The sequence below is a fragment of the Photorhabdus sp. RM71S genome (genome assembly GCF_042879355.1).
Taxonomy (GTDB): Bacteria; Pseudomonadota; Gammaproteobacteria; order Enterobacterales; family Enterobacteriaceae; genus Photorhabdus; species Photorhabdus kayaii.
In genome coordinates this window covers 1-108,574 of the sequence record NZ_JBHFKV010000012.1, presented here as the reverse complement: position 1 = coordinate 108,574, position 108,574 = coordinate 1, and the positions used below count along the sequence as shown (strand labels likewise).

Genomic DNA, 108,574 nt, shown 5'->3' with positions numbered 1-108,574 from the left:
TTGGCGCTTTAACCTTAAAAGAACATTCGAACAGCTTATTTATTCATGTATTCGAGCAGCACCTATGCCTGAGTATTTACTCAAGCTAGCTGAGATTCGATGGTAATCAGGAAAAAATAAAACCAGATTAGATTAAATTTCATATGTGACCGGGGTGAGTGAGTGCAGCCAACAAAGAGGCAACTTGAAAGATGACGGGTATATATACCGGATTGTCATATCAACGTTAAATCATTAATATATTAGTACTATACCACCTCCCCTTCACAACTGATTGCCAGCGCCCTATTCAAAACCTGAGCTAAAGCCGTTTTATTCTCATTATCCTCCAATAAACTAACGGAATAGCGATTAACTTAAACAAAGTATCAGATATTACCTGTGCCCAACCTAGCGATGGATCGATATGTAAAAACGCTGGCTTTTCATCCGGCACAAAAGAAATAGCGGGAGAAGATTCTGATACAAAGTCACTGGAGGTAAATGTCTGGAGAATGCTCTTTACATTCTGAGTTGGTGGTAAAGGGCCATTCACGATCTCAATGAATTTGTTAAAAATTTGAAAAATATCATTCATGACAATTATATCCCATATTTTTCTCCTAACTTCTTGCTCTCAAAAAAAATAAAAACGGATATATCTGACATCAATTCAATATATTCATAAACTGAATGCCATGCCCCGATTAATAACAACAAATTAGCAACGTCCAATTAACATTTTTAGGATAATATTGATTAATTGACCGCAATTTTTATTAGCTTTAGCTTGCGCCCACTTATCGAAATGACATATATTCAAATTAAAGCCTATGCTCTTAATACAGATTATTATTAATTGACTCTGCAATACATCATCTTGCGGAAAGGCTTTTCTATGTTAACAACGTGAGAACGGAATCACGTAAGGGAAAATCACAATGAATAGGGAAAATATATCCGCCGATGCAGATACATTGTCATCTGCTCTTAACTGTTGCCGATTATTGTTGCAATTAGCTAAAAGTGAGGCTCAGGAACCACAGCCTCTGCTCCCCCATAACAAACTGAAACCTGCGATAAAAGAGTACGGCAAGGCACATGATGTTGATCTGGCATTATGCCGTTTAAAATTCCCCAAACTGACTCCCAAGCTGCTACCCCTAGCCTTTCGCGACAAACAGGGGGGATTTATTGTATTAGCGCGCCTTTCCACTGATCAGGCCCTAATCCAATCTCCTTATGCCGTTTCACCCGAAATACTCTCCATCAACGAGCTAGAAGCCAGATGGAGCGGGGAGGTGATCCGGTTAGGGGAAGCTTCCCTCAGATTCGATGTCTCTTGGTTTATACCCGCGTTTATCCACCATCGCCACCTCCTCGGCGAGGTACTGCTTTTTTCCCTGATGCTTCAGCTACTTGCCCTAATCACCCCTCTGTTTTTCCAAGTGGTGATGGACAAAGTGTTGGTGCACAAGGCGTTGTCGACCCTAGACGTATTGGTGATAGTGCTGGCAGTGGTTGGGCTGTTCGAGGTGGTGCTCCGGGGGCTACGCGAATACCTCTTTGCCCACACCGCCAACCGCATCGATATCACCCTAGGGATCAAGCTGTTCCGGCACCTACTCGGCCTGCCCCTGCTTTACTTCAAACACCGTCAGGTAGGCGCTATCATCACCCGGGTGCAGGAGCTTGATAGCATTCGTGACTTCCTGACCGGCTCCATGCTAACCCTGTGCGTGGACCTAGCCTCCGCCTTTGTCTTTTTCGGGGTAATGGTCTGGCTGTCGCCGTCCCTAACCTGTATGGTACTGGCGGTATTGCCCCTCTATTTTCTGCTAGCTTGGCTAAGCGCCAAACCACTGCAACAGCGCATCGAACAACAGTTCCAAACGGCTGCCCTCAATACCTCATTCCTGAACGAATCCGTCAGCGGCGCTGAAACCATCAAGAGCCTGGCGGTAGAACCCAGGATGCAACGGCGCTGGGAATCCCAAACCGCGAGCATGGTCGAAGCCGGTTTCCGCACTCAGACCCTCAACAGCTTCATCAGCCACGGGGTTATGCTACTACAGAAGACGACCGGCGTCGGGATCATCTGGCTGGGTGCCAACATGGTGATCTCTCTGGAGCTCACCATAGGCCAACTGATCGCTTTCAACATGATGGTGTCCCACGTCAACCAACCCATCGCCAAACTAATCGACCTGTGGCAACAGTTTGTCCAAACCCGGGTCGCCGTCGACAAGCTCGGTGACATACTCAACCTGCCCGTCGAGCAGGAGCAGGGAAACATCCATCCTCAGCAACCACTCTCCGGCGATCTGCAAATACGCAACCTGGTGTTCCGCTACCAGCCCCATCAAGCCCCAGTGTTGCAGGGGGTTACCCTGCATATCAGGTCCGGCGAGAACCTGGGCATAGTCGGTCCCTCCGGTTCGGGTAAGAGTACGCTGGCCCGCTTATTACAGAAGCTCTACGTTCCGGACGAGGGGGAGATCTTGATCGACGGCACCCCCCTACACCAACTGGACCCCGGCTACCTGCGTAGCCAGATTGGGGTGGTACTACAGGAGAACTACCTGTTCAACCGTAGCGTGCGCCACAACATAGCATTTAAGGACCCCTCCGCCTCGCTGGAGAAAGTGATGGCCGTCGCCAAGCTGGCAGGCGCGCATGACTTTATCCTGCAATTACCGCTGGGCTATGACACGGTACTGGCCGAGGCTGGCAGTTCCCTATCGGGAGGACAGCGCCAGCGCATTGCCATCGCCCGCGCACTGATGGCTAACCCCAAGATTTTAATCTTCGACGAGGCGACCAGTGCCCTCGATGACGAATCCCAAGCGCTGATCCAGGCCAACATGGCCGAGATCGCGCTAGGGCGCACCGTCATCATCATTGCCCACCGCCTGTCCACGGTGCGTCACTGCGATCGCATTATCACTTTGGAGCAGGGTCTTATCACCGAATCAGGCAACCATCACCAACTACTGGTCAAGGGCGGCCGCTACGCCAAGCTGTGGCAGATGCAACAGGAATTACGAAAGGAGACGGAGCCATGTCATTCAAGAAACACCTAAAAACCGTCCTCCGGGCTTGGCAGCGGGAGCGTAACGCTCCCAAAGCGACGAAGCGCACCCGCGACGAGTACGAGTTTCAGCCCGGCTACCTGGAGATCGTTGAACGACCTCCCGCGCCTTGGGCAAGGTGCACGGCAATGGCGCTGACCCTGTTTCTGTTGGTGGTTCTACTCTGGTCCATCATCGGTCACCTAGACATCCATGCCAACGCAACAGGCAGGCTGCTGGTGTCCAGCCACTCTAAGGTGATCCAATCCCTTGAAGCCGGCGAGATTGTGGCGATTCACGTGCGTGACGGACAAAAAGTGAAGACTGGGGATGTGCTGATCAAACTCAACCCCATAGGAGTCGAGGCCGAGCTAAAGGAGCTACAGGAGAAACTTAACTTCAAGCGGCTGGAGATGGCTAGACTACAGGCCCTGCTAACCGATACCCCCATTGAGCATTTCGCCGTACAGGAAAGTATGCCACAGGCACAGGTCAAGCTAGCCAGAGAGCACCTGGTCAGTATCTGGAAAGAGGTTGTCGCCAATCTAGAAAGCCTGGACAGCGAGATGAGCGTTAACCAAGCGAGCCAAAGTGCACGTAGCGCCGATATCACCGCGCTGGAAAAGCTGATGACCAATATCAAAGTGCGCCTTGAAGCCCGTCGTACCTTGGCCGCCAGCAAGCTATTGCCCAAAGTCGAGCTACTGGAGCAAGAGAAGGAGAAGCTGGAAATCGAACGCACCCTTTCTCAACAGCATGCCGAGCTGACCGTCCTCAAGGAGCAATATCAGGTACTGAAAGAGAGCCGGGACCGCTACCTGGCCAAGACCCGCCGGGAATATTACGACCAGATAAACGAAACTCAGACCGCTATCGCGGTCATGACACAACAGTTGATAAAGGCCGGCGAGAGGCGGCGGCTGCAAAGCCTGCGGGCACCTGTCGACGGCGTAGTACAACAGCTAGCGATCCACACCTTGGGAGGTGTAGTGCAATCGGCCCAGCAACTAATGGTGATCGTGCCCGATGATACCTCTCTGGAAGCCGAAGTGATGGTGTTGAACAAAGATGTGGGGTTCGTGCACGCCGGTCAGCCGGTGGAAATTAAGGTCGACTCCTTTCCCTATACCCGCTATGGAACTATACGGGGTAAGGTCGCCCACGTCTCCAAGGATGCTGTCAAGGATGAGCAGCTAGGCCTGGTATTCCCCGCACAGATCCAGATGGAACGCTCCTCTATCGCAGTGGACCAGCATGAGGTACCGCTACAGGCAGGCATGAGTGTCACCGCGGAAATCCGCACCGGTGATCGGCGGGTGATCGACTACCTACTCAGCCCACTACAACAGTACCAGTCCGAAGCATTGAGGGAACGATAATGTCAACCATCGAATCTATTCTGTCGGAACCGATCATCGCCGACGCGTCCAAGGCGGTAGCGGATGGCGGCCTCCTGGCCCTGACCCATGCCGCCCGCCATTTCAACTTGGCGGTGGAACCGGAACAACTAAGCCACCGTCTCGGACGCCCCCAAGGGGTCTCAGATAGCCAGGACTTATGCCGCTGCGCCCAGTGGATCGGCTTGAGGGCACGCTACATCTCCACAGATATGAGCCGTCTTGATACCCTGCCCCTTCCTATCCTGCTGGATACGGAACAGGGCTGGCAGGTGCTAGAGAGAGTCGAAGGCGAATTCATTACCTTGTATCAGCCAAGCGCGGGTAAGATATGTCGCTATCCCCGAACCCTCTTCGCTAGCCATTGGCAAGGCAGCGCCGTGCTGCTGGCGGAGGCGACCGAACCGCCGAAACGGCAGCGGTTTGGCTTCGGCTGGTTCGTGCCTTCCATCCGCAAACATGTCAGCCAGTTTAGGAACGTAATCCTAGTGTCTCTGATGCTACAGGTGATCGCCCTGGTGACCCCCATACTGTTCGAGAACGTGATCGATCGGGTGCTGGTCAGCCGCAGCCTATCGAGCCTGCAGGTGCTAGGAATCGCCATGTTGGCTCTGGCTTTGTTCGAGCCCGTCTATGGTTTCCTTCGTTCCTGGCTATTCACCAACCTGGCCAGCAAGGTCAACTCCGAGCTCTCCGGCCGCCTCTATCAGCACCTAATGGCCTTGCCTATGAGCTATTTCCAACAGCGTCAGACCGGTGAGATCATCGCCCGGGTGCGCGAGATGAACCAGATCCGCCAATTTCTCACCGGTTCAGCGCTAACTATGGTGCTGGATTTGGCCTTCGTCGGCCTGTTTATCGCCGTGATGTTCTCCTACGCCACCGAGCTAACTTGGCTGGTGCTCGGTTCTCTCGTGCTCTACTTCCTGTTCTGGCTAAGTGTCGGGCCTGTACTGCGTACCCGGGTATTGCGAGAGTACGAGCTAGGGGCCGACAACACCGCCTTCCTTACCGAGTCAATCACCGGCATTGAAACCATCAAAACCAACGCCACTGAATCCGGCTTCCTACACCGCTGGGAGCGGCAGCTATCTGCCTTCGTCCGCGCCTCATTCCACGCCAAAGTGGTGGGGATCTTGGCTGGTCAGGGAATCGACCTCATCCAGAAGCTAACCTCCGCCCTACTATTGCTGTGGGGCGTTACTCTAGTCATGGAGGGCAAACTCAGCCCAGGGGAGCTGGTCGCTTTCAACATGCTCTCGGAACACGTGACCCAGCCGATTCTGCGTCTGGCCCAAGTCTGTCAGGATTTCCAGCATACCCTGATCTCGATGCGCAGGATTGGCGACATTCTTGATGAGGAGGGGGAAAGTGGCAATGGCGGCCTGGCCTCCGTACCCAAGCTACAGGGAGGGGTGAGTTTCAGAGGCGTGCGTTTTCGTTACAACGAGGATGGTCGGGAGGTGTTACGCAACCTCAATATCGAGATTCATCCCGGCGAATTCATCGGTATCACAGGGCCGTCCGGCTCGGGCAAATCCACCTTGGCTCGGCTGTTGCAGCGCCTCTATGTACCTCAGCACGGCCAGGTGTTGGTGGATGGGATAGATTTGGCAATCGCGGATCCGGTGGCACTGCGCCGCAACATGAGCGTCGTGCTGCAAGAAAGCGTGCTGTTTGCTGGCAGCATCGCCGAGAACATTCGTTTATGTCGGCCCCAGGCCAGCGATGCGGAAATGTATGAAGCAGCGACTTTGGCCGGTGCCGATGGTTTTATCAAGGCGCTGGACCGAGGCTATGAGACCCAAGTCGGCGAGCGTGGCGGCCAACTCTCCGGGGGGCAACGCCAACGCATCGCCCTAGCCCGAGCACTACTGACCAATCCGGGAATATTGCTACTGGATGAAGCCACTAGCGCCCTGGACTACGAGTCGGAAGCGGCAGTAATGACCAACCTACAACGCATTGCACAAGGCCGCACAGTGATAAGCGTCGCCCATCGCCTTAATACCCTGCGCCATGCCCATCGAATTCTGGTGATCGACCAAGGTCAAGTGATCGAACAGGGCAGCCATGAGCAACTGCTCGCCTTGAACGGGCTTTATGCCCGACTGTGGACCTTGCAGATGAAGGATTCTTAGATCACAGGCGGCCAACCGTGTCCGCCATAACCAGCCATTCTTAAAGCGTTGTAATCCGTAAATATCAAAGTAGGATTTTCCTAAGGAGAACCATTATGCCCAATAACAGCTATCAATCGCTGCTCGCGTCTGCGCAAGCGACCTTTAGAGAGATGAGGAGCAAACCGAAAATCCAAATGCTGGTCCAAGAGATCAAGAAGGGGTTCCGTGAAAATGGTCACAAATGGACCCTTAAGCTGATCCAGCAGCAGAGAATGCTGGAACAGACGCTGGAGAAAAACGCTTATTGGCACTACAGTAATGACAGACCGGTCGGCATCAGTAGCCTCGACAAAAACGAGCAACAGGCATTTGTCAGTTATATCAAAACACTGACAACACGCATCACGACAGTCGACATCTTAGTACAAGGCAATGAGAAAACAGCGCTATCTTCGCAAACGGATGACACCCTAGGCAATGCCGAAGCTTTCCGGATGCTGCCCAAGGATTTTGCGCAACGTTATGGTGCCCGCGGCAAGCTTGGTGCGCGACTGACCATCAACGTTAGCAAGGCGCATTTCAACTTGCTTGCCCGGGCGTTGCCCCAGTTGTTCAATGATGACAATCGCGGCTGGCTGGAACAGGCCAAGATCATGGGGCCGAAAAATCTGGGCAGCCGTACCGACCAAGCCGTGATCTACCTTTCCAGAGCCGGGGTCGAGCATGCTCAAACCATCAGCGCAAAGCTTAGCGAACTGTTACCGGCAACAGCCTTTGTCGAACACACCCCGACTGGTATGTATCGCGTGGGCAAAGGCATTTCCTACTCTGAAACAGCCGAGGGTGGATCGAGCAGTCACGGTCAGTCCCGAGCACAACTGATTGCCGCAGCGGGTACACAGTCCTTACTTACCGATATTCCAATCGAGAAAGCCCTGACGTATACCTTGCAGACGCGCGGGTACGATGTACACATTCCAGCGTTGCTCTCACAAACACTACGGGATAGCGAGCTCAAGGGGAAGCTGGTGCCCATGAGTGGCGGTTCCGAGCCTCGTCAGAGCAGCGCCGACATCCATCAGTTCACCGCCGATCCTGTGTTGTTCGCCAAATCCAACACCATCAGTGCCGAGACATTAATCAGGTCGGGGAGTCTCCCGGCTGAAGGGAACGCCCAGCTAGTGAAAATCCGATCAGGCTTGTACGAGCTCGAATACACCGATCGAAGCGCTAATGATGATGTAGCAACAAGCGTTAACAGCATACCAGCGTATTTTCTCAACTACGACAGCGCCGACCAGGCCAATGCATCACCAGCCTACGTAGACATTCCTAAGCATGAGATCGCGGAGAGCTTTCTATTTACCGGAACGCTATCGGGCAGTTCGGGGGTGGTGACCAGCCTCGATGCCAACACCTACCGGGTCTACCACGACGGCCGAGTCAACAGTTCGCTGCTATACGATAACGTGGTGATGGCAGTGGACTACAAAGATTACCGGGTAGCTGCCACCACCAAAAGCCTCGCTGTGGCGTACATGCAGTATGTCAATGGTGAATGGCAATTGGTGTTCCAGCGCCAGGAGTATCAGCAAGACGGCCAGATGAGCTGGACAAAGCGGCGCGGCGGTGAAGAACCGCTCTCGATCCAGATCGCGGACAGCCAAGTGGTTAAACGCAACCAAGCTCAATTCGCCACTTACCGTGAGCAAGTTCACCAACGACTAAAGAAAGTCGCTGCCCAGTTCGGGGTGTCAGTCGAAGGGATCACCGATGGTGTATACACAGAGGGTGAATTTTCTCCTGATCATCCAGCAATTGCCGAGTGGACTCAGTTACATGCCGAGGTTGACAACAGGATCAACGCGGATATCAAGCAGCTAGTAGACAAACGAAGCAAACTCTATGAGGAGCAACACAATACCTCTCAGCACGCCCTGATTGACCAACAGATAAAGCAGATAGATATCACTCTGGAGTTCTACAAAGCGCAATACGATACGATCCTGCGTGAAGCGAGCTTCGTCGAACAAAGCTGGTTATGGCAGCAGATCAAGTCCAAGAACGGCGTGGCCGCTGTGGTACGGATTGACGATATGTCCATCCAGAACGGTGGGCAGGAGAACATCAACAACGTGGGCGAGCGTTATGCGATCGCCGAGGCTTACCAGCATAATGTGCAAGATGCCGCGTTTGCTGATGGTCTGCGCAACTTCCGCGATATCAGTATCCCGGAGGTGTACGACAGAATGTCAGCCCTGGAGATGAAGCGCCTGTTTCTCGAAGGTCAGCTTACCCCCGAGCAACTGGGTGCCTTGAGCGCTCGCATTACCGAAACTAGCCAGGCTGAATACATCAATAAGGTATTGAAGTGGACTGCTGTGTACAGCGAGGACTTTCATCGCGCCGGTAGCAGCTTCGACCGTCTGATGCCGCAAGACTTCTATCTGTCGCTGACTGGCGATAAGTCCGGCGGCCGTTGCTACCTCTTGGTCAGGGCGATGGCTGTAGCGCTGGCTAGCAGCGGCGAAGCGGGTATCAACAGTCTGGTGGAAAAACTTTTTCTGGCCGCCGCCGATCCCCAAGCGGGCAGTTCCACGCTACTGAAAAACAGTCTACTCAGGCTACACTCCAATATTGAGGCCACGCAAGCGTCAACAGCGCGGGGGCAGGTCAGATTGTCCGAGATGGTTTCCTTACTGAGAAAAGCAACCGGGACCTCGACATTTGCGCTCAATACCCCGAATCATTCAATGATGGTGGGGAGTACGGTCGGAGCCAAAGGGCGTCGTTACTATTTCTATGACCCGAATGTCGGGATTTTTGCCTTCGACAACGCCGCCAACTTCTCCCAAGCCATGAAGCAACACTTGGTAGAGCACAAACTGGCCGTTCACTACGGTTCGCTTAGCAGCCAGTCGGCCCCTGTCTTCAATCTGGTGGAGATCGATGCCAGCAAAATGGCCAAGGTGCCGGTAGGTAACGGCCTGGATGTGGCCGACTTAACCCGCCCCGGTGAGCTGGCTACGGTCATAGAGCAACGGCGGCAGGTTGAGCAGACACTCAACGCCCAGACACGGATTACCGAGGATACCCAATTGCATACCGCGTTGGTGACCCTCGATGCCGAACAGTGGGGAGCAAGGTTCGTCGAGGCCAATACAAGGCTCGCCCAAGAAAACAATCTTGACCAGCGCTGGATGCCGGTGATTGGCAATACCGAGGATCAAGGTGAAGGCCGCTATCGGGTCCAGTTCATCAATCGCGACCAGCCCGAGGAGACCCGTTGGGTGAGCAGCAGCGATGCCACCTTTATCGAATTCCGCCGCTTTGTCGATGAACATGTGCTCACCCTAGGCCAACATTTCACCCTCGAACACAGCCAGATACAGCCCAAAGGCGGTATCGGCGAAGCAGCTCTAGTTGATGGGCTAAACGCCGGGTTTGCGATACAGACATTGATCCAATGGTTTGCCGACAAGAACCGCAACGATGCGGCACGTGGTATCGCTTCGCCTGATCTGTCCACCGCGCTCAAGGTCCACAGCTATCTCAATCTTGTCCAGATGGCTCACGGTGGCGTACAGGACGTGACTAAGGTCACCGAACTGGTGCGTACGGCGTTGCGCAGCGAAGTGGTGGCCGCCGAAACTTCACTCAAGGACTTTACCTCCATCCTGGGGCACACCGTCAATGAAGGCGCAGGCGTGCTGTTTGGCGGCGCTATGGTCGGCCTGGATGCTTATGAGCTGGCCCACGCTGAGAACGATGTGCAGAAGGCGGTGTTCGGTACCCAGCTTGCGTTCGACTCGGCTAGCTTCGTCACTGGTACAGCCGGAGTGGGAGCTGGTTTGATCGGTGCCTCAACAGCGAGCGCTGTGCTCGGTTCTGGAGGAGTGATCCTTGGCGGGCTCGCAGTGGGCTTTACGGCACTGGCGCAAGCCTTTGGTGCGGTTGCCGAGGATGCCAAGGCGGTAGGCCGTTACTTCAACACGCTCGACAATGCCTATAAAGGCAATGGATATCGGTATGACAACGAAAAGAAAGTGCTGGTGCCCCTGGCTGGGGCTGTGATCAAAACCCTGGATTTGCGCCAGAATCAGATCGACTTCGACAGCCAGTACATTTACCGTACCCATTCCGGCTCTACCGGTTCGGGAAGAATCAATTATTTCTTCTGGATAGGCGACTTTCCAAAGATGGTCCATGACCGCAACCAAGCGATCGAGGTTCGTAGTGGGATCGGTTACAAGGACGTTTCCCACAGGCTCGACCACAGCGACAGCAACGTGCTGATCCTGCCGGGTACCCCAAAGTCCTTCATCAGTTACGAATACATGCAGCTCCCCGGCGCAACTACGCGTCATGATGCCGGTTTTGATGTGATTCGCAGGCTTGAAGAGGATAAGCGGTTCGACTACGACTTCTACATCTTTCCGGGGGAGGTTACGATCCGTAGGATTCATCAGGAGTATGTGGCGACAGCAATCGAAGTGGTGCTCGACCAGCGCAACCGGCAACTGATAGTGACCGAGCTGCCCAAGGAACTGCATGGCTACCTGCACTACGAGATCAAGGGCGCAGGTGGTGAATACCTGATTGGGCTGAACGAAGGCACCAGCGTGAAGCTCATGAACGATGGTGGCAGCGCCCCATCGCGCTGGATTATCGACAGCAGCCAACTCGCCAGTGACAGTATCAGTGTGTTGAAGAACCGACTGATAGTTGGTGGAGTGGTAGTCGAACTCGATTCAGACCAGAAAGGGCAGGTGCTGGTGGTCAACCGCAAGGGCGAGGTGCGAAAAGTCGACTTCTCCGACCTGACAACTCAGGTAATAAGCGAAGATGCAAGCAAGTGGCAGGTGCCGGGCCATAGCATTGAGCAGCACCTGAGTGATCTAGCCAAGGCGCATAAGTTACACGGGCAGTATGTGGTGGTGGAGAACTACAACCACAACGGGCGTGATGTTGGTCGGGCGTTCTACGACATAACCAACGAGCGGATGCTGTTCACCGACACCACCCACGAACAGGCCGGGCATGCCCAACTGGGAGCAGTGATGGACAACCATGCTTATTTCTACGACGCCAACAATGCGGCGGCGTGGCGGGTAGACATCGCCACTGGACAGATCGACGCACAATTTGAGCCTTGGTTCAACCAGAATGCGGGCCAGATCAGTCGGCTATGGCAAGAGGGGGATGCGGTCTATCTGGCGCGCCGTTATCAGCTAAAGGGAAGGGAAGCTGAACTGAGTTATCGGATCTTTGGTGACCGAATGGAGTTGGTCAGCGCGGTGGGTGATGATGCGCTACTCCAGCTTTCGGCACGTACCGGCCAGCATAGTGATGAGCTCAAGACTATACTCCAGAGCTACGAGCACAATAGCATTCAACGTGAGACTCCGACGTATACGTTGGGCGCACGGCTGATCCAGCCGACCAGTGCGGTGCTGGTCACGGTGTTCGGCATGGATGCGGCTGGCGTGGCACACCGCTACTGGATACGCACCAGCGACGGGACGCTGATCAAGCCGAATCTGGCGCCCCCGGCGGATCAGACCTTGCACTTTGAAGCACACGAACAGGCCCGCAGCGCCTGGCCGATCCCGGCCGATCTGGTGTTGGCAGGCAGCATTCCCCACCCTGCGGGCACAGAAGTATTCTTCTTTTACAGCAAGGAACAGAAAGCTCTGTTCCGTCAGGAAGGTCCCGGCCAGACTGTTCTCGATGCCAACCATCCCAGTGCATTGCGCATCAACACGCCAGCGTTGGCTAATCTGGTCAACCTGAACGGTAACCTGCTCGCCATCACCGAAGACGGTCGTGTGGCCCGGCTTGATGCACTGGGTCAGCTTAATTACGAAGCGATCAACGAGCATTGGCTCAAGGGGCGTACTCACTGGTGGCAGGATCTGGACAACGTCACCGACGGCAAAGCCACTCTAGCGGTGTTCGGGATCAAGGGTTCCGACGATAAAAACCTACTGCCGGTGTGGTACCACAACGGTCAGGTGGTGGTGGCTTCGGCGGCACTGTCAGGCAAATCGTTGCAATTTCTGGGATTCGAACCAGATGGTACCTCCGCGCGTCTCTTCGAGCCCGAAAGCGGCAAACTATATCGTCAACCAGCCATGACCGCGAATACATTAGCCACGGCTTTTGGTAGCACCGGCCAGATGCTTAGCGCCTCGACGCAACTTCCCGCTGCCAGTGAGTTGACGCCAGAATTACATCTCAAGGCGGCGCAACAGGTCGATACCGGCATGCGCCTGATCACGGTCAAGGGCGAGATCTTGCTGCGAACCAACAACGGCGAGTTGCAGCTAGTTGGCGTTGACAAAGGCTGGCAACAAAACAACTTGGCCCAACTACCACAGGCGCTCACCAAACTCGCCAACCAGTGGCAAGCCAAAGGGGTTCTGACTTTACAGGACAATCAGGCGCCAGGCTGGTTCGATATCGGCAGCAGTCAGATGTTTTCGGGGAATGGAATCCCTGTCTCGAACAATCTGCGCTTTGTGGGGATCGCCGCAGGCGAAAAGGCGGCATATGTGTACAGCCCGACGGCCCAAACACTGTATCAGATCAAGGACGGCGGTGCGCAAATGCTCAACAAGTTTACGGGCGTGGAACGTGTCGGTTCGTCCCTTCTGCTTCAAGGCGGAGGAGTTGGCGGCAGTAAAGATGATCTGACGCCACCAATCATTGCCGGTGTCGACAGTCTGGTGCTGCATGGCGGAGCCGATAGCGATACCTACCGCCTCAGCAAGGTGATGTGGTCCCATTACCGTATAGTGGTCATCAACAACAATGACTCGGGACTGGCTCCAGACCGCCTGATCCTGCCGTTGGCTGATCCGAAGAGCATTCTGGTGAGCCGCCGGGATGACGACTTGATGTTAACCGATTCTAGTAACGAAACAGCTCTGGTGGTGCGTCAGGTATTTGGCAGTCAGGCTATGGCCCATCGGCATCTACAAATCGAGCTGGAAGGCTCCTCGTCGGTGATCAACGTGGACCACCTGATCGAGGGCTTTACCCAACGGAGTTACACCAAGGAAGGTCTGATGGAACTGTCTTGGGCCAGCCAACAACCCGTCATCACAGCCCATGCCGTTGCCACTGTCCCAGACATAGAGGGACCGAGCTTGGCGAAGCTGAGTGGAGCTATGGCTTCGTTCCCTGATACCGGCGGTGCCCGCGAGCACCTGCCGCAAAACCGTCAAGCCATGCAGACAGTGCTGGTGCCATCGCTGCTTTAAGGTAGCACGAGAAATAACAGAAGGGGCGAAATGCCCTTTCTGTTCAGACCACTGACAAATCTCCTTCTTGATATTTATGCTGTTGCGGCCAACAAACACAGTATTTGGGCATTCCGTAAGCTACGGAAACGGGCATAACAGTACGCTCGGGGTTATTTTTACGGAGATCTCGCGTAATTTGAGATAAAGTAGATAAAAAGTAGAAATGTTATTTTGATAATAATGCCCTTCACATTAATTTGTTTACTGTGAAAATTTTTTCTAATATATATTCCGTCAATATAGTCACTAAAGGTTTCGAAACAAAATTCAAAACCTGAATTTATACAAATATGAAATTTAGATTATTTAATTGTGCCTTTTAGAAACTACCTAATTGACAAATGGTCATTAATATTACGTATGGATTTTTTTGAAAATAAGAAATCAGGTTTCAAATCTAAAATTAAAAACATAAGAATATTTTAAAATTGCAATATAATCAATGTGATAGTTTAGAATGCATTATTACATATAAATTTATATTCCTCAGAAAATACTTTCCTATTTTATAAAATAAATCCACAATATTACCAAGATTAAAATAAATATTTTTTAGCTTCAAAATTTTGACAAATTTTATAAAGGCGATACACTTAATGTGCAAGTTATAAAATCATGTAAATTATAAAACTATTAAAGAGGGTATTTTTATGTTCAAGAAATTATTGGTAGTTGGAGCATTAGTATCAGGTATTGCATTAACTGGAGGAATTGGGACTGCATCGGCAGATGTACCGCCTGATAATTGGACCAAGTGTAATTCTTCAGATGTATACATCTCCTATAGAGATGGCTGGCTATATACTTATTATCTTGTTCAAGATAGTAGCTCTTTTGCTAATGTATATTATGATACAGTGAATGGTAAAAGTGTTAAATGGTATTTTAAAGGTATTGATTATTTATCATCTTGTAAAAAATATGTTGGTAAATATGAAGGCAGAGATGCAAATTGATAAAATTTCACCGAAAACCCTCATTCATAGGATTTTTTGTATATCATCTTTCTTCATAAAAAAAGATATCCCAGAAGACCTCTTCCGACTTAAATTATCTTAATTTTTGTATAAAACTTAAGATAAGGTAGAGAAAAAGCAGAGATGCTAGTTTGCTAAAATCCCTTTCACAATAAGAGGTTTACTGTGAAGGGGGTTTTTCTAATATACATTCCGTCAATATAATCACTAAAGGTTTAAAAATAAAAATGCACAACCTGAACTCATATTTATATGAATTCAGGTTATTCAGTTACGCCTTTTGAAAACCGTCTAATCGATAGGAAGCCCTTAATATTGCAGGGAGGTTTTCTTTTAAAGAAGAAGTTAGATTTCCAACCTAAAATGAAAAATATAATAAACTTTTAAATTTGTAATAAATAACTTTCCAAAATGGTGCTACACCTTATCTACTAACAACCCTATGTATAACAATGGGTTGAAGGAAACCACGTGTAGCGGAATTATGAAACCTTATTTATAATCTATGTGATGATTCAGCACGCATTATTACATGTGAATTCATATTAACCAAAAAATACTTTTCATTTAATAAAATAGAATTTCAATATTACCAATATTAAAATAAATATTTTTACAAATTCAAAATTTTGACAAATTATATAAAAGCGATACACTTAAGATACCAGTTATTAAAGGGAGGCATTTTCATGTTCAAGAAATTATTATTAGTTGGGGCATTAGCAACAGGTATTTCATTAACTGGAGTAATTGGGTCTGTATCGGCAAGCGTACCTAGTAGTTGGAGCAGTTGTTATTCTTCGCCTGTATACACTTCCAATAATGGCAAGTTATATACTCAATATATTGTTAAAAATAGTAAAGTTTTTCCTAATACATATGACAGTAATGGGATTAGATGGTATTTTAAAGGCTCTAATACATTATCTTGTAAAGAAAAAAGTAAAAAAGTCACCAAATATGTCGCTAAATATGAAGGTAGAAAAACCAAAAAGTCTCATTAAAAGCTTTTAGATCGCTGACAAACCTCGTTAAAAATAACGAGGTTTTTGCTTTTATCATGAATAATATTTACTGCATTCAAGATATTTATTGCAGCACATTACGTGCAATTACTATGCGAAACCACATCAGATTTAAATAAAATAAAAAATAACAACAATAATAAAAAATCCGGCATAAACAATATATACCGGATTATTATATCAAGGTTAAATTATTAATATACCAATATTACACCACCTCCCCTTCATCACTGATTGCCAGAGCCATATTGAGGGCTTGAGCTAAAGCCATTTTATTCTCATTATTTTCCAATAAACTAAAATGATCACCCGGAATAGCAATGAGTTTAAGTGAAGTATCAGCTATTATCTGCGCCCAACCTAACGACGGATCGATATTTAAAGACTCTGGTTCTTCATCCGTCACAAAAGAAATAGACGAGTAAGATTCCGTCGCATAAAATTGATGCAACGTTACCGCTATTACTTGTGGCTTATAATCTCTGACTATTTGCTCATAATGCTCTATCTGTTCCCAACGTTTAGCTATTAAGTCAGCACTCAAATTAACGGGATATAACGCCAGCTCCTGAGCCGCTGCAATAAACTGTACCAAATTCAACTCATCGATTCGCTGGTATAATGCCGCAATCTCTTCTTTACACGCCTCCCCTGACTGCCGGGCCAGTTCAATAAAGAAATGATGTTTGGGGGGCATGGCCTCTTTCTCAAAATAATGAGGCGCAGGCGTATCAATCAAGCCCAGGAAATTAACCCGCTCGCCAGCACTCAAAAGCTGTTGGGCAATGGCATAAGCCAACATGCCACCAGAAGAGTAACCCCCTATCCGATATGGACCTGCCGGTTGAACCGCTTTCATCAGGGTGATCATTCTGGCAGCTTGCTCTTCCATCGTTGACATCAGTTCTTCACTGATGGAAGGCCAAGGCAGCGCATAAATCGGGTAGCCCAACGAAATATGCTCAGCCAGCCCGAAAGCATAGGAGTAGTCACCCATGCCACTGGGAACAAAGAACAGCGGCAACCCTGTTCCATCAGGTCGTACCGATATGGCGCTGTTTTGCGACTGAGACAGTAAATTTGAGGTAATTTTTGCGGCCAGTTCAGCCAGCACCGGGAATTGGAACAAGATATTCAATGTGCAAACCATCCCTCGACCAGCGGCAATATTCGTCATTCGCATAGCGAGCAGTGAATGGCCTCCCAATGCGAAGAAATTGTCATGCCGGCTGACCTGCTCAATACCCAATAACTCACACCAAATCGCCGCCAGAGCTGCCTCAGTTTCCCCTTGCGGCGCTTCATAGACCTGACGGGAAAAATCTTCCTCCCGCGGTGCCGGTAATGCCCGGCGATCTAGCTTGCCGTTCGGGGTTTGCGGGAAGGTATCCAGACGCACAAAAGCTGACGGCACCATATAATCCGGCAAAATAGCACTCAGATGAGCACGCAAACTGGCAGTCAGCCCCTCATTCGTTTCCGCTACCACATAGGCGACCAAATGCTTGTCACGGCCATCCTCCCACACCAACACCGCCGCCTCTTGCACCGCCGGGTGTTCCAACAACCGGATTTCAATCTCCCCTAGCTCAATCCGGAAACCCCGAATTTTTACCTGCTCGTCGTTACGACCCAAGAATTCCAGATTGCCATCTGGCAAGTAACGGGCCAAATCCCCGGTGCGATACATCCGCGCACCAGCTACCGGACTAAAGGGATCAGCTATAAAACGTTCCGCGCTCAATTCCGGCTGGTTAAGATAGCCCCGTGCAACCCCAACGCCACCAATATACATTTCCCCAACGCAGCCTAATGGGACAGGTTGACCGTCTCTGTCCAATAGGTAGACGCAGGTATTTTTAAGCGGCTGGCCGATAGAACTATCATCAGCCGGGGATAATATCTCCTTACAGGTCGCCGTCACGGTATTTTCCGTCGGGCCATAAGCGTTCAACAGTCGAGGTCGGTGGGTTTCCCGCACAAACCAATCCTGAATAGCGCTCTTTTTAACGGCTTCACCACCAATAATGATGAACCTGAGGCAATCCGGTAGTGGGAGTGTATTGTCTCTGGCAATCAGTTCAGACCAAAATAACGCCGGCAGAGACATCACTGTGATACGGTTCTGCCAAGATAAGGCAATAAATTCCTGCATAGAAGTTAACCAACGCTCATCACGCATCACTAACGTGGCGCCATTACACAATGACAAACAGCATTCCTCTACTGAAACATCAAACGCAAAAGAGGCAAATTGTAATAACCGGTCTTGCGCAGTGACTGCATAAGTCTCATTAAAACCCAAATGACGTTGATACACCGCCTGATGTTCTATCATCACCCCTTTCGGCTGCCCGGTTGAACCGGAAGTGTAAATCACATAGGCCAGATGCTGTGGTGTCAATGTAGTCACCAATGGATTGCTGTCCGGTTGGTTTGGCAGGGTATTCAGCGTAAGTACAGTCAATCCGGTCAGCACTTCTTCGCCAAGCGTCGCCCGACCAGCTTCATCAACCAGTACCACTGACGGAGCCGTATCATCCAGAATATACGCCAGACGTTCTCCCGGATAAGTCGGGTCCAGCGGCACATAAGCCCCACCGGCTTTTAGCACTGCCAACAAAGCCACCACTATCGCCGGTGAACGTGCCATGCAAATCGCCACTCGCCGATCCGGTATGACGCCCAATGCAATCAGTTGATGGGCAAGGCGGTTGGCGCGAGCATTTAACTCGGCATAACTGAGAGTCTGCTCTTCATAGACTAATGCGGTCGCTTCCGGGGTTTTCTTTACCTGCTGCTCAAACAGTTGGTGAATACATAATGGATCAGGATAAGGGGTCTCAGTAGCATTCAAGGTTTCCAGTAGCAGTGTCCGTTCCGTTTCAGGCAGGACGTTCAGCATACGTACCGGCGTCTCCGGGGCCTGTTCAAGCGCTTCCACCAGACTTTCCAGCGCCTGCTGCATATAACCGCATAGTCGCTCTGGCTCAAACGGCTGCACCACCAGAGCGGTCAGCCCTAATGTGAAACCCCCATCCTCCACCGACAGCCCAAATGGATAGTTAGTCCGCTCCTGCCCTTCCAAAAATTCAACGCCTGTGATGATGTCATCCGACGTTGCCGATAAGGTATTATGTCGATAGTTGAACAGAGCACTAAAGAGCGGCGTACCGCTGGCAATACCACTGCACCGCTGGGCCAGCGCCAGTGAGGCATGCTCATGTTCCAGCAACCCGGCCAGTCGCAGATGCACCGCACGCACGCTCTCCTGTACCGAGGTATCATCGATATCCAGTCGCAACGGCAAGGTATTCATAAACAACCCCATGCCATTGTCTGCTCCATCTCCCGCCTCCATGCGCCCAAACAGGACGGTGCCAAACACCACTTTCTCTTGCCCGCTGGTATGCGATAGTACCTGTGCCCAAGCCAGATGACACAACGCCGCCAGACTGACCCCCAAATGCCGGGCCTGACTACGCAGACGATCATTCAGCTCAGGCGTCAACATCCGGTGAGATTCTCTCATCTGAGAGCCGTCCCGATGCACCTCCGCCAGTCCGAATGGGAATGTTGGCTCATCCACCTCCGCCAACATGTCGGTAAAGAAACGGGTATGTGCTGCCTGATCCCCCTTCAACCGGGTCTGAGCCACCAGATTGCGGAAAGGAACCGGCGCTGACAAGCGATCCCCCTGCCCGGCAAAATGCGCCAGCATTTCACGATGCATCACTTCCAGCGTTTCATGGTCGCCAATCAAGTGATGCTGCAATTCCAGTAAGAACCAGCGGCCATCGGTTTCCTGAGCGATGATAAAATCTAGTAGCGGTGCCTGACTCAAATTAAGACGATAATGCTCCGGATCAAAACGCTGGGTTAACTGGTCAATGACTGGGCCGTCAGCCGGGTCTAGCGTCAGTTCCGTCACAGGCAACCGAGCCTGACGCCAGACCACCTGCGCCGGAACGGATAATCCTTCCCAGATAAAAGCCGTCCGCAGGATGTCATGGCGATCAATTGCTTGTTGTACCGCCGCCAGATAACGCTCCAATAGAGAACGATTCTCAAAGATCACCGGATAGAGCAACAGATATGGGTCGCCTTTCTGCTCCAACAAGTGATGGAACAAGATACCGTCCTGCAACGGTGACAAGGCATAGATATCCTGAATATTAGCCACGCCACCCGGTACCTGTCTGACGATGCGATCAATATCAGTCTGAGTCAGATCAATCAGCGGCAACATTTCCGGCGTCAGCGCCGTAGTGGCCGAAGTGATGACGTTAGGCGGCACCACTACAGCCTGATGCTGTCCCAATGTTTGGGCCAAGTCTGACAACACCGGAAATTGGAACAGATCTCGCGCCGTCAGTGTCAACCCCAAGTGACGCAAGCGTTCAATCATGCGTACCGCGAGCAATGAATGACCGCCCAACACAAAGAAGCTGTCATGTCGGCTAATCTGCTCGATGCCCAATAATTCACTCCAGATGGCCGCCAAAGCTATCTCAGCTTCCCCTTGCGGCGCCTCATAGACCTGACGGGCAAAATCCTCTTCCCGCGGCGCCGGTAATGCCCGGCGATCTAACTTACCATTCGGGGTCTGCGGGAAGGTATCCAGACGTACAAAGGCAACCGGTACCATATAATCAGGTAAAATCGTACTCAAGTATTCACGTAAATCAGCTGCCAATCTCTCATGCGCTTGCGCTGCCACATAGGCGACCAGCCGTTTGTGCTGCCTGTCATCCAGTGCCAGCACCGCTGCCTCTTGTACCGCTGGGTGTTCCATCAACCGAGTTTCAATCTCCCCCAGTTCAATTCGGAAGCCTCGAATTTTTACCTGTTCGTCGTTACGACCCAGGAATTCCAGCTCACCACCCGGCAAGTAGCGGGCCAAATCGCCAGTGCGATACATGCGCGCACCGGATATCGGACTAAAGGGATCGGCTATAAAACGTTCCGCGCTCAATGCAGGTCGGTTCAGATAGCTCCGCGCCACACCCACGCCGCCAATATACATTTCGCCAACGCAACCGAATGGAACGGGCTGACCGTATTTGCCCAGCAGGTAAATACAGGTATTTTTAACCGGCCGCCCGATAGAATGATCATCTGTCAGGGATAATATCTCCTTACAGGTCGCCGTCACGGTATTTTCCGTCGGGCCATAGGCGTTCAATAGTCGAGGGCGGTGGACTTCCCGCGTAAACCAATCCTGAACGGCGCTCTTTTTCACTGCCTCCCCCCCAATGATGATGAGTCTGAGGCAATCTGGTAACGGTAATCTATTGTCTCTGGCAACCAGTTCGGACCAAAATAACGCCGGCAGAGACATCACTGTGATACGGTTTTGCCCGGCTAAGGCAATAAATTCCTGCATCGAAGTCAGCCAACGCTCATCACGCATCACTAACGTGGCGCCATTACACAATGATAAGCAGCATTCCTCTACCGAAACGTCGAACGCAAAAGAGGCAAATTGTAATAACCGGTCTTGCGCAGTGACGGCATAGGTCTCATTAAAACCCAGATGACGTTGATACAGCGCCTGATGTTCTATCATCACCCCTTTCGGCTGCCCGGTTGAACCGGAGGTATAGATGACATAAGCCAGATGTTGTGGCGTCAGCTCGGCTACCTGTGGGTTACTATCCGGCTGATCTGGCAAAATATGCGAGTCAAGTACCGTCAGCCCGGCCAATGCCAGTTCGCCAAGCGCCGCCCGGCCAGCTTCATCAACCAATACCACTGACGGGGCCGTATCATTCAGGATATACGTCAGACGTTCTCCCGGATAAGTCGGGTCCAGCGGCACATAAGCCCCACCCGCTTTCAGCACCGCCAACAAGGCCACCACTACCGCCGGTGAACGTGCCATGCAAATCGCCACCCGCTGTTCCGGTATGACGCCCAATGCAATTAGTTGGTGGGCAAAGCGGTTGGCGCGGGCATTTAATTCGGCATAACTGAGCGTTTGCCCTTCATAGACTAACGCGGTCGCTTCCGGGGTTTTCTCTACCTGTTGTTCAAACAGTTGGTGAATACATAATGGATCAGGATAAGGGATTTCAGTGGCATTCAAGGTTTCCAGCAACAGTGCCCGCTCCGTTTCAGGCAGGACGTTCAGCACACATACCGGCGTCTCCGGGGCCTGTTCAAGCGCTTCCACCAAACTTTCCAGCGCCTGTTGCATATAACCGCATAGTCTCTCTGGCTCAAACGGCTGTACCACCTGAGCGGTCAGCCCCAACGTGGAACTCCCATCCTCCACCGACAGACCAAATGGATAGTTGGTCCGTTCCTGTTCGCCCAAGAATTCAATCCCGGCCATCGTCTCATCCAGCGCCGCTGGTGGCTCATTATGGCGATAGTTGAACAGGGCGCTAAAGAGTGGGGTTTCACCCTGTACCCCACTGCACCGCTGGGCCAGCGCCAGTGAAGCATGCTCATGCTCCAGCAATTCAGCCAATCGTAGATGCACCGCCCGTACGCTATCCTCTACCGGGGTCTCGTCAATATCCAGTCGCAACGGCAAGGTATTCATAAACAATCCCATGCCATTGTCTGCCCCTTCCCCCGCCGCCATACGCCCAAACAGGACGGTGCCAAACACCACTTTCTCTTGCCCGCTGGTATGCGACAACACTTGCGCCCAAGCCAAATGACACAACGCCGCCAGACTGACACCCAAACGCCGGGCCTGACTGCGCAGGCGATCATTTAACGTAGCGGTCAGCATCCGGTGGGATTCTGTCATGCGAGATCCGTCACGATGCACCTCCGCCAGCCCGAATGGCAACGTCGGCTCATCCACCGCCGCCAACATGTCGGTAAAGAAACGGGTATGCGCTGCCTGACTCACCCCCAACCGGGACTGAGCCACCAGATTGCGGAAAGGGGCCGGCGCTGGCAGGCGCTCTTCCTGCCCGGCAAAATACGCCTGAACTTCACGGTGCATCAATTCCATCGTTTCATGGTCGCCGATCAAGTGATGCTCCAATTCCAGTAAAAACCAGCGGCCATCAGTTTCCTGAGCAATAACAAAATGCAGTAACGGGGCCTGACTCAGGTCAAGACGATACTGTCCCGGATCAAAACGCCGGGTTAACTGGTCAATGACTGGGCCGTCAGCCGGGTCTAGCGTCAGTTCCGTCACCGGCAACTGTGCCCGGCGCCAAACCACTTGTGCCGGGGCTGATAAACCTTGCCAAATAAAAGCCGTCCGCAAAATGTCATGACGATCAATCGCCTGTTGTACCGCCGCCAGATAACGGTCCAGCAGAGATCGGTTAGCAAAGACCACCGGATAGAGTAACAGATACGGGTCGCCTTCCTGTTCCAACAGGTGGTGGAACAGGATACCGTCCTGCAACGGCGACAACGCATAGATATCCTGAATATTGGTCATCCCGCCCGGTACCAGCTCAACGATGCGATCAATATCAGTCTGAGTCAGATCAATCAGTGGCAACATCTCCGGCGTCAGCGCCGTGGTGGTGGGAGTGATGACGTTAGGCGGTATTATCACGGCCTGATGTTGTCCCAACGCTTGGGCCAGCGCTGACAACACCGGCGACTGAAACAGATCACGCGCAGTTAATGTCAGCCCCTGGTGACGCAGGCGTTCAATCATGCGTACAGCAAGCAATGAATGGCCGCCCAATGCAAAGAAACTGTCATGTCGGCTTATCTGCTCAATGCCCAATAATTCACGCCAGATAGCCGCCAAGGCGATCTCAGCCTGCCCTTGTGGCGCTTCATAAATCTGACGGGCAAAATCTTCCTCTCCTGGTGCCGGTAATGCCCGGCGATCCAATTTGCCGCTCGGGGTCTGCGGGAAGGTATCCAGACACACAAAAACGACCGGAACCATATAGTCAGGTAAACTCGCACTCAAGTATTCACGTAAATCAGCAGCTAATTTCTCATGCACTTGTGCCGCCACATAGGCGACCAGCCGTTTGTGCTGCCCATCATCCAGTGCCAGCACCGCCGCCTCTTGTACCGCCGGGTGTTCCACCAAACGGGTTTCAATTTCCCCCAACTCAACCCGGAAGCCGCGGATTTTAACCTGCTCATCGTTACGGCCCAGGAATTCCAGCTCACCGTCCGGCAGGAAGCGGGCCAAATCCCCAGAGCGATACATCCGCGCACCAGATACCGAGCTAAAGGGGTCCGGCAGAAAACGTTCCACGCTCAATGTAGGCCGATTCAGATAACCCCGTGCCACACCCACACCACCAATGTACATTTCGCCAATGCCACCCAATGGAACCAGTTGCCCCTCTCTGTCCAACAGATAGATGCGGGAATTTTTAACCGGCCGACCGATAGAACGGGCATCTTCCGGGGATAATATCTCCTTATAGGTCACCGTCACGGTATTTTCCGTCGGGCCATAACCATTCAACAACCGGGGCCGGGAGCCTTCCTGCATAAACCAATCCTGAACGGCGTTCTTTTTTACCGCCTCACCACCAATCATGACGAGCCGGAGGCAATCCGGCAACGGTAACCCGGGATCTCTGGCCGCCAGTTCGGACCAGAATAAAGTCGGCAGAGAAATGATCGTAATACGATGTTGCCGGGTTAAAGCAATAAATTCCCGTACCGAAGCTAGCCAGCTATCATCCCGGATAACCAGTGTGGCCCCGTTACACAATACCGAGAAAAATTCCTCTACTGAAACATCAAACGCAAAAGCGGCAAATTGCAACACCCGATCTTGCGCAGTGACGGTATAAGTATCATTAAAGCCCAGATAACGCTGATAAATCGCCTGATGTTCTATCATCACCCCTTTCGGCTGCCCGGTTGAACCGGAGGTGTAAATCACATAGGCCAGATGCTGTGGTGTCAATGCAGTCACTAAGGGATTGCTGTCCGGTTGGTCAGGTAGGATACTCGGGTCAAGCACGGTCAACCCGGCTAGCACGACATCACCCAACGCTGCCCGCCCGGTCGCATCAGCCAATACCACTGATGGGGCAGTATCATTTAGGATATACGCCAGACGTTCCGCCGGGTAGGTTGAATCCAGCGGCACATAGGCCCCACCCGCTTTCAGCACCGCCAGCAGCGCCACCACCATCGCCGGGGAGCGTGCCACACAAATCGCTACCCGCTGGTCCGGTACGACACCCAATGCAATCAATTGGTGCGCCAGCCGGTTAGCGCCAGCATTTAATTCGGCATAACTGAGGCGCTGCCCTTGATACTCTAACGCTGTGACCTCTGGAGCTTGCTCTACCTGTTGCTCAAATAACTGATGAATACATAACGGATCAGGATAGGGGGTTTCTGTCGCGTTCCAAGTTTCCAGTAGCAATGTACGTTCAGCCTCTGGCAACAAATTAAGCTGCCCTATAGGCATTTCATCCCCCGTCCTTTTCGATGCTGCCAGCACCTGTAAGTGCTCGCTCATCCGCAAAACGACTTCCGCGCTCAGGCGGTTTTCATCGTAGATCCAACGAAAACCCCCTTGTGCATTTATCTGGAGGGTCAACAATTCGCCGGATACTTTTTGATCACGTGGCCTATCACCCTTTATCAACGAGACAGCGATTCGCCACGGCCGACTTGTTGCCAACGCCGGGATAGCATGCAATGAAGGAGAGCAAGAGAAGAGATCACAACTAAATGTGCCGTGCTGCGCCAACCGAGACAACTCATCATCAACCCAACCAGCTACCTCACGCCAAGGCTTATCAAACGCGACCTCAACAGCCATAGGCACCACCGGTGCCAGATTTACCGATTCATCTTTTACCTTATCCACGCTCCAACCGATTTGGAATACGGTCTGCTGAGTCAAACGCGCAAGGTAAATGACAAAAGTCTGCAACAACATTCGCAATGGCTCCTCTTCACCATTTTTTGGCAAAGGGGGCTGCCAAGCGCTCATTGCCCATATGGGTTCTGTTTGTTCTCCGGCGGTTTCGAAAGGTAACTGGAGGGGTTGCAAAGCAGCAAGACGCTCATACCAGAATAATTCACTGGATGTGAGTCTCTGAAGGATATTCTTTGTATTTCGAGTTTGTTGTGAAACGTCATTTGCATCGGTTATATTTTTTGACGTCTGAGTTTTAAACGCACTTCCCACTTTAGCAATATTATTTTTCATCTACTACTACCTCAACGAATCTGTTAGAAATTTGAGAACCGTCATTTCCGACAGTCATCACTAATGTTTCTCTCCTACTTCTTGCCCAAAAATAAAAATGGACACATCTGCTATCCATCCAAGAGACTCAGATATCGGATGCCACAGCCTGATTAATAACGGCCACTTAGCCCATCTTCAATACCAATTATCCTGACAACAGAATGAGACATTCCATTTTTGTTCCTATTTTTCAGATAAGCTCAATTAATTCACTGCAATTTTTGTTGACTGTTCCTAAATTCCATAATTAAAAACTTAACCATTACTTACATTTATTATTCATAATTACCAAATAACCTTTAACTTTATCTGACTGCAATTAATACCTGATTAAAATAATTTCAAAAACAAATTAAGCATTTTAAAGATAAAACAGACTAATTTATATTTAATTATCAAAATATTATAATCATCTGTGAAATAACCCTTCGCCACAATAATAAAAGTATATACTAATTCCAAATACACTTATTCAAGAGGCATAAAATTACCCTGTGCATTCAATTATATCAAAATATAACGCCAAGCTAAAAATAATTCATAAAAAATTATTTTTCAACAATAAGACAATACCGCTAACGAATATACCACAAATAGATAAATACAAATTACATTTAACTTAATTACATATTGTTTTGTAATAATTATAACATGAAAAAAATATAAATGTTATTATATCCATAATCACCAAGAAACAATGAAAAATTAAAATAACTTAATTTTTCATTGTTTCATAATAATACACAGTGCAATCTATATCCTATTCAATAATATTTACTATCGCATAAATTAGATACCCTCCAATTTAAATAATTTAATTTTAAGATACCCTATATCTAATTCAAATTTTAAATATAAAAAATAACTTTTTCACTATGTATATTTATAACTAAATACCTACATTAAATTATTTATTAAAATCACAACAAACCAATAACAACATTAATTTAAACTTTATGATTGATATTATTTTAAAAATAACATGGATATTAACACTTATGATCCAACATAATATAAGACATTCTCCACCAAGTAATTAACAGCAAAGTATCCTCCTCATATTTTTATATTTAAATTGTTCAAGGTTAGCTATTTATGCCTTCTATAACTCACATCCTTAAATGTTAATGATAAAGCCGCTAAAATAGCTGGAATGGATAAAATGGCAAAAATAGTGCTATAACTTAATTCAAGCCTGATCAATTCTGCGCCAAATAAAGTACCGAAAATCCCACCAAATCTTCCAAATCCTAACATCCAGGCAACCCCCGTTGCCCTACAATGAGTCGGATAAAATTGTGCAGAGATTGATCCCATAGACGCCTGAGCGCCATTCATCGTTATCCCGGCAAGAAATATAAGAATACTCAATAATAATACATTTTCTTCCTGACCAATAAAAAAGACCAAAATACCAGCTAGGGCATAATTAGTTGCAACTACTTTATGAGGATTAATTCGATCCATTAACCAACCGGAAAAAACCGTGCTTATTACACCTCCCAAAGGAAATAATGCTGTCAATGTTGCAGCCATGCTAATACTGAAACCAACATCGTTCATTAAAAATGGCATCCAACTTGTCAGAACATAAAAAACCAATGCTCCCATGCAATAGGTTATCCATAACATTGTCGTCCCAACTAAGAATCGATTGGATAAAACCGTTTTAATTGACGACTTATGTATAATTTCTTCTTCATCAAAGGTAAACTTGTTTATATCATTTAAAGCACTACCGGTCATTTTAGACAAAATTCGTCTTATATTATTGTTATCCTCGGAACCACCTTGCAAAGCCAAATACCTAAGTGACTCAGGTAATAGAGAAAAGAGAAATAGAGATAGAAATAACGGCAGAATACCCCCTAAAATCAAAACTCCCTGCCAACCAAAATGGGGAATAATCCATGCAGAAATTATCCCACCCACCGCTGCACCAAGAGGAAAACCACAAAAAACGATATTTATTAACAAAGATCGCCGATTCTCTGGTGCATATTCAGATATTAAAGTTATTGCATTTGACATTGCCGCACCAAGACCTAACCCAGTCAAAAAACGCAAAATAGTTAATGTCTGTATTGAATCTGCAACAGCGGTAGCAAGACTAAGCAGGCCAAAAACAGTAACCGATATTGTCAGCACTGACTTTCGACCAAACCGATCTGCAAGTGGACCAGAAAAAATCGAGCCCAACGATAACCCAAAAAGAGCGGCGCTCATAGTCGGCCCAAGAATAGCCCCTTCTACTTTAAAATCGTTGACCACTGCTGGTGCAATATACCCCATTAATACCGTGTCAAAACCATCAATAACAACAATTAAGAAACATAGAATTAATACCTGCCATTGAACTTTCGAAAATTTTTGATTATTAATAATATGTTGAATACTGACTGTTTTAGTACTATTCACCTTGAACCACCAATGCCCAAAAATTCACTACTCTTAATTATAAAGATAAATTATCCGTTTAATAACAGATGTAAAGAAAATTTATTTTTAATGTTTTCTGTATTACTTTTATTTACATTCACATTATCACAATAAAAAAACATAATTGACGTTATTATTTTCAATTTATAACATTCCCATGAAATATTTCTATTGACTGACAGTCATGTCTTTAATTTAAAATCTCTGTCCTCTGGTGTGGGTAAACTGTTCCAGTTGTTCTCTGGCTGCCGCGATGACGCGCGGATGGCGGTGACCGATATTCACCACGGCAATACCGGCGGCAAAATTGATATAACGTTGCCTCTGAACGTCCCAAATTTCAGCGTCTTCCGCACGCTCCGCATAGATTTGTGTGGTCACGCCCACGCCTCTTAAAACAGCCGCACTGCGTTTATAGGGAATTATCACTTTTATTCCCTGACGTTTTAACCGGTTGTGTAATGAGTAATGAGTGGCTGGCGTAACCTTTATCAGCAATCACCGCTTTTGAACGCCGTTTCATAAAACCGTTTTTACGCTGAATACCCAGACCATCCAGCAGGCGTATTGCATATTGACTTTCGTGACATTGACCGGCACTGAGTACCACATTTACACAACTGGCAACTATACCCAATGGATTTCAAGATGCATCGCGACGGCAAGGGAGAGAATCTCCGGGAGCATAGCAAACTATGTGACCGGGGTGAGCGAGTGCAGCCAACAAATGAGGCAACTTGAAAGATAACGGGTATAACCAGAATACTGTTCGTCATAATAATAGTTCAGAGTCTGCATCTCTTGATGTCCATAAAGTTAAAAGTGATGTTGAATTTGATAGTATTCACGACTTCTTTAATGGATTAATTGACACAGCTATTGATGATAAGTTAAATCCCGATTTAACAGTCAATTGAGAAACCAAAGATAATAAAGTGTAGTTATTTCATTTAAGAGAAGGGATAAAGTGGTCTGATGGTTCTTCTATTACGGCCCATGATATGGTTTTTAGTTGGCAACGTTTAATTGATCCCGGGGTTTGAGGTGAATAGACCCCTATATGAACATCTGTAGGGTGTGTTAAAGTTAAACTTGGAGTTTTAGGATATGATGAACGATGAAGAAGAACACCACGCCTACATTGCATGATGCTATTTTTAAGCAGTTCTTGACACATCCAGATACCGCCAGGGACTTTCTGCAATTTCATCTGCCGCCGATGTTACTTAAAGTATGTGATCTGGAAACGCTGCAACTGGCGTCAGGGAGTTTTATCGAAGACGATCTTCGACCGTACTACAGCGACGTGTTGTATTCGTTGAAAGCAGGTAAAGGTGACGGCTACGTGTATTGTCTGATTGAGCATCAGAGTTCCCCGGATAAGCATATGGCGTTTCGGTTGCTACGTTATGCGATCGCTGCAATGTAACGTCATCTTGATGCTGGTCATAAAACGTTACCTCTGGTGATACCAGTATTGTTCTACCAAGGAAAAGTCAGTCCATATCCGTATTCAATGAGCTGGTTGCAGGAATTTGATGACCCTAAGCTAGCCAGCGAACTCTACAGTAAAGATTTCCCATTGGCGGATATCACCGTCATTGCCGACGACGAAATCATGAAGCACCGACGAATGGCCGGGCTTGAGCTGCTGCAAAAACACATTCGGCAGCGCGACCTGGCTGATTTGCTTGAGCAATTGGTCACATTATTGCTTGAAGGATACACCACTCAGGAACAACTGGTTTCTGTGATAAACTACATGTTGCAGGCGGGAGAATCCCACGACCCGACTGCTTTGTTGAATACTCTGGCATTACGCATGCCACAGCATGAGGAAGCTCTGATGACTATCGCAGAAAAACTCCGCCTTGAAGGCGAACAACGCGGGATTCAGAAAGGTATACAGTTGGGTGAACAGAAAGGTATACAGCTGGGCGAACAAAAAGGCCGTAAAGAGGAAGCGATTAAGATTGCCCGCACTATGTTGGCTAATGGTCTTGATCGCACGACCGTTATGAAAATGACTGGCCTTTCCGAAGACGAACTGGCGCAAATTCGCCACTAATTCTGGCACCAGTAAGAATCCCATTAAGGGCATTGGCTATATAATCATAATACGAGATCCCAATATCGGGATCTCAGGAATTCCTAATCAATTGTCTTAATTGCTCTTTTATGATTTTTCCACTTGCGTTTCTGGGTAAAGTTAAAAAAGTATATCCCTTAGGACGCTTATACCGCGCCATTACCGTACAAATATAATTTATTGCACTAAATAACTTTCCAAAATAGTGCTCCCTTCGTACAACTCCTTGTGTAGCAAGAGTTGTAAGCTACACATAGTTGAGTTATGAGTTAGTACGGTTTATCAGGCATCAGATTTGCACTGTTCGGATATTAATCGAATAGACCAACTGTATCGGTATTATGAAATTCTATTTAGCTAATGACTATGTTTAGATACGAATTAATAATTTACCCATCGTAATATTCTTAGCTGAAATAACTAGAATCATCCCGTCTATGAAATTGACTTCTCGACCTGTACCATATGTAATCTCTCTGCCACTATTTCACATGCGTCAAGTAATGAATAAAATAAGTTTTCTAATTCAGTTCGACTTCCAATAAGCAATTTTTGCTTTAGCGTGTTCTCACATTCTTTTAGGTTTTGCGTATATTTAATAATGTCGGTGAGAATTTCGTTGTCTCTGTAGTATTCCAAAACCTGAGTTTTCTTAGTTGGGTAGAAACCACCTTTCAGGATTTGCAAAGGTCTTAAGCAGCCGTGATCAGTGAGTTTCATCATCAATCCAAGCATATAATGTGCCCGATGTCCATATGTACCAGAAATCAGATAAGAACGAGCTATTTGCCTTATAGTAAATAGATTGTTGATAATGCCATATACATCACCTTTCAATGACGGTTTCATTTCTAAAGCAAGATTACCATAGACACGCTTAGTTCCATTGATGAGCGCATATGTTCTGAAACCAGGATATTGATGAACATTCGATGCACTATATACGGAGATGGATAAATCCTTGAACCTAGATTGTGTTGAGCGGATTGCTTCAAGAATAACAGTATCGACTTTATCCACGATAACAATAGAGTCTATATCTGAACCACTTCGCATATCACCTCGGGCAGCACTGCCGTGGAGATAAAAGGCTAATAATCTATCTCCAATAAACTGCTTTAAGAGAATAATCACTTGATCGATGAGGGGTTGTAATGAAAGAAGATTGTCTACTTTATCATGTGCCGGCACAATACGTGTCTCTGGGTACAAATGCTGCAATAATGTCGAATAGTACTCCGCGATTCCACTTAACCGTGCCGCAGCATCACGAAAAACATTAATATCAGACAAAAGTTCTTCTTCGAACTTTTGCCAAGATATATTGCAAGTGATCAACCAATTAAGGTCTTCTATTGGTGCTTTCAAAACATACGCGCTATCTTTGTGAATACAGGATAGCTCCGTTGATTCGAGCAGACGATATAGCCCCAATTCGGCATAGCGCATTGCCCAACCAAGCTGGCGTACTCCCCAAACGTGGGTCTTTGGCGTCAAGTTTCTGAGGTAGTAGAGACGCGCAATATGGGCAACGCTAAAGACTGCTTGTCTATATATATCAATATTCCCTTTGATATCAGGGAATACCACATCACCGATTTTTTCCGACCGTAAGAGCCAAGGATTCTTAGTAAACTGCCACATACAATGAGGCGGATAATACGATAACTCACTAATAGTAAGATAATTTAGGGTAAACTCAAAAAACTCCGCCTGAAGGTATCTTAGTGATGTAATACAACCTGTGACGAAATTATCAGCTACAATCACGTAAAAATGCCTCACACACCGAGAAGAATAATCAGGTTGGCGGAGATATGAATCAGTTTCCACAATACCAAGAAGATTCTCTCCAAAAACTTCTAATGCGGACTGAATAAAATAGTCAGTTCTTGCATCCATATAAATTTACTCTTTGACATCAGGGCATGTCGCAAAAGGCCGGGGTATTACAGCACACGAGATAATAATTGTGATAACTGCTAAGTTGATTTTTTTGAATTAGCTTATACAAGGTAGCTATTAAAAAGTAGTTTAATTACTTATATCAGTCAAGAAAACTAATTCGATTACTGTCACAATAGGAAATAGCAATAAGGTAATTTTTCAAAATAGTAGATAGTTTAAAAAGAACCTAATCCAACTTTTACAACCTGATTAATAAGCAAGAATCGAGACTGAACTCTTTGTTCCTGTATACCTATTTCACCACCAGTGGAATAAAATCGAACAATTGAGCAGTCTCTGCATGAAATTCTACGGATAAATTAATTAACAATAACAACTATACCCTATGGATTTCAAGATGCATCGCGACGGCAAGGGAGTGAATCCCCGGGAACATAGCAAACTATGTGACTGGGGTGAGCGAATGCAGCCAACAAAGAGGCAACTTGAAAGATAACGGGTATATCTTTAATGATTATGATTCAGACATAAGAATATTTGGTGCACAAGGCGTATATCAGCGCAAGCACACCCAACAAACCATCAGCAAATCAACCGGTTGAAAGTTATAATCCCGGCGCCTTCCATAATGACGTAGTCAAACCATGATCGACCAACGTTAATTGATCGGCATATATCGCCTGCCAGTTCTGTTTAGCCTTTTGATACACTTCATAATGTTCAGGATTTGGCTGATATTCATGTTGCCAACGCACCAGTTTCTCCCCTGTGTTCTCCATTGCATCATAAAGCCCAACCCCCACTCCGGCAGCAATTGCACAGCCTAAAGCGGTCGATTCTTTAACCATCGGCACCCGAACCGGCAGCCCTGTCACGTCAGATAAAATCTGGCTCCATAATTTTCCTTTTGAACCCCCACCAGCGAATACCAGTGAATCCGGTTTCACTGCCGAAAAGGCAGAAATCAGATCCAGATTACAGGCCGAGACAATCGCTGCGTTCTCTTCCAACGCACGAAATAGGGTCGCTTTATTGCATTTCTCAGGATCAATGGAAAGGTTAATAAAGGAAGGCGCAGCGTGATACCAGGCTTTAAACCGCATCACATCAGAGAAAATTGGCATGATACCGTAAGCGCCTGCCGGGACTCTGGCCGCCATGTCTTCCAGTAAGCTATAAGTATCAACGCCAAGACGCTCCGCCAACAGCTTTTCTTCCGCGCAAAATGCATCTCTAAACCAGCGCATGGTTAAGCCAGTAAAGAAACTAATGGACTCCGCTTGAACCATGCCGGGAATAACATGAGGGTTTATCCGTGTATTCATATTTGGGTCAGTGACCGGTGCCGGCAAATTGACAACCTGCTGCCAGAAAGTACCGCCGATAACGGCGGTCTGGGCAGGTTTTACAACACCTAAACCAAGACAACCAAGTTGTACATCACCACCACCCATAATGACCGGTGTACCAACATTCAGTCCACATTGAACAGCGGCTTTCTCAGTGATGTAACCTAACAAGGTTCCAGTCTCTTTTACCGGCGAGAGAATATCAGAGCGCAATCCTGCCATCTCAAGTAGATCGGGACGCCAATCACGGCTCACCAGATCCAGCATACCTGTCGTACCCGCATTGGAGGGATCAACAGCCAATTCACCACTGAGCATATTTGCCAGCCAGTCGCTGATCATGGTTAAAGCGGCCGCCTGACGATAGATATCCGGGCGATGATGAGCAAGCCATAACAGACGAGGCATTGCACCCAACGCTAATGTTTGCCCTGAACACTGATACACATCATATTCAAAAGTGCTGTCATACAACGCCTTCAATTCACTCACTTCTTGGCTGGAACGCGCATCCACATTAGCACAAGCCCAGATCGGCTCACCATCGCGGTTATAAAGCACGATCCCTTCCCGCATAGAACAAGAAGCCACCCCCTGAATAGCACTGGCGGGCAATTGCGCGGTTTTTAGCGCCTGGCGAATACATTGGCAAGCAAGCTGCCAGTTCGTCGCTAAATCAAACTCCATTGAACCCGGTACATCAGGTACAGGCTGATGTATCCATTCAGCCTGCCCTGCGGCGATCTGATTCCCTTCAAGATCAAATATCACTGCACGAACACTCCCTGTTCCTGCATCAAGCGCCATCAGATATTTTCCCGATGGATTAGCACTACGGCGTTGATTCATGATGCTATCCTCAGTTTAATTACTTTTTGAACTTATAGCCTTACCTCAAATTTTTTCTGCTTACTTTCACGGATAGAGTAAATATAGGGTTCAGCGCAGCAAATTCAGCATAGCTTTGGCAGTCTGTTCTTCCGTCACCAATCCATTGATATATTGACCATTCAGCGCAGCAATAATGGCTTCCGCTTTCTCTTCCCCTCCCGCAACGCCAATCACTGTCGGGATAGTTTTCAGCTCCGGCATGGAAATACCTATCAGCTCCTGATGAATCTGCATATCCTCCACCAGCTCACCATCAGCGCACATAAAATAGCCAAGGATATCGCCCACAGCGCCTTTCCGACCAAACATTAGCTGTTCACCACCACTGATATAACCAGAACGCATAATTGTCGCCTGCTGTTTCTGATTAACTGCGCCAATACCAACGATAGCAATATCAGCCGCACAAGCCGCTAGCAAAACATCTCGGACACTGCTCTCCTGACGAAATGTTTCAGCAACCTGAGCAGTGGAAGCTCGTAATGGGGCGGGGATAATATTGATTGAACAGGCTGCATCCAGTTGACCAATACCGGTCATATAAGGACCGACGCCACCGGATAATGTGACAAGCCTAATTTGTTGTGATGAGATAAAACCACTTAAATGTTGCAATGTGCACATGGTGGTCTCGCCAAACCCCACGGCCAATAATTGCTGCGGTTCAATCAATGCCATCAACAAATGTGCCGCACCAACCCCCAATCTGGCACTAAGATTCATATTCGCCAGCGCAGGCAAAACGCGTACCTGTTTCAAAGAGAAATGTTTTTGCAGGGTATCTTCCAGCGCCAAACACCCCTCGTAACGAGAGTTAATTTGTACCCGAATGACGCCTGATTGCCGCCCTTTTTCCAGTAATCTGGAAACTTTTAACCGGCTTAAACCAAGCAAATCGCCGATGTCACCTTGTGTCAGGCCATCGTGATAGTAAAACCATGCAATACGCGCAAGCAGCTCTTCTTCACTCATGCTATTACCCGGATAGGTGTCCTCAGACAATACATTTTTCTCTTTAGCTGATTTTTCTTTCACTGATTTTATCGACATAACCACTTTCTTTTATCCGCACTCAACAGATAACCATTAAAACGTATAACACGCCAGAGTTTTACCGCAAAAATTTGAACACAATTCAATGAATATATAAATTTTTCACAAAGTGTGATTTAAATATTGCCAAGTTCACAATTTAACAGCTACCATGTTGAACAATTGTTTTTTAAATATATAAATGTTCATTTTGTTTGCCTCCGCACCTGCATGTAAGAGGATGCCGCGATGTTACATAACAACACCGCAGTACCACCGCTATTAGAAGTCAGTGGCGCCAGTAAGCAATTTTCCGGCGTAATGGTACTGAAACATATTGATTTTACGCTGTTTCCAGGGCAGATACATGCTCTGTTAGGAGGTAATGGCGCGGGCAAATCAACACTGATGAAGATTATTGCCGGTATCGAACAGCCGGATAAAGGCACGCTCAAGATTAGCGGTAATCATGTTAGCCATCTTAATCCCACTAAAGCCCATCAACTCGGTATTTATCTGATACCACAAGAACCATTGCTATTTCCGAATTTGTCTGTACAGGAAAACATCCTGTTTCGTCTGCCAAAGCATCAGGTAGATAAGTCTAAAATGAAACAGCTATTGGCATTACTTGGCTGTCAATTAGATCTACATGTCAGTGCTAGCAGCCTTAATGTTGCCGATCAACAACTAGTCGAAATTATGCGTGGCCTGATGCGTAATTCGAAAATCTTAATCCTTGATGAACCTACCGCCTCCCTAACACCAGTAGAAACCGAACGCCTATTTGCCCAACTCCGCGGGTTACAACAGCAAAGTGTCGGCATCATTTTTATTTCCCACAAAATCCCTGAAATTTACCAATTAGCGGATCAAGTCAGTGTCATGCGTGACGGCAGTATTGCTTTAAGTGGCAAAATCCACGATTACACAACCGATGATATTATTCAGGCCATTACACCAATCACAAAAAATCAGCCATTAAATGGCACCCCAAAATTGGGCCTGGATCTTAGCAATAACCAGCACCAGACAGTACCTGATCGACCAATACTGACAGTCACCAAACTGAGCGGCGAGGGTTTCTGCAATATCACCTTCTCAGTGAAACCTGGTGAAATTCTTGGCTTGGCCGGAGTTGTTGGTGCAGGCCGTACAGAACTGGCTGAAACACTTTATGGTCTGCGCCCTGCGATATCCGGGGAAATCAAGTTAAAACAACATCCTATTAATGGGCTAAAAACTGCTCAACGTCTGGCTCAGGGTTTGGTTTATTTGCCGGAAGATCGACAGTCATCAGGATTATTTCTGAATTCATCACTCGGCTGGAATATCTGCTCACTAACCCACAACCGCAATACATTCTGGATACGTCCTGCCTATGACACAGCGGTACTTGAACGCTATTGCCAAATCCTAAATATCAAATTCAGCCATATTAACCAACCGATCAAAACGCTGTCCGGCGGTAATCAACAAAAAATTCTGATTGCTAAATGTCTGGAAGCTCACCCCGCAGTCCTTATTATTGATGAACCTACACGTGGTGTGGATGTCGCGGCACGCAATGATATTTACCAACTGATTCGTCATATCGCCCAACAGCAAGTGGCGATTATTTTTATTTCATCGGATCTGGATGAAGTGGTTCGAATAGCTGATCGGGTATTAGTCATGCATCAGGGAGAAATCAATGGCGAGTTAACTAAGCAACAAATAGATGTTGACACCATTATGCATATCGCCTTCGGCGAACATAAACCACAACAGGCGGCATCATGTTGAAACTTATCCAGAATAACCGAGAAATTACTGCATTGATTGCCATTCTCTGCCTGTTTGGCTTACTCAGTGTTATCGACCACCAGTACTTTAGCTTACAAACTGTTACCCTCGTTTTTAGCAGTGCGCAGATCCTTATCTTGCTTGCAATGGGGGCAACACTGGTCATGCTGACTCGCAATATTGATGTCTCTGTCGGCTCCATTGCCGGCTTATGCGCGGTCATTATGGGAATGTCACTGAATGCCGGCTTTAGCCTGCCCGTTTCCTGCCTGTTGACTCTTCTGCTCGGCATGTGCGCCGGATTCTTCAATGGCGCGCTGGTCACCTGGCTGAAAATTCCCGCGATCGTTACCACCCTCGGCACGTTGGGGCTTTACCGTGGGCTGATGTTATTGCTTACTGACGGTAAATGGATTGAAGGCTTACCAAGCGAATTAAAGCGCCTTTCCGCACCTTTATGGCTCAATATCTCACCTATCGGTTGGCTGTTAATGATCCTGATATTAGCAATGGCGTGGATACTAGCAAAAACCCCATTTGGCCGGAGCTTTTACGCCACAGGAGACAACCTGCAAGGCGCTCGTCAACTGGGCGTTCGTACAGATAGCATTCAAATTATCGCCTTCTCCGTGAATGGTGTCATGGCAGCGCTGGCCGGAATTGTTTTTGCTTCCCAAATTGGTTTTATCCCAAATCAGACTGGCAGTGGGCTGGAAATGAGAGCTATCGCAGCTTGCGTGCTAGGCGGTATCAGTCTGCTTGGCGGCACCGGTACAGTGATCGGCGCTATTTTAGGCGCATTTTTCCTGACGCAGATAAACAGCGGATTAGTATTACTAAAACTCCCTGCCTGGTGGAATGATTTTATTGCCGGATTTGTTCTGCTGGCGGTGTTGATTTTTGATGGACGCCTTCGTTGTGCCATCGAAAAAAATATCCGCCAACAAAAATATGCCCGTTTCCTCAAAAATGACAAAAGTAATCAGGTGACATAATGAATATCGGTCAACGTTATGGCTGGGAATTGACCTTAGCCGCATTACTGATTATTGAAATTCTGCTATTTGGCATAGCAAACTCGCGTATGCTGGACATTAATATATTGTTGCTGAGTACCAGTGATTTTATCTGTATCGGGATTGTGGCCTTGCCACTGACTATGGTTATTGTGAGTGGGGGTATTGATATTTCATTTGGCTCAATCATTGGTCTGTGCGCGATATCACTCGGAGTAATGAATCAGGCCGGTATTCCAATGGCCGCCGCTATTCCACTGACGCTATTAGTCGGTGCAATATGTGGAATAATCAATGCAGCACTCATTTTATATACCGGCATTAACCCACTGGTTATCACACTCGGTACCCTATATCTGTTCGGTGGCAGTGCCCTGCTGCTTTCCGGTATCTCCGGTGCAACCGGTTACGAAGGTATTGGTGGCTTTCCACAAGCATTGACTGATTTTGCCAATTTGACTGTGTTTGGCCTACCCATGCCATTGATGCTATTTCTACTCTGTCTCCTTATTTTCTGGCTGTTCATGCATCGTACCCACAGTGGACGCAATATTTTTCTGATTGGACAAAGCAGTAAAGTTGCCCGTTACGCGGCAATTCCCATTGCCCGAACCCTATATCTTCTCTATACCCTGACCGGCATAGCTTCTGCTATCGCCGCCATTGTATTAGTTTCCTATTTTGGATCAGCGCGTTCTGACCTTGGCGCATCCTTTCTGATGCCGGCAATCACCGCGGTAGTATTGGGCGGAGCCAATATTTACGGTGGTTCAGGTTCAATCATCGGCACCGCGCTGGCTATATTATTAATTGGTTATTTACAACAGGGGTTACAGATGGCCGGCGTCCCCAATCAGGTATCCAGTGCCCTTGCCGGCGCCCTGTTGATCATTGCCGTGGTAGGACGTTCCATCAGCCAGCACCACCACCAAATCCGTGACTGGATACAGCGATGGAGAAATCAGAGATTGTCTTCATAAACCTACAGATTGAATTTTATGACATTACAGTCCCTCTGAAACCCAACAATATGGAGAGAGTAATGAAAACACTAATCCTGAAAAAACTGGCTCTAATTAGCCTATTAAGTCTGGCTTGCGCCTCTTGGGTACACGCCGCCGAAAGAATCGCTTTCATCCCTAAACTGGTCGGTGTCGGCTTTTTTACCAGTGGCGGTCAAGGTGCGGTAGCCGCCGGGAAAGCTTTGGGTGTCAATGTGACCTATGATGGGCCAACAGAACCCAGTGTTGCCGGGCAAGTCCAGCTTATCAACAACTTCGTGAACCAAGGCTATGACGCTATTGTGGTCTCTGCGGTTTCACCGGATGGTCTGTGCCCTGCGTTGAAACGAGCCATACAACGGGGAGTAAAAATTCTAACCTGGGATTCAGATACTTCGCCGGAATGCCGTTCAATTTATATTAACCAAGGAACGCCAAACCAACTAGGCGGAATGCTGGTGGATATGGCCGCCAATCAGGTGCAAAAAGAGCAAGCCAAGGTCGCGTTTTTCTACTCCAGCCCAACGGTAACTGACCAAAACCAATGGGTAAAAGAAGCTAAAGATAAAATTGCCGCAGAACACCCAGGTTGGGAAATTGTCACGACTCAGTTTGGTTATAACGATGCAACCAAATCCTTACAAACCGCAGAAGGGATTTTAAAAGCCTGGAGTGACCTGGACGCCATTATTGCCCCGGATGCCAATGCCCTGCCAGCCGCGGCACAGGCAGCAGAAAATCTGAAACGACAAGATGTTGCGATTGTGGGTTTCAGCACCCCCAATGTCATGCGCCCTTATGTTGAACGCGGAACCGTCAAGCAATTCGGGCTATGGGATGTTGTTAATCAAGGCAAAATTTCAATCCATGTCGCTAATGAATTACTCAAGAAAGGTGATTTAAATGTCGGCGATAAACTAGATATTCCCGATATTGGCATTGTTGAAGTTGTACCAAACCGCGTTCAGGGTTACCGCTATGAAGCCAAAGGAAACGGTATTGTTGTTCTGCCTGAACGGGTCATTTTCACCAAAGACAATATCAATCAATACGATTTCTAATACTACTGTCCAGCAATCTCTGCCATGCAGGGTTGCTGGACCAATGTAAGTGAGTTAGGAGAAGAAAAATGGCAGATTTAGATGATATTAAAGATGGCAAAGATTTTGGTATTGATATCCCACAGAAGAACAGCCTGTTTGAACTGAAAGGTTGCGGCGCACTGGATTGGGGAATGCAATCACGACTTTCACGCATTTTTAATCCCAAAACCAATCGAACGGTGATGTTGGCTTTCGACCACGGTTATTTTCAGGGGCCAACAACCGGGCTTGAACGCATCGATATCAATATTGCTCCACTATTTCCCCATACCGATGTCTTAATGTGCACCCGTGGTATTTTGCGTAGCCAAGTTCCACCCGCGACCAACAAACCTGTGGTCTTGCGTGCTTCCGGCGCCAACTCGATTCTGACGGAGCTGTCCAATGAGGCGGTCGCGGTTGCGATGGAAGATGCTTTACGCCTGAATGTCTGTGCAGTAGCTGCTCAGGTCTATATCGGCTCTGAATATGAGCATCAATCAATTAAGAACATTATCAAATTAGTCGATCAGGGAATGCGTTACGGTATGCCAACGATGGCAGTTACCGGCGTTGGGAAAGATATGGTTCGGGATCAGCGCTATTTTTCTCTGGCAACGCGAATTGCGGCCGAAATGGGCGCGCAAATTATTAAAACTTACTATGTCGATACTGGCTTTGAACGTATTGCCAGTGGATGTCCAGTTCCTATTGTGATTGCTGGTGGTAAAAAGCTACCAGAAAAAGAAGCATTGGAGATGTGTTATCAAGCCATTGATCAAGGGGCTGCCGGTGTTGATATGGGCCGTAATATATTCCAATCCGAAGCACCGGTTGCCATGCTAAAAGCGGTTCAAGCCGTTGTACATCAGAATGAGAATGCCAGCAAAGCTTACGAGTTATTTTTAAGTGAAAAACAATAAGGAGAAATTGAGATGCACGTAACTTTGGTTGAAATTAATGTTAAGCAGGACAAATTAGACGAATTTATTGAAATTTTTCGCCTTAATCATCTGGGATCAATTAAAGAAGCAGGCAATTTACGTTTTGATGTATTACGGGACGAAAATATCCCTACCCGCTTTTATATTTATGAAGCCTATGTTGATGAAAAAGCGGCTAATGCACACAAGCAAACCCCTCATTATCTGAAATGTGTTGAACAACTTGACTTTCTGATGTCTGAACCAAGGAAGAAGAGATCGTTTATTGGTGTGATGCCAGAAATAAAATAAATATACCCGTCATCTTTCAAGCTGCCTCTTTGTTGGCTGCACTCACTCACCCCGGTCACATAGTTATCTATGCTCCCGGGGATTCGTTCCCTTGCCGTCGCGATGCAGCTTGAAATCCATAGGGTATAGATAAATTTCATTCTGTAATCCATTGAATAAATATCAATACTTCTCTTTTTCTTTTTCTTTTTCTTTTTCTTTTTCTTTTTCTTCACTATAAGGTTTACCCATAGTAAGAAGACAAGAATATGCAATTGCAAAAAATAAAGCACCAAACCGGATTGAGCTATAATCATAAATACTAAAATAATGTGGAAATATATATACCAGCACACCACCATTTACAGCAATATTATGCTGTACAGTATTAACAACCACAAAAATAACAGTAAAAAGCACCGCTCGAATATAACCCATTACATATCCCCTCAGCTTAAAAAGTACAATAAGCACGAAAATAGACATTGCGTAATAAATAGTTTCAAAATTAAATTGGTTGTTTCATCCTCTTTTTCTTTTTTTTCTTTTTGAACAATCATATATAGCTTGCTATCATTTATTAACAGGTCAAGCTCCTGTCTCTTCAGATTATCTATTTCATCTTGCAGGATTGCAATACCACCATCAACAGATAAGCAATTTTTACCTATCTCATAATTAACCGTTCTGATTAATTCATTTATTTCGAAAATGAAACGACTGCTGCTTCTAACATCATAAAGATATCTAAAATTAAGCCTGGATGATATCTCATGTAGTTCTTTAATTTTGAGCTCTAAATCATGCCAACTTTGTCTTGATGAACACACCATATTAAACCTCTAAGCTCGTTATTTTTGACTCATACAATCCTCAAACAATGCGATAACCATTCCATGATCCTGTCCAAAAGAACGTTGTAAGCCCTGAACCTTAGAATGCTGATTATAAATTCCAATGGATGGCCGCTATATAAAAAGGCCGCCATCCACTGCTGAATCAGATAGCTGTGATTCAGTCCCACATGATCCTAATTCCTAACAACATCCAGTTTAACTCCAACCCAATTTATCGTTGATTTAAGACAAAATAGCCCCCTTGATTAGCTCCCTCATAACCAAATAACAACAGCTATTAAAGCACTCCAATATCGAGAAATGCTCTTACCATAGCGGATACCCAGATTATCTGGGCCATACAATATTTTTCACTACTTCTATCAAACCCATTAAACCATAACAATAGAGCAACAAATAGTCTTCCCCCCCCCAATACTTAATTTCTTAAACACTAGCTATCATTAAAACCCAATATATTTCTTTAAATACTATCTATTATTCAAACCTAATAATCATATCCCCGTAGAGTTTTTACCCCTAAAGAATCCGGTTATTTTCATTAACAAAATCAAGAGGTTTAAAATCTTCATGCTCTTTTTACTATTTAATGCGTTTTAAATTCATTGCCCTGCTATATGCTATTATTTTCTTCCTTACACGATTAGAGTTTCGTTTGAAATAACATTTTCCACATCGGCTTAATGCAAAAGTCAGCAATATCAGTCAGGCAATGTCTCTTATGTTCAGCCATAGTGCTCTCTAATTGGAGGATACAATTCACAATGATAAAACTGACGCCTACGTCAAACGATTCAATCAGGTATTTAATTATATTGAGCGCCATTTGGATGAGCCACTCACATTGGAACAACTGAGTGAAGTAGCGAATTTTTCGCGTTATCACTTTCACCGACAGTTTGCCAATTACTGCGGTATACCTGTAGGACGCTATATCCAATTAATGCGATTAAAGCGTGCTTCTTACCGTCTGGCATTCAATCCACTAGAAAAAATCATCGATATTGCGTTGGATGCAGGTTTTCAAAACCCAGAATCATTCAGCCGGGCCTAACACCAAGCATTAGAGGATGGCCGCCAGCCATCCTCTAGTTTTTCATCAATAAGAACGTAAAACCTCATTAATTTTTACTCAGATTAATTAAATAATTCTTTTTGGACTATTCTCATTTTTTTTATAAACAATAATTTCATCAAAATCGTTATTACGTGTCAGCCACAGAGAAAGTGCTTTCAGCGAATCAGGGGTAAATTCATCACAGCGAGCGGTTATCTCCTCCGGTGTCAACCAGCATACATCATCAATTTCCGCTTCCTGTAAAGCAAACGGACCATGACTGATGCAACTGAATAATGCACCACAAATACGGCAATCCTCTGCTTCATAATAAAAACTACCATGTTCTGCAAAAGGCACACCGGCAATACCTAACTCTTCTTCTGCTTCGCGACGGGCAGAATCCAGCATATTTTCACCCGCCATCACAACACCACCTGCGGTCGCGTCCAGCTTTCCCGGATAAAAATCTTTAGTTACTGTACGATGTTGAACCAAAATCTTTCCCATACCATTGTGAACGACAATATAAGTCGCACGGTGTCGTAAACGTTGGGCGCGCATTTGCCGACGCGTAGCCTGAGCAATGACTTCATTATTTTCATTAATGATATCAATCCACTCAACACTCACTACATTCTCTTGATTCTCTTGTTCCATCTTCAAAAACCTTTTTTTATTAGCAGAAAATTGCAAATCTACAAGATGTTTATTTTACTCAAAACAACCAAATCGATAGGGACTCTACGAAGTTATTCGTTTCGGACAACTCATGCAACTTTTTCGCTAAACTTGAAATAGAACTGCAACGAAACTGTAGTCCGATAAGATTTTTACTGGTAATGATAACAGGGTTAATGGCTTCATCTTATCAACCCTGCAAATTAGAAAAGAGAATCTCAACCATCATCCACCCAATATTCCTCATTATGGCGGCATTATTTTCTAGCGTTCTATTGTTTGGTTATAAATGCCAATTCACTAATCTTAATATTCAATTTATTCACCTTTATTTCATCATAACTCTTTCTCAATCCGTGTGGCAATATTGGTATAACGCGTTAAGGCCAAAACACCCCGTTTATCTTGTAGAGTATCAATAAGTGCTTGCTCTAACTGGTTATCCATATTCAAAAATAGTGTATTACGTTGCCGAATATCAGGAACAATATCACTCCTTTCATTCATTGTATTTTCAAATAATTTCTTCTGATCTTGATAAAAATAATATTTGTCTGGCACAAACAACTCTGCAATTCGATCTCCAATGTAATGAATATATTTAAGCATACGATGATCAGGCACCCCCAAGGCATATTTCAAAGTCGGGTTTGCATTACGTGGAAACCACTTATTCTTATCAGCGTCGCTTATCTGTTTAAAAAATTCTTTCTGAATCTCCAATGCCACCTTAATATTATCTTTCGTTTCATGATTCAATGACGGAATCAAATACAATTTTGCCATGACAGGTAATATTTCTGTGAGCCGTATAAGATCGTTTGAATCACTCTTTTTTAAAGTTTCAATAATAAGATCAGCTTTATAAAAATGAACTATTTCCCCATGATGTAAGAAAACTTCCTGACCTTTTGTCAGACCCAATAATTCAATGGTACTAAATAGATAACCTAATGGTCCCCAATAATTATAAAGCCAGTTATCCAAATCTTTTTCCGGAGGCATAGAGGGAATCAAATCATTTTCATTCACATGACGGTAATGTGTAATATCTTCCAATTCTTGTACCGCACTACGGGTTAATGTCCGCGGCATCCCATAACTATATAAACAAGGATGATATTTTTTCAGTTGGGCACTATGCAATAACCCTAAAGCGCCCCCCAAACTATGTCCACAAACAAATACGTTTCGGTTTTTAGCTAAATCAATAATTTTATCAAACACATTTTCATCAGAACCGGGAACTTTTAACTGACCAATAAGATTAAATGCCTCCCAAAATCCCCTATGAACTTTACCATTATTAATAAAACCACTGCATACACCATCTGGTTCACAACCCAATTTCAATGGTTGATACATAATATCAGTAATGGCGTCATCAACACTCGCCGTTCCCCGCCAGCTAACAATAATTTCCTGTTGATTAGCGACATAAAATAACTCCGTATCTCCTATCCCACTTTCACTCGCTTTTGAATCAATAAATACAACATCAGTATAACGTTCACTAAATGGCACATCATAAACAATGGGAGTACGCGATATTTTTTCCACCTTACTCGGTAATTGAGATATATCCAGCATTTGTCGGTTAAAAAAATGAGTAATAGAACCTGCTATATCAACATTATCATCAAAATATGACAGCAATCCCATTAATGCCAAATTATAAGCATTCACCAGGGAATAATCTTTCTGATGATGTAACAATAGTACCCATGCACGAAACGGACATACTTCCAAAACATACCGGCAGTTTGTTGAGAGAACCCGCAAACCTTTCGGTACCGAATCTGGGAAATGATAACGTGGCGGTTTCTCTTCTATCCATTTATCAATTACAGGCAAATCATCACTTATCTGTCCAATCGTCACATAACGGTATTGATGACCTTCCGTTTCTGCTTTTGGTTGGACAACTGATGCCCTAATACTGCGTTTTTCCCGTAATGGACGCTGTTCCATTTCATCAGCTAATGGTTGAGCACTGATATATAACGTTACCACATCAGATGATAAGCTTTCTTCCCTAAGCAATCCTTGATTATTAGTCACACCTTTGCGTTCATCTCGCAACCTCCCGCTACTTATCAGACGATAAGGCATATTCACTAATGGATTACCTTGTTCATCAACTAATTGAAACTCCAACCAATTTTCTGTCATTTTTTGGCTATCAATAATGTCACGTGGACATAATTCGCTCATAATTATTATCTCCCTTTTTTTATTCTGGAATATTAATTAGACACTTATTATCAGGTCGATACACTAATAATAGTGGGAGAGAAAATTCATTCACTCAAGTCTGTAATTGTAATAAAATTCAACAAATGCAAAACGAATATAATTATGAAAAACACAAGGTAAAAAATAGCAAAAAAAATAACAATGCAGATCATTGATTTATTTAATTTCACAAACACTAGATCCACAAAAAATAAAAACCATAAATTTATCCCGACTGACACGGAATTATCATTGCCACAAAATTAAAAAAACAGTCTGATTTATATGAAAAAAATATTATCCATACAAACTATCATGATTAATCATTAAATTTTATTCTTAATGAATCAAATAATAAAAACTTTACGTTTATACCCAGTGCTCGCTAGCACCTGACTATCTTCTCAGTCTACGAGAACCAGAGGAAATCATAGCCAAATCGGGTATTGAGATTTATCATGCCACCTTATCTCGTTAGATTTAGTTTAGTTCTTCATAAAAACTATACCCTATGGATTTCAAGATGCATCACGACGGCAAGGGAGCACTTGCACTTCATTAACACAACAGAATCCATTGTCTGATTAATTTTTACAATATCATTGCCTGTTTTTGATAGACGATCCTGTGCTTCGGCCACATAATTTGGACAATATTTTACTATTAATTTTTTTGATGAGATTTATTTATGTCCAGGTTAGAAAAATTATGCGCAGATTTTGCCGCCCAAACCAATATTATGTTGAATCTCTCTACCGGCGCAGTGCAATTGAACATTGGCGATTATGGCCCTTGGTGGTTAGAAGTAGATTCAACGGGATCAATGCTGACTTTTCATCATACAGTAGCTTCGTTTGTTAATCATGATGCAGAATTTTGGCTCTCATTAAATAGTAATATAAATATACTTGGAGGAGCATGGCTCGCATTGCATCAGCCAACTCAAACTATTCGTCTCTGTTTACTTCAAGATATAGAGCGAATCGATGCGACTGATTTGGCTAATATTCTAGGAAATCTTCAAAGAATAAGAGCTGAACTCCCTTTTCCTGAAACTAAGCTTACCACCTCCGCTTCAGCCCACGATATTTTAGTTTGAGATATTTTTAAGATCGTGAATTAAAAAGTTTCATAGAAGAAAACACAATAAAATAATGGAGAAAAAGTATGCCAGATTTTTCAATACAGAGAGCTAATACCAGAATTGATATTCATCAAACTGAATTACATCAACCAACTGCAACAGATAAAACTTGCCATTGCTGCGAGCCATTATTAAATAATACCATTGATAATCCACTTACAGCACCAACCTCGGTTATTACAGGATGGAATGAAAAATCCGTCGTGACCAATAAACAAATTGAAGCTAATATTTCTCGTTTAGCCAGCGAAAGCACCGCTGCCCACAAAACGGTTGATTCTCTCTTATCCAACCTGGTGAAACTTTTCGTTCGAGCGGAGGGTAATGAATTAACCGCAATCACTAAAATGCTTAATGCTTATACCGGTGATAAACCCGGTTTTAGTATTGTCGGTCAGCTTGGCGCAGGTGGATTTACCCGAATCATTAGCGAAGCACGGCAGAATGACGTCAGATCTGATAGGGCTGATACAGAACCGCTAACATTGAGGGAAAAAGCCACTGCTTATTATGATCTCACCAACTCAGCTTATTTCCGCGATACTCTGGAGAAAGTTTATTCATCACCTGAATTGAAATCAGAATTCAAGGATATAATTGATATTGGTTACTTGGAAAGTAAAAACTTTGCACCTGCCCGTGGTTCCACTAAGGAAAAGCCCTTACCTGATCAATTGAATCTCTACACTTTTAAAAATGAAAATAAATTTAATGCCTCTGAAAATCCCGAATTATATCAGGTAACTAAACAGAAAGACGGGCAAGAAGTTATCAGTAACCCGGCTCTAGCTGGCAATAGCCTTACAGAAGTCCAGAGAGATTTCAGAACAGCAGCGCCTGATAAGGATAGTGTCTGGTCAACCGCCGCTTCACTTGAGGCCGATAATCGTTTGACCAACCGAGAGTTGGCATTTGCCAGTTTAAATCCTCGCAACCGGCTGGATAGAACTGACTATCAATTTGGTCAGTCAGAACCTATCAAAGCACATCAAGAATTAGCTAAGGAAAACATTATCATACAACGTGGCAATGGCTTTTCTGTCTGGAATGTGAAAGAAAATACAGGATTTTCCAAGGATGCAGCTTTACACAATTTGCCAACTGTCGCTGCACCTTCCGGTACTACGGACCGTTTTATTACTGCGGCCAGGTTGTTGAGTGCGGGCCTGAAAAATGATCTTGCTTTAGGTGCGCCTACTAACGGGGAATCACCAGAGCAATCAATTCAACGTGGAGAGCGGGAAATGAAAGAACTCACTCGATGGCTGGCAACAGGTTATCTGGTTGATGATAATCATCATTCTATGATTGAAGTTAATTTAGGTGCGGCTAACCACGGTTTAGCGCCTCAGTGGGGATTGAATCTCTATACCGAACCTTTCTCCTCTCCTATACATGCCAAAGGATTTAGCATATCCAGCCAGGAAATATTGGCACAATTAGAAGGCCGCGATGATGTCCACACAGATTACTCTACTTTCAAAAAAGATCTGTACGGCGGAAGTCGAGCAACAGTTAACGCGGATGGCAGTATAAAAACAAGCGCTAGATAAGTACGCTTTTCTCCAGAAGAAAAGCTGATCAATTTCTTTTATCAATAGATCTTCCTGTCGTACTGCTCAGGAAGATCATTACTCAGGCTCTATTGCGTTAACAAATCAACACCGCTACAACATGCAGGCCAGTTAATATAGCAGGGAATGAAAAGACATATCAAAGAAACAGGGCGACAACTTACTCACTGTAAATGATCGTCGCTCTTAGGCCAGGAAGAGTATCAGAGTATCTTACACACTACACAAATCAATGATAATGTGTCATACAATTACACGTTCCACTGGAGGTTCCATGATCGATCTGTATTATGCTCCAACGCCAAACGGCCATAAAATCACACTCTTCCTGGAAGAAGCTGGCCTTCCCTATAATATTCATCGAATTGATATTAGCGCAGGAGATCAATTCAAACCTGAATTTCTTGCCATTTCGCCCAATAATAAGATTCCCGCTATTGTTGATCAGCAACCAATCGATGGTGGTAAACCTATCGCTATTTTTGAATCTGGCGCCATTCTTACTTATCTGGCAGAAAAAACGGGCAAGTTACTCAGCAAAGATATGCGTGAGCGTGTTCAAAGCCTGCAATGGCTGTTTTGGCAGATCGGTGGCTTTGGCCCGATGCTAGGACAAAATCACCATTTTAGTCATTTCGCGCCGGAAAAAGTCCCTTACGCGATTAATCGTTATCAGGAAGAGACAAAGCGCTTGTATCAAGTCCTGAATACCCAATTGGAAAAAACACCCTATCTGGGCGGTCAGGAATACAGTATTGCTGATATCTCAACTTATCCGTGGGTTCGTGCTTATGAACGTCAGAATATTGATCTGAATGATTATCCGGCAGTGAAAAAATGGTTTGACACTATCAGTCAGCGCCCCGCCACTCAAATTGCCTATAGCAAAGCTTAATATCTGTCTGCGGGGTAACTATTTCCCCGCAAAACTTGATCAGGCTGACAGATAGCTATATCTTTAACCACCAACCCTTATATCTCTGCAATATGCTATATACCCTATGGATTTCAAGATGCATCGCGACGGCAAGGGAGCGAATCCCCGGGAGCATAGCAAACTATGTGACCGGGGTGAGCGAGCGCAGCCAACAAAGAGGCAACTTGAAAGATAACGGGTATAGTTCTTATATCAACAACTTAGGTTATAGGAGTGGTTATGCGTATTTTAATCACTGGAGGAACAGGTTTGATTGGTAGCCGTCTGGTTTGCCAACTTCTTTCCCTATCCCATTCCATTACTATTCTAAGCCGCTCACCTCAAAAAGTTTATTCTCTATTCAGCAATCAAGCTGAATGCTGGACCAGCCTGAAAGATAAAACCGATCTCAACGATTTTGATGCCGTAATCAATCTTGCTGGCGAGCCCATAGCAAACAAACTATGGACTTCAACGCAAAAAGAGAAGCTGTGCCAGAGTCGCTGGACATTAACAGAGCAACTCAGCAAGCTCATTAATGCCAGCCAGACACCACCAGAAGTCTTTATTTCCGGCTCTGCGGTAGGCTATTACGGGGATCAGAATCAAACAATTGTCACAGAGCATGAGCCACCTCATGATGAATTTACTCATCAGCTCTGTAAGCAGTGGGAACAACTTGCATTACAGGCAGCCAGTGATAAAACCCGTGTTTGTCTTTTACGTACTGGTGTTGTACTGGCAAAAAACGGCGGAGCACTGAAAAAAATGCTTCCCTTGTTCCGTCTTGGGCTTGGTGGCCCGATGGGGAGCGGAAAACAGTATCTGCCCTGGATTCATATTGACGATATGGTGAATGGTATCTATTACCTGTTAATGACACCTGGTTTGAGTGGTCCTTTTAATATGACCGCCCCTTATCCAGTACATAATGATCAATTTGCCGCAACACTGGGAGAAGTATTGCATCGTCCTACTATTATCCGAACACCTACTTTTGTGCTGAAATTACTGATGGGAGAAGCTGCGGCACTGGTACTGGGCGGACAACAGGCAATACCGCATAACTTGGAACAAGCGGGTTTTGGCTTCCGCTATTTTCAGCTAAAAGAGGCATTTCAAGACTTACTAGACAGTGACTGCTCCCCGCCGTAAAAAACGGCGAGGCTTCCCACTTCTCAGGCCGCAACCGTCTTTATGACGGATTTACGCTGGCCTCCATGGGCAGAAACAACGAGTCTCGCCGCCTGTAATTCCAGTATGCCCTTGCGCTGGATGTTGATCGCCGCATTGATATCGCGGTCATGTTCGACATGAAAAACCGGGCATTGCCAGATCCGCTTATGCAGCGGCATTTCCGGCTCTTTGGGGGTGGGGTAGATGCGGACTTTGGTCGCTCTTAACATATTCAGCGCTCATTGATAAAGAGCATTCATTTTAGCCTGTTTTACAGTTTTACAGGCAGATATCAATTCAGTCAGGATACGTCGCAGTAGCCAGCCCTAAAACCCTTTGGGCTTTTCGCCTTATATACACGCACTGGGCAAAGGTTTACGGCGGTTTTTGCTAAATCTCAACGCTTTTAGCCCCTTGCCAGCGGGTAAATAGATCATAAGGTAGCTCGATATCAAACTGATCAAGCACTCGGTTAACCGTCTGGTCAATAATATCCTGAATCTGTTGAGGCTGATGATAAAATGCAGGCACAGGCGGCATAATCACCGCGCCAATTTCTGCCGCTTGAGTCATCAGCCTGAGATGCCCCAAATGCAATGGCGTTTCCCTCACCCCAAGCACTAACTTACGACTTTCTTTCAATACAACATCTGCCGCTCTGGTTACTAATCCATCAGTATAACTGTGGACAATACCTGAAAGGGTTTTCATTGAGCATGGTAGAATTACCATGCCCGAAGTTTTGAATGAACCTGAAGAGATGACAGCAGCGATATCTCTGTTGTCATATACAACATCAGCCAGCGCCTGCACATCCCGTAAACTATAATCTGTTTCAAGTGCCAGTGTCTGGCGAGCAGAATGACTGATAACCAGATGTGTTTCTACCCCTTCAACTGGTTGTAAAACTTGCAGTAGGCTTATACCATAAATGGCCCCACTTGCTCCTGTAAGCCCTACTATTAATCTTTTCATTCTTTCCTCATACAAACACTGAACAACTATTTAAACCCGAAAGTCATCAACCTTCATTATAGATATCCAGATTTTCAATTTCATTCTGATTATTCAGTTTTACTTCATCGTCTTTACGCAGATTCTCCAGATAATAGAGATAAGTCTGGTCAACGTCTTTGGTAACATAAACGCCATTGAATACTGAACTCTCAAACCCATCAACATCCGGGTTTTCTTCACGAACAGCGTCGATCAGATCGGTTAAATCCTGAAATATCAATGCATCTACACCAATAAGTTGGCGAATTTCATCCACTTCACGCCCATGAGCAATCAGTTCATTTGCATTGGGCATATCAATGCCATAAACATTCGGGAAACGTACTTCCGGTGCTGCCGAAGCAAGATAAACTTTCTTCGCGCCGGCTTCACGAGCCATATCAACAATCTGTTCTGACGTTGTACCACGCACAATAGAGTCATCTACCAATAGCACATTTTTATCACGGAATTCTGCTCGATTAGCATTCAGTTTACGGCGGACTGATTTCCGGCGTTCCTGTTGCCCAGGCATGATAAATGTCCGACCAACATAACGGTTTTTCACAAATCCCTGACGATAGGGTTTACCGAGTATGCGCGCAATTTCTAGCGCAACATCGCAAGATGTTTCGGGGATTGGAATAACCACATCAATATGTAAGTCTTCCCATTCGCGGGCAATTTTCGCCCCTAGCTTATGCCCCATCCGTATGCGGGCGTTATAAACCGAAATTTTATCAATAAAGGAATCTGGGCGAGCCAAATAGACAAATTCAAATAAACAGGGGGTCAGAGAAGGATTTTCAGCACATTGACGAGTAAATAACTGACCTTGTTCAGTAATATAAATCGCTTCACCTGATGCAACATCCCGCAGGAATTCAAAGCCTAGCGTATCCAATGCAACGCTTTCAGAAGCGACCATATACTCATTACGGCCATCATCCAAAGTACGCTTACCTAAAACCAACGGACGAATACCATGCGGATCACGGAAAGCAACTAACCCATGACCAATAATCATCGCAATGCAGGCATAAGCACCACTCACCTGTTTATGCATTGCCGCTACTGCCGCAAAAATATTGTCAGGCTCCAATGGATAATGCTGGAAACAATCCAGTTCACTAGCAAAAACATTAAGCAAAATCTCAGAATCTGACGTGGTATTCACATGGCGACGGGCATTCTCAAATAACTTTTTCTTCAACTCATGAGCATTCGTCAAATTACCATTGTGTGTCAATGTAATACCAAATGGAGAGTTCACATAAAACGGTTGAGCTTCCGATGCACTGGAACTGCCCGCTGTCGGGTAGCGAACATGACCAATCCCAATCGTTCCCTGTAAACGCAGCATATGCCGGGCTTCAAATACGTCTCTCACTAAGCCATTGGCTTTGCGTAAACGAAACCCATTGTTACCATCAATAGTGGCAATGCCCGCAGCATCTTGCCCACGGTGCTGAAGCACCGTCAACGCATCATAAATCGACTGGTTAACCGGTGTAAAACCGACGATACCAACAATACCGCACATGTAGTTCTTCCTCATCAGCCAAACGGAGAGGTATATTTCTCCGGCAAGAAACTTGACGCATTTTGCAGGTAGTCAAAGAACCACCTTATGATATGACTGAACTGTGGGATCAATTGTGACTGTTTCCAATCCTCACTTCGAGCCAATGGTGTAAATGTATCCAGAAAAAACAGAATAGCAGCGACAATCAGCACACCACGCAATGCCCCAAAGCAGACCCCCAGTACTCGATCAGTACCTGACAATCCAGTCCGTTGCACAAGAGAACCTATCACATAGTTCACCACGGAACCGACAATCAAAGTAGCAATAAACAGCAACGCAATAGCAATCCCGTTACGTACCAATTCATCTTCAAAACGGGTGAAATAGACCGCTAAGTAAGTATAAAAATGGCTTGCCACAAAGAAAGCACATCCCCAGGTGACCAGTGATAATGCCTCACGAATAAACCCACGAATCAGGCTAACTAATGCCGAGAAGCCAATAATGGCGATAATAACGTAATCAATCCAAACCATGTTTTAATTCCAAAATAGACACCTCGGCATCCGTTTCAGGTGCATTCTAACAGAAAACGAAAACGTTTGCGTAGCAGATTTCCTATCCTACTGAAAATAATTAAGGCGACGAATTTGAATAATCATCATCGCCGCAGTCACTTAATATTTACTTCTTCATGATAGTTGTCCTATTTGTCACATAGGCATCACCCACTTTTATTACGGCCTGTAACTCCTTACCTGCCCTTGTAATCCAGTCAAACTTTTCAATTCTGATAATGCCGAGTCAAGTTGTTGCTTAGAAGCGTTCGGACCGACATATATTCTCGTTAATTGCCCCTGAACCGGAGATGAAGGAACCGTATAAACCTGATAACCAGACAAACGTAGTCTGGCAACGATTTCATCTACCTTTCCGGCATTTTTCAAAGCACCCAGTTGTACGATATAAGCCTGCCCTTGCGGGGCTGTTTCAACCGGTTTAACTTCAGGTTTCGGCTCTGACTTAATGTCTGGTTTAGGTTTAAGCGCCGGTGCCGGCGGCTTAGTATCTGGTTTTGGTTCAAGCTTAATCTGTGGTTGAGGCTTCACTTCTGGCTGAACAGCAGGAGGGACTATCGGCGCAGGTTGAGGATTGGTAACCAATGGTATTTCCGGCTGCTCCAGTGTTTCTGGCTGCAATGCCTCTGTCTCATCTTCCAGAGGCACTGATAATATTGGTGGATTAAGAGGAGGTATAGAGTCAATTTCTTGCTCATCCCCTGGCTTTGGAACCAAGGGAATTGATGCAAATTTATCTTCGTTATATTTCTTGTTGCCGTCTAACAACGCAGGCAGCACAATGACACCCAATGCTACCAATACAATTGTACCAACCAAACGATTCTGAAATTTACTTGCCACTTCCTTTCTCCCTGTCCAGAGCCTCCATAACATGCGCTACCGTGTGGAATGAGCCACAAACGACAACAATATCTTGCTCATCAGCATCAGCCATCGCCTGATGCCAAGCACTTTCCACATCAGTAAATACCTGTGGCTGTCCAAGATGCTGAGCCAGTGTCTGTGCATCTGCACCACGCTGTTCAGTCAATGGAGCGCAATACCACTCATTTATTTGCTGTGACAGGCAAGTCAGTGTACCGGCAATATCTTTATCACCTAGCATACCCACTACACCAAGGATTCTACTGCCCGGCTGACGGGGCAACTGGGCCAATTTCTGTACCAGATAAGCCGCTGCATGGGGATTATGAGCCACATCCAAGATCAACAATGGATTTTCACGAACTATCTGGAAACGCCCAGGTAACTGCGCATTCTGCAACCCTTGATGGATTGCACTCTCATTAATAGCTCGACTGACTTTATCATCTTGTCGTAACAGGCAACAAATAACACCCATCGCCGTTGCGGCATTCATCAGAGGAACATTTGGCAAAGGTAGGTTGCTAAACAGCCTATCATCAGATTGCCAGTGCCAGTTTTTATCCTGTTGAGAGAAACGCCAATCAATGCCACAACGGAACAACTCGGCACCTAATTCACCCGCAACTTCCGCAATAGAAGATGGCATATCCGGCTCACCAACCACGGCAAAGCGATCTTTACGGAAAACCCCTGCTTTCTCACGACCAATATGTTCGCGATCAGCACCCAACCAATCAATATGATCAATTGCAATACTGGTAATAACGGCAATATCGGCGTCCACAACATTTGTCGCATCCAGTCGCCCACCTAAGCCTACTTCTAAGATGACCACATCCAGACAAGCTTGTTTAAACAGTTGCAAAGCCGTTAATGTGCCATATTCAAAATAAGTCAGCGAAATATCACCGCGACGAGATTCAATATCCGCAAATACACGACAGAATTCCTGTTCAGGTAATTCTTTACCCTGAATACGAACTCTTTCGGTATAACGTACAAGATGCGGAGAGCTGTAAACACCCACTCTCAGCCCAGCCGCCAACAGAATAGATTCTATCGTGCAACAGGTAGTACCTTTACCATTAGTACCGGATACGGTTATCACCTTAGGTGCAGGATTAACCAACGCCAAAGTTCGGGCAAGTTTCCCCACACGCTCAAGCCCCATATCAATGGCCGTAGTATGCAGGTTCCCAAGGTAGGAAAGCCACGTCATCAATGGCGACGTGGTTTGAGGAATTTGTAAAGTGTCAGACATCTTCTTTATTGGTACTTATTTGAATATCCACCTCAACATCAGCGGGTTCTGCCACTAATTCAGCAACAATTGGCTTAATACCTGGCTGCGACTGATGGGTTAGTTTAGAAAGTAAACTGGCAAGTGTGTCACGCATTTCAGGGCGACGAACAATCATGTCAATCGCTCCCTTTTCCAGCAAAAACTCACTACGCTGGAAACCGGACGGTAATTTTTCACGAACGGTCTGCTCAATAACTCGTGGTCCGGCAAAACCAATCAATGCTTTTGGTTCAGCAATATTGATATCACCCAACATCGCCAGACTTGCTGAAACACCGCCCATTGTCGGATCGGTCATGATAGAGATATAAGGCAAACCACGTTCTTGCATTTTTGCTAAAGCAGCACTGGTTTTCGCCATCTGCATCAGTGACATCAACGCCTCTTGCATACGAGCGCCACCACTGGCAGAAAAACAAATCAGAGGACAATTGTCTGCCAATGCCTGTTCTACGGCACGGACAAAACGGGCACCAACAACCGAAGCCATAGAACCGCCCATAAATGCAAATTCAAAAGCAGCAGCAACAACTGACATACCACTCAGGGTACCTTTCATTACGACTAACGCATCTTTTTCTTGGGTTTGCTTCTGCGCCGCTGATATACGATCTTTATACTTTTTGGAATCGCGGAATTTAAGAATATCTTTTGGCTCTAATTCCCCCCCTAATTCCGTCGTTGCTCCTTCATCAAGGAATGTAGCCAATCGGGTACGCGCCGAAATACGCATGTGATGATCACATTTAGGGCAAACCTCAAGATTGCGCTCTAGCTCAGCACGGTAGAGCACCTGACTGCAACTATCACATTTAGTCCAAACCCCTTCAGGGATATTCGCTTTACGCGTTTGGGTAATGTTGCTTTTATTAAGAATTTTTTCAATCCAGCTCATTGAATGATCTTTCCGTCTGAATCTGGCTTATGCCAGTTTTGTTATTGTGTGCCATTAAACCACAATGCTATTACAGTGTGGATAAAAAACTGCTCAAACCTGTTACCGGTTATCACTCTTCTGCTTCATCACCGTACGACGATGACGCCAGATTTCAATCACTCCGGGCAGGATTGAAATAAAGATGATAGCGACAATCAACAGTTTCAAATTCTGTTGTACCATTGGCATATCACCGAATATATAACCAGAATAGGTGAATAACAGTACCCAAACTAGTGCGCCAATCACGTTATAAGCAGCAAAACGACGATAAGACATTTTCCCCATACCTGCAACGAATGGTGCAAATGTTCTGATAATTGGTACAAATCGCGCCAAAATAATTGCCTTACCACCATGTTTTTCATAAAACTCATGTGTTTTATCTAAATAACTGCGGCGGAAAATTTTTGAATTTGGATTAGTAAATAACCTTTCGCCAAAGATGCGACCAATAGCATAGTTCACCGCATCACCAATAATAGCCGCAATAATCATCAATACCACCATGATATGCACATTCAGATCATTTGAACCCAGAGCCGCTAAAGCGCCGGCAACAAATAACAGCGAATCCCCCGGCAAAAACGGAGTAATCACTAACCCTGTTTCACAAAATAAAATCAGAAACAGAATGCCATATACCCAATCACCATATTGTGCGACCAGTTCGGCTAAATGAATGTCAATATAGAGAATGAAATCAATAATAAATTTAGCAAAATCAAAAAAATGAGTCAGAAATTCCATAATATTCCCCGCTATGCCAAAACATCCGTGTCGGAAACTAGAAATGTTAAATCAGATCATCTGCCAAAAACAGAGGCCCCATAACCACTCTCGGCAAATCAAATTGCGCCGGATAATCAACAGCAACCAGATACAACCCTGCTGCTTTTGCCGTCGCAGCGGCTTTCGTCCGATCTTGTAAAGCAAGCAACTGGGCCATCCAGTTAATATCCTGATTCCCACAACCAATTTCCATCAGACTACCCGCAATATTACGCACCATATGATGCACAAAAGCATTGGCTTTAATATCTATGACGACGTAATGTCCGTAACGATTGACATTAATATGCATCACATTACGCCAAGGCGTTTTAGATTGGCATTGAACTGCACGGAAAGAGGTAAAATCATTTTCCCCTAATAAACATTGCGCAGCCTGGTGCATCAGCTTTTCATCCAGTGGATAGTGAAAATGGGTCACGCCATTGGCCAGCACTGCCGGACGATAACGATGATTAAAAATAATGTAACGATATCGCCGGGCAGTTGCACTAAAACGGGCATGGAAACCCTCATCCACGGTTTTCACCCAACGAACAGCAATATCTGGTGGTAAATGTACGTTCACGCCCATTGTCCACGCCGCATCCTTGCGCTGAACAGACGTTTCAAAATGCACAACCTGCCCTGTTGCATGTACTCCAGCATCGGTCCGACCAGCACAAAATACTGATATGGGTTCATCGGCGACTTTTGATAGTGCTTCCTCAAGGCATCCCTGAACACTTTTTACTTCCTGCTGACGCTGCCAGCCATAATATCGGCTGCCATCGTACTCAATTCCCAATGCAATTTTCATCTTTGAACCCGGCACAGATTCTGTTTGTTCTGTACCGAACATCAGTAAAATTGCTCCTGAATCAGTTTTTCCGCTGTCTCAACAGCCATTAATGCACCACCAAACCGGATGTTATCGGCCACAGACCAAAATTGTAATACTTCCGGCATACCATAATCGTGGCGCAGACAACCAATGCTCAATGCATCATTACCCGATGCTTCTGTCACTGGCGTTGGATAATCATCGTCATCTGAAACGTTAATATCAATCATCCGCTCTAATTCTTCTCGTGCTTCTTCCACCCCAACCGGACGCAATGTTTCCAAATGGACTACTTGAGCATTGCCATAAAAAACGGAAGACTGAACGCAACTCACTGAAATGGGTAATCCTTCATCCTGTAAAATCTTGCGTATCTGATCCACAAGGCAACGCTCTTCACGCACAGAACCTTCAGCATCTGTTGGCAACGGCAAAAGATTAAATGCCAGTTGTTTACTGAAACGACCTGGCTCCGGTGGGATGCCATTAAGCAAACGAGCGCTCTGTCCGGCTAATTCATCAACTGCCGCTTTGCCGTGAACAGAAACAGAGAACAGATTAGTCAAATGCAAACGTGCAATTCCAGCCGCATCCACCAGCGGTTTAATGGCTGTCAGTACCTGACTGGTCATACTATCTGCCAAGGCAATAATATTTCGGTTACGATAATCCGCTAAAACATGAGGATTCACCCCCGGAACAACTAAAGGTACATCAGGTTCCATAGCAAACAACCCACTGTTATCGATAACCAAACAACCTTCTTCTGTCGCTTTTTCAACATATTGTGTCGTGGCCTCCAATCCCGCCACAAAAAAAGCGAGCTGTACCTGTGACCAGTCAAAATCAGCAGCATCACCAACAACAAAATTTTTACCATTAAAACGCAGGCTTTCACCGGCACAGCGCTCACTGGCGAGAGGATACAATTCACCAACGGGAAACTGACGCTCTTGTAATAACGCCAATATCGCTTCACCTACTGCCCCTGTGGCACCCAATAGGGCAATATTCCAACCTTCTGACATGTTGGTTTTCTCCATCTATCTTTCTGACATGCAGATATATTTCTGCACGGATTAAATCAGTTCTGTACTGAAACCAAGAGCAGCTAGCAACTCAGCACTCTCTCTATTATCACAACATACAGTTAGGGATGACCATTCCCGGCGTTCTAAATAGTTTTTGCGCAGATAATCAAATTGCCCTTTTTGACCGGCAACTTGCCGTAACGGGGTATCATCGCGGCGTACATCATACACTAAATGCATCAACCGTTTCAGTGTGCTTTGAGTTACATTTCCATGCAGGGTAACCCGACTGAAATCTGGCTCTGGCAATAGATCAGATAAAGCCACTTTACGGGGTTGACCAAGGAATTCACAGTAAGCTTCAAATACCTGTGTGGTACCACGCGCTTTACCTTCGAGGGTATAACCCGCGATATGCGGTGTACCAATATCAACTAATTCCAGTAAGGGTAGGGATAAGTCAGGTTCCGGCTCCCAAACATCCAAAACAACACTAAGTTTCTTACCACGTTTCAACACAGCAAGCAGCGCTTGATTATCAATAACTTCACCACGACTGGCATTAATCAATATGCGGTTATCCGGCAAAGCTGACAATAATTCAGCATCTACCAAATGGTGTGTTTTATATGGGCCCGATAGATTCAATGGCGTATGGAATGTCAGAATATCCGCCTCTTTGACCAGTTTTTCCAGTGGACAAAATTCACCGACATCCCCTCTGGCAGCTCTTGGCGGATCACATAAGAGTGTCCGCACACCAAGAGTAGCTAACCGCTGCGCCAGTCTACTGCCGACATTACCGACACCGACGATTCCGACAACTTTATCCTTAAGCTCAAAATTATCACGTTCAGCCAACAACATTAACGCTGAGAAAACATATTCAACCACAGCAATGGCATTACATCCCGGCGCCGCTGAAAACCCGATTCCAGCCTGAGATAACCACAATTGATCCACATGGTCAGTCCCCGCCGTTGCCGTACCGATAAATTTTACCGCACTGCCTTTCAGCAATTCTTCATTAACTTTAGTTACTGAACGAACCATAAAGGCATCAGCATGATCCAATACCCCTTCCGGCACCGGACGCCCCGGAATAGCTTGCACATCCCCCAATTGCTGAAATAGTTGATCAGCATAAGGCATATTTTCATCAACCAGAATCTTCACTTAATCCATCCTGTGGCATTAAAACAGAGGCAGCGAACTATTTTGCCATTTAATCATAACAAAACCCATAATAACGGCTTCTTTTGTTGTTAACTTTTCCTGAAACGCTCCGGTGTCGTACCTGCCAATTGCTGGAACATAGCGATAAAAGCAGAAGATGAGCTGTAACCCACATCAAAAGCAACTTCATTAACAGTTTTCCCCTGTTCCAACAAAGAGATTGCATGTAAAAACCGTAACCTCTGCCGCCACTCGCTAAATGACATTCCCAATTCTTGCTGGCAACGCCGTGATAAAGTACGTTCCGAGGTATAACGCTGTTTTGCCCATTGCGCTAATGGCGTATTGTCAGCAGGATTACTCTCAAGTTCCTGTAATATCGGCGCCAAAAGTTTATCTTTAGATGAAGGCAGATAGGTATGCTGAACAGGGGATTGAATTAACTGATCAATCAGCACTTGAGCTAACCGTAAATCCTGTTCTGTTTCTGGTATTTTCAATTTACGTTCAAAACAGTCAGTCATAATCGCATTGAATATGGAGTTAAGCCGGATAATACAAGGAATATTCGGCAATAATTTCCCCCATTTAGGAGAAATATCTATTGCCCTAAATCTCATTGCTTTTCTACTATATCCCGAATGCTCTATTCCTTCCGGTATCCAGACACAAAATTGCGGTGGAGCTAAAAAATGCTGTCCTCCAGCATTCATTGCCATTACACCACAAACGACATAAATAAGTTGCCCAAATGGATGGGTATGACGTAAACACTCAGTATTCGCACTGAATAACTCGTTACGGAAAGAGATACTGGCCGGAATACCCATGACTTCTACAGGAATATGAAGTTTTTCTGTCATATTGTCTCAATTGCCTTATCCATTGGCTGATTATCGTTATATATAATGAATCAGACACCATTAGACTAAACACTCATTTTTATCTCAATGCGACTTATCTATATGAATATGATTTTCCCATTTCTGGCGGTCTTGATTTGGTCAATTAATGCCGTGGTGAGTAAAGCCTCCGCTACGGCTATTGATCCGGCTGCAATTTCTTTTTATCGCTGGTTCCTAGCCTTTCTCACATTAACACCCTTTGTCGTACTATCTGTCATTCGCCAATGGAAAACAATCTGTCAATATTGGTGGAAATTATTAATTCTTGGCGCACTTGGTATGATGCTTTATCAAAGCCTGGCCTATTACGCCGCACACAGTATCAGTGCAACATTTATGGGAATCCTTAGCTCATTGATTCCTCTTTTGACTGTTGTCATCAGTATATTTGTTTTACGTGTTGTCCCCACTGTCGGTATTGCTCTCGGTACCATTTTATCTCTGTCTGGTTTAGTCTGGTTGGTCAGCGCCGGTGAGCCCATATCATTATTGCAACACGGTTTAGGACGTGGTGAATTGATGATGTTGATTGCTTCCATCTCCTACGCACTTTATAGCGTGTTAACCAAACACTGGTCTATTCCATTACCCAACTGGCAATCCCTATATGTACAAATCAGTTTTGGTGTCCTGCTATTACTGCCAAATTTCCTGTTGACAAAAGATGTTCAATTGAATGCCAGCAATATCTCGTTAGTCTTATTCGCCGGTATTCCAGCCTCGATCATTGCTCCCTATTTATGGATACAAGGCGTCATAAAACTTGGTGCGAATACCACCACCATATTTATGAATTTGACGCCGATATTTACAGCTATTATCGCTATTCTGGTTCTGCATGAAGAGATGCACAGTTACCACCTGATTGGTGGCGGTATAACGTTATTAGGCGTTATGCTGGCACAGCAACTACGTACTCCTCTTATTAGAAAAACCTCAGGAAATTAATCATCAGAAAGCCTAAAAGGGATTCTTACTAATAAACCGCCCAGTGTTTCACTGGGCAATAATTGGGGATGAGTACCATGATAAATACCGATATCTTTTACCAGAGCTAATCCTAATCCTGCCCCTTCATGCCCCGCAGCATTATCAAGACGATTAAAAGCCATCAGAGACAAATTGACGTCTTCTTTAGCAATCCCCGGCCCACTGTCATCCACTTCCAAATAACAGTATGTCTTACAAGAGTTGAGAATCACTCTAGCCGTAACAATGCCACCTTCCGGTGTATATTTAATTGCATTGTCCAATAAGTTAGCACACATTTCCGTCAGTAATACAGGTTCCCCCTTGATCCATTGAGCATTTTCGCCTTCATAACCCAAATCAATATTCTTACTTTCAGCCTGTTGCAAACGAGAAAAACATGCCTGTTGCAACAATTCGACTAGATTAACCGGCCTATAATCCCGAACGGCCTCCTTTTCATGCGCTTTCAAACGAGAAAGTTGTAATAAACGATCCGTCAGAGAGATAGTGTTATCCAATGTACTATCAATGGCCTGTAAGCTTTCTTTCCATTGCGCTGGATCTTTGCTGGCAAGCGCTACCGCTACTTGAGTTTTTAATACTGTTAATGGCGTTCTAAGTTGGTGAGAAGCATCCGCACTGAACCTCTCCTGCCGACTCACCATCAATTTCAGTCGCTCTATATAACGATTAAATGCATATAACAATGGGGAAAGTTCCGACCAAGGCAACATATCCGGTAACGGAGTAAGATCATTTGCGGGACGACGGACCATGACGCCAGAAAGTTTATGTAGTGGTTTAAGTAACTGCTTCAACAGAAAATAAGCCAGAATCAGAGTCAACCCAACCACGGTTCCTTGACTCATCAAAGAAGATATTAATAATTGTTGCGCAAGATAATGACGGGAAGCTACTGTTTCAGCAACTAGTATCAACGCCATTCCCATCATTCCCCCTTCATTGATCGGCTGATAAAGGGCAGCAACCCGAATGGGCCGGCCGTGATATTCAGCATCATAGAAATAAACCAAAGCCGTGTATAAATTGGAGCGAAGCGTATCTTTAGGGATCAAAGGCAAATCATCATAACCGGAAATTATTTCCCCTTCAGGTGATAACACTTGATAAAACAGCCTATCATTCATATTTCGCTCAAAACTATCCAAAACCACATAAGGTACATCGACAATTAATTGATTATTCTTAACAGTCAGCCGTTCTGCCACAGTTCGAGCAGACGCCAATAAAGTACGGTCATAAGCCAATGTCGCCGCATTCTCTGCACTAAAATAATGGGTGCAAACCGATAAACAACCCAACACAAACAGTGGAACACCAAAAAATAAGAGTAACTGATGAAACAATGAGTTCGGTACTTTAAACCATGTCATCTTTCTGGTGCTCCAGACGATAACCTAATCCCCGTAATGTACTGATCCCCACATTACTGCCTGACAATTTTTTCCGAATCCGGTGTACATAAAGTTCAATACTTTGTAGGTTTGCTTCATCTGATAGTGCAAATACCTGCTCAAAGAGCTGTTGTTTAGAAACAGGCCTCCCCCGACGATGGAACAATGTTGTCAAAACCGAAAATTCCCTTGGTGTCAAAGCCAATGGCTCATCGTTCAGAACAAAGTAACCATCATCCTGATAAACAAGGGAACCGAATGTCAGCGTCTCCTGTAGAAAACTTGCACTACGACGAAGTAATGCCCGGATACGTGCTTCCAATTCCTGTAAATCAAAAGGTTTCGTCAGATAATCATCGGCACCAGAATTAAGCCCTTTCACTCGTTCAGAAACATCGGCTTTCGCCGTTAATAATAATACCGGCAAATTTTGCCCACGCTTACGCAAACGAACTAACAGAGAAAGTCCATCCAACCTAGGCAAAGAAACATCCAGAATCAATAATGCATAGTTTTCTGTCTGTAATAATTGATCAGCAACTATGCCATCACTAGCAACATCTACGGCAAATCCTGAACTGCTCAGTGCTTTTTGCAACCAATGCAATAATTCAGGGTGGTCTTCCACTAAAAGTAAGCGCATATCTTCAATATCTAATCGATTAATATATACCCGTTATCTTTCAAGTTGCCTCTTTGTTGGCTGCACTCGCTCACCCCGGTCACATAGTTTGCTATGCTCCCGGGGATTCACTCCCTTGCCGTCGCGATGCATCTTGAAATCCATTGGGTATAAATATAATTACAGACATAACTATATTTCCAGTTTATATCGACACACCTATTTTTCTGAAAAATAGTCAGACACTAACTCAATTCCATTTTCATGCCAAAATACCTCGCTATGAATAACAGGGTATTCTGTCATACTGAATTAAGTAATAGATCTCTATTACCGCTTCCATTTACTCAGATATTGCCATGAGTACAGGAGTAAAATCAAAACGTTCATCCAATACAGACGCCACAGAGACATTAGACAAAGTGAGTTTTATTTCACTGCCTACTTTTAAACTAAAATTCGATATCACCATCGGATCTTTATCATTAAGAAATGCAGATAAACCCGTCATTTTTAAAACTTCATCGGTATCATTCTTAATATTAATTGAGATTTTGGTCTTTGATGCCATTGAACTATCTATCTGGCTAATTTTCTTCTTCATCTCTTTTGGTACGCTTATCACCAAGATATCTGCACCATTACCGTAAAGATGAATACCCTTAGTAGAACCAGTGATACTTGAATTCCCTACGCTTACAGGAACTTTAAAGTGAGCAAACGAATCCATACTTTTTCTGAAACATTCCACGTATTCCGCATTGGAAAAAATAGCCGGTACTTTTTCCTGAGTGTCTAACAAAGATTTTGATGGTTGTCTGGAATCTTTATAATCACCACAAGCACTGACTTCAACTAACAAATCAGATGTCACCGTTTTAACTTGTTCAGATAACAGTTGGTTAACAGATACCGAAGTACTGAGTTCTGTTTTACATCCCACCAAAGCAAAAGCCATAGCACTGCCCATAGCACTACAAAGAATCAATTTTCTCATCATTTCCTCAATTCAGATTTCCCCAATATAAAGTCTGATTATATTCAATAAATTTTCCATTTAATTTGACACATTGCATAAATAAATAATTACCATTTGCATTATACCTCCTTAGTCGAATGTAAATTTACCGTGAGTAAAACAGAGCAACATCAAAACTACGAGAAACTTACAACAAACCAAAACAAAAAAGGAAGTCTGTAACCATTTGTAAACTCATTAATGCGAAACGCTACGCAAATTTAAGCGATTGAAATCACATATCAACAACTTTTCTTGTTAATGAAAGGTAAATGAAAGGTTTTGTTATTACTAATTGAGTCAACCAGGTCTGTTTGTAGTGATTATATCTTACACGGGTATTGATGAGAGCCAATAAATGAAAATTATAACGATCAAGATGTTAGCGGCAACCGCTTTATTATTTAGCGCAAGCAGTGTTTTTGCTGCCAGTGCACCTAACCGGACCGAATGTATTGCGCCTGCAAAACCGGGGGGCGGGTTCGACCTGACCTGCAAGCTGGTCCAAGTTTCACTACTGGATACGAAAGAGATCAGCAAGCCTATGCGTGTCACTTTTATGCCCGGTGGTGTTGGCGCTGTCGCTTACAATGCTATCGTCGTACAACGACCTACTGAAGCGGGGACCATTGTCGCCTTCTCTGGCGGCTCTCTACTCAATTTGTCTCAGGGAAAATTTGGTCGCTATAACGTTAACGATGTTCGCTGGCTGGCAAGTGTTGGTACTGATTATGGGATGATCGCTGTCCGTGCCGATTCACCTTACCGTACCCTGAACGATTTGATGAATGCTTTTAAGGATAATCCCAACAGCATTGTATTTGGTGCTGGCGCTTCTATCGGTAGTCAGGACTGGATGAAAACCGCACTGCTGGCAAAAGAGGTTGGAATTGATCCTCACAAGATGCGTTATGTCGCATTTGAGGGAGGTGGTGAACCTATCACCGCCCTGCTGGGTAATCATATCCAGGCAGTTTCCGGTGATCTAAGCGAGATGGTACCTTACCTGAATGGAGACAAAATCCGGGTCCTGGCTGTTTATGCAGATAAACGACTGGATGGTGATTTAGCCAATATTCCTACTGCCAAAGAGCAAGGTTATGACCTGGTATGGCCGATTATCCGCGGATTTTACATGGGACCAAAAGTTTCTGACGAAGAGTATCAATGGTGGGTTGATACTTTTAATAAACTACAACAAACAGATGCTTTTAAAAAACAACGCGATATCCGTGGGTTGTTCGAATTCAACATGACCGGCAAAGAATTGGACCGCTATGTGAAAAAACAGGTTGAACAATATCGTGAACAAGCCAGAGCTTTTGGCTTAGCCAAATAACAGAGTCATTATCATGAGCGATCGTATCTTTGCTACTATCTGGTTAGTACTCTGTACTATTGGGATAGTTATTGGTTGGGGAATTCAGAGCGAATACACTTATGAACCCCTGGGGCCCAGACCTTTCCCAATGATCATTCTGTCTCTGATGGCACTCTGTGCTTTACTACTACTTTTCAAAAAACCGGAGCAAAGCAATTGGCCTAGTGCCCCCGTTATCCGTCGCCTAATGCTGTTGATTCTCTCTTTGGTTGTTTATGGTTGGTCATTCGAGTGGCTTGGTTTTCCTCTGGCTACAGCGCTGCTGACATTCAGTGTCGCGCTGTTGTTTAACGCAACACTGCCTGCCGCAATCATTTCCGGGGTGTTCCTTGGCGTCACGTTATATTTCGCCTTTGACCGCTTACTTGACGTAACCCTGCCTCTCGGTAGCTGGCTCAACTGACGGAGAACTTATGGAAACCTGGATGTATCTCAGTCAAGGTTTTGAAGTTGCAATGGTGCCGCAAAACCTGATTATTGCTTTAATTGGCTGTTTTGTCGGTACGATTGTTGGGCTGCTACCGGGGCTTGGGCCGATTAATGGTGTCGCGATTCTGCTGCCACTGGCTTTCGCTTTAAAACTGCCTGCTGAATCTGCCCTGATCTTATTGGCAACCGTTTATATCGGTTGTGAGTATGGTGGGCGTATATCATCGATTCTGCTGAATGTTCCCGGTGATGCCGCTGCCATTATGACCGCATTAGACGGTTATCCGATGGCCAAACAGGGCCGTGCAGGTGTGGCACTGTCTATTTCCGCGGTGAGTTCTTTCTGTGGTTCTTTGCTGGCAATTTTCGGCATTATTTTGTTTGCACCATTACTGGCGCAGTGGTCACTGGCTTTCGGCCCTGCTGAATATTTTGCACTTATGGTTTTTGCTATTGCTTGTCTGGGTAGCATGATGAGTCAGAATCCGCTGAAATCACTATTAGCAGCATTAATAGGATTGGGTCTGGCAACTGTCGGAGTAGACGCCAACACCGGGGTTTATCGTTTTACATTCGACAATGTTCATCTGTCAGATGGCATTCAATTTATTGTTGTGGTAATAGGTCTGTTTTCTGTCAGCGAAATTTTGCTGATGTTAGAGAGTACCTCCGCCGGCAAAACCATTATCCGCAAAACAGGCCGTCTGCTGTTCAATCGCAAGGAAGCGGCTGAATGCGCCATACCAACGCTTAGATCATCCTTTATCGGTTTCTTTGTCGGTATTTTGCCTGGTGCAGGAGCGACTATTGCTAGCGCAATTACCTACATGACTGAAAAGAAGCTCAGTGGGAATAGCGATTCATTTGGTAAAGGTGATATTCGCGGCGTAGCAGCACCAGAAGCGGCTAATAATGCTTCGGCCTGTGGCTCCTTTATTCCAATGCTAACATTAGGAGTACCAGGTTCAGGCACCACTGCCGTTATGATGGGGGCATTAACGCTCTATAATATTACGCCTGGGCCGGGAATGTTCACTGAACAGCCAGATATCGTCTGGGGGTTAATTGCGGCTTTATTGATTGCCAATATTATCCTACTGATTATGAATATCCCAATGATAGGTCTATTTACACGGATGCTCACTATCCCACTCTGGTTCCTTGTTCCAGCTATTGCTGCTGTTTCAGCGGTTGGTGTATATGCCATACACAGTACGACATTTGATCTTCTGTTGATGGTAGGGTTGGGTATTTTTGGCTACATTCTGAGGAAGATGAATTTCCCGATGTCGCCATTAATCCTCGGTTTCGTATTAGGAGAAATGCTGGAACAAAATTTACGTCGCGCACTTTCTATTAGTAATGGAGAATTTGGCATTCTGTGGAGCAGCACAATTACTCAGAGCTTATTGATACTTGCCGCTCTGGTTCTGATTACTCCACCAATATTAAGAATTATCCGTAAGCGCCGTATTCAGCAAATGGCTACTGAAAACAAAACGTAATAAATAAAAGCCTATAATATTACAAGATCATAATTATTATAGGCTTTCCTACCGTAACAGGAATATACTTCCATATTCACATTACATTTCATACACAATCAAAATTCAGCAAAACAGGTTTGAATTTATACTTATAAACGGATAACACAACACGCCAAGTTTGTTGCAACATTCATAGCAAAAATCACTTTACCAAAATACTATCTTTACCAAATAGGTGATTCAAAACTCCCAATAACTATTAAATAGTTATTAAATAGTTATTAAATAGTATTGAGTATTCAACATTGTTAACAATGGCTTTTTCTGTTGAAACAGACAAGATACGAACAACATACAAAAACAGGAACATACACACAAAGGTGACTCGCTACACGCGGTCACCTAAGATGCATTAAATAACGACCATTGTTGTTTGGACACGATCGAAATAGACTCTGATGAGGAAAATTAAGCTGAATACTTGCTCATCACCAAAGAAGCATTAGTACCACCGAAACCAAAACTATTGGACATCACCGTATTCAACTTTTGCTCAGTAGGTTTAGTGATGATATTCATGCCTACCGCTTTATCATCAAGATCTTCAATGTTAATGCTTGGTGCAATAAAACCATGCTCTAACATCAGTAGGCTATAAATCGCTTCGTGTACACCAGCAGCCCCCAGTGAATGGCCAGTCATCGCTTTTGTTGCAGAAATTGCCGGTGTTGTATCACCAAAAACTTCCCTGATCGCCTCCAACTCTTTCACATCACCCGCAGGAGTAGATGTACCATGCGTGTTCACATAATCAATGGAACCTTTCACACCTTGCAGTGCCATATTCATACAACGAACCGCACCTTCGCCAGATGGAACAACCATATCTGCGCCATCAGATGTTGCTCCATAACCAACAATTTCAGCGTATATGTGTGCGCCACGTGCCAATGCATGCTCTAATTCTTCCACAACAACAATACCGCCACCGCCAGCAATAACAAAACCATCACGGCTCTTATCGTAAGTACGGGACGCTTTTTCTGGCATTTCGTTGTATTTCGTTGAAAGTGCACCCATTGCATCAAATTCACAACTCATTTCCCAGCAGAGTTCTTCACCACCACCGGCAAAAACAATATCCTGTTTTCCTAACTGAATAAGTTCAGCTGCATGGCCTATGCAATGGGCAGAAGTAGAGCATGCAGAACTGATAGAGTAGTTTACCCCTTTGATTTTAAACGGAGTTGCAAGGCAAGCTGACACACCGGAAGCCATTGAGCGGGTTACCATATAAGGTCCCACACCACGCAAACCACGAGTACGCATCCCATCAGCACCCGCAACCTGGTTATACGGGGAACCACCACCAGAACCCACTACCAATCCGCTACGAATATTGGAAACCTGATCATCAGCTAGGCCAGAATCTTTAATTGCCTCTTCCATCGCCAGATAAGCATAAACAGAGGCATCGCTCATGAAACGCTGAATTTTTCGGTCTATTAATCCGGAAGTATCCAGTTTTACATTACCCCAGACATGGCTTCTCATTCCTATCTCTTTGAATTTTCCAGAAAAAGTTATTCCGGAGCGGCCTTCTTTCAGAGATGCCAGTACTTCTTTCTGATTATTACCAATGCTGGAAACAATACCCAAGCCAGTGATCACTACACGCTTCATTAAATACCTCATTAAATATGTTTATCTGCTGGATTTCCATCTATAGCTATGTAGCACTTTAGCGTACACTTGTACGCTGAACAAGTCCGATCAGGATAAAATTACGAAGAAAAATTCATCTTTCTAAAAATCCCAATATGCTTTCAAATCAAAGCAACTATTAACTTTCATAGAACACAATAAAGAGATTCAGATTTCAATAGATGAAAATAAATTTCAGATAGGAATTATTCTGTTAAACAATAAGATCGAAAAATACTCGTAATTTCCATCAAAAACTTAGTCTAAGGCTAATAATATCAATGCAATACATATGAACTTATCAATCATCCGGATAATGATTAGTAGCCTTATATTTATATAGCAGTTGCTATACTTGCTATTTTATTAAATTTCTTGTTAATTAGAAACAAATTTAATAACTGAGACTAATAAGGATGAATAAAATTTTCATGAAATGAATCAATCCCTATGTTATATTACTGGCTGAATTACATAAAATACCTAAACTTACAGCAACAAATGTTTTAGAACAGAAAATTTTCTGATTTTATCAACCGATAAAGCCATTATTCACACAAAAAATAATGGTAATTATGCTATGTCATATGCAAATGGTCGGTTCATTGTAAGACCTAAGTAACTTTACCCAATAATCCTAATGGGGGTTAATAATGAGAGGACTTGGTTATCTTCTACTGAGCGTTGGTATCATATGGATCTTAGTAGCTTTTAATATGGACATAAATATTTTATCACAATACAGCAACAAATTTAACAAAATTGAACCAATTGCTTCACAACAAAATCATATCCTAATTGGCGCATTCATCACGCTTTATGGACTAATTATGATTATATCCAGTAAAAATCAGCGATTATTAGAATCAATATACAGAAGTTATACTAAGGAGATTGCCGGGTTCAATTCAGAAGAAGTATTCATACCTACACCTATGCAAAATTCAGATTACTTAAAACGGGCTAATAATTACCGCCATTATGATTTTATCGACAAATATTCAAATACCCTTGAAAAGAGAGTAGTTGAATTTTGTAAGTTATGCTCATCCTATATTGAAGAAGTAAATCATAATGGCGGTGATAAAGAAGCAGCCAAGCGTAAAGTGATATCAATGATTGATACGATTTCCTCACATTTAAAAAAGAGGCAATCAGAAGAATTTAAAAAATTATGTGGATTTCACATTCATTTATAAATGCAAACCCTTTTTTGCTGAACTGCACCCCAAAAGTTGGACACCAACTGATTAAGGTGCAATTTTATGAAGAGCGCTTATTCATAATAAAAGCCAGACAAGTGGTTGATTATCTAAAGCAGTATAAAAAAATATTCTTGTATCATGAGACTATTTATATATTGATTTATACCCGTTATCTTTCAAGTTGCCTCTTTGTTGGCTGCACTCGCTCACCCCGGTCACATAGTTTGCTATGCTCCCGGGGATTCACTCCCTTGCCGTCTCGATGCATCTTGAAATCCATTGGGTATATAAAGATAAAAGAGAAATAAATGAGAATATCAATGGACTCATCAGTCAATACTTTCCAAAAATAACAGACTTTAATAAAGTCTCTAACCGAGAGATAAATTTTTCATAAACCGATTAAATAATCGCCCCTGAAAATTTGGGATGGCAAAACCGTACACGCCGCAAGCAAGGCTCAACACTTTTCCACTCTTTTCTTCTGCCAGGTGGTACATCAACCCCAACCTCGCTAAAATCGCATTATTATCAGTAATATTACAGGCATTACCGTGAAAAATTCTGTTATCTGTACCGCAACCCTAAGTTGGAATGATCAAGGTACTCCGGTTTCAACACAGTTTGATGACGTTTACTTCTCAAATCAAGATGGGCTGGAAGAAACCCGTTATGTATTTCTCAACGGTAACCGCTTCCCCCAACGATTCAGCACTCATTCCCGTTCTAACTGTGTAATCGCGGAAACCGGCTTCGGAACGGGATTAAATTTTCTGACGCTCTGGCAATCATTTGATGCATTTCGACAGCAAAATCCTGATGCCCCATTGAAGCGTCTACATTTCATCAGTTTCGAGAAGTATCCACTGAAAACCAACGAGTTAAAAGCCACTCATCAACGCTGGCCTGAGCTTGAAATTTTTTCTCAGCAACTCTGTCAGCAATGGCCTCAACCACTAGCAGGCTGTCACCGATTGATTATGGCAAACGGAACCGTCACACTGGATTTATGGTTTGGTGACGTCAATGATCTGTTGCCAACAATGGATTCCAGTCTTCACAGCAAAATAGATGCTTGGTTTTTAGATGGCTTTGCTCCTGCCAAAAACCCGCAAATGTGGGGTGAACAGTTGTTTGCTGCAATGGCACAATTTGCTCATCCAGAAGGCACTTTTGCAACCTTTACTTCTGCGGGTATCGTCCGTCGTGGTTTACAACAAGCCGGTTTTAATGTCAGTAAAGTCAAAGGATTTGGCCGCAAAAGAGAAATGCTGACTGGGGTTTTAGCAACTCATAAATATCAGCCATTACCTGCACCTTGGTTTGCCCGGCCGTCAGCAAGCCACACCAATGATATCGCCATTATCGGCGGCGGGATTGCCAGTATTTTCACCGCACTCGCGCTACTGCGTCGTGGAGCGCAGGTGACTCTTTACTGTCAGGATACAACCTCGGCACAAGGTGCATCCGGTAATCGCCAAGGAGCACTTTACCCATTACTTAACGGTAATAATAACGAACTCGAAAAATTCTTTACCGCGGCATTTACCTTTGCCCGCCGCCAGTATGAGCAGCTATCAGCGCAAGGAATTGATTTCGACCACCAATGGTGTGGTGTCAGCCAACTTGCTTATGATGAAAAAAGTAGCAAGAAAATTGAGAAAATGCTGGCAACAGAATGGCCGAATGAACTCGCCATCGGCATGAATTGTCATCAGTTGAGTGAAAAATGTGGGCTGGATATTCATCACCACGGCATTCACTATCCACAAGGCGGATGGATATGCCCGGCTGAACTCACCAAAACGGCAACCGAATTAGCCCAACAGCAAGGCATGCTCTGTCGCTTAAATCATCAAGTTACCGCGCTTAATCACAACCAACATGGTTGGCAACTGCATTTGATGCATCAAGGACAACCGTTAAATGTACAGCATAAAACGGTAATTATCGCCAACGGTCATCATCTACCCCAATTTGAACAAACTGAGAAACTGCCGGTAACTGCTGTTCGTGGTCAAGTCAGCCATATTCCAACGACAACTGATCTGAGCCAATTGCAAAATGTACTTTGCTACGATGGTTATATAACACCGTCTAATCCAGCCAATCAACACCATTGTATCGGCGCCAGTTATCAGCGTCATCGGCTTGATAGTGAATATTCTGAAATAGAACAACAGGAGAACCGAGATCGATTGCTGAAATGTTTACCTGATGCCGAATGGGTAAATCAGGTTGATGTTTCTGCTAAACAATCCCGTCAAGGTATTCGCTGCGCTATTCGTGATCATATGCCAATGGTGGGAAATGTGCCGAATCTCAATGAAATAATGGCAGATTATCAAGATCTGCCAGAACAAATCCGTACAAAGGCCCCCATCACAGATGCACCTTGTTATTCCAATCTGTTTGTTATCGGGGCATTAGGTTCTCGTGGATTATGCTCTGCGCCACTCAGTGCAGAAATCCTTGCAGGGCAGATCTTTGATGAGCCATTACCACTGGATAATGAAACACTGGCAGCTCTTCATCCAAATCGTTTTTGGATCAGAAAACTACTGAAAGGCCGTAAAGTGAAAATTGAAAAGCCATTAAGGAACTGTACCGCCAAGCGTTAGATATTCATATGAATTTTGGTAATATCATTTAATGTATCCTAACGCTTGCACATAGCTCTCAAATGAGATACATAATGGAATCTGATAGACGGAGGATAAAAAAATGGCTACTCAAACATCAATGCTGCACGTTCGTGTAGACGACAAACTCAAGACCGATGCGACAAAAACGCTCGCTAATTTAGGCCTAACCATATCTGATGCTGTACGCATCCTGCTAACCCGTGTCGCCAGAGATGGTGCATTACCCGCTGGTTTCACCGCTGATACGGAAACTTACGACGCTTGGTTTTTCGCTAAAGTGCAAGAAGCGCTCGACGATACGCGCCAATCAGTCCCACATCAGCAAGTAATGGATGAAGCGCAAGAATTAATTGAAAGGAAACTTCGTGCTAACTCTTGAATGGAGGGAAACAGCCAGAGCTGATTTGTTGATAATTATTGATTACATATCTGACGATAATCCCCATGCAGCTCAACAGTTAAAAAACGAAATAGAGAATAAGGTGGCAACATTACCAGAACGCCCGCAACTTTACCGACCAGGCCGCATTCCCGGCACGCGGGAGATGGTTGTCCGAGCCAACTATGTAGTTATGTAGTGGTGTATGCCGAAACAACCCACACGGTGGTTATCCTACGGGTACTACATACCTCACGACAATGGCCACCATCAAACGAGATAAAGTAAAACATAGAAAGAATAAAAATCGCTATTGAGCCTCTGATTCTGGCGAACTGCACCGCCAAGCGTTAGATATTCATATGAATTTTGGTAGCACAGTTCGTTTTCTGCCCTTTAATAAAATTATTCAGCTTTGGCATTATCCAGCAGGCGCTGCCAGGTATTAAGAACAAGAACCTGATCTGGTGGTGCCAATTCTCCCGCTTTAATCGCATTTTGGATACTTTCTTCAACACGATCATGAAGCTGTTCAGCCGTATGCGCACCTTCCTGCTCCAATTCTGCTACCGCTAAAGTGAGATGCCCGCGGAGATAACCACCAGCAAACAATTCATCATCACTGGCATGATCTACCATGTCATCGATTTGCGCCAAAATGCGCGTTTCAAACTCAGCAAGCATTATTTTTCCTTAAATTCAATTTCATTCTACGAACATATCTTCCGGATAAGGGAAATGTTCTGCTTTCAATGGGGGCGTATTGTAGAACGAGTGCAATCCCTGAATAAAGCACTCTGCTCTTGCAGGTATACCCTGCGCCAAATAGTCTATGATCTGAGCATGAACTTTACGCTGAAAAACTAATCTGTCAGGTTCAAAATCCCCTTCAAGGTTGTCACAACTGACATTAAACGGAAAACCTGCCGCAGTACAAAACAACCAATCAAGTGCCTGTGGTTTAATTTCTACTTTTTCAAATTCACTTTGCGTCTGTGCATCACGCCCATCCGGGCAATACCAATAACCAAAATCCACTAGCTTACGACGCTCTTTACCCGCAATGCACCAATGAGCAATTTCATGTAATGCACTGGCATAGAAACCATGAGCAAACACAATCCGGTTATAGGGAACCTCTTCATCTGCCGGCAGATAAATAGGTTCATTATCGCCTTTAACCAAACGAGTGTTGTATTCATCACCAAAACAGCGATTAAAAATATCAATAAGTTGTTGATAGTTATGCGTTATCATGAATTAAAAACAAGATCCTGAATCAAAAATAAAATGCTAGCCAGCTACGGATCGTATCGCCGTGATTATCATTCAGTAACTTAATACTTATCAAAAAAGAGATAATGACAATCATAGGGCGAATCAATTTTTGCCCATGAGTCAAAACCAAACTTGCGCCTAACCGTGCGCCAATCACCTGCCCTGCCAACATCACAAGGCCCAATATCCACAAAACTTGACCGCCAAGGATAAAAAGCGCCAGTGAACCTATATTAGAAGCAAAGTTCAGTACCTTAGCATGCGCGGTGGATTTTGCCAGGTTATAGCCGCACAACACAACATAAGCTAATGCATAAAATGAGCCAACACCGGGACCAAATATGCCGTCATATAAACCAAGCCCACTCCCGATAAACAAGGCAAAGGCCACAGGCGTCAAGCGACGATGGCTATCTTCCATACCAATGGCTGGCGTCAAAAGGAAATAAAGACCAATGATAATGACCAGAACCGGTAATAGCTGACAGAGAAAATCTGGCTTTATAAACTGGACAATAATCGCACCAGCCATTGAGCCAAGTAATGTCATCAGTATGGCAAAGCGTTGAGATTTGAGATCAACCTCACCGTAACGAACAAAATAGAGGCTGGCAGAGAAGGAGCCTCCCACTGCCTGCAACTTGTTGGTCGCCAACGCCTGCACCGGAGAGACACCAACGGATAACAGCGCCGGGATGGTCAATAGACCGCCACCACCAGAAATCGAGTCAATAAATCCAGCCATCACTGCAACCAGAAAGAGCAGAACGTAAACTTCCGCACTTAATGACAATAACCAGTCCATATTTCATCCCATCAAAAGAAACCGCTTATCAACATTAAGCTACCCATTTCAGTCTCTGGGATTTTCAAGGCTAGCTTCATTCTCAAATTCACCAGCGAGGAAGGCTGGATTCTACATCAGCACACTGCGCTCGCTGGCGTAACAGGTGATCCATCAGCACAATCGCCATCATAGCTTCTGCAATTGGTACAGCACGGATACCAACACAAGGATCATGGCGACCACGAGTGACCATTTCCACTTCTTCACCCTGACGGTTAATCGTTTTGCCAGGCACCATGATGCTAGAAGTTGGCTTCAACGCAATATGAGCAACAATTGGCTGGCTACTGCTAATACCCCCCAGAATTCCTCCCGCATGATTACTGGTGAATCCCCGAGCAGTTATTTCATCTCTGTTTTCGCTGCCACGTAAATTGATAACACCAAAACCATCACCAATTTCAACACCTTTTACTGAATTAATACTCATCAGCGCATGAGCAATATCAGCATCAAGGCGATCGAAAACCGGTTCTCCCAAACCAGCAGGAACATTTTCCGCGACCACTGTCACTTTCGCGCCAATAGAATCGCCCGCCTTTTTCAGTTCACGCATCAGGGCATCAAGTTGTTCAAGCTTGGTTTCATCAGGACTGAAAAATGGGTTTTGTTCCACCTGTTCCCAATCTTTCAATTGGCAATGGATATTACCCATTTGGGTCAAGCAAGCACGGACACGAATGCCATATTTATCCAGCAAATATTTTTTCGCTATTGCACCTGCCGCAACACGCATTGCCGTTTCGCGAGCAGAAGAGCGGCCACCACCACGATAGTCGCGGATACCGTATTTCTGTTCATAAGTGTAATCGGCATGGCCTGGACGAAATACATCTTTAATAGCGCTGTAATCCTGAGAACGCTGGTCAGTATTTTCAATGAGTAAACCGATACTGGTGCCAGTAGTTACCCCTTCAAATACACCAGAAAGAATGCGAACCTGATCCGACTCACGGCGCTGCGTTGTATAACGGGAAGTTCCCGGACGACGCCTATCTAAATCAACTTGCAGATCAGCTTCTGTGATTGCAATGCCCGGTGGCACACCATCGACAATACATCCCAACGCCAAACCGTGAGATTCGCCAAAAGTGGTGACCCGGAAAAATTGCCCGATACTATTTCCCGCCATCCCAATTCCTTCCTGTTAACCGTTCTTTTTATTTAACTCTGCCCGTTTTGCATTATTATTACCGCAGCTACAGCCTATTCAATTATTCAATCTTTGAATAAGCGAAAATGTTCGTGATGTTCAACCAACTGTTGACGTGTCAACATAAATACGCCATCACCACCATATTCAAATTCCAACCAAGTAAATGGCACATCAGGATATTGTCCAATCAAATGCACCATACTGTTACCAACCTCACAAATCAATACACCTCGTTCAGTGAGAAAATTTGGCGCAGTTGCCAGAATACGGCGTGCCAGTTTCAAACCATCCGAACCCGCCGCCAAACCCAGCTCAGGCTCACGGCGAAACTCTTCCGGCAAGTCGCTCATATCCTCGGCATCAACATAAGGCGGGTTCGTGACAATAAGATCGTATTTAACCGGTGGCATATCGCGGAACAGATCAGAACGAATCGGAATGACCCGGTGGTCAAGGCTGTGATTCTGAATATTCTGTTCAGTCACGGCCAGCACATCTGCGGAAATATCCACCGCATCTACTTCTGCTTCCGGGAAAGCATATGCACAAGCAATGGCAATACAACCACTACCCGTGCAGAGATCGAGGATATTGGCGGGCTGCTCAGGGATCAATCCTGCAAATTCATTATTAATTAATTCACCAATCGGTGAACGTGGAACCAAAACCCGTTCATCAACATAAAATTCATGACCACAAAACCAAGCTCTGTTAGTCAAATAAGCAACTGGAATACGCTCATTAATACGGCGCAGTACCCGTTCAACAATACGATGACGTTCAGTTGATGTCAGTCGCGTGGTTAGCATCTCTTGTGGGATATCCAACGGCAAAAACAGTGATGGAAGAACCAGTTGCAGTGCCTCATCCCAGGGATTGTCTGTGCCGTGCCCGTAATAAATATTCGCCGCATTAAACCGGCTAACAGACCAGCGCAACATATCCTGAATGGTATATAACTCAGCTACTGCCTCATCGATAAAAATCTTGTCCAAAAGCGCCTCCAACCCTGCAAATTCATTAGCCTGCTAGTTTGCCACGATCATTGAGACAAATCAGCTTTATATCAGGTTAATGATATAGAATTTTAAGTACTAATGTTAAGCGAACAATGAATTAAGGAATGACAACTAAAAAGGCAACCCAGATATTTTATCGTAGATTTTTAATTAATTTTCGATGCAAACCGTCTTATTCAACAACAAGACGGTTTGGTTTCTATACCCGTCATCTTTCAAGTTGCCTCTTTGTTGGCTACACTCACTCACCCCGGTCACATAGTTATCTATGCTTCCGGGGATTCGCTCCCTTGCCGTCGCGACGCATCTTGAAATCCATAGGTATACCTATTTAACACCGCGTTTCTTTGGCTGATTGAGCGCTCACAATAATGACATTTTTTCGTATCCATAAATAATAGGCGGATATTAACAGCGCGATCCATACACCTCCCACATAGAACGCAATTCGTGTCGCAGGGAAGTAACTGAGAACAGCAATAATAAATATCATAAACACGATGGTCAAAATCGGCGCAACAGGCCACATCGGTACTGGGAATTGTAATTTTTGTGCTTCTCCCGGTGACATTTTTCTGCGCATAGCAAATTGAGATAGCAAAATCATTAACCAGACCCACACAGTGGCAAAAGTCGCAATCGAAGCAACAATGACAAATACCTGTTTAGGCAGCAAATAATTGAGAACCACAGCACACAATAACGCCAGTGTCATAACCATGATCGTCACCCAAGGCACGCCGTTACGGCTTAAATGCATAAATTTTTTATGGGCTAATCCTTTCTCCGCCATACCATACATCATACGACCGGCACCAAAAATATCGCTGTTAATGGCCGAAATTGCCGCCGTAATGACGATAATATTCAGAATATTCGCCGCCGAACCAATGCCTAATCCCTGAAATATTGCGACAAATGGACTACCTTCTTGGCCGATGCTGTTCCAAGGGTAAATCGCCATTAATACAAAAATAGTGAGTACATAAAACAGAAGAATGCGAAACGGGATAGAGTTAATCGCTTGCGGGATCACTTTCGCCGGATTTTTAGCTTCACTGGATGTAATACCAATGATTTCAATACCACCAAAAGCAAACATCACAACAGCCAGAGACTCAATAATGCCCCCCAACCCATTAGGCATAAATCCCCCGTGTTGCCACAGATTTTGAACCCCCGTTGCCTGAAAATGGCCGCTAAAACCAAACAGAATAATACAGGTTCCGGCAATAATCATGGCGCTGATTGCAGCAACTTTCAGAATCGATAACCAGAATTCCATTTCGCCAAATACTTTGACTTTACAAAGATTGAGCGCGCCAATAATGAAAATAATGCTAAGTACCCATATCCAACGCGGCACTTCCGGGTACCATAGCCCCATATAAATGCCAAAAGCAGTCACATCCGCCAGACAAACGATGATCATTTCGAAAGTATAAGTCCAGCCGGTAATAAATCCGGGTAACGGGCCTAAATATTGATGAGCGTAACTGGCGAAAGAGCCGGCATCCGGTCTGTAGACCGCCATTTCTCCTAAAGCACGCATAACCATAAAGACAGCAGCACCGCCCACTAAATAAGCTAACAATACCGCCGGACCGGCCATGTTTATTGCTTCAGCAGAACCATAAAAAAGACCTGTACCAATCGCAGAACCCAACGCCATAAACCGGATATGGCGTGCGTTGAGTCCTCGCTCTAGTTGTAATGAAGCTTGCATGATTTACCCTCTTATCTTTTATTATTGGGTTTTATGAGAAAGATAAATGTGACAATCAGGCCGGTCGGGCACCGGCCATTGGCTTATTTAACGGTTATTTTTACTCTGTAATATCTGTCCAGAAGCAAGTAATGAGGAGAGATGTTGCTCAGCTAATAATTTCACAGCAGCATTAATATCAGGTGCAAAAAAACGATCCTGATCATAATAATCTACTTTCGCTCTCAAGATAACACGCGCTTCTTCCAAAATCGGGCTGCTTTTCAGGCCATTACGGAAATCGATCCCCTGGCAGGCAGATAACCATTCAATTGCCAGAATACCTCGGGTATTTTCTGCCATCTCCCATAAACGACGTCCCGCAGCCGGCGCCATTGATACATGATCTTCTTGATTAGCCGAAGTTGGTAAACTGTCAACACTCGCCGGGTGTGCTAATGCTTTATTTTCACTGGCAAGCGCCGCTGCCGTCACTTGTGCAATCATAAAACCTGAATTCACACCACCATTCTCAACCAGAAAAGGCGGAAGCTGTGACATATGTGAATCCATCAACAACGCAATACGTCGTTCTGACAATGCACCTATCTCTGCCAATACCAGAGCCAAATTATCAGACGCCATTGCAACAGGTTCAGCATGGAAGTTACCACCGGAAATCACTTCTCCCTGCTCAGCAAACACCAGTGGGTTATCAGATACGGCATTAGCTTCAGTCAGAATAACATCAGCAGCATAGCGCAACTGAGTCAGGCAAGCGCCCATGACTTGTGGCTGACAACGTAATGAATAAGGGTCCTGTACCTTGGGGCAATTGATGTGAGAATCTGATAGTTCGCTGCTCTCCTCTAATACATGACGATACAATGCGGCAACATCGATCTGCCCCTGTTGCCCCCGTACCGCATGTACACGGGCATCAAATGGTTTGCGGGAACCCAATGCCGCCTCTACGGATAAAGAACCACAAACTATCGCTGCCGCCAACAGATCTTCTGCCTCAAATAACCCACGTAACGCAAAGGCCGTGGATACTTGGGTTCCATTGAGTAACGCCAAACCTTCTTTAGCCGCTAATGTAATGGGTTGTAAATTGGCCTTTGCCAGCGCTTCTTTGGCTGGCAGCCATTCGCCCTGATAATGCGCTTGCCCTTCCCCAAGTAATAACAAGCTCATATGTGCCAACGGCGCTAAATCACCCGAAGCCCCTACCGATCCTTTACAGGGAATATGAGGATAAATTTCCGCATTGACTAACGCGATTAATGCTTGAATAACGGCGAGACGAATACCTGAGTAACCACGGGAGAGGCTGTTAATTTTCAATACCATGATCAACCGGGTCATATTATCGTCCAACGCTTCACCGACCCCGGCAGCATGAGAAACGACAAGCGAACGCTGTAGTTTTTCTAAATTATCTTCTTCAATTCGTGTACTGGCTAATAGCCCGAACCCGGTATTAATCCCATAGGCAATGCGATTTTCAGCAAGAATCGCATTAACACACTCCACGCTGTGTTCAATAGCAGGAAAAATTTGGCTATCCAGCGTGATTTTTATCGGTTGTAGATAAACCTGACGTAGTTCATCAAGGGTCAATTTGCCTGGATAAATAGTTAGCTGCTTCATAATGTTCCTTATTTTGTATTAAGCATCGGCAAGTCTAGTCCTTGCTCTTTGGCACAATGGATAGCGATTTCATAACCTGCATCGGCATGACGCATAACCCCAGTGGCCGGATCGTTATGTAGCACCCGTGCTATACGTTCTGCGGCTTCATCAGTTCCATCACAAACAATCACCATACCGGCATGTTGTGAGAAACCCATGCCGACACCACCGCCATGATGCAGAGAAACCCAGGTAGCACCGCTGGCAGTATTCAGTAAGGCATTTAGCAACGGCCAGTCCGAAACGGCATCAGAGCCATCACACATGGATTCAGTCTCGCGATTCGGGCTGGCTACAGAGCCGGAATCCAGATGGTCACGACCAATAACAATCGGTGCAGAAAGTTCGCCACTGCGTACCATTTCGTTAAAAGCTAACCCTAGCTTGGCTCGCTGCCCTAAACCAACCCAACAGATACGGGCAGGTAGACCCTGAAAGCTGATGCGTTCCCTCGCCATATCTAGCCAATGATGCAAATGTTGATCATCGGGGAGTAATTCTTTAACTTTAGCGTCAGTTTTATAGATATCCTGTGGATCACCAGAAAGCGCTACCCAGCGGAAGGGCCCGATACCACGGCAAAATAACGGGCGAATATAAGTAGGAACAAAACCAGGAAAATCGAAAGCATTTTCTACGCCGACTTCATATGCCATTTGGCGAATGTTGTTGCCGTAATCAAAAACAGGAATGCCCTGTTGCTGGAAAATCAACATCGCCTTAACATGTTCCACCATTGAAGATCTTGCTGCTTTGATGACCTCTTCCGGTGCTGAAATAGCACGTTGGCGGTATTCTTCCCAACTCCAGTTTTTCGGTAGATAGCCATTGAGAGGATCGTGTGCACTTGTCTGGTCAGTGACCAAATCCGGGCGTACGCCCCGACGGACTAATTCAGGCAAAATTTCAGCGGCATTACCGCACAGTGCGATAGAGATGGCTTTACCTTCCTGAGTGTATTTTTCGATCCGAGCCAGGGCGTCATCCAGATCTTTCGCTTGTTCATCGACATAACCAGTACGCAGACGGAAATCAATCCTGCTTTGCTGACACTCAATATTTAGCGAACACGCTCCAGCCAGTGTTGCAGCCAGCGGTTGTGCTCCCCCCATCCCTCCCAAACCAGCAGTTAACACCCAACGGCCCTGTAAATTACCGTTATAATGCTGGCGACCAGCTTCCACAAACGTTTCATAGGTGCCTTGAACAATTCCCTGGCTGCCAATGTAAATCCAGCTACCCGCCGTCATTTGGCCGTACATAGCCAGCCCTTTAGCATCCAGCTCGTTGAAGTGTTCCCAAGTCGCCCAGTGCGGCACCAAATTCGAATTTGCAATAAGTACCCGTGGGGCATTGCTATGGGTTTTAAATACCCCAACCGGCTTACCCGATTGGATTAACAACGTTTCATCGTCTTCCAACTCTTTCAGTGTTTCAATAATCTTGTCATAGCACTCCCAATTTCTAGCAGCCCGACCAATACCACCATACACCACCAGTTCATAAGAGTTTTCAGCAACTTCTGGATCAAGATTATTCATTAACATGCGCAGAGGAGCTTCGGTTAGCCAACTTTTGGCTGTTAATTGTGTTCCTCTGGGTGCCCGAATACCAACATTACGGAATTTACTATTTTGGGCGGTCACGGTCTGGCTCCTTTTGGTCTTTAGATATTTGCTAATGTATAGTTGTACATACATGTATATTCAATAGACCAAACCATTAGCTAAAATGACAAATTGATGAGTTTATTATTTTTATTTTCTTATGAATCAATTTGTTAATATTATTTCTCTCCAATTATCAAGGAATCATATTTTTCTTATTTTTGTGTTTACAATCACAAATTATTTACATAAATTTTACAAAAATATAATTTAACTAAGAAAGGGTTTTTCCTGGCTAGAGAAAGTTCTTTTGCCAACTTTCTTTTGCCAACGATGTAATAAACTGACAACGCCACAACATGTGGTGGCGTATTGGATGAGATATATGAAAAAGCTATTTTGACTTAGCAAAAATCACTCTTTGGATGGGACACCTATAACCGCCAACAGATCCTTTTTTATCGAAATGAACATTCAATCCCTAGCCAAACCACCAAACGCACAATCAATAACCTTATCGACAAATTCAGGTGTAACGAGAGAAAAAGAAACCATATATTTGTAGTAAATAGCACCGAAAATGCAGTCTAACAATAAGTCACGATCAGTATGAGAAGAAATTTCTCCCCGCTCGATAGCATGTAAAATAATCTGCTTTCCTAACTGTCGTCGTGGTTCAAGCCAGCGCTGAATAAAAACCTCTCTCACCTCAGTATCGTACTGCGCTGATCCCAACAGATACCTAAACAGTAACCCGTGCTTACTTTGCAACACTTCAATAAGCTTTTTAATGGTAATCCGCATGGATTCTATCACCGGCATCTGTTTGTCATAAATAATTAGAGGTTCAATATCATCAAAGAAAGCATCCATTAAAACTGCTGATACATTCGGCCATCTACGATAAATAGTCGATTTCGCAACGCCTGAATACAAGGCAATATGGTTAATAGTAATATCTGCAATCCGTCCACTTTCAACGAGAACAAGTGCAGCATTCAACACAGCTTTTGTTGTGTCATTATCGCGTGGACGCCCACGTCTTAATGGGGATAGCCGCTCATTCTCACTCATAAATCGCTCCATTCATTGACAAATTAAAATACCCCAAAATTGGTATTGACAAATAGGACCAGAAAAGCAAGTTTAGACGTTCTATTTTCGATACCAGTAGTTTCGTATTTGATAAGGGTAATCGGAATAGAATGCTATTTCTAGCAAAAAACGGGATGTACTCCGTAAAACCGAACAAATAATTCAATGCTCAACTCATAGAAAATGTTCCCAGGAACATTAATTCTGACTAAAGAATGGAGGAGAGAAATGTCTGTATATGATGTCGCTGTTATTGGCGCTGGCCCAGCAGGTTTAGCTGCGGTACAGAAATTGAAAGGAAAAGGTTTACGAGTTGTACTAATCGATAATGGCAAAGCTATTCATGAACGCGATAAAGATAATCTCGTTGAGATAACCGAAGGACACGGTGGTGCAGGGCTGTTTTCTGACGGAAAATTCTCATTTTTTCCTTCTGCCAGTGCACTTTGGGAATTACCAAATGAACTGGAATTACGGCAAGCTTATGAATGGACATGCACCACGCTAAACACATATGGTCTGGACACACCACCATTCCCAACAAATCCCAAAGACTTTACAGTAGGCTCCGGGGAATGGGTATTAAAAGATTATCCCTCTAATTATATGTCTCTTGAAGATAGAATTAATCTTGTTGAAGATATGGTGCAAACGGCAGATGCAGATATCATCACACAAACTAAATTCCTGTCTTATAAATACGTCAAAAGAAAAGATGCTCTGATTATGAATTTAAGAGACAAAAATGCCAATACTTATCAAATTGAATGCCGACGAATCATTTTAGCTAGTGGAAGATTTGGTCCATTAGAGATTGCCAGTCTGGTTAAAAAACAATCTTTCAATCGGTTAGAAGTTGGGTTCCGCATTGAACAGCAAGAAGATTTGGCATTTTTTAAAAATATGAAACAACTCGACCCGAAGTTAAAGTTTCGGTCAGATGATGGCGTTATTGAATGGCGTACTTTCTGTGCTTGCCGGGATGGCGAAACAGTATTAACAAAAACCCAAGATTTATGGACCGTTTCCGGTCATTCTGACGGCCCTTCGACAGGACGATCTAATGTTGGGTTTAATACACGTATCCTCGATGAAGATATCGCGGACCGAGCACTCAATAATATTGTTTCCGCCATGAAGCAAGAAGATTCTTACTTTAGAATCAAAGTACAAGATGTATTAGCAGGAAATGCTAACATAATTACACAACTTATATCTATTTATGGAGAAGAGCTATTCGATAAAATGTTGCAAGGATTACGTAATATTATCAAAAAATTTCCCGAAATTGATCACGAGAATACACATATCGTCGGTCCTACACTAGAAGGTGTCGGTTGGTATCCCAGTCTTGACGGTGATTTAAGCCTGGAAACTTCCCCTTATCCTGTATGGGTTGCAGGTGACGCTTGTGGAATTTTCAGAGGTATTGTTGCTGCAATGATTAGTGGCCACTATGCCGCCTCAGCGGTCCTTAAAACCTTGGCAGTAAAAGCCGCCTAATTCGTGAGCTAACTGAATAAGCGGGGGATTACTAAGATAGGTAATCCCTATATGTTTACCATCACGAACAAACCTACCCTCTCCCTATAACGAAAAAATGACTTAGGTTTATTATGAAAGTATTACATGTTTTTGATATGGACGGCACTCTTCTCAGAGGAACCACAGCAAGTCTGGAAATTGCCCGTACAATGAATTGCCTGACAGAGCTTCATCTGCTGGAAAAACAATTTTCTCAAGGCGATATAGATACCAAGAAATTTGCCGCTGAATTACAACGTCTATGGTCAAACTTGCAGTACGCTGACGTTGCTAAAGTTTTTCATGCCTCACCGTGGATTGGAGGAATAAAAGAGGTTTTTGACGATATCAGAACCAAAGGTGAAATATCTATGGTCATTACCCTATCACCAGACTTCTTTGCCCAACATTTAAAAAAATTTGGGGTTGATATCGTTGTTGCATCAAATTTTCCTGCTTTACCTTTTCGTGAATCGATTGATCCAGAACAGATATTAACGCCCGAAAGTAAATTACAGATAGTGAAAAAATATGTACAGGAACATGGGCTAAATTTGGAAAAATGTGTTGCCTATGGTGATTCTAGCTCTGACATCCCCTTATTTAATGCGCTTACCAATACGGTTGCCATAAATGGAACGGATAAAATACGTGAAATCGCATTAATCCATTATGAAGGTAATGATCTATGGCAACCCTATCAGCTCATACGGAAAAAAATCAGTTATGAGGATATAGCTATGAGTTGAAACGTCCTTTCAATTTATACCGATTACCCGGAAATAACAGCCTGGCACTGGAAACAGTATAATGAGTCGACCAAGTTCGGCGACTAATTAACAAACAGGGAGCCCCTGACTCAATTTGCAACAACTTGCAGGATCGAGGATCGCCAGCAATAGCTTCCACAATGTGTTCACCTTCCGTTAGAGGTGCAATCATTGACAAATAATCGTGTGGCGTAAGTTTCGTAAAATCCTGTTGCAAATAATCAGGCACCGCTTGGGCATTAACATAACGATCTTCTATTTGAACAGGAACATCGTTTTCATAATGGACAATAACCGAATGATAAATCGGCGTACCAACAATAATGTCCAATTCAGCGGCCTGTTTCACATCCGCATCCAGCTCGGATAATTTTAATATTTTACAGCGATGCTGATGAGAACGAGCTGAAATCTCATCAGCAATGCTGTGAATTTCGAACAGAGCGGATTGCCCCTTCGGTTCTGCGACAAACGATCCCACGCCTTGCAGCCGTACTAATAGCCCTTCAGCGGTCAACTCACGCAGTGCACGGTTAGCAGTCATACGGCTACAGTTAAACTGTTTAACCAATTCAGCTTCAGAAGGAACACGATCATTTGATTTCCACTCACCGGTGTAGATTTTTTCAATGATAGATTGTTTCACTTTGGCATACAGAGGCGCAGGTTTGGCAAATGATCCTGATAAGTGCGTCGTCACAATAAATTCCTTATGCTATAAAAATGTTAAGTGATTAATTACACTCACTTTATCAAGCTATCTTTGCCAAAATAGAAAACACAATAGTACTGTTATTTTAGATAATCAATACCACCAATGTGCTAATTGCCAGGCAAGACGTGCTGCTGCTCTTCCACCTATACCTTGTATATCAAATATTGGATTGAGCTCAACCAAATCAGCCGCCTGTAGTTTACCGCTCTGACAAATTGGCTGAATTAATTGCAGAAGGCGCTCCAATGGCAGCCCCAATGCGGCTGGCGCAGAGACTGCTGGCATCTGATAAGCAGGTAATACATCCAAATCGATCGTCATGTAAATCACATCAACTTGCTGGAGTATATCTTGTATCTGCTGTTGTACCTTGTCCAGCATAGTTTCACAACATTGATTATCCCAGATAATCGTAGCGTTCAAGCGATTTGCTTCATCCACCAATGCCTGCGTATTAGACGCCAAACTTGCGCCAATGCAAGTATAGTGAAATAGACGTTGATGTTGCTGACAATATTCAGCAAGTTGACGAAATGGTGTACCAGAAGTGGGCTGCGGCGAACGCCGTAAATCGAGATGAGCATCAAAGTTAATAATACCAACACGTTGATGTGGAAAAGCATCATAAATGCCAACACCATGAGCAAAAGCCGTTTCATGTCCACCACCCAATACCAAGGTACGTACGTTCTGACGTTGACATTGGGTAACGGCATCAGACAAGGCTTGTTGCGCTTCACTCAATTGATTGGGATTAGCACGAACGCTTCCCAAATCTACCAATCTATCATGCCCTTTATGACTAGCCATATTTGCCAACGACTGCCGCAAATAATCAGGGCCTTGATTGGCACCAGGCCTCCCCTGATTGCGCTTTACACCTTCATCACATTCAAACCCTAAGAGAGCAATATAGTGAGAAAATTCTCCCGGCGTAAAATACGGAGATACTTTAACTGTTTGAAAAAGCCGTAGTGCATTATCCGCTTCTGCCAAATCATTTCGTCCTTGCCAAATAGTCGGCGAAGTAGCATGCCATAAATTCATTTACCGCTCCTTATCTGTTATATATGCTGGAATGAGTCATAACACCACGAAATACTCTGGTATTCAAAGGGTTATGACCCAACTCATAGAAAATATCAACGGGATTTTCTGCATCCCAGACAACAAAATCGGCGTAAGCTCCTGCACGCAACTGTCCGTGACGCTGTTCTCTGCCCAATGCACGAGCCGCATGTCGGGTTACACCTAACCATACCTCTTCAGGAGTCAATCCAAATTGGACACATGCCATATTCATGGTCATTCGCAAAGAAGCAAATGGGCTGGTTCCAGGATTAAAATCGGTAGATACAGCTATCGGCACATTAAATTGCCGCAATAAATCAATAGGAGGGCGCTGTGTTTCCTGCAAAAAGTAGAACGCACCAGGAAGCAAAACAGCTACCGTACCACTGTGACTGAGCGACTCAACTCCCGCCTGATCTAAATATTCAATATGATCCACAGAAAGACCATGATAGCGAGCGACCAGTTCACTCCCGCCTAAATGAGATAACTGTTCCACATGACCTTTTACTGGAATGTTCCAACGCTGTGCTTCCTGAAAGAGTCGCTCAGTTTGTGCCAGATTAAATCCTACACTCTCACAAAAAACATCTACTGCCTCAAACAGCCCTTTTTGCCAAAGTTGTGGAAGGATATCTTCGCAAATCAGATCCATATAAGCATCGGGATTATGCTTATATTCAGGTGGACAAGTATGAGCAGCAAGCAATGTGGGGCTGATCTCGATCGGGTTATGTCGCGCCAAGTGCTGCGCAACCTGTAGCAACTTTTCTTCATTTTCCAGATTTAATCCATAACCCGATTTAATCTCAATAGTGGTCACACCTTCGGCCATAAATGCAGCAAGGCGTTGTTGCGCAGAACGCTCAAGTTGCTCATGAGAACTGGCCCGAGTCGCAGAAACTGTCGCATTAATCCCCCCTCCCTGAGCGCTGAGTTCAGCATAGGACATACCATTTAAACGCTGTTCCCACTCATAAGCCCGGTTACCACCAAACACTAAATGGGTGTGACAATCGATTAAACCAGGGGTAATTAAGCGTTGTTGGACATCAATTACCTGGCAACGACTCGTCTGTAATGTTGCAGTGGGCAAAATAGCTAAAATTTTGTCATCACGCACCACAAGATCATATTCTTTTAATAATCCGTAAGCTGCATTGACAGCAGCATCCATTGTTGCCAGTCTTGCATTACGCCAGATGATATCAGTATCACACAGTTCTATTACCATGATCAGCATCCTGTATTGGTCTGTATCTGATAAATCAGTTTTTTAATTGTATATACATTTATTTTCCAACCCACTGTCATTGTCAAATTATTTTATTAACTATCTGGATATACCTTCTTATCAGCATTTTTAAACCACAAACTCGGTAAAATCAGGTTTTATTAAACATAATCAGGTTTAATAGTTAAAAAGATGCAGTACACTTGTCACAAAATGGTTTAATCAACTGAGCAATGATGAAAAATAAATACTCCCTGAATGAGGAAGAGATTCACTTATTTCAACAATCGGTAACAGGCACTAAACGCATCAACCAGGATACCGTTTTACATTCTCCCAGAAGAAAAAAAACCAGCTATATTGCCCCTGAACGAATTCAGCAAGAGCAAATTGATGCCAGCTACTATTTTTCTGATGAATTTCAGCCCAACCTTGATACCGAGGGTCCTACCCGTTACGTAAGGGAAGATACAAACCATTATGAATTGAAGAAATTACGTCGAGGTGACTATTCGCCAGAACTGTTTCTTGATTTACACGGATTAACTCAAATGCAGGCCAAACAGGAAATTGGAGCATTGATCGCTGCTTGCCGTCGTGAACATGTCTATTGTGCCTGTATCATGCACGGCCACGGAAAACACATTCTCAAACAGCAAACACCTCTGTGGTTAGCCCAACACCCCGATATCATAGCCTTTCATCAAGCGCCAAAGGAATGGGGAGGTAACGCCGCACTATTGATGCTTATCGAACTTGATGAGCCTTGAGCCAATACGCCGCTGAATTATTAGGCTTTTGCTACCAATTGAGACGGACTGACCTGCCAGGCAAGAGTCCCTTTGCCAGTCTGGCTGTTTAAATCCACGCATATCATTGCAGAAGTTGCAAACATCGGTGGTGTTTCTGCCGGACATAGCTCAGCAACTAAGTAGCTGACTAATGGTAAGTGAGAGACAACTAAAACAGCGTTATGACCTTGCTCAGCAAGAAACTGGAGATAACTACTCACTGTAGCAGCATCACCTGACGGCGTTAATCCCAACAACACCTCTTCACCATCCGGCAAAGATAAGGATTTACGAACAATCTGTAACGTTTGTTCAGCGCGAATATAAGGACTCACCAATACGAGATCAATCTGATGCTTTTGCTGTGCTAACCAACAAGCCATTTTTTGCGATTCATCACAACCGCGAGGAGTGAGTTGCCGGGCAGCATCGCTAATTGCATCTAAAGCCGCGTCACCATGACGCATAATAAAAATTTGCATAGTCCACCGTATGAATGAGTAAGTGCAGTTATCCCACTTCTGAGTTATACAATAAAAATTGTTTCTACAAAAAACATTTCAGACAGGGTGAACAAGCATTCTACTCAAAACAAAAACAAATAAAATGATTGAACGACAACCCAATAGATGTTGTTTGAACCTATAAAGAGATCTTTTTTATTCAAAAACACTTAATATAATTCCGGAGCCCCACGGCACCGGAATCCATCTTTTCATCAATACAGTACAAGCCACCACTATGGATAAAAACTTTTATTCTGTTCAGCCATTTTCATTAAACATTCACAAGGTACAAATCTGTCTCCATACTGGCTTTCCAGCCTACGCAGAATCTCCACCACTCTGGCACAACCAAGGCTATCAATATAACGGAATGGACCACCAAAGAATGGCGGAAAACCAATGCCAAATACCGCCCCAATATCACCATCACGTGGACTTCTGATAATGCCTTCATCCAAGCAACGAACAGCTTCATTAAGCATTAGCATCACACAACGTTGAGCAATTTCTGACGAGAGCATGTGCGACTCAGGTGTTATATTTAGCAAGGTATAAACTGAGCTATCAACTTTTTTGCCTTTCTTACCAAACTGCCAGAATTTTCTGGACCCTGAGGCATATAAATAGAAACCACGGCCATTTTTCCTACCCTTACGACCATCTTTCAGTACAGCATCGAGAGACTCAGGTGCAGCAAAACGCGGACCTAGTTGTTCTACCAGAATCGGCATGATTTTGGTGCCAACATCAATACCTACTTCATCCAATAAATTAATCGGCCCTACTGGAAAACCAAAATTAACCAGTGCTCCATCGATATGGTCAATAGGTTCTCCTGCTACTAGGCAATGCGCGGCCTCACTAATATAAGGGACAAGAATCCGGTTTACATAAAACCCGGCTTTATCACCTACCACGATAGCGGTTTTACCCTGTTTCTTCGCCAAAGCAACGACTGTAGCAATCGTTTTCTCACTGGTCCCTTGATGTGGAATAACTTCCACCAGCGGCATCTTATCCACTGGACTAAAATAATGCAGACCAATAACCTGCTCTGGTCGTCGGGCTTTTTCAGCAATCTGATGGATAGGTAGTGAAGATGTATTAGATGCAAATATGGTTTCTGGTTTAGCATTCGTTTCAATTTCTGCCACCATTTGCTGTTTTAGTGGCAAATCCTCAAACACTGCTTCAACAACAATATCGGTTTGTGCGAAACCACGATAATCTACTGTTCCTGAAATTAGCATCATTTGTTGAGCACACTCTGCCGGACGTAGTCGTTTTTGCTTCACCCGCTTGGACAACAAATCCCAAGTATATTTCAATACCTGGCTAATGCCCTTTTCATTAATATCTTTAATCCGCACCGGTAGTTTGCCACGAGTGGCTGTTACATTCGCAATGCCTCCGCCCATCAAACCACCACCTAATATACCAACGCGCTTGATCTCCGCCGGCTTCTCTGATGACCCCGTTTCATTCTTCAACGAAGTTGCAGCAAAAAACAGATTACGTAAAGCAGCAGATTCCCGTGTCATTGCCAGTTCACCAAATGCCACCGCCTCAGCCCGTAAACCCTGGCTCATGCCTTTTTCAAGACCTTCTTTGATAACTTCAATAATTCGTTCAGGTGCAGGATAATGACCACGAGTTTTCGCCAATGTCTTTTTACGAACAATATTAAACAAAAAGTATCTTCCCACGGGGCCAACTAATAGCCGCTGTTGCCACGGCAAAGGCTTACGCACAGGAATACCCTTTTTGACTTTTTCGATAGCAATGTCTAGCAGAATATCCAACGGCACAGCATCATCCACCAATCCGAGCCGTAATGCCTGTTTCTCCCGTAGCTGTTTACCTGTCAGAATGATATCCAACGCTGAACTAACACCAATAAGCCTTGGCAACCGCTGAGTACCACCAGAGCCGGGTAATAACCCAAGTTGAACTTCCGGTAATCCAAGACGAGTTTTATCATCCTGTGAACATACACGCCAATGACATGCAAGCGCCAATTCCAAACCGCCCCCCAAACAAGCGCCATGAATTGCTGCTACGACAGGCAAGGGGTAATTGGCTATCTGAGAAAATAGTTTCTGACCCTTTTCAGCCAAATCTCGCGCATCTTCTTTGGTCTTACATCCGGCAATCATAGAAATATCAGCACCAGCAATAAACGTATCCGGCTTACCGGAAATCAATATTAATCCTTTAAGACCAGAAGATTGCTGAGCTTGCTTGAAAACATTCAGAAATTGATCAACAAATTCTGCTTTCAGCGTATTTACCTTTTCTCCCGGTACATTAATGGTGATAATGCCGATCTTATCTGGCCTGACATCAAAACTGAAAACAGAAGCAGTTTGGTTTGTACCCGTAGTGATGGGTGCAGCATCATGCTGAGCCTGAGTCATTATTCCACCTCCAATACCATAGCTGTGCCCAACCCGCCAGCAGCACAAGCTGTTGTCAGCCCAAGGCCACCGCCACGACGACGCAACTCATTCAATACCTGCGTCACCATACGAGCTCCTGTTGCTGCAAATGGGTGCCCATAAGCGATTGAACCCCCTAAGACATTAAATTTGTCCATATCGACTTCACCAATTGCCTGAGCACACCCTAATTTATTACGAGCAAATTCATCACTGGCAAACATTTTCAGGTTTGCCAGTGTCTGAGCCGCAAAAGCTTCATGCATATCGATTAAAGTTAGATCTTTCAGTGTAATACCTGCACGATCGAGCGCTATTGGCGTGGCGTATGACGGCCCTAATAACATATCTTGCCAGACATCAATGGCCGAGAATGCATAGCTACGCAGATAACCAAGCGGTTTTATTCCCAACGCCTTAGCCACTGATTCACGCATCAATATGACCGCCGCTGCACCATCCGTCAGCGGTGTACTGTTTGCAGCAGTGACCGTGCCGTACTTACGGTCAAATGCCGGACGCAGCTTCGCATAAGAGGTCAGTACAGAATTTTTACGAATATTATTATCTTCAAGCAATGCTTCACGATATGGAGGGAAGTGAGCTGTCATGACTTCATCAACCAACAATCCCTGTTCCCAAGCTTTTGCTGCCAGAATATGGGAGCGATGTGCTAATGCATCCTGATCTTCTCGACTGATACGGTAAGTCTTCGCCATCTGTTCCGCGGTATCTCCCATACGCAGACCTGTCGAATATTCCGCTACCGCCGGAGATACAGGCAATAAATCACGAAATTTAAGGCGGCTAAGTAACTTAAGGCGTTGCGATAGCGTTTTAGCCTTATTCATCTCCACCAGAGTACGAGCCAAGGATTTAGTCACACCAATCGGCAATACAGACGAAGAATCTGCTCCACCAGCAATCCCGATATTCACCGTGCCAGCCATAATGCTTTCAGCCACATTAGCAATCGCCTGGAAACTAGTGGCACATGCACGGGATACACTGTAAGCATCAGTACTCACACTTAACCCAGTACCAAGAACGATTTCACGGGCAATATTCGGCGCTTCAGGCATTTGCACTACTTGCCCAAACACCAGTTGGTCAATCTTTTCAGGGAGTAAACCACTCCTTGTCACAAGTTCGCTGACGACTGATTTACCCAAATCCACAGCCGGTATGTCGTGATACGATGTTGCCTGTTTAGCAAATGGAATGCGTAGCCCACTGACAATGGCGATACGATCACCTTGATGTGTCACTTTTGTTAAAGGACGACTCATAACGGCTCCTGAAAGATTATCGTTAACTGAATCAAATTACTGAAAAAACTCTTCAACCAACCTGGACAGGTCTGACCTGACAGATCATTGTTAGCGTAATGTTTATAAATAGCAAACCTGAATAAACCAAAAATGAGAGGAAGCGCAACTTTAATTTATTTAATGGCTAAATGGTTTCAATGCTTATTCGAACATGTTCGCAAGCTTTTGTGCGACATTGGCTTATTACATCAGTCATAATTTCATTACTCAAATATTCATAATGAATTTTAATATCTTATCTCTCTTAAACTACCGGAAAACTCGTTCTACCCCTTAAAGTATATTTATCTGTCGAAATTTGATCTTAAAAAATCATTTTTAAACGTTTTTATTAATATCAAAAATCATTTTTTTGTTAACTGAGTCGCGTTTTTGATATCAACTTGGTAATATTTTGAAAACATCCTTGCAACACCAACTGTTATCAGACCTATACTTCACGACTGGTCTGATTTGTCAGCGAGGCAAACCGACCCTACAATCCTGCGCTCCTTGCTAAGATAAGTGGCATAGTTAAATAATAAACAAGAGGGTTTTGGTTATGAACCAGAAAAACCTGTTCACCCGTTCAGCATTAGCGGTTGCAGTGGCAATAATTTCATCAAATGCTGGCGCTGCTGGTTTCCAGTTAAATGAATTTTCTACTTCGGCTTTGGGCCGTGCTTTTTCCGGGGAAGGCGTTGTTGCTGATAACGCAACGGTAGGAAGTCGTAACCCAGCAGCAATGACGCTGTTTGATCGTCCATCATTTTCCATTGGTGCTGTCTATATCAACCCTGATGTTGACATTACCGGTAAATCCCCAATAACGGGCAAAAGTACTAACGCTAAAAATATTGCTCCTACCGCTTGGATACCTAACATACATTTCATTATGCCAATCGATGATCAATGGTTTGTTGGGACCTCGGTCACCACCAACTTCGGCCTGGCAACCAATTTTAGCAATAACTATGAAGCAGGACCCATCGGCGGTAAAACTGACCTGACAACGTTGAACTTCAATCTGAGCGGTGCTTATCGTCTGAACGATCACTTTAGCTTTGGTTTAGGGCTGAACGCTGTTTATGCGGATGCAAAAATTGTCCGTCATGCAGGTATTCTGTCGCAGAAACTGCGAGGCGCCATAAACCCAACAGATGAAGTTGCTAACCTAGAAGGCAAAGATTGGGGTTATGGCTGGAACGCGGGCATCATGTATGAAGTGGATGAAAATAACCGTTACAGCTTGACTTACCGTTCTAAAGTTAAAATTAAGTTTAAAGACGGTGATTATAAGAATGACGTACCTGTTCAGGTAGGTAAAATGCTGGAAAGAGCGGGAGTGCATTTACCTGCTACCGGCGGTCAAACCATTGGCGGTAAATTGGATCTCAAGTTGCCAGATATCTGGGAAGTTTCTGGTTATAACCGTGTAGCACCTAAATGGGCTATCCACTATAGCTTAGCGTATGCAGGGTGGAGTGAGTTTGATGAACTGAAAGGGACTAGCAAAAAAGACGGCTCCGTCCTGTTTAGTAAACATGAAGGCTTCAAAGATGCCTACCGTATTGCTTTAGGTACAACTTATTATCACGATGACAATTGGACATTCCGCACGGGTATCGCCTTTGATGACAGCCCAATCCCTGCTGAAAACCGTTCTATCTCTATTCCAGATCAAGATCGTTTCTGGCTGAGCGCTGGTGCAACTTACGCATTTAACAAAGATGCTTCTGTTGATGTAGGTGTTTCTTATATGCACGGTCAGAAAGTCACTGTCAAAGAGAGATTATCTGATAACAAATCTGATCCAACTAATGTACCATACGAATTCGAAGCTAAAGGTACTGCCTGGCTGTATGGTGTGAACTTCAACTACGCATTCTAATAATATGCAGCCCTAAAAAAGGATAGTTCCACTGCTATCCTTTTTTATCTACGCAGTTAAAAACCAAATAAGGTGTTATCAATCATCAATACTATCTAAATCATCCTGTAATGCTTCCGCATTCGGATTTTTCGTGGCTTCCAGCTTACCACCGCTTGCCATAAAATCATGGCTCTGGAAATAAGCCTCACGCATCATCAAATAAGGATCTGATGAGTTCTTCAACAAGCCATCAGAATCCAGTAAACGAGCACGGGTTTCAATACCTTCAAATGCCCACTTGCCGGCTGACATCCAAATAGTCAGATAACTCAGCATTGGATAAGTCATATCCGCCCAATTTCCCCCTTCATCACGTAGGGTGAAACTGCCATAGCCCGGTAATACAACATAAGGACCATATCCCGCCTTATAATAGCCTAGGGTACTCCCAAAGCGTTTTGACTCTTCTTTTGCCAATTTAGGGTTTGCCATCGTTGCAACATCAATCAGCCCCCCCATACCCAAAATGGTATTCAGGAAAAAACGATTAAAATGTTTCATCCCCTGATATGGGTTACCACGCAAGAAACTGTTTACCATACTAGCCGGCTCTTCGAGATTACTCAGAAAATTACCCAAACCATTTCGAGCAGGCATCGGCACATAATCGTGCCACGCTACCGCGACTGGACGTAAAACATAAGGGTCAAGAACATCATAATTAAAGTTGAACATTGTACGGTTAAAACCTTCCAATGGGTCTGAACGCCCCTGTTCAACAGTATCAGATGAATTAGCGCATCCCACTAGTAATGCGGCGGTAAGAGCGATTCCGCCCAAACGATACTTCATACATCTCTCCAAATAATAACCTTCTAGATCCGGCAGATCAGTTTGTTACACGACTCGCCGATGATCATCAATAATGTGAATATTACTGACAATCTAACTTGAATGGTATTCAATTCAAGCGATCACTAAATAGGCAAACAGTTTATAACGCCTTATATTATGAATGAAAAGCCGTTATAATAAAGCTATGTCCCCTTAGTTAAATGGATATAACAAGCCCCTCCTAAGGGCTAATTGCTGGTTCGATTCCAGCAGGGGACGCCACTCTTAACTAAACCTACCTAAATATGCTTAAACAGATCCACCAAAAACCCAATAACAGCAAGCAATCATACTAAATCCACCTAAATCGAACTAAATTGGAATAAACTCTAACGCGGGGGTAATAGTCACACAGTCAAACTGAAACTCACCAATAGAGCGGGTTATTGCTGTCGTTGTGGTGTTAAAACCGCTTAGTGAGTCCATACAGTACTTGCAACAAGAAAAACCGCAATCAAAAAACAAAAAACGCCGAAAAGGCTTGGGCTAGATGACAATGAAGTAATAGGCATTGGGAACCTCATCGCTATCCTCTTTACAGACTTCTTCTGGTTACTGGTTTTGCCTTTTACAGTAAAAGAGATGTCCTATTTGTGAGAATTCACATACAGAACCGCCAAAATCAGAAAATGAGATAAGGAAAATAAATCAGGCTAATTATGCCACTACCTGAGTTATTCACACTTTAGATCCCAATAAATTGAAAGTAAGTTACGTATGCATATCAGCGGGAGAATAGTATGAATTGCTGCTGGTCTTCATTGATTAGAATTCATGCCGACACAAGGCCGGCATTATTTTATTAATTGGTCATCGAATAGATAAAAACTTAAAAATTTACTTACTTGGCATTTAGCACTTCGTTTAATTTGCCTTCATCAAGCTGACGACAACGTTTCGCGACCACAATCGTTGCAACACCATTACCAATTAGATTCGTTAAAGCTCTGGCTTCTGACATGAAACGATCTATTCCCAGTATTAATGCCAGCCCTGCTAGTGGTAAATGCCCAACAGCAGAAATTGTCGCAGCTAATACAATAAATCCACTACCTGTTACGCCAGCAGCACCTTTAGAAGATAAAAGTAATACAACCAATAGCGTTATTTGATGCACAATATCCATATGAGTATTTGTTGCTTGAGCAATAAATACCGCAGCCATTGTCAGGTAAATGGAGGTACCATCCAGATTAAAGGAATATCCCGTCGGTATCACCAATCCAACAACAGATTTCTGGCATCCCGCTTTCTCCATTTTATCTAACATACGCGGCAATGCTGATTCAGAAGATGATGTTCCCAATACAATTAATAACTCTTCTTTAATGTAATTAATAAACCGGAATATACTAAATCCTGTCGCTTTTGCGATTGTCCCTAAAACAAATATGACAAAAAGAATACAGGTGATATAAAAGCAAACTATTAATTGTCCTAATTGTAACAACGTACCAATACCATATTTACCGATGGTAAATGCCATTGCACCAAAAGCGCCTAAAGGAGCCAATCGCATTATCATATTGATAATACCGAAAATAACATGCGAAAAACCATCAATAATATTAAAGATTGATTTCCCTTTCTCTCCTAAACGATGAAGCGCAAAACCAAATAACACAGCAAATAATAAGACCTGCAAAATATTACCACTGGCAAACGCCCCAATGACACTGGCCGGAATAACATCAAGTAAAAATGCTATTATCCCTTGTTCAGCAGCCTTCTCCGCATATAGGGATACCGCTTTAACATCTAACGTAGAGGGATCAATATTCATCCCAGCACCAGGCTGCATAACATTGACAACAATTAGCCCAATAATCAAAGCAATTGTGCTAACTATTTCAAAATACACCAGTGCAATAGCACCCGTTTTACCAACAGCTTTCATACTTTCCATACCTGCAATGCCGGTTACAACAGTACAGAAAATAACAGGAGCAATAACCATTTTGATTAATTTAACAAATCCATCACCCAATGGCTTCATTTCTGTACCAAGCTCTGGATAGAAATGCCCCAGAAGTATACCGATAGTTATTGCGAGCAAAACTTGAAAATAAAGACTCTTTAGTAAATTTTTCTTCACTTCTTAATTCCCTAATCCATAGTATAAATCAGATTCTATTTATTCTTATTAGAACGATGTAGTTTTTGTTAAATGTACTTTATACCTTTATTTAATAAAACATAAAGTAAATTTTCATCATTTTTTCACAAAAAATTAAAATTAACACACAATTTTTTAAGATACAGATCACATAAACACACAATCAATAACCTCACTAAGATGATTGAACCAATAATCATCTCACAAGTTATTTAAAACTTTCCATTTAAAAATATTATTTACTCGAAGAATGTTTATTTTTCAATCCATTAAGTATTACCATAAAAAAATTAACAAATTTTTGATACATGAACATTTTGAAAACGATGTAATCATAAAAAATTATTAACTATAATTGTACAGCTTGGTTGCTTTTTTATAATTTAAGCAACAATATACACGGCATGATATCAATACCTGAAAGAAAACAATTCTCATCATGAAATTAGACAACCCGTTAAATTACCATATGCAGATACCGGAAAATCCGCTCTCTTCTACCCCTGTGGTATTAATCCATGGGTTATTCGGTGATCTCAATAATCTTGGGGTTTTGGCTCGTGATTTGCAGCAATACTATCCCGTCATTCAAGTCGATGTACGCAATCATGGTCTATCTCCACGGGCAAACAACATGGATTACCACGATATGGCACAAGATGTTATTTCCCTGCTGGATCATCTGCAAATTCAGTCCACCCTTATTATTGGTCATTCAATGGGCGGTAAGATCGCGATGGCAATGACCGCATTAGCACCAGAGCGGATAGAAAAAATTGTTCTTATTGATATAGCCCCCGTTGCCTATCAGGTTCGCCGTCATGACCAAATTTTTACCGCACTGAACAAAGTGACAGAAGCCGGAGTGAAATCCCGTCAAGACGCTGCTAAGATTATGCGAGAAAATATTCAGGAAGAAGGTGTCATTCAGTTTTTACTAAAATCATTCCATCAGGGGGAATGGAAATTCAATTTATCGGCATTAATTAACCAGTATGAAAAGATCATCGGCTGGCAAGAAATCCCTACATGGCCTCGCCCGGCCCTGTTTATTCGTGGTGGCCTTTCCTCTTATATCCAGGAAGAGTACCGGAATGATATCACCAGACAATTTCCACAAGCCAAAGCTTGGATTATCGCTGGTTGCGATCACTGGGTTCACGCAGAAAAACCGGACGCAGTGTTAAAGGCAATTCATCGTTTTCTTAATACCAATACGGAATTAATGTAGGAAACCGATTAATTAGCGATAAAAATATCAAATTCACTGAACTTCGAAATCGCCGCGGCTATCAAGTGATCATCGCCCTCTCCACCGTTGATGACTGCATGGTAGCCCATCAGTTTTATCACATCATGGCCAGAACAACCGTCGATCCGGTTGTCATTGCCAAATACTCTGGCAAAATCATTGCTTTCACCTAACTCAATCTGGTTATTATTACCGATGGTGACAACATAATCCTGACCGTTACCCGCATCAATCAGACTACCTTCGCCAAAGACAAATGCCTGGTCATCTCCTCCGCGGGCATAAATGTAGCCACCAAATCCAATGGCATCAATGTCATTATCATCAGCGAAATAATTCCCGGTAAAGAAATAATCCCAATTCAATTAAATTTAGATTTTATATATCCAATTTACACAAGAATTAAAACTATTCTCAATCATCATATAGATGATTAATCCATTCAATAAATTAATGTTAAACTAGTAATACAACCAATTAATAAACACAATGGGATTAATAAAAATATAATGAAAAATCACCTTGCTATAATAGTTATCCAATAAAATATTTATACTATTTTCAATTCCAAAAAAAGATTCAAATCAATAAATATAGGACATAATGGGAGGTAAAATATCACCGGCCAATCCGACAATCATTACATCCTATATTTCCACAATACCCTTCATACCAGAAGAATGCCAGACTCACCACTTTTCCACTACGCTTTAAGTTTACACAGGATGGAAAGAATAGCAGCATCGCAGCGCTTCTATGGTGCTACATTATCAGCCTCTCAGCTTACTTATCAATTTTCGGTAATGGCCCCAATTTCACACCTTCTGGATAATATTTCCAGCCATCACGAATACGGATATTTTCATCCCAAGGTAGTTTATATTCACCGTTTGCTAAATCACGCACCCAAGTCAAATAATTAGCTCTCTCTCCTCCAGGTTTACCAACATAACCTCGACAACCAAGATTAAAAATACTGTTCTCTAACGCCCAGTTCTCACGAGCCTTATCCGCCAAACGCGGGAACAGTTCAGCAGTGACAATTTCCCACGGATTACGCTGCCCTTGCTGGATAATGTTACCGTCATAATTACAAATCGTACCTTCACCGAAATAATAAAAAACCTCATCGTAACCTGCCAGATTAACCGATACGGTATACATTAAGTTCTGCCAAGCATTAGTGCGGTTAGTCCAGATCCATTGGTCGTTGACTTGGGTAGAATAACCGGAAATGCGGATAAAAACGTTACAGCCTTTATAGGCAGCTTCACGCGCCAATTCTGGAAACATACCATCGTGACAAATACATACCGCCAGCTTTGAACCTTTAGGCCCCTCACAAACCGGCATACCCAAATTACCCGGCATCCAGGGTTCAATCGGCACCCAAGGCTGCAACTTGCGGTAATGCAATACAATCTCACCGTTGCTGTTAATAATTATCGCAGTGTTATAAGGTGGCTGCGACGGATCTTCATTATGTTCCATTACTGAAAACACACCCCAGATATCGTTGCGAATACAAGCTCGACGAAAACAGTCAACTTCTGGACCGTCCAGCGATAATAACATTTCATCATAAGTCCAGATCTTGGTATTTAATCCCTGAACGGAATATTCAGGAAATACAATAAAATCCAAGTCAGGATAACCGGCTTTAGTTGAATCGATTGTTTTACAGATCTGCTGCACTTGAACCTGAATACCTTCAGGCCCCTTAATAATAGGAACAGGATATTGAATAGCGGCAATTAATAACGCTTCATCCCACGCACTGACACTTCCGGTACTGCCCATAAAGACCTCTGAATGAATAGTAGTTATTAAAATTGAATGACAAGTTTCATCGTTATACAGACAAATAGAACGTTATCTTTACCCGTCGTTAAGCGATTTCACTAATGCATAATAGCGTCTCTTTTGTTCACAAAAATGCGATCTGTAACATTAAATAAGAAAATTAATAACTTTGTAGTAAAGAGTACCGCTATTAATATTAGGGTTAATTTGTCCTGAATAACTTTGCAAAATAGTCGAACACTTTGAAGGAACTCAATCCGGTTTAAGCGATATGAGGAGTTATAAAAAGATCCCAAACGATCTGTTTGGCCTTTACAACATGTTAACCATCAGCAATCAGTCACCATAGACCTTACCCATATTTGATTTTATGCTATATACTCGTGATATATAGCAATAATTAAAGAGGTGTGCCATGATATATTAAAGTAAAGTTTTTATGAGCAACCGAACTCAGAATGTGAGGTTACCCGCAGATCTCCGTTTCCCTGATAATGTAAAAGAAGTTACTGTTAGGTCAAGAGGCAAGGAACGAATTATTGCGCCCATACAAAATACATGGGATAGTTTTTTCCTGTCTGATCAATCTGTAACTGACGATTTTTTACCTGAACGTCCTGATCAAGTAACAAGTGAAAGAGAATCTTTCGATGATTAAGTATCTGCTCGATACTAATATCGTGATTTTCGCGATAAAAAAGCGCCCTCAATCCATTCTGCCTAAATTCAATAAGAATACAGACCACATGGCTATTTCTACGATCACGTTGGCAAGACTGATTTTTGGGGTTGAAAAAAGTGGAAATCCTGAGAGAAATTTGGCAGTTATAGAAGATTTTATTTCTCGATTAACTATTCTTCCTTATGACGAACAAGCCGCATTTCACTATGGAAATATTCGTACATCACTAGAAAAAATCGGAAAACAGATCGGAGATAACAATCTGCATATTGCAGGGCATGCAAGAAGCAAGGGGTTGATAGTTGTTACCAATAACACAAAGGAATTCAATAGGGTCGATGGATTAAGAGTGGAAGATTGGACACTAGATTGACAACACTAAGCAAAATCTGCCCCTGTGATTAGCCGGGGCAAGATTTTATGAGAGTTTGTTATTACTTAGTTTTTAACGATTAACTTTCGCAATAGTAATCAAACAACATTTTAAACTTATATTATTTGTGACATTCCTATTTTGACATATAACCAAAATCAACATACTGACAATAAATTAACTCATTAATATGATCATAAAAAAACAATTAAACTCTATAATTAACTCTATTTAATAACAAAACCCTAAATCAAGGACAAATCATCAACTCTGCTTACCAATTCGTTAAGAAAAACCACCAACCTCAATGATAATAACCACAAAAATACTTAATATTATCAATAAATTATATGTCACAACATGATTTAACTAATAAAAAACTTTACATTTTTATACGTATAATGTATGAATATTTAAGATGGAATTGGGCAAATAGTGGGAGGAATCATGATCTTTTAATAAATAAAAGGCAATATCCGCTGCTTTTATTTCCTTCTTATTTATCCCATTCCAAATTGTTGCAATATAGATCTGTAGAACAATATGATTAATTATTGGCATACCATGTTGTTGTGTAATGCTTTAGCTTTTTCAATTGACATTATATGCAATGAATAAGGAAAATCACCATGTTGGCATCAAATTTATTTAATGGTTATATTGGCTCCAACCTATGTTACCACCTTGAGAAAGAAGGTATATTTGAATTATTCGGAAGCAACTCTTCATTCGATAAGTCTATTCTGAAAGAAAAAAATTTTGACAACCAAAAAATAAAAATAATTGAATCCCTTATTTCATTCTCAACAAAATTTGGTTTTTTTGTTGATTCTGATGAAGGGAAAATTAGCCTGACTCCATTAGGCATGGATATGAGGAAAAATGTTGGATTTTTCACTTGGTCTATAGGTGGCTATGGGAATTTCATGCGAAACTTTACAGACCTCAAAGATGAGAAAAATAATTCATTATATAGTCTGATTGATGGAGCTAACGTAGCGTTAGGATCTCGGCAAGCAAATCGTGAATACATGTGGAATACAATAATTAAGGAATTAAAAAGACTAAATATAAGTAAAATAGTAGATTTAGGTTGTGGTGCAGCTGGAGCTTTAATCGACATTTGTAAGATTTTTAACAAAGTAACGGGCTTAGGTATTGATATAAGCCATAAAGCTATTGAAGCGGCTGAAGTTAATATAAGAAATAATTCTATGGATGACAGAATTTGTGTGGTTAATCAGAACGTAATGGAAGCTACCGATGATGCTTCATTAATAGCCACATTCGAAACTGTTGATACAGTAATTTCCTTCATGATGCTGCATGATTTGTTTAACATCAAAGATCCTGTGGACGTTCTTCGAACATTACAAAAGACTTTCCCAAAAGCAAAAAGATTTCTCCTGGCAGATACCTTTATGTCAGATGAAAATACAATCACCAAAGAAACTCCCATATTTATTTATGGTTTTGAATTCGTGCATCACTTTATGAATATAAGGATTTACAAGAAAGAAGAGTACATAGATTTCTTCTCCAAAGCTGGTTTTGAAATTGAAAAAATTCAATATTTGAATGTTCCTAACACTTACCTTTTCACTCTGAAGTGAGGCTTATATGGATTTTTATAATTGCGCGCAAAATCTACCGGTAATGAAACCTGTCGTAGGTCATGAGAACAAGGTTCCCTTCTTTATAACTAAAGAAATGTTCGGGGGTGTACCTTTCGAGCTTGCAGGCGGCGATATATCAAAGTTAGTGAATAAACCTGTCGCCGCATTACACAAACATGAAGTTGATGAAATATATTTCCTAATTTCTCCTGAGCCAAACGAAGCTGTCATTGATGTAACAATAAATGGAGAAACAAAGACATACTCCTCTCCTAGTGTTATTCATGTACCAGCTGGAATAGAACATCAATTCATTACAAGAAAGGCTAGTAAGGGATGTTACTGCTTTGGCATATTATATGGTTCCAAGGAGGTTTGAAATGAATAAAAATATGGATTCCAACACCAGTGATACCCATATATCTCATCGACTACATTTGAACGAAAGTGATAGCAATAACTTACTTAATCTTAATCATGTTTTTTTAAATGAATTTAAAAAGATTAGTATCTATCCATATCCAGGCAATATAGATCTAAAAAACAAAATATCCTATCACTGTAGAGTTTCACCTGATATGGTGGTTTTAGGAAATGGTATAGATGAAATAATTCTTCTCTTAAGTTTAACTTTTTTAAAAAACAAAAAGACTATATTGACCAGTGAGGCCACATTTCCCGGTTATGAGACATCAGCAAAAATTGTCGGGGGAAATGTTATATACGTTCCTTTAAATGATATGAGATGTAGTATTGCTAATTATCAGAAAAATATTGCTAGCGATGTTATTCTTGCTTATTTATGCAACCCTCACAATCCGACTGGAAGTATAGTAAGCGTAAATGAAGTTATCAATTTCATTGAGATAATGAATGATAAAAGAGTTATCCCCATCATTGATGAGGCTTATATTCAATTTTTTGATGAAAATAAGAACTCTATTCTAAAATATATAGCTAATGGTGGAAGGGCTATTGTGTTGCGGACTTTTTCCAAAGCATATGGCCTTGCTGGATTACGGGTGGGTTTTGCGGTAGGCCCTAAAGATTTAATTCATGCTGTCTCCTTAACTGCTCTCGCCTTGCCATTTAGAATAAACCGTTTCGCTCAAAGGATGGCTTCTGAAGTTCTTGCCAGTGATATTTTATCCATCAATGTAAGAACAGTGAGAAAGTTAATATCCACTATTGAATTATCATTTAGTAAGTCTGAGGTGACATATATACCATCCTCTACTAACTTTGTATGTTTTAAACCCCCTATGGGAAATACTGATTTTCTTATAAAGGCAGAAAAATTTGGAGTTATGGTTCGTGATTGTGGTCTTTTTGGACTCCCAGGTTGGATACGAGCGTCAGTAAGCAATAAAAAAGATGTCGATTGCCTTTTATTTTTATTAGAGGTAGATTCACATAATAAGTGCAACATCGTTAATCTGGAAGTAAACATGTTCGTATTCCCTTAAATAATTCATTCGGTGTTTTCCCACCCCGTGTTTTTCGGGGGCGATT

77 protein-coding genes, 1 tRNA gene and 9 pseudogenes are annotated in these 108,574 nt (G+C 44.0%); 40 read left to right on the top strand and 47 right to left on the bottom strand.

All coding sequences use genetic code 11. The annotated features are described in order from the left end of the window. Positions 1-106: pseudogene (locus tag ACGF5R_RS09305) on the top strand (IS1595 family transposase); the annotation flags it as partial. Positions 107-301: 195 nt separating this feature from the next. Here ACGF5R_RS09305 and ACGF5R_RS09300 read toward each other — a convergent pair. Next, positions 302-577 carry a hypothetical protein gene (locus ACGF5R_RS09300; RefSeq protein WP_112879116.1) on the bottom strand — a complete coding sequence of 92 codons (276 nt, stop codon included), beginning with the start codon at positions 575-577 and terminating at the stop codon, positions 302-304. A 343-nt stretch (positions 578-920) separates the two neighbouring features. Here ACGF5R_RS09300 and ACGF5R_RS09295 point away from each other — a divergent pair, with 343 nt between their 5' ends. From ACGF5R_RS09295 to ACGF5R_RS09270, 6 genes are all read left to right on the top strand, one after another. Further along, positions 921-3,062, top strand: a complete 2,142-nt coding sequence (locus tag ACGF5R_RS09295) for a peptidase domain-containing ABC transporter (protein ID WP_112879115.1) — start codon at positions 921-923, stop codon at positions 3,060-3,062. After that, a complete protein-coding gene (locus ACGF5R_RS09290) occupies positions 3,041-4,429 on the top strand; it encodes an HlyD family type I secretion periplasmic adaptor subunit (protein WP_387690568.1) in 1,389 nt (462 codons plus the stop codon). The genes ACGF5R_RS09295 and ACGF5R_RS09290 overlap by 22 nt, the downstream gene beginning before the upstream one ends. Beyond that, positions 4,429-6,588: a type I secretion system permease/ATPase gene (locus ACGF5R_RS09285; protein WP_387690566.1), complete on the top strand. Its 2,160-nt coding sequence runs from the start codon at positions 4,429-4,431 to the stop codon at positions 6,586-6,588. Before ACGF5R_RS09290 ends, ACGF5R_RS09285 begins: the two co-directional genes overlap by 1 nt. Before the next feature lie 95 nt (positions 6,589-6,683). Then, positions 6,684-13,835: a TcdA/TcdB pore-forming domain-containing protein gene (locus tag ACGF5R_RS09280; RefSeq protein WP_387690564.1), complete on the top strand. Its 7,152-nt coding sequence runs from the start codon at positions 6,684-6,686 to the stop codon at positions 13,833-13,835. A 692-nt stretch (positions 13,836-14,527) separates the two neighbouring features. Beyond that, positions 14,528-14,833 (top strand): LCI family antimicrobial peptide, encoded by a 306-nt coding sequence (locus ACGF5R_RS09275; protein WP_387690562.1) that lies wholly within the window; start codon positions 14,528-14,530, stop codon positions 14,831-14,833. Between the two features lie 710 nt (positions 14,834-15,543). After that, on the top strand, positions 15,544-15,858 hold the full coding sequence (locus tag ACGF5R_RS09270) for an LCI family antimicrobial peptide (RefSeq protein WP_387690560.1): 315 nt from the start codon (positions 15,544-15,546) through the stop codon (positions 15,856-15,858). A 229-nt stretch (positions 15,859-16,087) separates the two neighbouring features. Here the strand turns inward: ACGF5R_RS09270 and ACGF5R_RS09265 are convergent, their stop codons facing one another. The 4 genes and pseudogenes from ACGF5R_RS09265 to ACGF5R_RS09250 all read right to left on the bottom strand — a co-directional run. Continuing rightward, positions 16,088-26,008 (bottom strand): amino acid adenylation domain-containing protein, encoded by a 9,921-nt coding sequence (locus tag ACGF5R_RS09265; protein ID WP_387690558.1) that lies wholly within the window; start codon positions 26,006-26,008, stop codon positions 16,088-16,090. Positions 26,009-27,139: 1,131 nt separating this feature from the next. After that, positions 27,140-28,468, bottom strand: coding sequence for an MFS transporter (locus ACGF5R_RS09260; RefSeq protein ID WP_387690556.1), 1,329 nt, complete (start codon positions 28,466-28,468; stop codon positions 27,140-27,142). Positions 28,469-28,702: 234 nt separating this feature from the next. Continuing rightward, positions 28,703-28,924 (bottom strand): annotated as a pseudogene (locus ACGF5R_RS09255) (aminotransferase class III-fold pyridoxal phosphate-dependent enzyme); the annotation flags it as partial. Beyond that, positions 28,901-29,105: pseudogene (locus tag ACGF5R_RS09250) on the bottom strand (transposase); the annotation flags it as partial. The pseudogenes ACGF5R_RS09255 and ACGF5R_RS09250, both read right to left, overlap by 24 nt. A gap of 142 nt (positions 29,106-29,247) precedes the next feature. Here ACGF5R_RS09250 and ACGF5R_RS09245 point away from each other — a divergent pair. Together ACGF5R_RS09245 and ACGF5R_RS09240 are read left to right on the top strand one after the other, a co-directional pair. Beyond that, positions 29,248-29,523, top strand: a pseudogene (locus tag ACGF5R_RS09245) (ABC transporter substrate-binding protein); the annotation flags it as partial. Between the two features lie 83 nt (positions 29,524-29,606). Beyond that, positions 29,607-30,557, top strand: a pseudogene (locus tag ACGF5R_RS09240) (Rpn family recombination-promoting nuclease/putative transposase). A gap of 456 nt (positions 30,558-31,013) precedes the next feature. On the opposite strand, the gene ACGF5R_RS09235 reads toward ACGF5R_RS09240, so the two are convergent. The 3 genes from ACGF5R_RS09235 to lsrR form a co-directional block, all read right to left on the bottom strand. Further along, entirely contained in the window at positions 31,014-32,480 is a 1,467-nt protein-coding gene (locus ACGF5R_RS09235; RefSeq protein WP_112879106.1) for a nucleotidyltransferase domain-containing protein, read from the bottom strand. Between the two features lie 611 nt (positions 32,481-33,091). Further along, positions 33,092-34,684, bottom strand: coding sequence for an autoinducer-2 kinase (gene lsrK / locus ACGF5R_RS09230; protein WP_112879105.1), 1,593 nt, complete (start codon positions 34,682-34,684; stop codon positions 33,092-33,094). Positions 34,685-34,774: 90 nt separating this feature from the next. After that, a complete protein-coding gene (lsrR, locus tag ACGF5R_RS09225; protein ID WP_112879104.1) occupies positions 34,775-35,776 on the bottom strand; it encodes a transcriptional regulator LsrR in 1,002 nt (333 codons plus the stop codon). A gap of 231 nt (positions 35,777-36,007) precedes the next feature. On the opposite strand from lsrR, the gene lsrA reads away from it, so the two are divergent. From lsrA to lsrG, 6 genes are all read left to right on the top strand, one after another. Continuing rightward, on the top strand, positions 36,008-37,543 hold the full coding sequence (lsrA, locus tag ACGF5R_RS09220) for an autoinducer 2 ABC transporter ATP-binding protein LsrA (RefSeq protein WP_262980714.1): 1,536 nt from the start codon (positions 36,008-36,010) through the stop codon (positions 37,541-37,543). Next, positions 37,537-38,538 (top strand): autoinducer 2 ABC transporter permease LsrC, encoded by a 1,002-nt coding sequence (lsrC, locus tag ACGF5R_RS09215; protein WP_112879102.1) that lies wholly within the window; start codon positions 37,537-37,539, stop codon positions 38,536-38,538. Before lsrA ends, lsrC begins: the two co-directional genes overlap by 7 nt. Next, a complete protein-coding gene (lsrD, locus tag ACGF5R_RS09210) occupies positions 38,538-39,539 on the top strand; it encodes an autoinducer 2 ABC transporter permease LsrD (protein WP_387690554.1) in 1,002 nt (333 codons plus the stop codon). The genes lsrC and lsrD overlap by 1 nt, the downstream gene beginning before the upstream one ends. A gap of 62 nt (positions 39,540-39,601) precedes the next feature. Then, a complete protein-coding gene (lsrB, locus tag ACGF5R_RS09205; RefSeq protein ID WP_112879117.1) occupies positions 39,602-40,621 on the top strand; it encodes an autoinducer 2 ABC transporter substrate-binding protein LsrB in 1,020 nt (339 codons plus the stop codon). Positions 40,622-40,689: 68 nt separating this feature from the next. Next, entirely contained in the window at positions 40,690-41,565 is an 876-nt protein-coding gene (gene lsrF, locus ACGF5R_RS09200; RefSeq protein ID WP_011147358.1) for a 3-hydroxy-5-phosphonooxypentane-2,4-dione thiolase, read from the top strand. Positions 41,566-41,577: 12 nt separating this feature from the next. After that, positions 41,578-41,877, top strand: a complete 300-nt coding sequence (gene lsrG, locus ACGF5R_RS09195) for a (4S)-4-hydroxy-5-phosphonooxypentane-2,3-dione isomerase (RefSeq protein ID WP_112879100.1) — start codon at positions 41,578-41,580, stop codon at positions 41,875-41,877. 162 nt (positions 41,878-42,039) lie between these two features. Here the strand turns inward: lsrG and ACGF5R_RS09190 are convergent, their stop codons facing one another. Beyond that, entirely contained in the window at positions 42,040-42,294 is a 255-nt protein-coding gene (locus ACGF5R_RS09190) for a hypothetical protein (protein ID WP_387690552.1), read from the bottom strand. 11 nt (positions 42,295-42,305) lie between these two features. Continuing rightward, positions 42,306-42,689, bottom strand: coding sequence for a hypothetical protein (locus ACGF5R_RS09185; protein ID WP_387690550.1), 384 nt, complete (start codon positions 42,687-42,689; stop codon positions 42,306-42,308). A 781-nt stretch (positions 42,690-43,470) separates the two neighbouring features. Here ACGF5R_RS09185 and ACGF5R_RS09180 point away from each other — a divergent pair. After that, a pseudogene (locus tag ACGF5R_RS09180) lies at positions 43,471-43,764 on the top strand (helix-turn-helix domain-containing protein); the annotation flags it as partial. Between the two features lie 90 nt (positions 43,765-43,854). Here the strand turns inward: ACGF5R_RS09180 and yfcD are convergent. Both yfcD and ACGF5R_RS09170 read right to left on the bottom strand, forming a co-directional pair. After that, on the bottom strand, positions 43,855-44,430 hold the full coding sequence (yfcD, locus tag ACGF5R_RS09175; RefSeq protein ID WP_112876260.1) for an NUDIX hydrolase YfcD: 576 nt from the start codon (positions 44,428-44,430) through the stop codon (positions 43,855-43,857). 357 nt (positions 44,431-44,787) lie between these two features. Then, the gene (locus ACGF5R_RS09170; RefSeq protein WP_387690548.1) at positions 44,788-46,665 is read right to left on the bottom strand and encodes a lipase family protein; all 1,878 of its coding nucleotides are present in this window, start codon (positions 46,663-46,665) and stop codon (positions 44,788-44,790) included. Positions 46,666-47,374: 709 nt separating this feature from the next. Between ACGF5R_RS09170 and ACGF5R_RS09165 the strand changes: the two genes are divergently transcribed. From ACGF5R_RS09165 to ACGF5R_RS09150, 4 genes are all read left to right on the top strand, one after another. Beyond that, positions 47,375-47,785 carry a type III secretion system chaperone gene (locus ACGF5R_RS09165; protein WP_112876262.1) on the top strand — a complete coding sequence of 137 codons (411 nt, stop codon included), beginning with the start codon at positions 47,375-47,377 and terminating at the stop codon, positions 47,783-47,785. A 68-nt stretch (positions 47,786-47,853) separates the two neighbouring features. After that, on the top strand, positions 47,854-49,383 hold the full coding sequence (locus ACGF5R_RS09160) for a hypothetical protein (RefSeq protein WP_387690546.1): 1,530 nt from the start codon (positions 47,854-47,856) through the stop codon (positions 49,381-49,383). A 295-nt stretch (positions 49,384-49,678) separates the two neighbouring features. Beyond that, the gene (gene yfcG / locus ACGF5R_RS09155; protein WP_112876264.1) at positions 49,679-50,299 is read left to right on the top strand and encodes a GSH-dependent disulfide bond oxidoreductase; all 621 of its coding nucleotides are present in this window, start codon (positions 49,679-49,681) and stop codon (positions 50,297-50,299) included. Positions 50,300-50,560: 261 nt separating this feature from the next. After that, positions 50,561-51,475, top strand: coding sequence for a TIGR01777 family oxidoreductase (locus tag ACGF5R_RS09150; protein WP_387690544.1), 915 nt, complete (start codon positions 50,561-50,563; stop codon positions 51,473-51,475). Between the two features lie 23 nt (positions 51,476-51,498). On the opposite strand, the pseudogene ACGF5R_RS09145 reads toward ACGF5R_RS09150, so the two are convergent. The 12 genes and pseudogenes from ACGF5R_RS09145 to ACGF5R_RS09090 form a co-directional block, all read right to left on the bottom strand. Continuing rightward, positions 51,499-51,687, bottom strand: a pseudogene (locus tag ACGF5R_RS09145) (zinc ribbon domain-containing protein); the annotation flags it as partial. 199 nt (positions 51,688-51,886) lie between these two features. Beyond that, positions 51,887-52,471 (bottom strand): UbiX family flavin prenyltransferase, encoded by a 585-nt coding sequence (locus ACGF5R_RS09140; protein WP_387690542.1) that lies wholly within the window; start codon positions 52,469-52,471, stop codon positions 51,887-51,889. A 46-nt stretch (positions 52,472-52,517) separates the two neighbouring features. Further along, positions 52,518-54,035 carry an amidophosphoribosyltransferase gene (purF, locus tag ACGF5R_RS09135; RefSeq protein WP_112876267.1) on the bottom strand — a complete coding sequence of 506 codons (1,518 nt, stop codon included), beginning with the start codon at positions 54,033-54,035 and terminating at the stop codon, positions 52,518-52,520. A 14-nt stretch (positions 54,036-54,049) separates the two neighbouring features. Further along, a complete protein-coding gene (gene cvpA, locus ACGF5R_RS09130) occupies positions 54,050-54,556 on the bottom strand; it encodes a colicin V production protein (RefSeq protein ID WP_036778783.1) in 507 nt (168 codons plus the stop codon). 201 nt (positions 54,557-54,757) lie between these two features. Then, positions 54,758-55,441: a cell division protein DedD gene (dedD, locus tag ACGF5R_RS09125; RefSeq protein WP_262980708.1), complete on the bottom strand. Its 684-nt coding sequence runs from the start codon at positions 55,439-55,441 to the stop codon at positions 54,758-54,760. Beyond that, positions 55,431-56,729, bottom strand: coding sequence for a bifunctional tetrahydrofolate synthase/dihydrofolate synthase (gene folC / locus ACGF5R_RS09120; protein WP_387690539.1), 1,299 nt, complete (start codon positions 56,727-56,729; stop codon positions 55,431-55,433). Before folC ends, dedD begins: the two co-directional genes overlap by 11 nt. Beyond that, positions 56,722-57,666: an acetyl-CoA carboxylase, carboxyltransferase subunit beta gene (gene accD, locus ACGF5R_RS09115; RefSeq protein ID WP_387690537.1), complete on the bottom strand. Its 945-nt coding sequence runs from the start codon at positions 57,664-57,666 to the stop codon at positions 56,722-56,724. Before accD ends, folC begins: the two co-directional genes overlap by 8 nt. 102 nt (positions 57,667-57,768) lie before the next feature. Then, positions 57,769-58,458 carry a DedA family protein gene (locus ACGF5R_RS09110; RefSeq protein ID WP_387690535.1) on the bottom strand — a complete coding sequence of 230 codons (690 nt, stop codon included), beginning with the start codon at positions 58,456-58,458 and terminating at the stop codon, positions 57,769-57,771. A gap of 46 nt (positions 58,459-58,504) precedes the next feature. Next, positions 58,505-59,299, bottom strand: a complete 795-nt coding sequence (gene truA, locus ACGF5R_RS09105; protein WP_387690572.1) for a tRNA pseudouridine(38-40) synthase TruA — start codon at positions 59,297-59,299, stop codon at positions 58,505-58,507. Between the two features lie 41 nt (positions 59,300-59,340). Further along, the gene (locus ACGF5R_RS09100) at positions 59,341-60,351 is read right to left on the bottom strand and encodes an aspartate-semialdehyde dehydrogenase (protein ID WP_112894720.1); all 1,011 of its coding nucleotides are present in this window, start codon (positions 60,349-60,351) and stop codon (positions 59,341-59,343) included. A gap of 51 nt (positions 60,352-60,402) precedes the next feature. Next, positions 60,403-61,530 (bottom strand): 4-phosphoerythronate dehydrogenase PdxB, encoded by a 1,128-nt coding sequence (gene pdxB / locus ACGF5R_RS09095; protein ID WP_112876274.1) that lies wholly within the window; start codon positions 61,528-61,530, stop codon positions 60,403-60,405. Between the two features lie 89 nt (positions 61,531-61,619). Continuing rightward, positions 61,620-62,393 carry a helix-turn-helix domain-containing protein gene (locus ACGF5R_RS09090; protein ID WP_112876275.1) on the bottom strand — a complete coding sequence of 258 codons (774 nt, stop codon included), beginning with the start codon at positions 62,391-62,393 and terminating at the stop codon, positions 61,620-61,622. A gap of 102 nt (positions 62,394-62,495) precedes the next feature. Between ACGF5R_RS09090 and ACGF5R_RS09085 the strand changes: the two genes are divergently transcribed. Further along, positions 62,496-63,383, top strand: coding sequence for a DMT family transporter (locus tag ACGF5R_RS09085; RefSeq protein WP_112876276.1), 888 nt, complete (start codon positions 62,496-62,498; stop codon positions 63,381-63,383). On the opposite strand, the gene ACGF5R_RS09080 is transcribed toward ACGF5R_RS09085, so the two are convergent. The 3 genes from ACGF5R_RS09080 to ACGF5R_RS09070 form a co-directional block, all read right to left on the bottom strand. Continuing rightward, positions 63,380-64,801 (bottom strand): sensor histidine kinase N-terminal domain-containing protein, encoded by a 1,422-nt coding sequence (locus ACGF5R_RS09080; RefSeq protein ID WP_387690532.1) that lies wholly within the window; start codon positions 64,799-64,801, stop codon positions 63,380-63,382. The two genes, ACGF5R_RS09085 and ACGF5R_RS09080, sit on opposite strands and share 4 nt — an antisense overlap. After that, on the bottom strand, positions 64,788-65,465 hold the full coding sequence (gene tctD / locus ACGF5R_RS09075; RefSeq protein ID WP_112876278.1) for a transcriptional regulator TctD: 678 nt from the start codon (positions 65,463-65,465) through the stop codon (positions 64,788-64,790). Before tctD ends, ACGF5R_RS09080 begins: the two co-directional genes overlap by 14 nt. A 322-nt stretch (positions 65,466-65,787) precedes the next feature. Then, entirely contained in the window at positions 65,788-66,444 is a 657-nt protein-coding gene (locus ACGF5R_RS09070; RefSeq protein WP_112876279.1) for a hypothetical protein, read from the bottom strand. Positions 66,445-66,820: 376 nt separating this feature from the next. Here ACGF5R_RS09070 and ACGF5R_RS09065 point away from each other — a divergent pair, with 376 nt between their 5' ends. The 3 genes from ACGF5R_RS09065 to ACGF5R_RS09055 are packed head-to-tail and all read left to right on the top strand — an operon-like array spanning position 66,821 to position 69,777. Then, entirely contained in the window at positions 66,821-67,801 is a 981-nt protein-coding gene (locus ACGF5R_RS09065) for a tripartite tricarboxylate transporter substrate binding protein (RefSeq protein WP_112876280.1), read from the top strand. Positions 67,802-67,814: 13 nt separating this feature from the next. After that, a complete protein-coding gene (locus ACGF5R_RS09060; protein ID WP_112876281.1) occupies positions 67,815-68,246 on the top strand; it encodes a tripartite tricarboxylate transporter TctB family protein in 432 nt (143 codons plus the stop codon). A gap of 10 nt (positions 68,247-68,256) precedes the next feature. After that, positions 68,257-69,777, top strand: a complete 1,521-nt coding sequence (locus tag ACGF5R_RS09055; protein ID WP_112876282.1) for a tripartite tricarboxylate transporter permease — start codon at positions 68,257-68,259, stop codon at positions 69,775-69,777. A 450-nt stretch (positions 69,778-70,227) separates the two neighbouring features. Here the strand turns inward: ACGF5R_RS09055 and fabB are convergent, their stop codons facing one another. Then, a complete protein-coding gene (gene fabB, locus ACGF5R_RS09050) occupies positions 70,228-71,442 on the bottom strand; it encodes a beta-ketoacyl-ACP synthase I (RefSeq protein WP_112876283.1) in 1,215 nt (404 codons plus the stop codon). A gap of 674 nt (positions 71,443-72,116) precedes the next feature. Here fabB and ACGF5R_RS09045 point away from each other — a divergent pair. From ACGF5R_RS09045 to ACGF5R_RS09025, 5 genes and pseudogenes are all read left to right on the top strand, one after another. After that, positions 72,117-72,662, top strand: coding sequence for a hypothetical protein (locus tag ACGF5R_RS09045; protein WP_112876284.1), 546 nt, complete (start codon positions 72,117-72,119; stop codon positions 72,660-72,662). A 301-nt stretch (positions 72,663-72,963) separates the two neighbouring features. Then, a pseudogene (locus tag ACGF5R_RS09040) lies at positions 72,964-73,085 on the top strand (IS30 family transposase); the annotation flags it as partial. 137 nt (positions 73,086-73,222) lie between these two features. Beyond that, the gene (gene mnmC / locus ACGF5R_RS09035) at positions 73,223-75,289 is read left to right on the top strand and encodes a bifunctional tRNA (5-methylaminomethyl-2-thiouridine)(34)-methyltransferase MnmD/FAD-dependent 5-carboxymethylaminomethyl-2-thiouridine(34) oxidoreductase MnmC (RefSeq protein ID WP_112876285.1); all 2,067 of its coding nucleotides are present in this window, start codon (positions 73,223-73,225) and stop codon (positions 75,287-75,289) included. Between the two features lie 103 nt (positions 75,290-75,392). Continuing rightward, positions 75,393-75,692 carry a type II toxin-antitoxin system RelB/DinJ family antitoxin gene (locus tag ACGF5R_RS09030; RefSeq protein ID WP_112876286.1) on the top strand — a complete coding sequence of 100 codons (300 nt, stop codon included), beginning with the start codon at positions 75,393-75,395 and terminating at the stop codon, positions 75,690-75,692. Further along, a complete protein-coding gene (locus ACGF5R_RS09025; protein ID WP_262981438.1) occupies positions 75,679-75,891 on the top strand; it encodes a type II toxin-antitoxin system RelE/ParE family toxin in 213 nt (70 codons plus the stop codon). Before ACGF5R_RS09030 ends, ACGF5R_RS09025 begins: the two co-directional genes overlap by 14 nt. Positions 75,892-76,097: 206 nt before the next feature. Here ACGF5R_RS09025 and ACGF5R_RS09020 read toward each other — a convergent pair whose 3' ends face one another. From ACGF5R_RS09020 to ACGF5R_RS08980, 9 genes are all read right to left on the bottom strand, one after another. Further along, positions 76,098-76,376: a YfcL family protein gene (locus tag ACGF5R_RS09020; protein WP_387690529.1), complete on the bottom strand. Its 279-nt coding sequence runs from the start codon at positions 76,374-76,376 to the stop codon at positions 76,098-76,100. Positions 76,377-76,397: 21 nt separating this feature from the next. Beyond that, entirely contained in the window at positions 76,398-76,949 is a 552-nt protein-coding gene (locus tag ACGF5R_RS09015) for an elongation factor P hydroxylase (protein ID WP_112876289.1), read from the bottom strand. Between the two features lie 22 nt (positions 76,950-76,971). Further along, a complete protein-coding gene (locus ACGF5R_RS09010) occupies positions 76,972-77,775 on the bottom strand; it encodes a sulfite exporter TauE/SafE family protein (RefSeq protein ID WP_112876290.1) in 804 nt (267 codons plus the stop codon). 88 nt (positions 77,776-77,863) lie between these two features. Beyond that, a complete protein-coding gene (gene aroC, locus ACGF5R_RS09005) occupies positions 77,864-78,949 on the bottom strand; it encodes a chorismate synthase (RefSeq protein WP_112876291.1) in 1,086 nt (361 codons plus the stop codon). An 86-nt stretch (positions 78,950-79,035) separates the two neighbouring features. Next, the gene (gene prmB / locus ACGF5R_RS09000) at positions 79,036-79,968 is read right to left on the bottom strand and encodes a 50S ribosomal protein L3 N(5)-glutamine methyltransferase (protein ID WP_112876292.1); all 933 of its coding nucleotides are present in this window, start codon (positions 79,966-79,968) and stop codon (positions 79,036-79,038) included. Positions 79,969-80,323: 355 nt separating this feature from the next. Then, positions 80,324-81,718, bottom strand: coding sequence for an amino acid permease (locus ACGF5R_RS08995; RefSeq protein ID WP_262981442.1), 1,395 nt, complete (start codon positions 81,716-81,718; stop codon positions 80,324-80,326). An 87-nt stretch (positions 81,719-81,805) separates the two neighbouring features. Continuing rightward, positions 81,806-83,350, bottom strand: a complete 1,545-nt coding sequence (gene hutH, locus ACGF5R_RS08990; RefSeq protein ID WP_387690527.1) for a histidine ammonia-lyase — start codon at positions 83,348-83,350, stop codon at positions 81,806-81,808. Between the two features lie 8 nt (positions 83,351-83,358). Next, positions 83,359-85,038, bottom strand: coding sequence for a urocanate hydratase (gene hutU, locus ACGF5R_RS08985; RefSeq protein ID WP_112876295.1), 1,680 nt, complete (start codon positions 85,036-85,038; stop codon positions 83,359-83,361). A 435-nt stretch (positions 85,039-85,473) separates the two neighbouring features. Beyond that, positions 85,474-86,073: a TetR/AcrR family transcriptional regulator C-terminal ligand-binding domain-containing protein gene (locus tag ACGF5R_RS08980; RefSeq protein ID WP_158536518.1), complete on the bottom strand. Its 600-nt coding sequence runs from the start codon at positions 86,071-86,073 to the stop codon at positions 85,474-85,476. 249 nt (positions 86,074-86,322) lie between these two features. Here ACGF5R_RS08980 and ACGF5R_RS08975 point away from each other — a divergent pair, with 249 nt between their 5' ends. After that, entirely contained in the window at positions 86,323-87,597 is a 1,275-nt protein-coding gene (locus ACGF5R_RS08975) for an FAD-dependent oxidoreductase (protein ID WP_158537747.1), read from the top strand. Between the two features lie 113 nt (positions 87,598-87,710). Beyond that, positions 87,711-88,367, top strand: a complete 657-nt coding sequence (locus tag ACGF5R_RS08970) for an HAD family phosphatase (protein WP_112876298.1) — start codon at positions 87,711-87,713, stop codon at positions 88,365-88,367. Here the strand turns inward: ACGF5R_RS08970 and hutC are convergent. The 3 genes from hutC to hutI form a co-directional block, all read right to left on the bottom strand. Further along, entirely contained in the window at positions 88,357-89,088 is a 732-nt protein-coding gene (gene hutC / locus ACGF5R_RS08965; protein ID WP_193493081.1) for a histidine utilization repressor, read from the bottom strand. The two genes, ACGF5R_RS08970 and hutC, sit on opposite strands and share 11 nt — an antisense overlap. A 105-nt stretch (positions 89,089-89,193) precedes the next feature. Further along, entirely contained in the window at positions 89,194-90,150 is a 957-nt protein-coding gene (gene hutG, locus ACGF5R_RS08960) for a formimidoylglutamase (protein WP_387690524.1), read from the bottom strand. A 10-nt stretch (positions 90,151-90,160) separates the two neighbouring features. Continuing rightward, on the bottom strand, positions 90,161-91,408 hold the full coding sequence (gene hutI, locus ACGF5R_RS08955) for an imidazolonepropionase (RefSeq protein WP_387690522.1): 1,248 nt from the start codon (positions 91,406-91,408) through the stop codon (positions 90,161-90,163). 236 nt (positions 91,409-91,644) lie between these two features. Here hutI and smrB point away from each other — a divergent pair, with 236 nt between their 5' ends. Then, positions 91,645-92,178, top strand: coding sequence for an endonuclease SmrB (gene smrB, locus ACGF5R_RS08950; RefSeq protein ID WP_112876302.1), 534 nt, complete (start codon positions 91,645-91,647; stop codon positions 92,176-92,178). A 20-nt stretch (positions 92,179-92,198) separates the two neighbouring features. Here smrB and sixA read toward each other — a convergent pair whose 3' ends face one another. The 3 genes from sixA to fadI form a co-directional block, all read right to left on the bottom strand. Then, entirely contained in the window at positions 92,199-92,681 is a 483-nt protein-coding gene (sixA, locus tag ACGF5R_RS08945) for a phosphohistidine phosphatase SixA (RefSeq protein WP_112876303.1), read from the bottom strand. Between the two features lie 257 nt (positions 92,682-92,938). Continuing rightward, on the bottom strand, positions 92,939-95,122 hold the full coding sequence (gene fadJ / locus ACGF5R_RS08940) for a fatty acid oxidation complex subunit alpha FadJ (RefSeq protein ID WP_387690519.1): 2,184 nt from the start codon (positions 95,120-95,122) through the stop codon (positions 92,939-92,941). Further along, complete coding sequence (fadI, locus tag ACGF5R_RS08935; RefSeq protein WP_387690517.1) at positions 95,122-96,432, bottom strand: acetyl-CoA C-acyltransferase FadI; 1,311 nt, start codon at positions 96,430-96,432, stop codon at positions 95,122-95,124. Before fadI ends, fadJ begins: the two co-directional genes overlap by 1 nt. 583 nt (positions 96,433-97,015) lie before the next feature. Between fadI and fadL the strand changes: the two genes are divergently transcribed. Then, positions 97,016-98,344, top strand: coding sequence for a long-chain fatty acid transporter FadL (gene fadL / locus ACGF5R_RS08930; RefSeq protein ID WP_387690515.1), 1,329 nt, complete (start codon positions 97,016-97,018; stop codon positions 98,342-98,344). A gap of 78 nt (positions 98,345-98,422) precedes the next feature. Here fadL and mlaA read toward each other — a convergent pair whose 3' ends face one another. Beyond that, positions 98,423-99,178, bottom strand: coding sequence for a phospholipid-binding lipoprotein MlaA (mlaA, locus tag ACGF5R_RS08925; RefSeq protein ID WP_387690513.1), 756 nt, complete (start codon positions 99,176-99,178; stop codon positions 98,423-98,425). A 189-nt stretch (positions 99,179-99,367) separates the two neighbouring features. Here mlaA and ACGF5R_RS08920 point away from each other — a divergent pair. Continuing rightward, a tRNA-Arg gene (locus ACGF5R_RS08920) sits at positions 99,368-99,442 on the top strand. A gap of 619 nt (positions 99,443-100,061) precedes the next feature. Here ACGF5R_RS08920 and ACGF5R_RS08915 read toward each other — a convergent pair. Continuing rightward, entirely contained in the window at positions 100,062-101,315 is a 1,254-nt protein-coding gene (locus ACGF5R_RS08915; RefSeq protein ID WP_387690511.1) for a dicarboxylate/amino acid:cation symporter, read from the bottom strand. A gap of 490 nt (positions 101,316-101,805) precedes the next feature. On the opposite strand from ACGF5R_RS08915, the gene ybfF reads away from it, so the two are divergent. After that, positions 101,806-102,567, top strand: coding sequence for an esterase (ybfF, locus tag ACGF5R_RS08910; protein ID WP_387690570.1), 762 nt, complete (start codon positions 101,806-101,808; stop codon positions 102,565-102,567). 26 nt (positions 102,568-102,593) lie between these two features. Here ybfF and ACGF5R_RS08905 read toward each other — a convergent pair. Both ACGF5R_RS08905 and ACGF5R_RS08900 read right to left on the bottom strand, forming a co-directional pair. Beyond that, positions 102,594-102,950, bottom strand: a pseudogene (locus ACGF5R_RS08905) (hypothetical protein); the annotation flags it as partial. A 421-nt stretch (positions 102,951-103,371) separates the two neighbouring features. Next, positions 103,372-104,388: a formamidase gene (locus ACGF5R_RS08900; RefSeq protein WP_387690509.1), complete on the bottom strand. Its 1,017-nt coding sequence runs from the start codon at positions 104,386-104,388 to the stop codon at positions 103,372-103,374. A gap of 442 nt (positions 104,389-104,830) precedes the next feature. On the opposite strand from ACGF5R_RS08900, the gene vapB reads away from it, so the two are divergent. From vapB to ACGF5R_RS08875, 5 genes are all read left to right on the top strand, one after another. Continuing rightward, the gene (vapB, locus tag ACGF5R_RS08895) at positions 104,831-105,049 is read left to right on the top strand and encodes a type II toxin-antitoxin system VapB family antitoxin (protein WP_387690507.1); all 219 of its coding nucleotides are present in this window, start codon (positions 104,831-104,833) and stop codon (positions 105,047-105,049) included. Next, a complete protein-coding gene (gene vapC / locus ACGF5R_RS08890; protein ID WP_112876313.1) occupies positions 105,042-105,446 on the top strand; it encodes a tRNA(fMet)-specific endonuclease VapC in 405 nt (134 codons plus the stop codon). The genes vapB and vapC overlap by 8 nt, the downstream gene beginning before the upstream one ends. A gap of 629 nt (positions 105,447-106,075) precedes the next feature. Further along, complete coding sequence (locus ACGF5R_RS08885; RefSeq protein ID WP_112876314.1) at positions 106,076-107,059, top strand: class I SAM-dependent methyltransferase; 984 nt, start codon at positions 106,076-106,078, stop codon at positions 107,057-107,059. Positions 107,060-107,066: 7 nt separating this feature from the next. Continuing rightward, entirely contained in the window at positions 107,067-107,441 is a 375-nt protein-coding gene (locus ACGF5R_RS08880; protein WP_112876315.1) for a cupin domain-containing protein, read from the top strand. A 1-nt stretch (position 107,442) separates the two neighbouring features. Next, positions 107,443-108,528 (top strand): pyridoxal phosphate-dependent aminotransferase, encoded by a 1,086-nt coding sequence (locus ACGF5R_RS08875; protein WP_387690504.1) that lies wholly within the window; start codon positions 107,443-107,445, stop codon positions 108,526-108,528. Positions 108,529-108,574: the final 46 nt, after the last annotated feature.

What these genes read in the sequence shown, in the direction of transcription:
- ACGF5R_RS09300 (WP_112879116.1), bottom strand. Translation starts at nt 577, where the DNA reads ATGAATGATATTTTTCAAATTTTTAACAAATTCATTGAGATCGTGAAT.
- ACGF5R_RS09295 (WP_112879115.1), top strand. Translation starts at nt 921, where the DNA reads ATGAATAGGGAAAATATATCCGCCGATGCAGATACATTGTCATCTGCT.
- ACGF5R_RS09290 (WP_387690568.1), top strand. Translation starts at nt 3,041, where the DNA reads ATGTCATTCAAGAAACACCTAAAAACCGTCCTCCGGGCTTGGCAGCGG.
- ACGF5R_RS09285 (WP_387690566.1), top strand. Translation starts at nt 4,429, where the DNA reads ATGTCAACCATCGAATCTATTCTGTCGGAACCGATCATCGCCGACGCG.
- ACGF5R_RS09280 (WP_387690564.1), top strand. Translation starts at nt 6,684, where the DNA reads ATGCCCAATAACAGCTATCAATCGCTGCTCGCGTCTGCGCAAGCGACC.
- ACGF5R_RS09275 (WP_387690562.1), top strand. Translation starts at nt 14,528, where the DNA reads ATGTTCAAGAAATTATTGGTAGTTGGAGCATTAGTATCAGGTATTGCA.
- ACGF5R_RS09270 (WP_387690560.1), top strand. Translation starts at nt 15,544, where the DNA reads ATGTTCAAGAAATTATTATTAGTTGGGGCATTAGCAACAGGTATTTCA.
- ACGF5R_RS09265 (WP_387690558.1), bottom strand. Translation starts at nt 26,008, where the DNA reads ATGAAAAATAATATTGCTAAAGTGGGAAGTGCGTTTAAAACTCAGACG.
- ACGF5R_RS09235 (WP_112879106.1), bottom strand. Translation starts at nt 32,480, where the DNA reads ATGGATGCAAGAACTGACTATTTTATTCAGTCCGCATTAGAAGTTTTT.
- lsrK (WP_112879105.1), bottom strand. Translation starts at nt 34,684, where the DNA reads ATGAATCAACGCCGTAGTGCTAATCCATCGGGAAAATATCTGATGGCG.
- lsrR (WP_112879104.1), bottom strand. Translation starts at nt 35,776, where the DNA reads ATGTCGATAAAATCAGTGAAAGAAAAATCAGCTAAAGAGAAAAATGTA.
- lsrA (WP_262980714.1), top strand. Translation starts at nt 36,008, where the DNA reads ATGTTACATAACAACACCGCAGTACCACCGCTATTAGAAGTCAGTGGC.
- lsrC (WP_112879102.1), top strand. Translation starts at nt 37,537, where the DNA reads ATGTTGAAACTTATCCAGAATAACCGAGAAATTACTGCATTGATTGCC.
- lsrD (WP_387690554.1), top strand. Translation starts at nt 38,538, where the DNA reads ATGAATATCGGTCAACGTTATGGCTGGGAATTGACCTTAGCCGCATTA.
- lsrB (WP_112879117.1), top strand. Translation starts at nt 39,602, where the DNA reads ATGAAAACACTAATCCTGAAAAAACTGGCTCTAATTAGCCTATTAAGT.
- lsrF (WP_011147358.1), top strand. Translation starts at nt 40,690, where the DNA reads ATGGCAGATTTAGATGATATTAAAGATGGCAAAGATTTTGGTATTGAT.
- lsrG (WP_112879100.1), top strand. Translation starts at nt 41,578, where the DNA reads ATGCACGTAACTTTGGTTGAAATTAATGTTAAGCAGGACAAATTAGAC.
- ACGF5R_RS09190 (WP_387690552.1), bottom strand. Translation starts at nt 42,294, where the DNA reads ATGGGTTATATTCGAGCGGTGCTTTTTACTGTTATTTTTGTGGTTGTT.
- ACGF5R_RS09185 (WP_387690550.1), bottom strand. Translation starts at nt 42,689, where the DNA reads ATGGTGTGTTCATCAAGACAAAGTTGGCATGATTTAGAGCTCAAAATT.
- yfcD (WP_112876260.1), bottom strand. Translation starts at nt 44,430, where the DNA reads ATGGAACAAGAGAATCAAGAGAATGTAGTGAGTGTTGAGTGGATTGAT.
- ACGF5R_RS09170 (WP_387690548.1), bottom strand. Translation starts at nt 46,665, where the DNA reads ATGAGCGAATTATGTCCACGTGACATTATTGATAGCCAAAAAATGACA.
- ACGF5R_RS09165 (WP_112876262.1), top strand. Translation starts at nt 47,375, where the DNA reads ATGTCCAGGTTAGAAAAATTATGCGCAGATTTTGCCGCCCAAACCAAT.
- ACGF5R_RS09160 (WP_387690546.1), top strand. Translation starts at nt 47,854, where the DNA reads ATGCCAGATTTTTCAATACAGAGAGCTAATACCAGAATTGATATTCAT.
- yfcG (WP_112876264.1), top strand. Translation starts at nt 49,679, where the DNA reads ATGATCGATCTGTATTATGCTCCAACGCCAAACGGCCATAAAATCACA.
- ACGF5R_RS09150 (WP_387690544.1), top strand. Translation starts at nt 50,561, where the DNA reads ATGCGTATTTTAATCACTGGAGGAACAGGTTTGATTGGTAGCCGTCTG.
- ACGF5R_RS09140 (WP_387690542.1), bottom strand. Translation starts at nt 52,471, where the DNA reads ATGAAAAGATTAATAGTAGGGCTTACAGGAGCAAGTGGGGCCATTTAT.
- purF (WP_112876267.1), bottom strand. Translation starts at nt 54,035, where the DNA reads ATGTGCGGTATTGTTGGTATCGTCGGTTTTACACCGGTTAACCAGTCG.
- cvpA (WP_036778783.1), bottom strand. Translation starts at nt 54,556, where the DNA reads ATGGTTTGGATTGATTACGTTATTATCGCCATTATTGGCTTCTCGGCA.
- folC (WP_387690539.1), bottom strand. Translation starts at nt 56,729, where the DNA reads ATGTCTGACACTTTACAAATTCCTCAAACCACGTCGCCATTGATGACG.
- accD (WP_387690537.1), bottom strand. Translation starts at nt 57,666, where the DNA reads ATGAGCTGGATTGAAAAAATTCTTAATAAAAGCAACATTACCCAAACG.
- ACGF5R_RS09110 (WP_387690535.1), bottom strand. Translation starts at nt 58,458, where the DNA reads ATGGAATTTCTGACTCATTTTTTTGATTTTGCTAAATTTATTATTGAT.
- truA (WP_387690572.1), bottom strand. Translation starts at nt 59,299, where the DNA reads ATGAAAATTGCATTGGGAATTGAGTACGATGGCAGCCGATATTATGGC.
- ACGF5R_RS09100 (WP_112894720.1), bottom strand. Translation starts at nt 60,351, where the DNA reads ATGTCAGAAGGTTGGAATATTGCCCTATTGGGTGCCACAGGGGCAGTA.
- ACGF5R_RS09090 (WP_112876275.1), bottom strand. Translation starts at nt 62,393, where the DNA reads ATGACAGAAAAACTTCATATTCCTGTAGAAGTCATGGGTATTCCGGCC.
- ACGF5R_RS09085 (WP_112876276.1), top strand. Translation starts at nt 62,496, where the DNA reads ATGAATATGATTTTCCCATTTCTGGCGGTCTTGATTTGGTCAATTAAT.
- ACGF5R_RS09080 (WP_387690532.1), bottom strand. Translation starts at nt 64,801, where the DNA reads ATGACATGGTTTAAAGTACCGAACTCATTGTTTCATCAGTTACTCTTA.
- tctD (WP_112876278.1), bottom strand. Translation starts at nt 65,465, where the DNA reads ATGCGCTTACTTTTAGTGGAAGACCACCCTGAATTATTGCATTGGTTG.
- ACGF5R_RS09070 (WP_112876279.1), bottom strand. Translation starts at nt 66,444, where the DNA reads ATGATGAGAAAATTGATTCTTTGTAGTGCTATGGGCAGTGCTATGGCT.
- ACGF5R_RS09065 (WP_112876280.1), top strand. Translation starts at nt 66,821, where the DNA reads ATGAAAATTATAACGATCAAGATGTTAGCGGCAACCGCTTTATTATTT.
- ACGF5R_RS09060 (WP_112876281.1), top strand. Translation starts at nt 67,815, where the DNA reads ATGAGCGATCGTATCTTTGCTACTATCTGGTTAGTACTCTGTACTATT.
- ACGF5R_RS09055 (WP_112876282.1), top strand. Translation starts at nt 68,257, where the DNA reads ATGGAAACCTGGATGTATCTCAGTCAAGGTTTTGAAGTTGCAATGGTG.
- fabB (WP_112876283.1), bottom strand. Translation starts at nt 71,442, where the DNA reads ATGAAGCGTGTAGTGATCACTGGCTTGGGTATTGTTTCCAGCATTGGT.
- ACGF5R_RS09045 (WP_112876284.1), top strand. Translation starts at nt 72,117, where the DNA reads ATGAGAGGACTTGGTTATCTTCTACTGAGCGTTGGTATCATATGGATC.
- ACGF5R_RS09030 (WP_112876286.1), top strand. Translation starts at nt 75,393, where the DNA reads ATGGCTACTCAAACATCAATGCTGCACGTTCGTGTAGACGACAAACTC.
- ACGF5R_RS09020 (WP_387690529.1), bottom strand. Translation starts at nt 76,376, where the DNA reads ATGCTTGCTGAGTTTGAAACGCGCATTTTGGCGCAAATCGATGACATG.
- ACGF5R_RS09015 (WP_112876289.1), bottom strand. Translation starts at nt 76,949, where the DNA reads ATGATAACGCATAACTATCAACAACTTATTGATATTTTTAATCGCTGT.
- ACGF5R_RS09010 (WP_112876290.1), bottom strand. Translation starts at nt 77,775, where the DNA reads ATGGACTGGTTATTGTCATTAAGTGCGGAAGTTTACGTTCTGCTCTTT.
- aroC (WP_112876291.1), bottom strand. Translation starts at nt 78,949, where the DNA reads ATGGCGGGAAATAGTATCGGGCAATTTTTCCGGGTCACCACTTTTGGC.
- ACGF5R_RS08995 (WP_262981442.1), bottom strand. Translation starts at nt 81,718, where the DNA reads ATGCAAGCTTCATTACAACTAGAGCGAGGACTCAACGCACGCCATATC.
- hutH (WP_387690527.1), bottom strand. Translation starts at nt 83,350, where the DNA reads ATGAAGCAGCTAACTATTTATCCAGGCAAATTGACCCTTGATGAACTA.
- ACGF5R_RS08980 (WP_158536518.1), bottom strand. Translation starts at nt 86,073, where the DNA reads ATGAGTGAGAATGAGCGGCTATCCCCATTAAGACGTGGGCGTCCACGC.
- ACGF5R_RS08975 (WP_158537747.1), top strand. Translation starts at nt 86,323, where the DNA reads ATGTCTGTATATGATGTCGCTGTTATTGGCGCTGGCCCAGCAGGTTTA.
- ACGF5R_RS08970 (WP_112876298.1), top strand. Translation starts at nt 87,711, where the DNA reads ATGAAAGTATTACATGTTTTTGATATGGACGGCACTCTTCTCAGAGGA.
- hutG (WP_387690524.1), bottom strand. Translation starts at nt 90,150, where the DNA reads ATGAATTTATGGCATGCTACTTCGCCGACTATTTGGCAAGGACGAAAT.
- hutI (WP_387690522.1), bottom strand. Translation starts at nt 91,408, where the DNA reads ATGGTAATAGAACTGTGTGATACTGATATCATCTGGCGTAATGCAAGA.
- smrB (WP_112876302.1), top strand. Translation starts at nt 91,645, where the DNA reads ATGAAAAATAAATACTCCCTGAATGAGGAAGAGATTCACTTATTTCAA.
- sixA (WP_112876303.1), bottom strand. Translation starts at nt 92,681, where the DNA reads ATGCAAATTTTTATTATGCGTCATGGTGACGCGGCTTTAGATGCAATT.
- fadJ (WP_387690519.1), bottom strand. Translation starts at nt 95,122, where the DNA reads ATGACTCAGGCTCAGCATGATGCTGCACCCATCACTACGGGTACAAAC.
- fadI (WP_387690517.1), bottom strand. Translation starts at nt 96,432, where the DNA reads ATGAGTCGTCCTTTAACAAAAGTGACACATCAAGGTGATCGTATCGCC.
- fadL (WP_387690515.1), top strand. Translation starts at nt 97,016, where the DNA reads ATGAACCAGAAAAACCTGTTCACCCGTTCAGCATTAGCGGTTGCAGTG.
- mlaA (WP_387690513.1), bottom strand. Translation starts at nt 99,178, where the DNA reads ATGAAGTATCGTTTGGGCGGAATCGCTCTTACCGCCGCATTACTAGTG.
- ybfF (WP_387690570.1), top strand. Translation starts at nt 101,806, where the DNA reads ATGCAGATACCGGAAAATCCGCTCTCTTCTACCCCTGTGGTATTAATC.
- ACGF5R_RS08900 (WP_387690509.1), bottom strand. Translation starts at nt 104,388, where the DNA reads ATGGGCAGTACCGGAAGTGTCAGTGCGTGGGATGAAGCGTTATTAATT.
- vapB (WP_387690507.1), top strand. Translation starts at nt 104,831, where the DNA reads ATGAGCAACCGAACTCAGAATGTGAGGTTACCCGCAGATCTCCGTTTC.
- vapC (WP_112876313.1), top strand. Translation starts at nt 105,042, where the DNA reads ATGATTAAGTATCTGCTCGATACTAATATCGTGATTTTCGCGATAAAA.
- ACGF5R_RS08885 (WP_112876314.1), top strand. Translation starts at nt 106,076, where the DNA reads ATGTTGGCATCAAATTTATTTAATGGTTATATTGGCTCCAACCTATGT.
- ACGF5R_RS08880 (WP_112876315.1), top strand. Translation starts at nt 107,067, where the DNA reads ATGGATTTTTATAATTGCGCGCAAAATCTACCGGTAATGAAACCTGTC.
- ACGF5R_RS08875 (WP_387690504.1), top strand. Translation starts at nt 107,443, where the DNA reads ATGAATAAAAATATGGATTCCAACACCAGTGATACCCATATATCTCAT.